The following is a 110868-nucleotide window of genomic DNA, read 5'->3' as shown; positions in this document are numbered from 1 at the left end:
GGGGGGGGGACTACGCTGGATTGCCTGCGATCATGGTCCCGCTCAGGTTCATGCCATGGCGCGGGAAGCCGGAGGGCATGCCCAACAGTGGCACGGCGGTGATCCGGCTCGTCCTTTTCCAGAGCCTCCCTCAGGCGCACTGCTGGCCCTTCACCGCAACCTCAAGAAAGTCTTTGATCCGGCTGGAATTCTGAATCCGGGGCTCCCCGGTTTTCTGGAAGGTTAAGGCCATGGAAACACATCTTGACGAAAAAACCCGTGCATTACCGGCGGCAGTTTCCATAGAAGGGATTCTTCGTTCCTGTGTGCATTGTGGATTTTGCTTGGCTACCTGTCCGACCTATCAGATACTGGGGGATGAACGGGATAGTCCGCGGGGCCGAATCTACCTGATCAAGGCACTCATGGAAGGCAAGGCCGAGGGGAAGGAAACCCGCCTTCATCTCGACCGCTGTCTGACCTGTCGTTCTTGCGAGACCACCTGTCCCTCAGGAGTGGAGTATGCCCATTTGCTGGAAGAAGGACGTCAGTGGGTAGAAAAAACCGTGCCTCGCCCCTTGGGGCAACGGGTGGTTCGTACCTTGCTCAAGACCGTACTGCCCCAACCGGTACTTTTTCAAACCTTGTTGAATATGGGGCGCATGGTGCGTCCCCTGCTTCCCGAGCGTTGGCGTTCCGCCATTCCCCACCGCCAGGAAGCGGGCTGGATCCCTTCTGTCCGCCATGCCAGACGCATGGTGTTTTTGGCGGGTTGTGTCCAACCGGCTTTGACCCCGGCGACTCAGAGCGCGGCACAACGTTTGCTGGATAGATTGGGCATTTCAGGTGTGGTAGCGCCCAGTGCGGGATGTTGTGGGGCCCTGGCTCATCACCTGGGAGATGAAGAAAAAGCACTGCAGGCCATGCGTCGTAATATCGATGCCTGGTGGCCCTTCGTGGAACAAGGGGCAGAAGCCATTATCAGTACGGCTTCGGGTTGCGGGGTCGAAGTGCGCGAATATGGGCATGCCCTGCGCCATGACCCCGCGTATCGGGAACGGGCCCGTCGGGTGACCGAATTGGCCCAGGATATTTCTGAAGTACTGATCAGAGAGATCGGCGTAACCCTGGATGAACAACGATTGACATTGAAAAGCCTTGGCATCGATTCTGACCAGTCCAAGGGGCGCGTTGCTTTTCATGCCCCTTGTTCACTCCAGCATGGATTGCGCCTGCGTGGGGGTGTGGAACAGTTGTTACGGGCAGCGGGGGCAGAACTCACCGCCGTAGAAGATGGGCATCTTTGTTGTGGTTCCGCCGGCACTTATTCCATGCTCCAACCCGGGTTATCCGAGCAACTCAAGATAAACAAACTGGCGGCTCTCAAGGCTGGAAAACCGGAGGTCATTCTGAGCGCCAACATTGGGTGTCAGATGCATCTGGCCAAGGATGAGTCGATTCCCGTTCGGCATTGGGTAGAATGGCTGGATGATCTGATTCCTCGACGTGAAAGAAGGGCTTGATTCCAGCTCCTCTTGTCCCTATCTTGTGCCTATGGGATCCGTATAATAGATTCCGCTTCCAGGGAGATGACTCATGTTGGCACTGCGTCGTTCCAAAGACAGGGGATATGCCCACCAAGGCTGGTTGGAATCCTGGCATTCCTTTTCCTTTGCAGATTATCATGACCCGGCGCACATGCATTACAGTGTTCTGCGGGTCCTGAATGATGACCGGATTGCACCGAATAGTGGGTTTGGCACACACCCTCATCAGGACATGGAGATCCTTACCTACCTTCTCGAGGGCAGTCTGGAACACCGGGACAGTATGGGGAATGGATCGGTGATCCAAGCTGGAGAGGTACAGAGAATGAGCGCGGGCAGCGGCATCACCCACAGCGAATTCAACCCATCCGAATCTGATCCTGTCCATCTGTTGCAGATATGGATTTTGCCTGACCGGCGGGGACGAACCCCTGAATATGAACAGAAAAAATTTCTGCCGGAAGAACGGCGCGGACGGTTCTGTCTCATTGCTTCTCCAGATGGGCGTGACGGGTCTCTGACGATTCATCAGGACGTCCGGATTTATGCCTCGATATTGGGGGCGGATGACACTCTGGTATACGATTTTGATCCAGGGCGCAAAGGTTACCTGCAAGTGGCGGCTGGCGAATTGATCGTGGATGGACGTCCTTTGCGGGAAGGCGATGGATTACGCATCGCCCAGCGTGAACGAATTGCCATTGGGACTCCGGGACAAACGGAATTCCTGTTGTTCGATTTACCCTGATTCATGAATTATGCGGAATCTCTGAGTGAGGGGCGCCTGTTGCGGCGCTACCAGCGTTTTCTGGCGGATATCGAACTCGGTGATGGAGAAGTCATTACAGCACATGTACCTAATACAGGCAGTATGTTGGGATGCTTGGAGTTGGGGCAAGGCGCGCGCCTGAGCCGTGCCCGCGACACCACCCGTCGCTGTCCTTATACCCTTGAACAGATTCAGGTCGGTAAGGTTTGGGTCGGGGTGAACACACATCGGGCCAATGCATTGGTGGGGGAGGCATTGAAACGGGGCGCGATCGAAGAAGTATCGGGCTATGCCAGCCACCGCCCGGAGGTATCCTACGGTCAGCAACGTAGTCGGATCGATTGGTTGCTTGAGGATCAAAATTCTCCCGTTTGTTATCTCGAAGTCAAGAGCGTAACCACCAGTCTTGAACCGGGGATAGGATTGTTTCCCGATGCTGTCAGTCAGCGGGCTTTGAAGCATCTGGGGGAATTGCGGGACTGTGTGGTGCAAGAGGGCGCGCGGAGTGTGTTGCTGTTCTGTGTTCAACGCGCGGATGTTCACGTAGTACATCCTGCGGATGCCATAGATCCTGCCTATGGCCGGTTGCTGCGCGAGGTGATGCGTGAAGGGGTGGAAGTGTTGGCTTACGGGGTTGAACCTACCCGAACCGGCCTCCTTTGGGGGCCGAGGATAGGCGTTCATTGCCCTTGATTCTCCAGGGAATGGTCCTTACTCATCGAGTGTGCAGCGATACTTTTGTCCATGAAACTGAACTTCCATCATTTGAGAGCATTTGCAGAAGTTGCCCGTACCGGTAGTTTTACAGGTGCGGCAGAATATCTGCACCTCACCCAGCCCGCCATTTCCAAGGCAGTCAGCGGTCTCGAAGAGATCCTGGGCATCGCACTGCTGGAACGAACCTCCCGTCAGGTCAAGTTGACGCAAGCGGGTGTATCTTTGTTCTCTCACGCCCGTTCCATTTTTGCCCTAGAGCAGGCAGCATTGCAGGATATCGAAGAACGGCGCGGATTACGCAAGGGTTGTTTGCATATCGGCGCCAGCACGACCATTGCTACCTATTGGCTGGGACGGGATCTGGCTCTTTTTCTGGAACGCCATCCCCAGATCGACATTCGGGTGAGTAGCGGGAACACGGAAACCATGGTACATCAGGTACTGGAAGGCTTGGTGGAGGTGGCGCTGGTGGAAGGGCCGGTGGATGAGGATCGTCTGAATTGCAGATTATGGCACAATGAGCCCCTGCTTCTGGTGACGAAACCGGGAGTGAAACGGGAACATCTAGGGCAATGCCGTTGGATTCTTAGAGAAGAAGGATCCGGCACGGCACGGGTAGTGGCGGAAACCCTGGCGCATCTGGGAATTGTCCCTGCGCGACAGATTATCGTGCAAAGCAACCAGGCGGCCGTTCAGATGGTTGTCGCAGGCGTGGGAGTTGCCATCGTTCCTGCGATCATGGCGGCCCACCATCTCGAGCAGGGAGAGTTGGCCTACATTCCCTGGTCGCAGGGAGATCTGCAACGTCCTCTCAGCCAGATCTCCCTGAAAGGACGACCAGCCAGTCCGGCACGCGCGGCCTTTGAATCTTTCCTCGGTGAAACTCTAACTCTACCAAATCCCGCTTCCTGAGGTGATTTGGTAGAGTATCATTCGGGACGTTTACGAAAAGGAGAAAGCGCCATGCAAGCGGACAAGGAACTGGATGTCAGGGGAATGAGTTGCCCCCTGCCGATCTTGAAAACAAAAAAATCCTTGGCGGATATGGTGTCGGGTCAGGTGCTCAGAATCATTTCCACTGATGTCGGTTCGATGGGAGATATACAGGCTTTTTCCAAGCAGACGGGTCACGAGTTGATCTCTGCGGCACAAGAGGGAAGTGAGTACACCTTTTTTCTCAGAAAGAAGTGAGCCCGACTCCCTTCGAGGGACACGCCTTGGGTTGAATTTTTGGTACCATGAGTCATGGAACATCCCTTTACGAAGTTTATACGGCTGCTGGGCAAAGGACAGCGCGGTGCCCGCAGTTTGACCGAAACAGAAGCCGAGGAAGCCCTCGGACTGATTCTGGCGGGAGCGGTGCGTCCGGAACAGATTGGGGCATTTCTATCTCTGGTTCGCCTCAAGGAGGAAACGGCAGAAGAAGTGGCCGGTATGGTCCGGGCATTGCGACATTCCCTCCCTTTGGGGCCCAAGGTACTGGTGGATCTGGACTGGGCCAGTTATGCCGGGAAACGACGTCAATTGCCTTGGTATGTACTGTCAGCGTTGCTTCTGGCCGAACGTGGCATTCGGGTACTGATGCATGGTCTGGAGCAGGTGGAGGCCGAACGCCGTTCCGTTTCTGATGCGTTGAAAGCCTTGGGAATCCCCAGGGCATACTCGCTGGACGAGGCGGCGGACTCCATGGTGAAGACCGGTTTTGCCTTTATCTCCGTGGCAAATTTTGCACCCCAGATCATGAAGTTGCTAGAGTTGAAGCAGGTGCTGGGGTTACGTTCGCCCATTCATACGGTGGCACGAATGAGTAACCCGTTGAATGCGCCTGTATCTCTGGTGGGAATTTTTCATCCGGGCTATGACAGGATTCACCAGCAGGCAGCCCGATTGCTGGGAGATCCCTGCATGTTTGTCTTCAAGGGGGAAGGGGGGGAGGCTGAAATCAATCCGGATGGCGCGACCCAACTTTATTGGTCTAGACAGGGCGTAGCGCAGCAGGAACTCTGGCCAGCCTGTTTCGAGAAACGGCATCTGCGGGATGATTCCATGGATTGCGCCCGTTTGTACCGTGTGTGGGCGGGCAGCGAGGAGAGTGACTATGGGGAGGCTGCGGTGGTGGAGACGGCAGCAGTTGCTCTATTCGCCATGGAACGAGCGACCTCTGTTGAAGAAGCACGGGCACTGACCGGAGAATGGTGGAAAGGGCGCGATCGTCAGCGTTTTACCGGGCCGCGTCAGGATTTCATCCCCCTGGGAAAGGTATTTTTGGTGGGAGCCGGCCCAGGAGACCCGGACTTGCTCACCGTCAAGGCATTGCGTCTCATGAATCAAGCGGATATCGTGGTATATGACAATCTGGTATCACCGGGGGTCATGGCTTTACTTCCTCCGGGGGCGACGTGCCTCTATGTGGGTAAGCAACGGGGTCACCATGCCGTTCCGCAGGAAAGCATCAATGAACTTCTGGTGCGTTTGGCGCTGGAAGGTAAAAGGGTGCTTAGACTCAAGGGGGGAGATCCTTTCATCTTTGGACGAGGGGGAGAGGAAATCGAGACCCTCGCCGCCCACGGAATTTCCTTCGAGGTGGTTCCTGGCATCACCGCAGCTTCTGGCATTGCGGCCTATGCTGGAATCCCCCTGACGCATCGGGACCATGCCCAATCCTGTATCTTTGTGACGGGCCATCTCAAGGATGGAACCATGGATCTGGATTGGGTAAATCTGGCGCGTCCTCAGCAAACTCTGGTGGTGTATATGGGTTTGCATGGTCTGGAAATTTTATGTCGGGAACTGATCAGTCATGGTCTTTCCCCGACGACCCCGGCCGCGATCATTCAGCAGGGAACCACACGGCATCAGCGAGTCATGACGGGCACGCTGGAAACCTTGCCGGCGCAAGTACGGACCGAACCCCTGCAGGCACCCACCCTGATCATTGTGGGCGGAGTGGTGAGTTTGCATCGTACCCTTCACTGGTTCAATCAGGAGACATCAAGCCCGTCAGGCCTGTGAATTCCGGAAGGTTCTTTCAATCCTGTCCGGTTCCGAGCGGTTTGCAGAATTGGGTTTGTAATGCTTTGATGATGGCAATGGACTCTGGGCTGATCACCCGGTAGAAAATGTGCTTACCATCTCGTCGGGTGGCCACCAGACCCTCTTCTCGCAAAATTCCCAGTTGCTGTGACAAGGTGGGCTGATGGATGTCCAGAGCAGACTCCAATTCGCTGACACAAGACTCACCCTCTGCCAAACGGCAAAGAAGGACGAGACGATCCGGGTTGGCCAACACTTTAAGAAAACTGCAGGCTCGATCGGCCGAAGCATACATCTGCTTGAAATTATGCAGCGTTGCGCCCTCACATGGGTCCATTTCGAGGATCTCCAAAGAATATTTTCAGGAAAGTGTTGACAGTTTACCATAAAACGATATATAAAGTTACATAATATTAATTAGTAAATAATTAGAAGCGAAAGAATTGCCAAAATAGAGGATAGTGCGCCATGGCAAGAACCGTAATGAAAAGAGATGACGGGTCCAATCGAAGGTTTATTTGGATATTTGGAGCCATATTGATGGGGCTTTCTCTTCATGGTGTCTCTTTGCAGGCTCAAGAAACTGGAGAATCGGAGGCACTTCGTGACATGACGGGCTATGACGGCGTGATAGAAGCCGAGCGTCAGACGGTGATCGCAGCCGAGGTTTCTGGGCGGGTGGTGGCGGTGTCAGTACATCCCGGTGAGCGGATCAGGAAGAATCAGATCATGATTCGTCTGGATGAGCGGGCGGTGGATCAAAATGTCGCGGCCAAGGTGGCTCAGGAGCAGGCAGTCAGGGCCACATTAGAAGTGGCGACCCGTGAGTATGAACGCCAGAACCAACTGTTTGCCAAAGGGTATATCAGTCAGGCCGCACTGGATCGGGCAGAAGCCCGTTTCAAAACCACAAAAGCCCAGACGGAGGCACAATTGGCCGAATCGTCGGCATTGCGTGCCCAGGCCGGTTACTACGTCTTGCGTGCACCCTTTGACGGCATTGTGGCAGAAGTCCCCGTGAGCCTCGGGGATATGGCGCAACCAGGGCGGACCCTGGTGTCTTTCTATGACCCTTCTCACCTGCGTGTGACGGCCCAGGTTCCGGAAAGTATGATCCTTTCTTCATCTACCACCGTACCGAGCCGGTTGGAGTTGAAGGGCGCTGGCATGAAGGCGCAGTGGATCATTCCAACTTACGTCACCGTGTTGCCCACGGCGGATCCGTCCAGTCATACGGTTCAGGTTCGTCTGGGATTGCCGGGAGATGCACTCCACCCCTTGGGGCGGCCGGGGACCTTTGTGCGGGCTTGGTTTCCGAGCGGAGATTCGACTCGAGAGGTGCTCTGGATTCCCCTCAGCGCAGTGGTACATCGTGCTGAAATGACAGGAGTTTATGTACGCGACCGAGAAGGGCATCCCCTCTTGAGGCAGGTTCGTTTGGGACGTGTTCTGGAGCAGCAAGTGGAAATCCTGAGTGGGGTTTCCCCAGGAGAGCAAGTCGTTCCTGAGGCGCAACGGGCTCTGACGCAGGGACGGTGAAGGCACGATGAAACACTCCCTCGGCATCTCTGGGCGTATCGCCCACTTTTTTCAAACGGCTCAGATCACGCCATTGCTGGCGCTGGTTGGTTTTTTGTTGGGGGTTTTTGCCATTCTGGTGACCCCGCGGGAAGAAGAACCTCAAATCAATGTCACCATGGCCAATGTCCTGATTCCTTTTCCGGGGGCTTCTGCCCGGGATGTGGAACAAATGGTGGCGGCACCGGCCGAACAGATTCTGGGTCAGATTCAGGGCCTCGACCATGTGTTTTCCCTGTCCCGTCCCGGGTTGGCGATTATGACTGTCCAGTTCAAGGTGGGGGTACCGCGCACCAAGGCGCTGGTGCGACTCTACGAGGCCGTAAATACCCATGCGGACTGGCTTCCTCGAAATTTGGGTGTTTTATCGCCCATCATCAAACCCAAAGGAATCGATGATGTGCCCATTCTTACCTTGACGCTCTACAGTAAAAATCCGCAGATCGGTGCCTATGCACTGGAACAGGTCGCCCAGAGCATGGAAGGAGATCTCAAACGGGTATCCGGAACGCGTGCCGTGTTTACGGTGGGTGGACCAGGGCGAGCCCTGCGCATCAATCTTGACCCGGCGCGATTGATGAGCAGTCATATCACCCTGGAACAGGTACGGACTGCCGTACAGTCTGCCAATCAGGGGTTGCCGGCGGGGGACTTGCTGGTGGGAAACCACGCCATTGCGGTGGAAAGTGGCGATTACCTGAATGATGCCCAGGATGTGGGGAATTTGATTGTGGGAGTGACCGATCATCACCCTGTTTATCTGAAGGAAGTGGCACAGGTTGAAGATGGGCCCCAAACGCCCAACCGCTATGTGTGGTTTGGTCAGGCGGGAAAACAGGGGCCTGTGGACTATCCGGCAGTTACCTTGGTGGTGACCAAAAAACCGGGTGAAAATGCTATCAGTGTGGCCAACGCCCTCATGAATCAAGTGGATCGTCTCAAAAATACGGTTATTCCGGCCGATGTAGTGGTCAGTGAGACACGCAACTATGGCGAAACTGCTAACGACAAGGCAGAAAAACTGATTCATAAACTTCTTTTTGCCACGGCCTCCGTCGTTGCACTGGTTTTTCTGGCGCTGGGACGACGGGAAGCTGCCATTGTTGGATTCGCAGTGATTCTGACCTTGACCGTCACCCTCTTTGCCTCCTGGGCTTGGGGTTTTACTCTCAATCGGGTTTCCCTCTTTGCTCTGATCTTTTCCATCGGGATTCTGGTGGACGATGCCATTGTGGTCGTGGAAAACATTCATCGTCACCAACACCTTTTTCCAGGGAAAACGCTACGCGAACTGATTCCCGGTGCAGTGGACGAAGTGGGCGGACCCACCATTCTGGCCACGCTGACCGTGATTGCAGCGCTTTTACCCATGGCATTCGTGACTGGGTTGATGGGACCCTACATGTCCCCCATTCCCATCAATGCCAGCATGGGCATGGTGTTGTCCCTGTCCATTGCCTTCATGATCACCCCCTGGTTGGCGCGGATCTGGATGAAAGAAGGGCAGATTCAGGGCGGACCTCCCGCTGAACCGGTTCAAGGCACCCAGGCGGGGCAGGAGATCACCCCGCAAGGTTTGGCCAAGTTTCTGACTCCTTTGTTCCGGCGGATATTTACTCCGTTGCTGGACGATGTTCGGGGGCAGGGTAACCGTCGCCGGGTGGGGCTGGGAATCGTGGCACTGATTGTTTTATCTCTGGCGCTACCGGCGACGGGACTGGTACGGCTCAAAATGCTCCCTTTTGACAACAAATCGGAGTTTCAGGTGATCGTGGATATGCCGGCGGGAACGCCCCTCGAGGAAACTGCCGCAGTGATCCACGAGTTGGGGGCCTATTTGACCACTGTCCCCGAGGTAACGAACTACCAAGCCTATGTGGGCACGGCGGCCCCCATCAATTTCAATGGGTTAGTGCGTCAGTACTACCTGCGGGCATCCAGCGAACTGGGTGACCTTCAGGTCAATCTGGTGGACAAGTCCCAGCGCAAGGAACAGAGCCATGCCATTGCAACCCGCCTTCGTCCTGCGTTACAGGCCATTGGCCGGCGCTTTGGGGCCAATGTCAAGATTGCCGAAGTGCCGCCTGGCCCTCCGGTTCTTTCACCCATTGTGGCGGAAATCTATGGTCCGACGGCAGAAGGGCGTCTGACCGTGGCCAAAGCCGTGCGTCAGGTGTTTTCCACAACGCCGGGTATCGTCGATGTAGGGGACAGCAGCATCGTGCCAGCACCCAGAATCCTGCTTCAGGTCAATCGTCACAAGGCAGCACTCCTCGGGGTTTCCCAACAGACCATTGCTACCACGCTGCAGACGGCCCTTTCGGGCGAGGCGGTGACCTGGCTGCACGACCAGAGCAAGTATCCCGCAGCTGTCTGGTTGCAACTTCCGCCGGATCAACAGGGCAGCCTGGATACTCTGCTTTCTCTGGGGGTACAAGGGGCCGAGGGACAAATCATTCCGCTGCGCGAATTGGCCGGCCCGCTGAATACGGTGCGTGAACAGCCGATTTACCATAAGGACCTGTTGCCGGTCAATTATGTGGTCGGAGATATGGCAGGGAAGGTGGACAGTCCACTGTATGGCCTGTTTGGCATGCGTTCGCGCATCGTGCAGATACAGACGCCCGATGGCGGGAAACTGGAGGATGATTTCATTCATCCTCCCGCAGAAGGCTATCGAAATTATGTTCTGAAGTGGGATGGGGAATGGCAGGTGACTTATGAAACCTTCCGTGACATGGGCCTAGCTTATGGGGTGGGACTTATCCTGATCTATCTGCTGGTGGTGGCACAGTTTGGTTCTTATTTGACCCCCTTCATCATCATGGCGCCGATTCCCCTGACCCTCATCGGCGTCATGCCGGGGCATGCCTTGTTGGGCGCCCAGTTTACCGCCACCAGCATGATCGGAATGATTGCCTTGGCCGGGATCATCGTGCGTAATTCCATCTTGCTGGTGGACTTTATCAATGTTCAGGTGGCTCAGGGCATTCCTTTCAAGGAAGCCGTCGTGCGTTCTGCCATCACTCGTGCCCAACCCATCATTCTGACTGGGCTGGCTGCCATGATGGGGGCTTTTTTCATTCTGGATGATCCCATTTTCAACGGGCTGGCCATCTCCCTGATTTTCGGCATTTTGGTGTCCACTGTTTTGACTTTGGTGGTGATTCCCATGCTGTATTACACCGCTTATCATTCTCAACACTCAAACCCACCCAAGGAGGGACTTGAATCATGACCAGTTGGCGCATCGTTCGTATTATCGCAGGCGCATTCATTCTTATTTCACTGTTGCTGGGTAGTTCTGCCAGTCCCTTTTTCCAGAGTTCCTGGTGGTTGGCCTTCACCGCTTTCGTGGGTGCCAACTTGTTACAAAGCGGGATTACCCGGTGGTGTTTGATGGAAACCCTGCTCCGTAAACTGGGTGTCCGGACCGGGTGCTGATTCCATGAATCCTGCGATCCGGAAGAAGTTCCTGGGGCGGTCATGGCTTGTTCTGTGGGGGGTAATGCTCCCTACATGGAGTGAGGCCAGTGATCTTCTCAATGTCTGGCAGGCGGCGCAGCAACATGATCTGGCGTATCAGGCAGCAGCGGCCGGACATCAGGCAGGGGCAACCCAAAAAGACCAGGCCAGTGCGCTTTGGCGTCCTACCCTGCAAGCCAGTGGGACAGAAGGGCGCATGTCAAGTCAAAGTCAGATTCAGGGCGCCCAGTTCAGTGCGCCTGGATTTTTCCCTGCCACCAACAATGCCAACTTCAATACTTCCATCAATGGGGGGTTATTGCAGCGCTGGTCTGTACAGGGCCGTCAGCCGCTGATCAGCGGGGATCGCCTGGCACAGGGGCGGGAACTGGACCTCAAAAGTCAGGTTGCGGAGCTGGAATGGGCCAATGCACGTCAGGATCTGATCCTGAGAACCGTACAGCGGTATTTCGAGGTGGTTTTGGCCCAGGAGGCTCTGCGCGTTGCGCGTCAGCAAACACTGGCCGTGGAACGAGCCTTGGCTGAAGTTCAGCGCAAATTCGAGTTGGGAGAGGTACCGGTGACGGATACCCATGAAGCGCTGGCGCGTCGGGAAGCCATGAAAGCACAGGTCTTGGCAGCCGAGGCAAATTTGCAGATGAAACAACAGGCTCTCGGTGACATGACCGGTATCAATCCAGATGAATTGACTCTGGCCGTTCCCTACAGTGGGGCATTACCCACAGCGGGCGCATCGCTGAATGACTGGCTCATGGATGCTTCCAACCATAATCTGCAATGGCAGGAAAAATCTCTTCAGGTCGAGATTGCCCGCCAGGAGGCCAAACGGTACGGCGCGCTATCCTCTTCTTCGGTGGATCTGGTGGGAGAAGTGGACAGCGACCATTTGACCGGAAGCGGAAACTATGGTTCTGCCAGCAATACTCTGCGTACTTCTCTGGTGGGCGTGCAGGTAACCATTCCGTTGTATAGCGGGGGGATGCGCAGTGCCCATCAGGATGAAAAAACCTATTTGGCACGTCAGGCACAGGCAGAATCGGAACAGGTCCATCAACTGGTTCTGCTCAGTACTCGGGAAGCCTGGTTAGGTGTCACCACCGGGACGCAGAGGGCTGAAGCCTTGGCTCATGCCATGACTGCCAGTGATGATCGAGTCAACTCCACCCATTTGGGGCAACAGGTGGGAGATCGGAGTACTCTGGATCTGCTCAACGCTCAAAGCGAGGCAGCCTCCACCCGCCTGGCCTGGCTACAGGCCAGGATCGATGTACTCATCAACCGTCTGCGCCTGTCTGCTTTGGGTGGGCATTTGGAAGATAGTGATTTGCAAGGGGTCAATGCCTTGTTGACCTTGTCGCCTTCTGATCCAAAGTGATTGGCTGAAAAGAGGAATCCTGCGAGATCCTCTCAGGAAGGGCTTCCGCAGTTTTCGGTGGGGGGAACCTCTTCTTCCAGATAACGGGCCAAAAATGCCCCTGCGTAGCCGGTGGGTAGGGGAAGACAGACCGTATATCCACTCCCAGGTGCAGTCGCCTGGGGCCTGCCTTCGAGGGAATGTAACTCGGTGACGGGTACATCGAGATTTCCGGAAGGGTGGATGATTTCCAAACGATCGCCAAGGGAAAAGCGGTTGCGTACCGTGACTCGTGCCCACCCATCGGCCTCATAACCCACCAGGTCTCCCACATACAGGCTGCGTTCGGATTTGGAATGACCGCGCAGGTAATTCTGGTAGGTTTGGTCGGGATGTCGTTCATAAAACCCTGCCGTATACCCTCGGTTGGCCAAACCTTCTAGTTGACGCAGGAGGCCTGGGTCGAGGTCGCGCCCCGCCACGGCATCATCGATGGCCTGACGGTAGGTCTGGCAGGTGCGGGCGACATAGTAGGGAGATTTCGTACGTCCCTCGATCTTGAAGGAATTCACGCCGATGGCCGTCAATTTGGCCACGTGTTCCAGAGCTCGAAGATCCTTTGAGTTGAGAATATAGGTTCCATGCTCGTCTTCTTCGATGGGCATGAGTTGACCGGGACGCTCGGCTTCTTCGAGATAAAATTCCTGGGGGGCAACAGAGGACTGGCAGTTCTGTCCCGAAGTTTCAGATTCTCCCGGTTTCAGGGAATAATTCCAGCGGCAGGAATTGGTACAGGTGCCCTGGTTGGGATCGCGGTGGTTGAAATAGCCTGAGAGCAGGCAGCGTCCGGAGTAAGCAATGCACAGAGCACCATGAATGAAGACCTCCAGTTCCATATCCGGGCACTCCTGGCGTATCTCGGCAATTTCATCCAGGGATAATTCGCGGGACAGGATGATGCGCTGGATTCCCACGGATGCCCAGAAACGGGCGCTGGCGTAGTTGACGGTATTGGCCTGCACCGACAGATGGATGGGTTGCTCGGGCCAGCGTTCGCGGACCATCAACATCAGACCGGGATCGGACATGATCAGTGCATCGGGCTGCAGGGCGATGATTGGGATCATATCGGCAATGAAGGTACGGATTTTGGCGTTATGAGGAATCAGGTTGCTCACCAGATAGAATTTTTTCCCTGCCTGGTGAACTCGTCGAATGCCTTCTGCCAAGTTCTCCTCTTTGCCAAAGTCGTTGTTGCGGACTCGTAAACTGTAACGGGGTTGTCCTGCGTAGACGGCATCTGCGCCAAAATCGAGGGCTGTTTGCAACATGGTGAGAGAACCGCAGGGGGCGAGCAGTTCCGGGGAGGGTGTGAGGACGTTCATGGGCTATGCTCGACAAGAGGAATCAATGGGTTGGAAGCAGGTCCAGCACTTCTGCGGGGTGCTGGAGATGGGCGCAGGCAGGCCATTCATCGATGGGGCAAGAACCCGGAGCCAGATACCCCCAGCCGGCAATCACTCCGCCCATGCCTGCCGCCTGGGCCGCGTTCATGTCGCGCTCATCATCTCCGACATAGATGAGGTGCGCAGGATCCAGTTGAAGCCGACGAGCCGCCGCGAGCAGAGGGTCAGGCCAGGGTTTGGGATGCGCACAGGTGTCTCCACTGATGAGGCAGCCATGGCTTGGGAACAGGCCCAACTGGTTTACCAGGGGTTGAGTAAAGCGTGCGACCTTGTTGGTGACGATGCCCCAGGGCACATGCTGTTCTTCCAGCGCCTGGAGGAGGGCGGGAATAGGGTCGAAGAGGCGACTTTCTCGAGAGAGTCGGGCTTCGTAAAGGGCCAGAAATTCATCCCGCAATTCTTCATAGAAGAGGTCCCCGGGCTGAATGTCAAATCCTGCCTGCAAGAGGCCGCGTGCGCCCTGTGAGACGAAGAGACGATAGTGCGCCGGACTCAGGGGCGTGCGTTGATAGCGCAGGCACAGTTCGTTGAGTGCACCGCCCAGGTCTGGGGCCGAATCCACCAGGGTTCCGTCCAGATCGAACAGAACCCCCTGGATCAGAGGGACGCTTGACAACACATCAAGTAGTTGACATCGGGGCCGGGTTTCAAATGATACTGGCGAGTCACCGGGTAGTAGTGAACTCCTTCAATTTCCCGAACTTCCAGGCCAACATGGCGCGCCCAACGGGATAATTCGGAAGGTTTGATGAAACGTCCGTGTTCGTGGGTTCCGCGCGGCAGCAAGCGCAGCAGGTACTCGGCGCCCAGAATGGCGAAGAGGTAGGATTTGAGATTGCGATTGAGGGTGGAAAAAAAGACGAATCCTCCGGGTTTGATCAACTGGGCACAGGCTCGTATCACGCTGGCAGGGTCAGGCACATGTTCAAGCATTTCCATGCAGGTAACCACGTCATAATGTTGAACTTCCCGTTGGGCCAGGGTTTCCACTGCGATGGCTTCGTAGGTGAGCGCAATATCGTGTTCCAGCGCGTGGAGTCGGGCAACACCCAAGGGTTTTTCGGCCAGATCAATGCCGTGAACCCGTGCACCCAGACGGGCCATGGATTCACTCAGAATTCCTCCCCCGCATCCTACGTCCAGTACCTGCTTGTCCGAGAGCGAGATCCACCGCTCGATCCACGCCAGACGATGGGGATTGAGATCGTGGAGTGGTTTAAATTCGCTTTCCGGGTCCCACCAGCGGTGGGCCAGTTGACTGAATTTTGCAAGTTCTGCCGGATCGTGATTGGCATGAGTGGAAAGGGTCATCATGGGAGCATTATAAGGCAATCCTGAACCTAGTGGGTTATGATACCATTGAGAGAATTCGTTGCTGCCTTTTCCATTTTTCCTAGCCTGAAACCTCCCCCATGACTGCCTTTGCCAAAGAAACCCTACCTGTCACCCTTGAAGATGAAATGCGTCGTTCCTATCTGGAATACGCCATGAGCGTGATTGTCGGACGGGCTCTGCCGGATGTGCGAGACGGCCTGAAACCCGTGCATCGACGTGTGCTCTTCGCCATGCATGAATTGTCCAACGATTACAACAAGCCCTACAAAAAATCGGCCCGTATTGTCGGGGATGTCATCGGTAAGTACCACCCCCATGGCGATACCGCGGTTTATGACGCCATCGTGCGCATGGCCCAGGAATTTTCCCTGCGTTATCCGCTCATCGATGGACAGGGAAACTTCGGATCCGTGGATGGGGATAATCCGGCAGCCATGCGTTATACGGAAATCCGTATGGCGCGGATGACCCATGAATTACTGGCGGATATCGATCGTGAAACGGTCAATTTTGGTCCCAACTATGACGGATCGGAACATGAGCCACTGATTCTGCCTGCCCGTTTCCCCAATCTTCTGGTGAATGGTTCGTCAGGCATTGCGGTGGGTATGGCGACCAATATCCCCCCCCATAACCTCAGGGAAGTGATTCAAGCCTGTTTGGTATTGCTGGCCAATCCCGCCGTCGAAATCGAGGATCTGATCGAATTGATTCCTGCTCCGGATTTTCCAACACGAGGGATCATTTATGGAACAGCCTCGATTCGGCAAGGCTACCTGACCGGACGGGGACGGGTGTTGATGCGTGCGCGCACCCATGTGGAAGATCTGGAGAAGGGAGGACGTCAGGCCCTGATCGTGGATGAATTGCCCTATCAGGTTAACAAGGCTAACCTGATTGTGAAAATTGCCGAGTTGGTGCGGGAAAAACGCATGGAAGGGATTTCTGACCTGCGTGACGAATCGGATAAGTCCGGGATGCGGGTGGTCATCGAACTTAAACGCGGTGAAGTACCGGAAGTGGTACTGAATAATCTGTACAAGATGACGCCGCTTCAGGAATCTTTTGGGATGAACATGGTGGCTCTGGTGGACAATCAGCCACGCCTGCTCAATCTCAAGCAGTTTCTGGAAGCCTTTCTGCGCCATCGGCGCGAAGTGGTTACGCGCCGTACTTTCTTTGATCTGGGCAAGGCCCGTGATCGGGCCCATATTTTGGAAGGTTTGGCTGTGGCCTTGTCCAATGTGGACGAGATTGTGGCCCTGATTCGTGCTGCCGCCTCCCGTGTAGAGGCCAAGGCGGCTTTGATGGCCCGTCTTTGGCTTTCGGAACTGGTCCAGGAAATGCTGGCTCGTTCTCCGGAAAATGCGTCCCGTCCGGTAGCCATTGGAGAGGAATTTGGTTGGGGCGAGGCGGGCTATCGTTTGTCCGAACCGCAAGCAGTGGCCATTCTCGAGATGCAGTTACAGCGCCTGACCGGTCTGGAGCAGGACAAGATTCGTGATGAATATCGCGAGATCATGGAACGAATCGTGGACCTGCTCGACATTCTGGCCAACCCTGAGCGCATTACACGCATCATTGCACAGGAACTGGAAGTCATCCGAACGACTTTCGGGGATGAAAGACGCAGTGAAATCGTGGTCAATGCCGAAGATATTGACATCGAGGATCTGATTACTCCTGAAGAGCGAGTTGTGACCCTGACCCATGGCGGGTATATCAAATCCCAGCCCGTTGCGGACTATCGCGCGCAACGGCGAGGCGGACGAGGGAAGCAGGCCACGACCACCAAGGAAGACGACTTTATCGAACGACTTTTCGTGGCCAATACCCATGACCACATCCTCTGCTTTTCGACGCGCGGGCGCGTCTACTGGCTAAGGGTCTATCAGGTACCCGTGGGTAATCGAACCAGTCGCGGCAAGCCCATCGTGAACCTGTTGCCGTTGGAGGCGGGAGAAAAAATCACGGCGGTGCTGCCCGTCAAAACTTTTGATGCAGAACATTATGTCTTTATGGCCACCTCTTTTGGAACCGTCAAAAAAACCTCGCTCAGTGACTTTTCCCGTCCCCGGACGGCAGGAATCATCGCCCTTGATCTGGACGCCGAAGATTATCTGGTGGGGGTCGCCATTACGGATGGTCAGCACGATGTGATGCTGTTCTCCGACGAAGGAAAAGCCATCCGTTTTGCTGAAAGCGATGTTCGTCCCATGGGGCGTAATGCCCATGGGGTGCGCGGCATGCGTCTGCCGGAAGGGAAACGTATCATTGCCCTGCTGGTGGCTGAAAATGAACGACAATCCGTTTTGACAGCCACCGAGAACGGCTTTGGCAAGCGCACCTCCGTCCTGGAATATACCCGACATGGACGAGGCGGGCAGGGCATCATTGCGATTCAGACTTCCGCCCGCAATGGCAAAGTTGTCAGTGCCGCCTTGGTCGATCCGGAAGAAGAGTTGATGCTGATCACGACAGGTGGGGTGTTGATCCGCACGCGTGTGCAGGAGATTCGCGAAATGGGGCGGGCGACGCAAGGCGTCACCCTGATTGCCCTAGACGAAGGTGAAAAATTGGTCTGTCTGACCCGTGCGGATGAATCGTCTTCAGACGAAACCTTGGACTGAGGTCATGAGAGCATATAATTTTTCAGCGGGCCCTGCCACGCTTCCCACGGAAGTGTTGACTCAGGTTCAAGAGGAGTTATTGGACTGGCGCGGCAAAGGGGTCTCGGTGATGGAACTCAGTCATCGTGGGCCGGAATTCATGGAAATTCTGGCAACAGCGGAGCGGGACCTGCGCGCCCTGCTGGCTATTCCGGACCATTACCGGGTCATCTTTTGTCAGGAAGGCGCAAGCGCTCATTGGGACATGATTCCGCTCAACTTGCTGCAGGGACGTTCCCGGGCGGATTACATTGAAACGGGCTATTGGTCCTATCGCGCCATTGAAGAAGGGCGGCGCTACTGCCAGGTTAATATTGCCGCTTCCAATCGCAGGGATAAATTTTGTGCTTTGCCTTCCTTCGAAGAGTGGCGTCTGGATCCTGGGGCGGCCTATGTTCACTATTGTTCCAATGAAACCATCGATGGGCTGGAATTCAACTGGATTCCGGATGTGGGTAAGGTCCCTCTGGTGGTGGACATGTCCTCGCACTTTTTATCCCGGTCAGTGCCTGTGGAGCGTTTCGGGATGATTTATGCCGGCGCCCAAAAGAATATTGGTCCCGCCGGACTGAGTTTGGTCATCATTCGTGATGATTTGTTGCGTACCCCCGCGCCAGGGACACCGTTCTTGATGGATTACCATGCTCAGGTCTTGGCCAATTCCATGCTCAACACGCCGCCCACTTTTACCATCTGGGTTGCGGGCCTGGTGTTTCAATGGATCAAACGCCAAGGCGGATTGGAGGTCATGGATCGGCAGGCCCAACAAAAATCCGAATTGCTTTATACGACGCTGGATCGGAGCGGTTTTTACCGAACCACCGTCAAACCCGCGGATCGTTCGCGGATGAACATACCGTTTCATTTGCTGGATCCTGTTTTGGACGAGGTTTTTCTGCGCGAAGCTGAGAGTCGGCATCTGCTCCAACTGCGAGGTCATCGCATGTCGGGAGGATTTCGTGCTTCGATTTATAATGCCATGCCGGTGGCAGGGGTGCATGCCCTGGTGGATTTCCTCGAGGAGTTCGAGCGACACTATGGATGATACGGCTCAGCGTCTTAAAACGTTGCGACAGACGATCGATGGAATTGATGACCAGATCCTGTCCTTGTTGAATCAGCGTGCCCAGGCAGCAGGTCAGATCGGCCATCTGAAAACTGGCGTTCTCTATCGTCCCGAGAGGGAAGCCCAGATTCTGCACCGTCTGAAAGAGGCCAATAGCGGACCTTTGCCTGGGGCTTCAGTGGTTTTTTTGTTCCGGGAAATCATGTCGGCCTGTCTGGCTTATGAACGTCCTGTCAGCGTGGCTTGTCTGGGGCCGCAAGGAAGTTTTTCGGAAGCTGCCGTGGTGCGTCATTTCGGTCATGCAGCGCAACGTCGCCATTGTGACTCCCTGGGGGATATCTTCCGGGTCGTGGAAGCGAATGAAACGGATTTTGCAGTGGTCCCCGTGGAGAATTCTACGGAAGGGGCGGTGGGAATCATTCTCGATCAGATGGTGGATACCCCCTTGCAGGCTTGTGGTGAAGTCATGCTGCCGATTCATCACCAGTTGTTGGTGCGCGATGCATCTCTCCCGTTGAGCGAGATCACGCAGGTCTATTCCCATAGCCAATCCCTAGGGCAATGTCACCACTGGCTGGATGCCCACTTGCCTCAAGCCCGGCGCATTCCCGTGACCAGTAACAGCGAGGCTGCCCGTCTGGTGGGGAATAGTTCCGAGGCATGGGCGGCGATTGCCGGCGACCTTGCGGCAGAACCCTATGGGCTATATGCGGTAGCGCGACATATCGAAGATCAGGTGGACAATACGACCCGTTTTCTGGTATTTGGGCATTTGGTGGCCCAACCTTCGGGAAAGGATAAAACTTCTCTGGTGGTGGGCGTGGAAAATCGTCCTGGGGCCATTCATGCGCTGCTCACCCCCTTGGCGGAGGAGGGGGTGAGCATGTCGCGCCTCGAATCCCGTCCGGCCCGTACCCATCTTTGGTCCTACGTTTTCTATATTGACCTGGAGGGGCATCAAAGCGAAGAACGGGTGGCTCGGGTGCTTCAGGAAATTAAAAAAAATTCTATTTTTGTCAAAGTATTGGGATCTTATCCTGTGACGGTGTCGATATGAATGAATGGCGTTATTGTGATTTGGTGGCGGACCATGTGCGCCATCTGGCCCCTTATCAACCCGGTAAACCCATGGCGGAACTGGAACGGGAACTGGGTTTGACTTCCATCATTAAGTTGGCTTCCAACGAAAACCCCCTGGGTCCCAGTCCCCATGCCCTCGAGGTCCTCGCCACCCTGAGGGGGGAACTGGCGCTCTATCCGGATGGCAATGGCTTCGAACTCAAAACCGCCTTGAATGCGCACTACCCCCTCGGTCTTGATTATTTCATTCTGGGTAACGGGTCCAATGATATTCTGGACCTGGTGGCACGCACCTTCCTGGGGCCGGGTACCTCGGCGGTTTATGCCCAATATGGATTTGCTGTATATCCTATTGCAACCCAGACCATGGGGGCACAGGGCATCGAGGTCCCCGCACTTGAGTTCGGACATGACCTCCCTGCCATGATTCGGGCTATTCGTCCAGATACCCGTGTCCTGTTCATTGCCAATCCCAACAATCCAACGGGCACTTTCTTGCCTGGCGAAGACCTCCGTGCTGGATTGCGCCAGATTCCGCCCGAAGTCGTGGTGGTCCTCGATGAAGCCTATACCGAATATCTGCCGGATGATCAGCGTTACGATCCAGTGGCCTGGCTGGATGAATTTCCCAATCTACTGATCTGTCGAACATTTTCAAAAGCTTATGGATTGGCTGGGCTGCGCGTGGGATTTGGGATGGGAGATCCCCAACTGATCGCCCTGCTCAATCGGGTACGCCAACCTTTCAATGTGTCCGTGCCGGGACTGCGTGCTGCCAGCGCGGCGCTGGGAGATCGTGGATTTCTGGAACGCACACGGACTTTGAATGCGCAGGGACGCCGCTTTCTGGAAGAGGCCTTCGACTCCTTTGGGGCATCCTACATCCCCTCTTTTGGCAATTTCATTACGGTGGCGGTGGGGCAGGGCAGAAAAATCTATGACCAGTTGCTTCGGCAGGGGGTTATTGTTCGCCCATTGGATGCCTATGGGTTGCCCCATCATCTGCGCGTGAGTATTGGCACACAATCCGAGAACCAGCGTTTCATCGAAGCGCTCACACCGTTGCTGATTGCCCGGACTTCGGTCTCGGCCATGGCCGTGTGAAGGTGGATATGGTCTCTAAAACTCCCCGTCGTCTGGCCATTCTCGGTGTTGGACTGATGGGCGGATCCTTTGCTTTGGCTTTGCGTCAGGTGGCCCCGCACATGCATATTGCCGGTTACGATCGGGATGAAGTGAATCTGGCGGCAGCCCGTCAATTGGGCGTGATCGATCTGGGCAGCGTGGATCTGGCGAGCGTGGTTCGGGAGGCAGACATGGTGTTGATGGCGGTTCCGGTGGGCCAAATGCCGGAACTGTTTGAACTCATGGCGCCCCATCTCAATCCGGTGGCCGTGGTGACGGATGTAGGCAGTACCAAAACCAGCCTGGTGGAAGCTGCCCGGAAATATCTGGGACCGGCTGTGGCCCGGTTTGTTCCGGGGCACCCCATTGCAGGCGCGGAATTGAGTGGCGTACGCGCCGCTCAGGAAGGACTGTTTCAAGGCCGCACCGTGGTCTTGACCCCCTTGGAGGAAACCTTACCTCATCCCCTGGCCTGGGTGCAGTCCTGCTGGGAATTGTGTGGTGCCCGAGTGGAATGTCAGACCGTGGCCCGGCATGATGAAATTTTTGGGGTCGTCAGCCATTTGCCGCATCTATTGAGTTTTGCCCTCGTTTACGAGATTGCTCAGCGTCCAGATGCGGCCACCCTGTTTCGCTTCGCCGCCAGCGGGTTTCGCGATTTTACCCGGATTGCGGGTAGCAATCCAGAAATGTGGCGCGACATCAGTCTGGCCAATCGGGACGTTCTCAAAGTGGAATTGGTCCGTTATCGAGATCAACTCGACCAACTCATGGCATGGCTGGATACCGCAGACGGGGCGGCCCTGGAGGATTTCATGCAAAAAGCCCGCACGGCACGACGACAATGGCAGGAAGGATCATGAGCGAGATGAAGGATACCATGCAGGTTTATCATGCCACGCCAGGAGGGCGGTTGACAGGAACGATTCGCGTGCCAGGCGACAAATCTATTTCGCACCGAAGCATCATGCTGGGTGCCTTGGCCGAAGGAGTAACAGAGGTCACAGGGTTTCTGGAAGGAGAGGATGCCCTGGCGACCATGAATGTGTTTCGTGCGCTGGGTGTGCAGATCGAAGGACCGGAACAGGGAAGGGTCACCATTCACGGGGTGGGGTTGCATGGCCTCAAGGCTCCAGACATGGCCTTGGATTGTGGCAATTCGGGCACCTCCATGCGACTTTTGGCGGGCTTGCTGGCTGCCCAACCTTTCGATTGCACGTTGACGGGAGATGCCAGTTTGACCCAGCGTCCCATGGCACGGGTGGCTGATCCTCTGCGCTTGATGGGCGCACGATTGGAGACTGCGGCCGGGGGGCGCCCTCCCTTGAAAATTTATGGGACTCCGGAATTACATGGTTTGACCTACACACTTCCCATGGCCAGCGCTCAGGTCAAATCAGCCTTGCTTCTGGCAGGTTTGTACGCTCAGGGTGAAACAGTGATCACCGAACCGGAAGTGACCCGTGACCATACGGAACGCATGTTCGAAGGTTTTGGCGTACCCGTTCGACGGGAGGGGCGGACCATTCGTGTGACAGGCGGTCATGGATTGCATGCCACCCCCATTGAAGTGCCCGGGGATATTTCTTCGGCAGCCTTTTTTCTGGTGGGGGCCTGCATTTCACCCGGTTCTGATCTTCGTTTGCAGAGTGTGGGGGTGAATCCTACCCGAACGGGGATTCTCGATGTACTGCGTTTGATGGGTGCGAATCTGGAAATCGAACGTTCCTGGATTGCAGGCGGTGAGCCTTTGGCAGATCTGCGGGTGCGCGCAACTCCCCTGCGGGGGATTACCATTCCTACCGAATTGGTTCCTCTGGCCATCGATGAATTTCCTGCTTTGTTCATTGCCGCGGCCTGTGCCGAGGGGCGCACCATCTTGAGGGGAGCTGCTGAATTACGAGTTAAGGAAAGCGATCGCATTCAGGTCATGGCGGATGGTCTGAAGGCCTTGGGGATCTACACGGAAGTCCTGCCCGATGGTTTGATCATCGAAGGAGGACAGGGATTTGGGAGCGGCACTGTGGAGAGTCACGGTGATCACCGGATTGCCATGAGTTTCTCCATGGCGGCATTGTGTGCTCAGGGGCCCATAGAAATTCGGGACTGTGCCAATGTGGCGACTTCTTTTCCCGGCTTCGTGTCCCTGGCGTGTGCGGCGGGACTGAATTTGAACGCCTCATGATTCCTGTCATCACGATCGATGGACCTTCCGCATCCGGGAAAGGGACCGTTGCCCAACGCGTCGCCCAACAGTTAGGATTCCATTATCTGGACAGTGGCGCACTATACCGACTGACAGCATTGGCGGCCGTACGCCAGGGATTGGCGGCGGCTGGCGAAGAAACTTTGGGTCAACTGGCTGCCCAACTGCCGGTGGAATTCTCTGGGAATGACATCTACCTGGCGGGTGACATGGTGACTGAGGCGATTCGAACGGAGGATTGTGGCCGCTTGGCTTCTAAACTTTCGGCTTTTCCGGCGGTGCGAACTGCTTTGCTGGAACGACAGCGGAATTTTTTGCGCCTACCCGGACTGGTTGCCGATGGGCGGGATATGGGGTCTGTGGTATTTCCCCAGGCCTTACTCAAGGTTTTTTTAACGGCAACACCGGAAGTACGCGCGCAACGACGATTTAACCAGTTGATCAGTAAAGGAGTTGATGTCATAATGGAGAACGTTGTGCGTGATTTGCGAAATCGCGATGAGCGGGATCGCACACGAGCAGTGGCGCCTTTGGACCCCACGGGGGCCTTGATTCTCGATACATCCGCGTTAAGTATCGATCAGGCGATGGTGCAAATTCTGGCTTGGTATTCTGTGAATGCCCAGCATGAGGGGTAGTGGTACAGAGGGTTTTCTTTTCCACGATAGATGTTCCGCGCTTCCGGAAAGTGGAGAAGTTGTACCGCTACAAATCCAATATAAACCCTACGAGGCGGTAGGCTGATCTCAAGGTCTAATGAACATGAACATGACGTCCCAAGTGGAATCCTTCGAAAGTTTTGCCAGTCTCTTTGAAGAAAGTCTGACACACCAGGAAATGCGTTCTGGTGAAGTCATCACGGCTGAAGTGGTGAGTATCGATGCCAATACCGTGGTGGTCAATGCCGGTTTGAAGTCGGAAAGTTTGATCCCCATCGAAGAATTCAAGAATGACCGAGGTGAACTGGAAGTTCAGGTCGGTGATTTCGTCAAGGTCGCCATCGATGCTCTCGAAGACGGCTACGGATCCACTCGCCTCTCCCGCGAGAAGGCAAAACGTCTGGCCGCCTGGCTTGACCTTGATGATGCCTTGGCACAAGGTGCCTTGGTCATGGGGATGGTAACGGGCAAAGTCAAGGGGGGATTGACGGTAATGGTGAATGGCATTCGTGCCTTCCTACCGGGATCCTTGGTGGATATTCGTCCCGTCAAGGACACTACCCCTTATGAAGGCAAGGAAATGGAATTCAAGGTCATCAAACTTGACCGAAAACGCAATAACGTGGTGGTTTCTCGCCGTGCCGTGATGGAAGCCTCGCAAGGTGCCGATCGTCAAAGTTTACTGGATACCTTGAAAGAAGGATCCATCGTGCGCGGTCTGGTAAAAAATATCACCGACTATGGCGCATTTGTGGATCTGGGTGGGATCGATGGATTGCTGCACATTACAGATCTGGCTTGGCGGCGCGTCAAGCATCCTTCCGAAGTGTTGGCAGTGGGCGATGAAGTGGAAGCTAAAGTCCTCAAATTCGATCAGGAAAAGAATCGGGTTTCCCTGGGTCTCAAGCAACTGGGTGAAGACCCTTGGGTTGGTCTGAGCCGTCGTTATCCCGAACGTACCCGTCTGTTTGGAAAGGTGACCAACTTAACCGATTATGGTGCTTTCGTTGAAATCGAACAGGGGATCGAAGGGTTGGTGCACGTATCCGAAATGGACTGGACCAACAAGAACGTTCATCCGTCCAAGGTGGTTCAACTGGGTGATGAAGTGGAAGTCATGATCCTTGAAATCGATGAGGAACGTCGGCGGATTTCCCTGGGCATGAAGCAATGCCGTGCCAATCCTTGGGAAGACTTTGCCATGAACCACAACAAGAATGACCGGGTTCGTGGGCAAATCAAGTCGATCACCGACTTTGGCGTATTCATTGGCTTGCCTGGGGGCATTGATGGATTGGTCCATCTTTCCGACCTGTCCTGGAACCAAACAGGGGAAGAGGCCGTTCATAATTATCGCAAGGGTGATGAAGTGGAAGCCATGGTTCTGTCCATCGATGTGGATCGGGAACGAATTTCTCTTGGAATCAAACAGTTGTCTGGTGATCCCTTCAGCAATTTCTCGGCCTCCAATGACAAGGGAACCCTGGTTAAGGGCAAGGTCAAATCAGTGGATGCCAAGGGTGCCGTAATCGATCTCGGAGATGAAATCGAAGGTTATCTCCGAGCCTCTGAAGTGTCCCGTGAACGGGTGGAAGATCTGCGCAGTCTACTCAATGAGGGAGACAGTGTGGAAGCTGTGATTCTCAATGTGGACCGCAAGAACCGTTCCATCAACCTGTCCATCAAGGCTCGTGACGCCGTGGAGGAAAACGCGGCCCTGCAACGTCTGGCATCAGAAAGTCCGATGAATGCGGGAACCACCAGTCTGGGTGCCTTGCTGAAAGCTAAATTGTCCAACCCGGACAATGCAAGCTGAGGGACGGAACGATGACCAAATCGGAACTGATCGACCTGTTGGCCAGTCACTATCCACAGTTAGTGGCCCGTGATGCGGAGATGGCGGTGAAGACCCTGCTGGATTCCATGGGTCAATGTTTGATGGATGGACAGCGTATTGAAATTCGTGGGTTTGGAAGTTTTGGTTTGAATCATCGTCCCGCTCGCCAGGGAAGAAACCCAAAAACCGGAGAAAAGGTGCACGTTCCAGAAAAATTCGTGCCTCATTTCAAGCCGGGCAAGGAATTGCGTGATCGGGTCGATCTCATGGCAAGCACCAAACCAGTGGGTGATTGAGCGCAGAAAACAGGCGGTGACTCCGGAAAATCTGCAGACACCGAAAACGGGATGAGGGTTAAAATCTTTCATCCCGTTTTTTTTTGGGTTGAGGAAGAGGGGTGAACCATGAATACCTTACGCTGGCTGATCCGAATATTTCTGTTTGTGTTGCTTTTGGGGTTTTGCCTCAAAAACATCACGCCCGTAACGGTGAATTTCTTGTTCGGTTTGCAATGGCATGCGCCCTTGATCATTATTTTGTTTTTGGCGGTATCCGGCGGGGCATTGCTGGGATTGTTGGCAACCACCCGGGTCTGGTGGCGCTTACGGCGTGAGTTGGCTCGCTTGCGTCGTTCGGGTTCTACGACAAAAGAGATTCCACTGCCTTCTGAACCTCATCGGGACTGAAGAGCCCTATCGGTTCCCGTTCAAAAAAGGTATCATCACCCCCCTATGGATTTTCAAGTTTACTGGTTACTCGCACTCCCGGTTTTTTTCGGTTTGGGTTGGCTTGCCGCCCGCGTCGATATTCGCCATTTGCTCATCGAGTCGCGGGCATTGCCCGCCTCCTATTTCAAGGGGCTCAATCTACTGCTCAACGAGCAGCCGGACAAGGCGATTGAATCCTTTATTGAAGTGGCGCGGGCAGAGCAACAAACTGTCGAGTTACAATTTGCGCTGGGGGGGTTGTTTCGTCGCCGTGGAGAAGTGGATCGCGCAACGCGCATGCATCAGAACCTGGTGGAACGTACAGACCTTGGTCCCCAGCAACGGACGGAAGCACTTTATGAACTGGCTTTGGACTTTCTCAAAGCTGGTTTGCTGGATCGGGCCGAGCCTTTGTTCGAGCGATTGAAGGACTCCGACTATGAAGAATCAGCACTGCATCATTTGTTGGACATCCATGTCACGGAAAAAGATTGGACTCGGGCCATTCAGGTGGCCCGGGTTCTGGAGCAAAAAACCGGGGAGGACCGACGCGGGGACATGGCCAATTTTTATTGTGAATTGGCGATCCTGGCCCATACCCGGTCTCAGTTCGAAGAAGCCCAGGATTTTCTGAAACAGGCTCTGGAAACGCAACGCAACTGTGTACGCGCTTATGTACTGCGAGGGGAATGGACCTTCAAAGCAGGAAGGGTGGAAGAGGCTTGTGCTCAATGGCAGGAATTGGAACAAAGGGATCCGGATTATCTGTTTTTGGTGGCGCGCCCTCTGAGTGATGCACTGCGTCAACTGGGACAGGTGAACGAAGCGGTGACTTTGATGCAGGGATGGATGGAACGTTATCCTAATCTTGACTTATTGAGTTTGGCGTTTCAGTTGACTTTGGAAATTCGTGGGGTGGAAGACGCGTTGCGTTTGGTGCGCGCGGAATTGGAACGACGCCCCACGCTGGGAAATCTGGACCGTTTTCTGGAGGCGCAGTTGGTGAGTGTGGCGCCTGAATTGCGGGCCGAGGTTCAACGCATGCGTGATATCGTGCACGGACATTATGAGCGTCTGGCTTTTTACCAATGTCGCCACTGCGGATTCAAGGCTCGTTCCTTTCATTGGCATTGTCCCGCCTGTGGTAACTGGGACTCCTATCCGCCCCGCCGCCAGGTGGAAACCGAAGGCAGTGCCGTCACCCGTTAATCCAAGGACAATGATATGAATTCTCCCCTGATTCTGGCGCTGGACTTTTCCACGGAACGTGAGGTCTGGACTCTGGTGGATCAACTGGAACCCGGAATTTGTCGACTTAAGGTGGGTAAGGAATTATTTACAGCCTGCGGCCCCTCGTTGGTGCGTGCCTTGGTCGCACGGGGATTCGATATTTTTCTCGACCTCAAGTATCACGATATTCCTCATACGGTGGCCCAGGCCTGCCGGGCTGCTGCGGATCTGGGGGTATGGATGGTGGATGTCCATGCCAGCGGGGGCGGAACCATGCTGGAAGCAGCAAGGCACGCTCTTGAACCCTATCCGCAGCGCCCTCTGTTGATTGCTATCACGATTCTGACCAGTCTTCAGGACAGTGATCTTGCAGCGTTGGGATTCGGTTGCTCTGTGGTCGAGGCCGTGCAACGCCTGGCCTGTTTGGCGGAGTCCCATGGCTTGGACGGTGTGGTCTGTTCGGCTCAGGAAGCACCTCTACTGCGTTCCCGGATAGCCGCATCCTTTCGCCTGGTCACACCAGGCATTCGATTGCCTGAGGATGATCGAGGCGATCAGAAGCGGGTGGTTACCCCCGTCAAGGCACTACAAGACGGTTCTGATTATTTGGTAGTTGGCCGTTCCATTACCCGCAGCGAGGATCCCATGAAGGCATTGGCACAATTCAATTCCCTGATTTCAGGGGCAAGGAGTGCAGTATGAAAATTTCCGTGATCGGGACAGGATATGTGGGATTGGTCAGTGGTGCGTGTCTGGCCGAGATGGGGAACCATGTTTTATGTCTGGACGTGGATCCACGCAAGATCGAGATTTTACGCGCGGGTAGCATTCCTATCTATGAACCTGGCCTGGAGGCCATGGTTCAGCGCAATGTGGCGGCAGGGCGATTATCCTTTACGACGGATATCCAGAAAAGTGTGGAGTACGGCTTGATTCAGTTCATTGCCGTGGGTACCCCTCCTGATGAAGATGGTTCAGCAGATCTTTCCCATGTGGTGACGGCTGCCCGCACCATTGGTCGATACATGAATGCGCGTAAGGTGGTGGTGGATAAGTCCACGGTGCCCGTTGGCACGGCGGAGAAGGTCAGTGCTGCCATTGCGGAGGAATTGAGCCAGCGTGGTGTGAAGATTCCCTATTGCGTGGTTTCCAATCCGGAATTTCTTAAGGAAGGAGCGGCAGTGGAAGATTTCATGCGTCCTGACCGTATCGTTGTGGGAGCCGATGATGCCTTTGGTATCGAGACCATGCGCGCACTTTATGCACCTTTTCAGCGCAATCATGACAAATTGATCCTGATGGATGTCAAATCCGCCGAACTGACCAAATACGCGGCCAATGCCATGCTGGCCACGCGTATTTCCTTCATGAATGAACTGGCGCTTCTGGCCGAACGTCTGGGTGCGGACATCGAACGAGTCCGTCAGGGGATTGGTTCCGATCCGCGCATTGGTTACCAGTTTCTCTATCCGGGGTGTGGTTATGGAGGCTCCTGTTTTCCCAAGGATGTCCAGGCGCTACAACGGACAGCCACGGAAAATGGTTTGGACCTGCGCATTCTGGAAGCGGTGGAAACCGTCAACGAGCGTCAGAAAGCAGTGTTACTGGACAAGATCGATGCCCATTTCGGGAAGAACCTGGACGGAAAATGCTTTGCCCTGTGGGGACTGGCTTTCAAACCCAATACCGATGACATGCGGGAGGCGCCTGCACGGATTTTGATCGAGGGATTGCTGCAGCGGGGGGCAACCCTGCGGGCTTTTGATCCGGTGGCTATGGAAGAAGCCCGTCATATTTTTGGACAGCGTGCGGGCTTGTCCTTTGTGGAGAGCGCTGAAAAGGCCGTGGAAGGGGCCGATGCTCTGGTGGTGGTGACGGAATGGCAAGTTTTTCGCAGCCCGGACTTCGAGCAAATGGCTCTATCCTTGCGTGCCCGCGTCGTTTTTGATGGACGCAACCTGTATGAGCCTCATCTGGTACGGGCGGCGGGTCTTACCTATCATGGCATTGGGAGGTTGTAAATGCGTCCTTTCCCTCCTTTTCATGAACTCTCCCAGCGGCGGGTATTGGTGGTGGGGGATGTTATGCTGGATCGTTACTGGTTTGGAGAGGTCAACCGTATTTCTCCCGAAGCCCCTGTCCCTGTGGTGTTAGTGGAAAAAGCCGAAGAACGTCCCGGCGGTGCGGCTAACGTGGCGCGGGGCGTGGCTGCTCTGGGCGCCCAGTGTGAATTGCTCGCGGTAACCGGAGAAGACGAAGCCGCCCAGCATCTGGAAGAGTTGCTGGCACAGGAGGGCGTGATTTCCCGACTGCATCGCGATCCATCCATTGCCACTACGGTCAAGTTGCGCGTCATGGGACGTCAGCAGCAGTTATTGCGCATTGATTTTGAAACATTGCCACGTCAGGAAACTCTGCTCAATAAGTTGACGGATTTTGGAGACTGTCTCAAACGTGCCGATGTGGTCATTCTGTCTGATTATGGAAAGGGCGCTTTGAAACATGTGGCTTCCATGATCAACCAATGTCGAAAAGCCGGAATACCGGTACTGGTGGACCCCAAGGGCGAAGATTATCGGCATTATCGCGGGGCGACCTTGTTGACGCCCAATCGCACCGAGTTTCGTCAGGTAGCCGGGCCTTGGCATGATGACCAGCAGCTGGCAGAAAAAGCACAAACCCTGCGCACCGAACTGGGGTTGGACGCGCTCCTGGTGACTCGCAGCGAGGAAGGAATGAGCCTGTATCAGGCTCAAGGGGTGACCCATGAACCCACGGTAGCACGGGAGGTATACGATGTCAGCGGGGCTGGAGATACGGTGATTGCCACTCTGGGTGTACTGACTGCGCAGGGCATGTCCCTGCCGGTGGCCATGCGTTGGGCCAATCGGGCAGCGGGGATCGCGGTGTCCAAATTGGGTACGGCGGTCGTTACTCATCATGAACTGGAGAATATGTCATGGTAATGGTCATCACCGGCGCAGCCGGTTTCATTGGATCCAATCTGGTGAAGGAACTCAACCAGCGCGGTGAAACATCGATCCTCGCAGTGGATAATCTGAAAACGCCAGGAAAATTCCTCAATCTGGCGGATTGCATCGTGGCTGATTACATGGACAAACGCGAATTCATCGAGCAGGTGGAAGCTGATACACTGGATTTCGAGATTGAAGCGGTGCTGCACCAAGGAGCATGTTCGGATACGATGGAGCATGATGGTCGGTATATGATGGACAACAATTTCCGTTTCTCCCGGTCACTTTTTTATTTTTGTCAAGCGCGCGCGATTCCCTTGATTTATGCTTCCTCGGCCGCTGTGTATGGCGGTAGTACGGTGTTTTGCGAACGTCCGGCCTGTGAACACCCCCTCAATGTCTATGGCTATTCCAAACTGGCCTTTGACCAGTTTTTGCGCCCCTATCTGGCTGGTGATGAGTTGACCGCTCCCTGCGTTGGCTTGCGCTATTTCAATGTGTATGGGGATCGCGAGCAACATAAGGAACGCATGGCTTCGGTGGCCTACCATTTTTTTCATCAATACCGCGCCCATGGACGCATTCAGTTGTTCGAAGGATGGGATGGCTATGCCCATGGAGAACAACGGCGCGATTTCATTTCGGTGGAGGATGTGGTTCGTGTCAATTTGTGGCTGCTGGATCATCCCGAAGTATCAGGGATCTTCAATGTAGGAACGGGACGCAGTCGTCCTTTCAACCAGATGGCCGTGGCAACCATCAATGCCCTGCGCCAGAATGAACCGGGGTTGACTCTGGAAGAGATGACCGATCAGAAACTCATCGAATATATTGCGTTTCCCGATGCATTGAAGGGTAAATACCAAAGTTATACTGAAGCAGACATGAGCCAACTTCGTGGTGTGGGTTATCACACTCCCTTCCTCGATGTGGATGAAGGCGTCGCCCGCTACATGGCCGCCTTGAAGGTACGTTATCCGGCGTGATGAGAAGGCGGTTCAGGTCTCCCATGTTCCATTCCAAAGGAGAACTGCCGTGCGACCGAAAAAACAAACCCATCGCCTCCTTCTGACTCTGTTCTGCGTATTTTTTCTGTGGACTGGGGGCGGGAAAAATGCCTGGGCCTTGGTGGATCTCAATTCAGCCAATGAAGTTCAACTGCGGACAGTGAAAGGTATTGGTCATACCCGTGCCCAAGCCATTCTGACTTGGCGCGCTCATAATGGCGTCTTTCATTCGGCCGCTGACTTGCGCAAGGTGAAGGGGTTTGGAGAAAAGACCATCGCTAAAGTGGGGCCCCATCTCTCCATCCAAGGCCAGCCGTTGATGATGGCGCCCAAGCATGGTCCGATGGCCACTCACCCCTAGTTTTCAACGTGGCAGTATAATGGCTCCTTTACGTATTAAGGTAACGAGGGTCATGGACGAGAAAACCATTGAATCTTGTATTGGAGAAACCCCTCTGGTCCGGTTGCGACGCCTCCCGGGACTGACCCGCAACCGACTGTATGCCAAGGTGGAAGGCAATAATCCGGCAGGTTCGGTCAAGGACCGTCCGGCCCTGTCCATGATCCGTCATGCGGAGGAACGGGGACAGATCAAGCCAGGGGATACCCTGATTGAAGCCACCAGTGGTAATACAGGCATTGCTCTGGCTTTTGCCGCCTCCTTGCGCGGCTATCGCATGATTCTGATCATGCCAGAGCAGCTCAGCATTGAACGGCGTCAGACCATGCATGCTCTTGGAGCTGAAATCTTGCTGGTTCCCAAGTCGGGAGGGATGGAGGCGGCCCGTGACCTGGCAGAACAGATGGCCAAGGCAGGTGAGGGGATCATCCTCGATCAGTTCAATAATCCCGATAATCCCCGGGCCCATTATGAAACCACCGGACCGGAAATCTGGCGCGATACTCAGGGGACGATTACCCATTTCGTGGCAACCATGGGGACCACAGGGACGATCATGGGGGTTTCCCGCTATCTCAAAGAACAAAATCCCAAGATTCAGATCATCGGCGTGCAACCAGCGGATGGCGCCAATGTACCGGGAATTCGCAAATGGCCGGAAAACTATTTGCCAAGAATTTACGAGCCTCAGCGCGTCGATCGTATTCTGGAAGTCACGCAGAAAGATGCGGAGGAGACCATGCGCCACTTAGCGCGGGAAGAAGGTATTTTTGCAGGGGTTTCCTCGGGCGGCGGGTGCTGGGGTGCCTTGCAAATTTGCCGGGAAGTGGAAGATGCCGTCATCGTCCATATCGTCTGTGATCGGGGAGACCGTTATCTGTCCACCGGAGTGTATGCTGCCTAACCGCAAAAAGAACGGGGGCCCGGTTATAGGGTCACCCCGTTGATCCCCCTCCTCGGTATTGCAACGGCGGGCGCTTAATCCAGCAGCATTGCAACCGCCTCCTTTTCACTGCTCAATTCCTGGCAGGTTTGTTGTATCAGAGACCTGCTCTGGGGACTGAGTTCAATCCCTTGAACGATTTCATAGTGCCCTTCCTGGCAGGTGACGGGCATGCCGCACATCAGTCCCTCTGGTATGCCATAACTGCCATCGGAGGGAACGCCCATGGTGACCCAGTCACCCGCAGGCGTTCCTCGAATCCAGTCGCGCATATGACTGAGCGCGGCATTGGCCGCAGAGGCTGCAGAGGACAGTCCCCGCGCTTCGATGACCGCCGCCCCCCTCTTCTGGATGGTGGGGATGAAGATCTGTTCGACCCATTGAGGGTCTTGCAAAATCGTGGTCAGGGGCGAACCATTGACGAGAACCTGAGAGACATCGGGGAATTGGGTAGTGGAATGATTGCCCCAGACTGTCATGCGCTGCAGGTCATGAACCGGATGACCGATTTTGAGCGCCAGTTGGGTCAGTGCCCGGTTATGGTCGAGACGCATCATGCTGGAAAAATTTCGTGGATCGAGCTCGCGGGCATGGTGACAGGCAATCAAGCCATTGGTATTGGCAGGATTCCCCACCACCAGAACCTTGACTGTGCGCTGAGCGACCTCACTCAGGGCCTGTCCCTGGGCTTTGAAAATTCCTCCGTTGATCTCCAGAAGATCTCTCCGTTCCATCCCTTTGGAACGGGGGCGACTGCCGATTAGAAAGGCGATATCACAATCCCGGAAAGCCGCCTTGGGGTTCGTGCTGGCAGACATGTCCCGCAACAGAGGAAAAGCGCAATCCTCCAGTTCCATGAGAACGCCTTTCATGACCTGTTCAGCCGCAGGAATGTCGAGTAAATGCAGAATCACGGGTTGATCCGGACCCAGCAAATCCCCGCAGGCGACACGGAACAGCAGGCTATAACAAATTTGCCCACCGGCTCCGGTAATGGCAATGCGCAGGGGTTTTTTCATTTGGGGCTCCACAAGGTTCACGCTGAGGTGAGCAACTGTCTCAGAACAAAGGGCAGTATGCCCCCGTGGCGATAATAATCCACTTCCACTGGGGTATCAATGCGCAGGAGCAAAGGACAGGTGGTTTGGCTTCCATCGCGCCGATGAATGGTCAGGGAAACTCTCTGTTGCGGTTGCAAGGGGCCTGTGCCTGTTTCCAGGTCAAAGATTTCATCGCCATTCAATTCCAGGGTGTTCAAGTCGTGACCAGGTAAAAACTGGCAGGGCAACACACCCATCCCCACCAGATTGCTGCGATGGATACGTTCAAAGCTTTGGGCAACCACGGCCCGTACACCGAGAAGACGGGTGCCTTTGGCCGCCCAGTCCCGTGAAGAGCCGGTACCGTATTCTTCGCCGGCAAAAATGAGAGTGGAGATGCCCTCTGCCTGGTAGCGCATGGCAACCTCATACAGGGAACCTGCTTCTCCGCTGGGAATGTGGCGCGAAACTCCTCCTTCGGTGCCGGGCAGAAGAAGATTGCGCAGACGAACATTGGCAAAGGTTCCGCGCATCATGATTTCATGGTGTCCCCGACGGGAACCATAACTGTTGAAATCCTCCGGAACGATACCCTGTGCCTGCAAATAGCGGCCTGCCGGGGAGGATGGTTTGATGGATCCGGCGGGACTGATGTGGTCCGTCGTGATGGAATCCCCGAAAAAAGCCAAGGCATAGGCTCCGCGAATGGAAGTTGGGGGGGTTACCGTCAAGGAAAAATCAGCAAAGAATGGGGGTTCGGCGATATAGGTAGAGGGTTCCCAGGCATAGGTTGTGCCTGTGGGTGCGGCGATTCCATTCCAGAGCGGATGATCCTGGGTGAAATCGGCATAACGCCGGCGGTAGTCCTCGGGAGAAAGGTTCTCCAAAGCGCGAGCGACTTCGCTGGTACTGGGCCAGAGATCCTGCAAATAGACAGCTTGGCCCTCGGTATCCTGCCCCAGGGGTTCATGGGCAAAGTCGATGGTGATCCGTCCCGCCAGAGCAAAGGCCACCACCAGGGGAGGACTCATGAGGAAATTGGCGCGCAGGTTGGGATGGATACGTGCTTCAAAGTTGCGATTACCGGACAGAACCGCACAGCCAATCAAGGGTTGTTCGGCAATGAAGGCTTCGATGGGCGCAGGGAGGGGACCGGTATTCCCGATACAGGTCGTGCAGCCATAACCCACCAAACGAAATCCCAGGGCATCCAGTGCATCCTGCAGGCCTGCACGTTGCAGATAATCCGTGACCACGCGCGATCCCGGTGCTAGGGAAGTCTTGATCCAGGGGGCGACCTTGAGACCGCGTGCCACGGCCTTTTGAGCCAGCAGTCCGGCAGCCAGCAAAACTCCGGGATTGGAGGTGTTGGTACAGGAAGTGATGGCAGCCAGCAAAACGGATCCATCCTTCAGCGTGATTTCAGGATGACCCTCGGGGTGCAGATCATGCAAAGGTTCGGATTTTCCATAGCCGCCTGCGGCGATGGGGGCCTGGAGGAGGGCTTCAAAGGTAGGTTTGATTCGATTCAAGGGTACCCGGTCCTGGGGACGGCGAGGGCCTGCGATGGAGGCTTCCACTTGTTCCAGATCGAGGCTCAGGGTAGCACTGTACGCGCAGTCACCTAATTGAGGCATTCCATATAATCCCTGAGCTTTCCAGTAGGTTTCAAGCGCGGAAATTTCTTCTTCGCTGCGTCCTGTGGCTCGGAAATAGCGCAGGGTTTCGTCGTCCACCGGGAAAAACCCCATGGTCGCGCCGTACTCTGGGGCCATGTTGGCCAAGGTCGCTCGGTCAGGCAGGCTGAGGGAGGCTGCACCTGCCCCGAAAAACTCCACGAATTTGCCCACAACCTTGGCCTTGCGCAGCATTTCCGTGAGGGTCAGAACCAGATCGGTGGCGGTGACACCGGCCGGCAACCGTCCCGTCAAGTGTACGCCCACCACATCCGGAGTCAAGAAATAAAGGGGTTGTCCGAGCATGGCGGCTTCTGCTTCAATACCGCCTACCCCCCAACCCACCACACCTATTCCATTGATCATGGTGGTATGAGAATCCGTGCCCACCAAAGTGTCAGGATAGGCTACGGTTCCCTTATGCTGAACCCCCCGTGCCAGGTATTCGAGATTGACCTGATGAACGATTCCGATGCCGGGGGGAACCACATGAAAGGTTTTGAATGCCTGCATTCCCCATTTCATGAAACGATAGCGTTCCTGATTACGCTGGAATTCCAGGGCCATATTATCCTGAAGCGCTGTGGGGGTATTGAAAAAATCCACCTGGACCGAATGGTCCACCACCAGTTGTACGGGAACCAACGGTTCGATGGCCTGGGGATTGTAACCAAGCCGTTGTGCTGTGGAGCGCATGGCAGCTAAATCGGCCAGGAGGGGGACCCCGGTGAAATCCTGCAAAATGACTCGTGCCACCTTGAAGGGAATCTCTTCCGTGCGTGCTTCGTTGGGTTGCCAGTGGGCCAGAGCCTCGATGTGCGCACGGGTGACTTGCTGCCCATCTTCGTTGCGCAGGAGCGACTCTAGAATGATGCGCAGGGACACCGGCAAGCGGGTGACGGCAGGCAAACCGGCTTCGGTCAGGGCAGTCAGAGCGTAATATTGGTCAGAGGAACCCGGAAGGGGACGAAGTGCATGGAAAGAGTTCTGGGGCATGGTCAATTTCTCTTGAATCAAGTGGATGCCGGGGCATCCTAGGGGGGGTTCAGGGGGATGTCAAGTGTTATACGCCAGTGGCATCCTGCAGGCAAGTTTTGGTGACCCGCTAGAATCCCGTGAAAGGCAAGGTATACTACAACCTTAGGCTCTTCCTCATCAGGATGATCGTTCATGAAGACCCAGCGCCCAAAGAATCTCGATTTGCGTACCATCCAGTTGCCCCTTCCGGGGGTTGTATCGATCTTGCACCGGGTCAGTGGGGTGATCTTGTTTCTGACGGGCATTCCTCTCTTCCTTTATTTTCTGGAGCGCGGGCTTCACCCGGAGCGCGCGGGGGAACTGGGGGTTTTTCCCCGTCTTGTTCTGGCTCCATTGATTTGGGCCTTTTTGCATCATTTTTGTGCGGGTATCCGTTTCCTGCTGCTGGATATTCACCTCGGTCTGGACAAGGCGCAAGCTCGTCGTTCCAGTCTGTGGGTGCTGGGTGTCAGCGGTTTTTTGACCTTGATTGTGGAGTTGCTGGCATGGTGAAGAGAATTGTGGTGGGGGCCCATTACGGCCTCAGGGATTGGTTGGTACAACGGATCACCGCCGTGATCATGGGGGGATATACCCTCATGGCGCTTTTGTGGGTGGTTTTGGCTCATCCGGCGGATCGTCATGAGTGGGCGACCCTGCTGCATGAACGCCCCGTGCGGATTGCCACCTTTCTGTTCATTCTGGCCTTGTGCTGGCATGCCTGGATCGGTTTGCGGGATATCTTCATGGACTATATCCAGCCCGTTGGGCTGCGTTTGACCCTGCAGGTGGGGGTGATTCTGACTTTACTGGCAGAGGTACTGTGGTCCGCCGAGATTTTATGGGGTTAAACATGGGGTTGAACAAACAGGATTTCGATGTGGTCATTGTGGGGGGCGGGGGGTCCGGGTTGCGGGCAGCGCTCCAGTTGTCGGAAGCGGGACATGCCGTGGCTGTCTTTTCAAAGGTTTTTCCGACCCGTTCCCATACTGTGGCGGCCCAGGGCGGTATCAGCGCGTCCCTGGGGAACATGCAGGAAGATCACTGGCTTTGGCATATGTACGACACCATCAAGGGGTCGGATTATCTAGGAGACCAGGATGCCATCGAGTTTATGTGTCGCAAGGCACCAGAACTGGTTTATGAGTTGGAACATTTCGGCATGCCCTTCGACCGAAATTCCGATGGCACCATTTATCAGCGTCCCTTTGGCGGTCATACCCAGAATTTCGGTCAAAATCCTGTCCAACGAGCCTGTGCTGCGGCTGACCGAACGGGACATGCCTTGCTGCATACGCTGTATCAACGAAATATTCGCGAACAATGTCAATTTTTTGTGGAATGGATGGCGATCGACCTGATTCGGGATAGGGAAGGGGCTGTAGTTGGACTGGTGGCTCTTGAAATGGAAACCGGCGAAGTCGTCCTTTTCCAGTCGAAGGCCGTCATTTTGGCCACAGGGGGGGCAGGGCGAATTTATCATTCCAGTACCAATGCCTATATCAATACCGGGGATGGTTTGGGCATGGCGGCACGGGCCGGGATACCGCTGGAAGATATGGAGTTCTGGCAGTTTCATCCCACCGGGGTGGCAGGTGCTGGAATTTTGATTACGGAAGGCGTGCGTGGAGAAGGGGGGATCTTGCTGAATTCCCTGGGGGAGCGTTTTATGGAACGATATGCGCCCACTATGAAGGATTTGGCCAGTCGAGATGTGGTTTCCCGTGCCATGGATCAGGAAATCAAGGAAGGACGGGGGGTGGGCCCGGAAAAAGACCATGTCCTGCTGAAGCTGGACCATTTGGGGGAAGAAGTCATTCACAAACGCTTGCCGGGAATTCGTGAAATCGCGATCAAATTTGCTTCGGTGGATCCGGTTCGGGAGCCGATTCCCGTTCTTCCCACCTGTCACTACCAGATGGGGGGGGTTCCCACCAACTACTACGGACAGGTGGTGGTACCCCGTGGGCAGAAAGTGGCGGAACCCGTCCCAGGGCTCTATGCCATCGGAGAATGTGCCTGTGTGTCCGTGCATGGGGCTAACCGGCTGGGCACCAATTCTTTGCTGGATTTGTTGGTATTCGGTAAATCTGCCGGAGACCATGTCAGCGCCTGGCTCAAAACCCATCCCGAAGCGCGGGATCTGCCGCGCGGGGCCGAAGAACCGGCGCTGGCTCGTCTGGCTGCCCTGGAAAGCACGGAAGCCGGTGAATCTGTGGCCGCATTGGGAACGGAAATGCGCCGAGTGGTTCAGCACCATGCCAGCGTCTTTCGAACGGGGGAACTCCTTCAGGAAGGCGTGTCAAAAATCCGCATGCTGGCTGAACGGGCGCGTCACCTGCGCATCGGAGACAAAAGTCGGATATTCAATACGGCACGGGTAGAAGCACTGGAATTGCAGAATCTGATGATTGTGGCTGAAGCCACCCTGGTGTCGGCAGCTGCCCGTGAAGAAAGCCGGGGAGCCCATGCGCGCGAGGATTATCCGGAAAGGGATGACCGGCAGTGGTTGAAGCACAGTTTATGGTATCTGGAGGGCAGTCGGATGGCCTACAAACCCGTGAATCTGCAACCCCTGACGGTGGAATCCTTTGAACCCAAAGTGCGGGTTTATTAAGTTTTGTCGTTTGAGGACCTGTCATGAAGTTCAGCATTTATCGTTATAACCCGGAAAAGGACGAGCGTCCTTACATGCAGGATTATGAAGTTGCACTCCAGCCAACGGACCGCATGCTTCTGGATGCCCTACTGCGCATCAAGGCCCAGGACGATTCGCTGGGGTTGCGCAAGTCCTGCCGCGAGGGTGTGTGCGGTTCCGACGGCATGAATATCAATGGGCGCAATGGCTTGGCCTGTATCACGCCCCTCCAGGGTTTGACTGAGCCGGTGATTTTGCGTCCCCTCCCGGGGCTGCCGGTGATTCGGGATCTGATCGTGGACATGGGGCAATTTTTCAAGCAATACCACTCGGTCAAACCTTATTTGGAAACCACCTCACCGCCGCCTCAGAAGGAACGCCTTCAATCTCCTGAGGATCGTGAGGAACTGGATGGCTTGTACGAGTGCATCCTCTGTGCCTGTTGCAGCACTTCCTGCCCTTCATTTTGGTGGAATCCAGACAAGTTTTTAGGCCCTGCAGCTCTTCTGCAAGCCTACCGATTCATTGCAGATACTCGTGACGAGGCCACCCGTGAACGACTGGATGATCTGGATGATCCCTATCGGCTCTTTCGGTGTCATACCATCATGAATTGTGTTGAGGTTTGCCCTAAGGGGCTCAATCCCACGGCGGCCATCGGAAAAATCAAGGGGATGATGGTCAAACGGATGGTATGAGATGACAAGGATCCAGGAACAGGGAAGTGCATCTTCGGAGCGTATGCTTGAACGCCTGCGCTGGCGCAGTCGACGAGGTCTACTCGAAATGGATCTATTGTTGCAGCGTTTCCTGGAACATCATCTGGTAACACTGACTTCGGGCGAATTGGATCAATATGGCGAAGTGCTGCAACTGGACGACAACGGCTTGCTCGATCGAGTGCTGGGTAGAATCCCTTGTGAACCTGAGTGGGTGGCCCTCCTTGAAAAAATTGGCGAAACCTAATTAAATACATTAATACTGCTGGAGAACATAATGAATGAACAAGGAAAAATATTATTGACCTATGAGGGTCAACAGATCGAGTTACCGGTTTATGCCAGCGCCCTCGGACCAGCAGTGATCGATATTCGAACCTTGGCCCAGCAACTCGGCCTGTTTACCTATGATCCAGGATTCCTGGCTACAGCCAGTTGTCAGTCGGCCATCACCTTCATTGATGGCGATGCGGGTTTGTTGTATTACCGCGGCTATCCCATCGAACAATTGGCGGAACACTCGGATTTCATGGAAGTCTGCTATCTATTGCTGAATGGCGAATTGCCCACGGCACAGGAAAAAAAGACCTTTGAGACCAGTATTCGTCGTCATACCATGGTCCATGATCAATTGCATAATTTTTTCAAAGGGTTCCGACGCGATGCTCATCCCATGGCGGTGATGGTGGGGGTGGTGGGTGCACTTTCCGCCTTCTATTACGATGCCCTCAAGATCACCAATGCCGAACACCGTGCCATTTCGGCCACGCGTCTGCTGGCCAAGGTGCCCACCATTGCTGCCATGTGCTATCGTTACAACAAGGGGTTACCCTTCATGTATCCTCGTAACGATTTGAGTTATGCAGCCAACTTCCTGTACATGATGTTTGCCACCCCTTGTGAGGAATATGTGCCCAATCCGGTTCTGGTGCGTGCCTTTGACCGTATTTTGACGCTCCATGCCGACCATGAGCAGAATGCTTCCACTTCCACCGTGCGTCTGGCAGGATCCAGTGGTGCCAACCCCTTCGCCTGTATCGCTGCGGGCATAGCAGCCCTGTGGGGCCCTGCGCACGGAGGAGCGAACGAAGCCGTTCTGAAGCAACTGGAAGAGATCGGGGATGTTTCTCAAGTCGGTAAATATATTGCCCGCGCCAAGGATAAAAATGACTCATTCCGTCTCATGGGCTTTGGTCATCGAATCTACAAACACATGGATCCGCGTGCAGGAGTGATGCGTCGGACCTGCCATGAAGTGCTGACGGAACTGGGCCTGCATAATGACCCCCTGTTCAAGTTGGCTCTGGAACTGGAACGGATTGCTCTGGAAGACGAATATTTCATCACCAAGAAACTCTATCCCAATGTGGATTTTTACTCCGGCATCGTCCTTCGGGCGCTGGGCATTCCCACCAGCATGTTTACTGCCGTCTTTGCCATGGGCCGAACGGTGGGCTGGATTACCCAGTGGAATGAAATGATCAGTGACCCTCAGCAGAAGATCGGGCGTCCGCGTCAACTGTACGTTGGGCCTGTGCAGCGCGACTGGGTTCCCCTCGAAGCACGGGATCATTGAGGTTGCACAGGGGAGATAGGATCATGAGTCAAAGAGATGAGGAAGGCACGGCGCAATCATGGATCGAATCTCAATACGATCAATGGCTGAGAACTCCGGAACAAGTGGATGCGCATTGGCAGGCGTATTTTGCAGCACTGGAGCAGGGTTCTTCAGCGCCCCGAAGCGAGGAGGGGGTGCCGGGGCAGGTGGCGGTGCTGCGCCTCATCAATGCCTATCGTTTCCTGGGACACCGGGTTGCACATCTCGATCCCCTCGAACGTCATCCTTTGCCTGAAGTTCCCGAACTGACCCTGGGCTATCACGGACTGGCCGACCTCGATGGGCTCATGGTTTTTGAAACCGGGTCCTTGGTGGGGCCACCTCAAGCGCCGCTGAGCGATATCCTGACCCGCCTGCAACGATCCTATTGTGGCACCGTCGGTGTGGAGTACATGTATCTGACGGATACAGCACAGAAGCGCTGGATTCAGCAGCGTATGGAAAATTCCCCCGAAATTCTGGAACCTCAGGTACAACGCATGCTGTTGGTCCATTTGAGTGCGGCAGAAACCTTGGAACGCTATTTGCATACCCGTTTCGTGGGACAGAAACGATTTTCTCTGGAAGGTGGGGAATCGCTCATTCCTTGCCTCAATATCTTGATCCATGAAGGGCGTGCCCAGGGGATCGAAGAGATTGTCATCGGAATGGCCCATCGCGGTCGCCTCAACGTGCTGGTCAACTGTTTGGGACGACTGCCGCGCGACCTGTTCCTGGAGTTTGAAGGGGTGCATGAAACGGGCCTGACCTCGGGGGATGTAAAGTACCATCAGGGCTTTTCTTCCGACGTGGATACACCGACAGGCTCGGTGCATGTTGCGCTGGCTTTCAATCCATCGCATCTGGAAATTGTGAACCCAGTGGTGGAGGGGTCGGTACGGGCGCGTCAGGATCGTCGGGGGGATACGCAGGGTGAATGGGTTCTTCCCGTATTGATTCATGGCGATGCTGCCCTGTCTGGTCAAGGCGTGGTCATGGAAACGCTGGCCTTGTCTCAAACCCGGGGGTTCAGAACCGGGGGAACGCTTCACATCGTCATCAACAATCAGATTGGGTTTACCACCTCGGATCCGCGCGATACCCGTTCCAGCACCTATTGCACCGATCTGGCAAAAATGACGGAAACCCCGGTCTTCCACGTCAATGGAGATGATCCCGAAGCGGTGGTGCGCGTACTGCGGGTTGCTTTGGACTATCGCACCACCTTTCATCGCGATGTGATGGTGGATATCGTGTGCTATCGTCGTCTAGGTCATAATGAACAGGATGAACCGATGGTGACGCAGCCCTGGATGTACCGAAAAATTCAGGCGTTGCCCACCACGCGTCAGCGCTATGCAGCGCATCTGATTCAATCTGCTCGTCTGACTCAGGAAGAAGCGGACGCCATGATCGAAGATTATCGAGCCGCCCTCGATCGAGGCGAATTGCTCGAGTCCATCGTTCGACCTTCTCCCAAAGTACCCTATGCCCATGCGGCCCAATGGACACCGTATCGTCAGGCTGATTGGCGGACATCGGCGGACACTACCCTTACACGCGCGCGCCTGACCCAACTGACTGAACGTCTGACCCTGATTCCCGAGGGATTCGAATTGCATCCCACGGTGCGTAAGGTGGTGGACCATCGGCGTCAGATGGGCGAAGGAATGCTGGCGGTGGATTGGGGTATGGGCGAGTCCCTGGCCTATGCTTCTCTGGTGGAAGAGGGCTATGGCGTCCGCCTGTCGGGGCAAGATTGTGGGCGCGGCACCTTTTCTCACCGCCATGCCGTTTGGCATGATCAGAACCGCCAACGTTGGGATGCGGGCATCCACATTCCCCTGCAGCATATCAGTCCCACCCAGGCGCCTTTTACGGTGATTGATTCTCTTCTTTCGGAAGAAGCCGTACTGGGTTTTGAATATGGTTATGCTTCGGCTCAGCCCCGGCATCTCGTACTTTGGGAGGCCCAGTTTGGCGACTTTGCCAATGGTGCCCAAGTGGTCATCGACCAATTCATCAGTTCGGCCGAGGCCAAATGGGGTCGACTCTGTGGTCTGACCCTGTTATTGCCCCATGGTTATGAAGGGCAAGGCCCGGAACATTCTTCGGCACGGGTGGAACGCTACTTGCAACTCTGTGCCGATTATAATCTGCAGGTGTGCATTCCCAGTACGGCGGCCCAAATCTTTCATCTGTTGCGACGTCAGATGCTGCGTCCCCTGCGTAAACCCCTCATCGTCATCACGCCTAAAAGCCTGTTGCGCCGCAAAGAGGCCAGTAGCCCACTGGAAGAATTTATTGCTGGCGGGTTTCGCCCTATCCTCGCTGAAGTGAAAGAGACCATCGATCCTGCGGCTGTACAACGGATCGTGGTGTGTTCCGGAAAAGTTTATTACGATCTGGTGGCGGAGCGCGAACAACGGCAGATAGAGAACATCGTTCTGATGCGTCTGGAACAACTCTATCCCTTTCCCCATGAGGAATTTGTCGCCCAACTCGCCTGCTATCCGGCCGCACAATCTGTGCTCTGGTGTCAGGAAGAACCGGGCAATCAGGGGGCCTGGCACCGTATTCAGCATTATCTGGTGCGTCACCTGCGCCCGGACCAGCATTTGAGTTATGCTTTACGTCCCTCGTCGGCTGCGCCTGCCGTGGGCTATCTCAACCTACACGAAGAACAACGCCGGGCATTCCTCGAGGCTGCCCTGACTCTGTGACCATAGAGGTATGACCATGTCCCTGGAAATCAAAGTCCCCCCCTTGGCAGAATCCATTACGGAAGCCACCGTGCTTGCTTGGCATGTGGTTGAGGGAGCCCCGGTGCAACGGGATCAAAAGTTGGTGGATATCGAAACCGACAAGGTCGTGCTGGAAGTTCCAGCACCCCGTGCAGGCGTGCTTCAGCGGATTCTCAAGGGCGTGGGGAACAAGGTTCAATCCCATGAAGTCCTGGCCCTCATGGAAGAGGGCCAGGACAGCACTGTGCCGCTCCCTGCTGCAACCGTGCCTGAAGCCCCTGTATTGGTTATGCCGGCGGCCAGCAAAATTTTGCGGGAACAGGGACGAGAGCCGTCCGTGAAAGGAGGAAGTGGACGAGGTGGGCGTATTCTGAAGGAAGATGTCATTCAAGACCCAACCTCCGGACAGGTGGAACCCGCCGGCGTGGAAACGTCATCCTCACTCCTGCCTGGAGCACCGCGTCAGGAGCGCAGAACGCCGCTCTCAGCTTTGCGTCGGCGTGTGGCTGAGCGTCTCATGGCGTCACAGTCAGGCACGGCCACTTTGACCACCTTTAACGAAGTGGATATGTCGGCAGTTCTGGCCCTGCGTCAACGCTACAAGGATTCTTTTGAAAAAAAGCATGGCATTCGCTTGGGGCTCATGTCCTTTTTCGTCAAGGCGGTGGTTTCTGCCCTCCAGCGCTATCCGGTGCTCAATGCGCGCATCGAGGGAACGGATTGGGTAACGCCCGAGTTCATCGATATTGGCGTGGCAATCGGCAGTAAACGGGGATTGTTGGTTCCTATCCTGCGTGATGCACAGCGCTTGAGCATGGCTGATATCGAGCGTCAGATTGCTGATTTCTCTCAACGGGCCGATGCCGGGCATATTACCTTGGAAGAATTGTCGGGAGGAACCTTTTCCATCACCAATGGGGGTGTTTTTGGTTCCATGCTTTCCACGCCCATTCTCAATCCTCCTCAGTCCGCGATTCTGGGCATCCATGCCACGCGCGATCGGCCAATGGTGGTGGAGGGAGAAATCGTGATTCGACCCATGAATTATTTCGCCTTGTCCTACGACCATCGACTCATCGATGGTCGTGAGGCCGTTCTTGGTCTGGTGGCGATGAAGGAGGGATTGGAAGACCCGGCGCGTTGGCTTCTTGATTTATAAAAAATATTAAATATATCATGCAATCATTTGATTTAGTTGTTATTGGTGCCGGACCTGGTGGATACATGGCGGCCCTGCGAGCCGCCCAGCTTGGGTTGCGGGTAGCCTGCGTCGATGAGGGGGTGGATGGGCAACAGCGTCCCAGTCCAGGGGGTACCTGTTTGAACGTCGGGTGTATTCCTTCCAAAGCCTTGTTGGAATCCTCTGCCTTGTATGCCCGGATCATCGGGGAGGCCGCCGGGCATGGCATTGATGCCGGTCCGGTTCAACTGGATGTGGCGCGCATGCAGGCACGCAAGGAAAAGATCGTACGGCAGTTGACTGCCGGGGTGGGCTATCTCTTCAAAAAAAATGGTGTGTCTTTTATGCCGGGGCGTGCCAGTTTTAAGGGAAAAGAAGGGGATCAGATCCATCTGACCGTTCAACGCAAGGATCAGGAAAGAGAAGATATCGCCGCCGCTCAGGTGATCATTGCAACGGGTTCGGTTCCTCGCACCCTGGAGAGCATGCCCTTCGACCAGGAACGAATTCTTGACAGTACCGGTGGCTTGGCGTTGACCACGGTGCCTCGCCAGTTGGTAATTTTAGGGGCGGGAGTCATCGGTCTTGAATTGGGTAGCGTATGGCAACGCCTGGGGAGTTCGGTTACCCTGCTGGAAACTCGGGATATTTTTTTGCCAGAAGCAGATCAGGAAGTGGCGCAACAGGCCCTGAAAATTTTGACCCAGTCTTCCGGTCTCAGAATCGAGTTAGGGATTCATCTGGAAGCAGTTGAAAAAACAACAGAATCACTTAACTTGACGTATACGAGCGGGGGAGAATCCCGGAAACTTTGCGCAGATGTATTGATACTCGCGGTGGGTCGTTGTCCCAATACCAAGGGATTGGAATTGGAACGAGTGGGGCTGGCTCCCGATGGGCAGGGTCGTATTCCCGTGGATGCCCACTGCCGAACGCCGGTGCCGGGCGTGTGGGCCATTGGAGATGTGGTGCGGGGCCCCATGTTGGCCCATAAAGCTGAAGAAGAGGGGGTGGCCGTGGCCGAACGTTTGGCTGGTCAGTTGCCTGAGGTGAATTTGGTTCATATCCCTGCGGTCATCTATACCGAACCTGAATTGGCTTGGGTCGGATTGACCGAGGAAGCCGCCCAGGCAGCGGGGCGGGCCGTGCGTATTGGACGTTTCCCTTTCCAGGCCAATGGTCGTGCCAAAGCGCGGGGTGCTCCCCAGGGCTTGGTCAAAGTTATCGCTTGCGCTGTCACTGACCGCATTTTGGGGGTTCATATCCTGGGTCCCGAGGCTTCCGAATTAATCGCCGAAGCGGTGGTTGCTCTTGAATTTCAGGCTTCCAGTGAAGATCTGGCGCGCATTGTCCATGCCCACCCCTCTCTCAGTGAAGCCCTGCGCGAAGCCTGTCTGGGCGTGGATGGGCGCACGCTCAACCTGTGAGTTTTCCTGTGCACGGTCCCCTGCAATGGTATCAATCCTTTCAGACCCGCCCAGATTATCGGGCCGATACGCTTCAATGGTCGGTGGTGGAAAAGTTGCAGGCTTTACACGATGCTCTGGTGGAATTCAAGGAATATCGCCAGACCCTGCTGGCCCGTACCTTTGGCAACCGACGTCCACCGCGCGGAATTTATCTGTACGGGGCCGTGGGGCGGGGTAAGACGGTCCTCGTGGATGCTTTTTTTTCCACCTTGCCCTATCAACGCAAGAAAAGGCTGCACTTCCATGAATTTATGGCACAAGTGCATGAGCGACTCAATCAGTTACAAGGACAGGAGGACCCGCTCCGGAGAGTGGCGGCGGAGTGGATCGTGGAAACCCGGATTCTCTGCTTTGATGAGTTTCAGGTCAGTGATATTGCCGATGCCATGATCCTGCAACGTCTATTGGAAACGTTGATCGAATGGGGGGCTGTATTGGTCCTGACCTCGAACTACGCGCCTGAAGATTTGTATCCCAATGGATTGCAACGGGAACGTTTTTTCCCCACCATTGCTTTGATCCGAGAGTATCTCGATGTGATTGAACTAAAGGGGAGCCAAGACCATCGCCAGGACGAAGCAGGAACCTCACCTCACTACCTGTACCCTTTGGATGTGGCGACGCACAGTCGGTTCGAAGCGCATTTTCGGCAGCATTGTTCACACCCTGAAACGCGTGCCTGCCTACGCCTCATGGAGCGTATCGTTCCGGTGCGGGGATTATGCGGACGAACGGTCTGGTTCGAGTTTGGCGTACTCTGCGGGTCCGCCCGGTCACAACGAGATTATCTGGAACTGGTTGCAGATTTCGATACCCTGTATTTGTCCGATGTTCCTCTTCTGACGGATAAAATGCGCGATGCCGCCCAGCGTTTGATCTGGTTGGTGGACGTGTGTTACGACAGGGGCGTGACGATGATGGTTTCGGCCGCGCTGCCGCCCGCCGAACTGTATCCCGACGGCGTGAAAAATGGTGACTTTCGGCGTACCGTCAGCCGTCTGCAGGAAATGCAGAGTGCTGACTGGCCAAAACTCAGGCGGGAAGAATGATGGCGTCGGCCTCGATTTCCACCAGCATTTCAGGGTCGATCAGGCGCTTGACTTCCACCAGAGTGGTGGCAGGGCGAATTTCACCAAAGTATTTTCCATGAGCTCGGGCGACTTTTTCCCACTGATCGATCTGGGTGACGAAAATGCGCGTGCGGACCACATGGGTCAATTCAGCTCCCGCTCGTTTCAATGCCTGCTCGAGGTTGTCCAGCGCCTGCAAAGTCTGGGCCTCGGGGTCATTGGGTCCCACCAGGCGACCATCGGTACCTGTTCCGGTGGTGCCGGAAACGAAAACTTGATTTCCCACCTTGACGGCACGGGAATAGCCAATAATGGGTTCCCAAGTGGAACCACTGGAAATATTTTCTCGGGACATGGAATTATCCTTCATAATCTGATCGAAAAATGACGCGGCATTGTACCGCACTCTGAATCAATCGTTCCGGACACGGTCATGAATATTTTCCCCTCTTTGAATGTCGACAAGAAATCCCTGCGCCATTGGGCATTACAACAACGTGCTCAAATTCCCCCGGCCCAGCGTGAACGACGCAGTTTCGATTTGCATCGCTTGCTCCATGAGCATCCGCGTTTCCAGGCGGCCCAGGTTCTTCTGCTGTACGGGTCCATGGGTTCAGAACTGAACACTTGGCCTCTTTTGCGCGCGACCCTCAAACTGGGACGATCCCTGGTATTGCCCCGTATCGACCGTGATACTTTGATGCTCTATCGGGTACGGGATCTTGATACAGAACTGGGTCCTCCCGGTCTCTGGGGACTGCGAGAACCCCTCCCGCACCTTTGCGATCCTGTGCGCCCGGAGACTCTCGATTTCGTTTTGGTGCCTGGCTTGCTCTTTGATAGGCGGGGGGGGCGTCTGGGCTATGGAGGCGGGTATTATGATCGTCTATTGCCTCAAGCCTCCCACGCCTGGCGTCTGGCTTTGGCTTTTCGCGAGCAGTGTGTGGACGAGGTTCCCCGGGAGCCTCATGATTTACCTATTCACGAAGGTTTGAATGATGCGGGGACTTTTTTTGTGACCACGGAACATCCATGAGCGGAGCAGAGAACACGGGTTTGGAACGCATTTCCAAGGTGATGGCGACACGCGGTCTGTGCTCCCGGCGTGAAGCAGATCAGTGGATCCTTCAGGGCTGGGTGCTTCTGGATGGAAAAAAGATCATGGAATTAGGTACAAAAATGGCACCACACCAGATCCTGACTGTGTCCCCCGCTGCACAACGGGCGCAGCGGCAATGGGCGACGGTAATTTTGCATAAACCCATTGGTGTGGTGTCGGGACAGGCGGAGGAAGGGTATCGTCCGGCGGTGCAACTGGTGACTGCCGAAAATCGCTGGAGTGAAGATTCGGCAAAGGGGGGGTGGACTCCGATGCTGCTGCGTGGCCTGGCCCCGGCGGGAAGACTGGATATCGATTCCACGGGTCTGTTGATCCTGACCCAGGATGGCCGTGTGGCACGAACCCTCATCGGAGCAGATTCTACGGTGGAAAAGGAATATCTGGTACGTGTGTCGGGACGCTTGCCTGCCCAGGGATTGAAACTCCTGAATCATGGGTTGTCCCTTGATGGCCGGGACCTACGTCCGGCACAGGTCGATTGGCAAAACCCGGATCAGTTGCGCTTTATCCTGAAGGAAGGACGTAAGCGCCAGATTCGGCGCATGTGTGAATTGGTGGGGTTACGGGTTACCGGACTGAAGCGGGTACGGATTGGAAACGTACGCCTGGGGGCTTTGCCTTTGGGACAATGGCGTCTGCTTGGGGAAGAAGAACATTTCTAATAAGGAAAAACCGACATGAATTATATTCCTCCGCTAAATGACATGGCTTTTGTGGTCAAGGAATTGTTAGGTCTCGAACCATTGGCTGCCCTTCCAGGCGGAGAAGGGGCAGAAGCCTCATTGTTCGATGCCGTGCTGGCAGAATCGGCCCGTCTTACTCAGGAGGTGTTGGTACCCCTGAATTCCGTGGGTGATCATGAACCCGCTCATCTCGATGGGGGAAAAGTTATCACGCCGCAGGGATTCAAGATGGCTTACGAACAATTTCTGGCGGGAGGCTGGAATGGTCTGACGGCGCCTGTGGATTTTGGTGGACAGGGTCTGCCCTCCATTTTTGCTGCGCCCCTGGAAGAAATGTGGCATGGAGCCAACATGGCCTTTACCCTGGGGCCCCTGTTGACTCGAGGAGCAGTGGAAGCCATTGATTATGCGGGAACAGCGGCACAGAAGGCGCGCTATCTGCCCAAACTGATCACGGGAACCTGGATGGGGACCATGAACCTCACCGAACCCCAGGCGGGCTCGGATCTGGGTGCTCTGCGTACCCGTGCCGTGCCTGCGGGGGATGGGACCTACCGTCTCACTGGCCAGAAAATCTTCATCACCTACGGTGATCAAGATTGGACGGAGAACATCATTCACCTGGTTCTGGCACGTCTGCCTGATGCGCCTGCCGGAGTGCGTGGCCTATCGCTCTTCATTGTGCCAAAGGTTCTCCTCAACGACCAAGGCAACCTTGCTGCACCCAATCAGGTGCGTACCGTTTCCCTGGAGCATAAATTGGGGATTCATGGCAGTCCTACCTGTATGCTCAGTTATGGTGATGAAGGAGGTGCCTGGGGAGAGTTGTTGGGAGAACCCCATCGCGGTCTGGAATTGATGTTTGTCATGATGAATGCGGCGCGTTTTTCCGTAGGTGTGCAGGGACTGGCCATTGGTGAACGGGCCTATCAGGGGGCTCTGGAATATGCCCGCACGCGTATTCAAGGCTTGCCGGTGGGGGAAAGCCAACTTCAACCTATCGTCCACCATCCCGATGTACTGCGCATGCTGGTGGAAATGGACGCACGACTGCAAGCAGGGCGTACCCTGGCCTATTATGCAGGCTGGATGATCGATCGGGCACACTTTGAAATCGACCCTCAGCGCAAGGCTTGGGCACAGCGTCGTTCAGATCTATTGACCCCTCTGGTGAAAGGGCATTGTACGGAATTGGGCGTCTGGACCAGCAATGTAGCCTTACAGGTTTTTGGTGGTATGGGCTTCATCGAGGAGACGGGGGCTGCCCAGCATTACCGTGATGCTCGAATTACCACTATCTACGAAGGTACCACGGGGATTCAGGCCAATGATCTGGTGGGGCGCAAACTTTGGCGTGATCAGGGATTGGCCGTGCGCGAACTTCTCGAGGAAATTTCTGCGACCCTGAAAGAGTTCCAAGAGGGAGAGAAGGTCGGGTCGGCGATACTTCAGGCGCAGGCAGAGGTACTGAAGTTGACGGTACAGGCCACCGAACGACTGCTGCGCCAGGGTGCAACGGATCCCCGCTGGGGCCTGGGCGTGGCGGTTCCCTACCTGCATCTGCTCAGTCTCTGTGTGAGCGCCTGGTGGATGACACGCAGTGCGTGGGTTGCGGCTCAAGGCAGAGGGGGGTTACCCGCCGAATTCTATCGTCAGAAGCAGAATGTCGTATCATTCTACGCGGCTCATGTCTTGCCCCGTGCCTTGGTACTGGCCCGTCAAATCGAAGCACCGGGGGATCTGCTTGAGTCCCTGCGTTCCTCCATGGCGGGGGATGGAACGGTAATACATTGAGGATTATGATGAAAAAATTGCTTTATCAGTTGGATACGGACCTTCTGCCGTCCGTTTTTGACAATGTGGTTGCTCATGATGGTGGTGCTGATCAAGTGATTCCCTACGGAGGAATCACACCCGATAATATGGGTCCCTTGGTAGAAGGAGCGATTTTTACCCGTGCACCCAAGGATAAAAAAAATACGGCCATATTCGTGGGCGGGAGTAATCTGGTGGAGGGGGAATCCCTTTTTTCGGCTATTCAGAATAAATTCTTCGGCAAGTTCCGGGTCTCCCTGATGCTCGACAGCAATGGGGCCAATACGACGGCAGCGGCCTGTGTGGCCTGGCTGACTCAAGGCCGTCCGATTGAAGGAAAACAGGCGATCGTGCTGGGAGGCACCGGTCCGGTGGGACAACGGGTTGCGGTCATGTTGGGGCGGGCAGGAGCCGAAGTAACCTTGACGGGCCGTCAACTGGAGCGAACCCGTCAGGTTTGTGCGCAACTTAACCAACGTTATGGATTGACAGTGGCCGCTGCCGCCGCTCCGGACCTGGAAAGCCGTGGACAGAGTATTCAGGGCAAGGAAATCGTGGTATCCACTGGGGCTTCCGGTGTGACCATGCTGGAGGAAACCCAGTGGGCACAGGCAACCGGACTGGAATTGATTGCCGATGCCAATGCTTCGCCACCGGTAGGCATTGGTGGGATCGATATGACTGATCGGGCCACCCTTCGGCATGGTGTCCTCTGTTTTGGGCCCTTGGGTTTCGGAGCCCTCAAGCTGGCCCTGCACCGGGAATGCATCGGACGCCTGTTCGACAGCAATGATCTGGTATTGGATGCGGAAGCGATTTTTGAGCGGGCCCGTATCTTGCTGGCCGCTTCTCTTTAGAACCTTTTTTCTCGCGGGAGCGGGGAATACCGATTTCAGGAGTGATTAATGACGACTCAATCCATTGCAGACTTTTTGGAAGAATTGGCCAGTGCAACGCCCACGCCCGGAGGAGGAGGTGCCGCAGCCTTGATGGGCGCCATGGGTGCCGGTTTGATCGCCATGGTAGCCCATGTCACGGTGGGCAAAAAAGGGCAGGATATGCAGCTTCAGGAAATGGAACAGCAAATCAAGGAGGCGGGAGTGCTGCGTCAGGAATTTACGGCCATGATCAGTGCTGATGCAGTGGCTTTTGATGGGTTGATGAGCGCTTTCAAGTTGCCCAAGCATAGTTTGGATGCCATTGATCGTCGTGCGCTCGCCATTCAACAAGGGTATCAGGATGCCACGGAAGTGCCTCTGTCCTGTATTCGAGCCTGTTTGCATGGGCTTGCTCTGGCGCATCGCTCCGCCGAGCAGGGGCATCGCAATGTGCTCAGCGACAGTGGGGTGGCGGTTCACGCGCTACTGGCGGCGCTTCGCAGTGCCATCCTCAATGTTCAGATCAACGTGCCTGCCATCAAGGATCAGTCCTTCGTCGATGCTGCCTTGAATGAAGTACGGGCGGCGGAAGAGGAAGCCAGTGCCAGCGCGGCAATGACACTGGATGTAGTCAACGCCCGCTTGTCCTAAAGATTGGGGTATTGGGGACCGCTTCCGCCTTCGGGTGGAACCCAACGGATATTCTGTTGGGGGTCCTTGATATCGCAGGTCTTGCAGTGGATGCAGTTGGCTGCATTGATTTGCAGGTGCCGTTCCGGGGTGTTTGAATTTACAATTTCGTAAACTCCCGTGGGGCAATAGCGGGTTTCCGGAGAGCGATAGATTTCCCAGTTGATGGTGAGGGCTTTTTTCGGGTCAGCCAGAATCAGGTGATCCGGTTGGGTTTCTTCGTGAGTAGTTTGCGCCAGAAATACCGAAGAGGGTCGATCGAAGGTCAGTTTACCATCGGGTTTGGGATAGGTAATGGGCGTGCAGGCGCTGGCAGCGCGCAGGGTCTGATGATCGGCGTGGGCATGAGAAAGTGTCCAGGGTGCCCGGCCTCGCCAAATCCAGGTGTCCAGTGCTGCGTGAATCAAGCCGGGGATCAGTCCCCAGCGGAAACCGGGGCGCAGATTGCGTACGGCTTTCAGTTCCTGCCCGACCCAGGAAGTGCGTAAGGCTGGTTCAAAAAGGGTGCATTCCGATAGTTGCGGCGTGTCATTCAGATGTTCATAAAGGGATTCTGCTGCGATCATTCCGGATTTGAGCGCGGTATGACTTCCCTTGATCTTGCCGACATTGAGAAACCCCGCGCTGTCTCCGATGAGAATCCCGCCCGGGAAACTGAGCCGGGGAATAGACTGCCAACCTCCTTCGTTGAGGGCCCGGGCTCCATAGGCGACCCGTCGCCCCCCCTGGAATAGGGCGCGTAAGGCCGGGTGAGTCTTAAAGCGCTGGAATTCTTCGAAAGGGTCTAGGTAAGGGTTTGAGTAATCCAGTCCGACCACGAATCCAACAGATACCCGGCGGTCATCCAGATGATAGATCCAGGATCCCCCATAGGTTCGAGAGTCCAGCGGCCAACCCACCGTATGAGTAACCTGCCCGGGGCGGTACAAGGGTGAGTCCACTTCCCAGATTTCCTTGAGCCCCAGACCGTAGGTTTGAGGTTGAGCGCCGGCTGACAGGGAAAAACGTTCATTCAACCGACGAGCCAGTGACCCTCGGCAACCCTCTGCAATCACGGTCTGACGGGCTCGCAACTCCATTCCGGGCTGAAAGCGGGGACTGGGTTGGCCATTCTTCAGTCGCCCTACGTCACCCGTCAATACGCCCTGAACTTCGCCCTCGGCTCCCAGTAACAGATCTGTGGCAGCAAATCCGGGGTAGATTTCCACGCCCATGGCTTCGGCCTGAAGGGATAGCCATTTGCACACCTCTCCCAAACTGACGATATAGTTACCCGTATTATGGAGTTGGGGCGGAGTGGGAAGACGACAGGCACGGCGCTCGGACAGCAATAAAAATTGGTCTTCCGTGACAGCGGTGATCAGAGGAGCACCGCGTTGTTTCCAGTCTGGAAAAAGTTCACTGAGGGCGCGGGGTTCCATGACGGCTCCGGAGAGGATATGAGCACCCACTTCGGCCCCTTTTTCCAGAACACACACGGAGAGTTCCTGGCCCCGACTCTGGGAAAGTTGCTTCAGGCGGATGGCACAGCCTAAACCGGCCGGCCCCGCGCCCACAACGACCACGTCATACGTTAAACTGTCTCTTTGGGTCATGGATTATGGCAGAGGAATTAAAGGGAGTAATTATACCCACACTTGGGGAACCAATTGGATGAGGAAATGGTCAACGGAGGACAGGATGCAAACCGACAACAAGGATGATGCCATGCCCTCACAAACCTCTGCGCGCGTGTTATCCCTGGCTTCCCACCCTGGTGGGCGCTCTCCCGCCGGGGACTCTGGGGCACAGGAATCCGTGGTTTTGGCGCCTGTACCCACCGAACGGGAAATCGACCAACAGTTGGTGGAGCGAGCGCAGCGCGGGGATAAGTTGGCTTTTGAGTTATTGGTCATCAAGTATCAGCGCAAGTTGCTGCGCTTGGTGGGACGACTGGTTCGTGATCCGGCGGAAGCCGAGGATGTGACGCAGGATGCTTTCATCAAGGCTTACCGCGCATTGGGTTCCTTTCGTGGGGACTCGGCTTTTTATACTTGGCTTTACCGCATCGGTGTCAATACTGCAAAAAACCATCTCATGAATCAGGGGCGTCGCATGCCCGCATCCATCGGGGTGGAAGAAGCCGAATACTATGAAGGCAATGATCTCCTTCAGGACGTGAATACCCCGGAGGCAGAGTTATTGAGTCGCGAGATAGCGCGTACCGTTAACGACAGTATGGAAGCGCTTCCGGAAGAGTTGAAAACGGCCATTCGTTTGAGAGAAATCGAAGGGCTGTCCTACGAAGACATTGCAACCATGATGAATTGTCCGATCGGAACGGTGCGTTCCCGTATATTTCGGGCCCGAGAAGCCATTTCGCATAAATTGAAACCCTTGTTGGAGGTTTTGGGGAGCAAAAGATGGTAATGGAAGATATGGAACTGGAGCGCTTGTCAGCGGCCATGGATGGGGAGTTGGACGATGAGAACCTACCTCGGTTGCTGGGGGGATGCCGTCACGATCCAGACTTGCAGCAGTCATGGCACGCCTTTCATTTAATCGGCGAAACGTTGCGTGATTCCCGGTTGCCCCCGGCGCGCTTGCACAGCCGGATAGCTCAGGCACTCAAGGACGAACCGACGGTACTGGTGCCCGGTAAATCCTCCATGGCCCCCCCCCTGCCGCTGGATGGGGTGTCACAACGACGCTGGTTGGCCATGGCTGCTGCCATTGCCGTTGTGGTCTTGACCACTGCCTTGCTCCGACCAGGTTTGCCGAATAATCCGGTTATCGCCCAAAACGGGCAAAGTGCGCCTGCCGCGATTGAAAACGGTGTTTCTGACAAGGATATTCAGACCTTCGTCGCATTGCATCGGCAGGGTTCCCCTTTGTCTGAGTTTCAAACCGTTGATTATACACCACAAACAATTGCTCAACGATAGTGGGTACGGGAAAAGCAGGTTTCTCGATCTTGAAGGTACTTGGCAAAGGGATCATTCCTGTCATCGGATTGCTGATTAGTGGGGTGGGGCAAGCCGGATCCGAACCCGAACCCGTCGGTGAGTCGCTTTCTTTGCTCAGTCGCTTGAGCCATGCGGCCCATGATCAATCCTACCGAGGTACCTATGTGGTTCAGAGGGGCAGCGAAATGGAATCATCCAAAATCCTGCATGCCCGCATTCACGGAGAGGAACTGACTCGCATCGAGGTGCTGGATGGGCGTCCTCGGGAAATCACTCGGGATGGCAAGGAAACACGCTGCTACTACCCGGTACAACACAAGATTCGCATCGAGAAAGGTTATACCCGGCATCTTTTCCCGGCCCTGATAGAAGTTCCCTATGAGCAATACCTCCGATATTATGATGTTTCCCAGGTCGGAATGAATCGCGTGGCAGGACGGGAGTGTCGGCGCATCTTGCTCCGCGCACGGGACCGTCAGCGCTTCGATCACGAGTTTTGTGCGGATGTGGATACGGATTTGATCCTCAAGGCAGTAACCTATGATCAGCACCATGAACCTTTGGAAACCTTACTTTTTACTGAAGTTTCCGAGGATGATCCTATGTCGGCAGAACTTCTGAAACCCACTTATCCGGACTCAATCCAATGGAAAAAAGTTTTTTTCCCTCCCCCGGTGGCGGATCATCTGTCCTATCAGTGGGATATTCAGGCGTTGCCTCCGGGTTTCAGTAAAATTCTGCAGATGTCCATTCAATCCACGGCGGTGCCGGGAGCACCCTTCGAACATCTTGTGTTTTCTGATGGGTTATCTTCCTTTTCCGTATTCATCAGGCCATTACAAGGGGAAGGCTTCCGCCCAGTACAGGCCCGAATTCAATCCAGTGCACTGAGTTATTATTCCGGAACGGTGGGGCAACATCGCATCGTGGTGGTAGGAGAAGTGCCTCAGGAGGTTGTCACCGCCATAGGACAATCCATGACTATAACGGAGGAAACACACTGATGAAACGATTGTTACTGCTTGGACTATTGGTGCTGGGTATAGGACTGGTGCAGGCCGAAAATCTGCCTGACTTTACCGACATCGTAGATCATGAATCCAATACGGTGGTCAATATCAGCGCCATCACCAAGGCGCCTGCCGAAGGGGAAACCAACTCGAAGGTTCCCGAACACGATCCCATGCTCGAGTTTTTCCGCAATTTTGGCATCCCCGTACCTGAAATGGGACCCCAAGGTTCGGGGATGGAATCCAGTTCCATGGGATCTGGCTTTATCATTCGCCCGGATGGTTACATTCTGACCAACGGTCATGTGGTTCAGGGCGCAGATGAAGTGACCGTCAAATTGCTCGACAAACGTGAATTCAAGGCCAAAGTCATCGGCATCGATCCTAAAACAGATGTGGCTCTGCTCAAGATCGATGCCACTGGTTTGCCCACCGTCAAGGCAGGGGATCCCGCCAAGGCCCGGGTTGGCGAGTGGGTAGTGGCAATTGGTGCGCCCTTTGGTTTCGAGAGCACTGTGACCAAAGGGATCATCAGTGCCAAAGGACGATCACTCCCTCAGGAAACCCTGGTACCCTTCATCCAGACTGATGTGCCCATTAATCCCGGTAATTCAGGAGGCCCGCTTTTCGACATGAAAGGAGAGGTGATCGGCATCAATTCCCAGATCTACAGCCGGACGGGGGGGTACATGGGATTGTCTTTTGCCATTCCCATCGATGTGGCACTTCAGGTGGCCGATGAGTTGCGTCTTCATGGCAAGGTGAGCCGGGGTTGGTTGGGTGTGGTCATTCAGGAAGTGAGCAAGGAACTGGCGGATTCCTTTGGTTTGCCCAAGGCAGAAGGCGCGTTGGTGGTGTCCGTACAGAAGGGATCTCCCGCAGAACGGGCCGGTATTCAACCCGGCGATATCATTCTCCGCTTCGATGGAAAGACAGTGAATAATCAAACCGATTTGCCGCGCATCGTCAGTTCGGTAAAATCCGGATCCGGGGTTTCTGCCGTGATCTGGCGTAAGGGTGCCGAGCGTTCACTGCAAGTGTTGGTGGGGAATATGCCAGCCGAAAAAATCGCGCGGGGCGAGGGCAGAGGAACGACCCACGGGGGGAAACCCACCGGACCAGCGGTCCGATTGGGACTGGCAGTGACGGATCCGGGGGAGGGACAGGAGGGAGTTGTTATTGAAGGAGTGCGGGGTGAGGCAGCTCAGGTCGGTTTGGAGCCTGGCGACCAGATTCTCTCGCTGAACAACAATGAGTGCCATTCGGTCCGAGAATTCAACCAGTTGGTGGAAAAAATCAAGGGGCCGGTGCGTGTGGCATTGCTCGTCAAACGGGGAGATAGCCCCCCGGAATTTGTCACCCTTCCCCTGCAATGAGTTCTAACAGTATGAGTATTCTGGATTTCAGGCTAGAATAGCGGGTCTGCGGGCGCTGCTCCAGCGCTCCTTCCCCGGAAGGGCATCGCTCTGGATGCCCTTTTTTTGTCTACACAGGAAGCAGGATGTCATTGATTCGCAATTTTTCTATCATTGCTCACATCGATCACGGCAAGTCCACTCTGGCCGACCGATTGATCCAATTGTGCGGCGGTTTGTCGGCTCGCGAAATGGAGGCTCAGGTCCTCGACAGCATGGATCTGGAACGAGAGCGAGGCATCACGATCAAGGCCCAGACTGCTGCCCTCGCATACAAGGCCAGAGATGGGCAGACCTACCGCATCAATCTGATCGATACCCCCGGGCACGTGGATTTTTCCTATGAAGTCTCCCGTTCCCTGGCAGCCTGTGAAGGGGCCATCCTGGTGGTGGATGCCTCTCAGGGGGTGGAAGCTCAGACCGTGGCCAATTGTTACACCGCCATCGAGCAGGGGGTGGAAGTTTTTCCGGTGCTCAACAAAATCGACTTGCCTTCTGCCGAACCCGAGCGGGTGATGGCGGAAATCGAGGATATCATCGGCATTTCAGCGACCAATGCCCTGCAGATCAGCGCCAAGACCGGATTTGGCGTGGAGGAAGTTCTGGAAGCCGTCATTGCCCGTATTCCTGCACCGAAGGGTTCCGTGGATGCTCCGCTCAAAGCCCTCATCATCGATTCCTGGTTTGATAACTATGTCGGGGTAGTGATGCTGGTGCGAGTGATGGAAGGGCAATTGCGTCCCCGTGACAAGATACTATTGATGTCCACACACTCCACTCATTTGTGCGAGCAAGTCGGGGTATTCACACCCAAGTCATTGCCTCGAGAATCCCTGGGTGCCGGGGAGGTGGGGTTTGTCATTGCAGGCATTCGGGAATTGCAAGCCGCCCGAGTCGGGGATACCTTGACGCTGGCACTGCGTCCGGCTGAAACCGCCTTGCCTGGTTTTAAAGAAATAAAACCACAGGTATTTGCGGGCCTCTATCCCGTAGAGACCAACCAGTATGAAGCGCTCCGTGATGCACTGGAAAAACTTCGCTTGAATGATTCATCCCTTCACTTCGAACCGGAAACTTCACAAGCGCTGGGATTCGGATTTCGCTGCGGTTATCTGGGCCTGCTCCACATGGAAATAGTTCAGGAGCGATTGGAGCGTGAATATGACATGGATCTCATTACCACGGCACCCACCGTGGTTTATGAAGTAGTATTGCAGGATGGGAGCCTGATAGAAATCGAGAATCCGGCGCGTTTGCCTGATCCCTCCAAAATCGCCGAGATTCGGGAACCCATCATCACGGCTACCATGTTGTTACCCCAAGACTATGTGGGACCCGTGATCACCCTGTGTAATCTGAAACGCGGCGTTCAGTTGGACATGCAATACTCAGGTCGGCAGGTGGTGCTTACCTATGAGTTGCCGTTGAATGAAGTAGTCATGGACTTTTTTGACCGGCTTAAATCCGTTAGCCGTGGCTATGCTTCCTTGGACTATGAATTCAAGAGTTTCCGTGCGGCCGATTTGGTCAAATTGGATATTCTCATCAATGGGGAGCGGGTGGATGCCTTGTCTCTGGTGGTTCATCGGGCCAACAGCCAGTACCGTGGGCGGGAATTGGTGGCCAAGATGCGCGAGTTGATCCCTCGGCAGATGTTCGATGTGGCCGTACAGGCAGCCATCGGCGCCCACATCATCGCGCGCGAGAATGTCAAGGCCCTGCGCAAGAACGTATTGGCCAAATGCTATGGGGGTGACATTTCGCGTAAGCGAAAGTTACTGGAAAAACAAAAGGCCGGAAAAAAACGTATGAAACAGGTGGGCAATGTGGAAATTCCTCAGGAAGCCTTCCTGGCCATCCTGAAAGTGGAGAACAAGTGATGGATCTGTTTTATTGGGGGATCGCAGGCCTCATTCTGTCCGTGCCCGTGGTGGGTTGGGACTTATTCTCGCATCGGCGTCAGACCTCCTTGAGTCCGGCTCTGAGCAATCTGATTCAAGGTGCCTGGTTGCTCCTGTTCGTGTGCGGGTTTGGTCTCTTGCTCAAGATTACCGGGTTTTCGGAAATTCTTCTCTCCGCCAGTATTCTGACGGGACTGGTGGTGGGTTGGGACTGGTGGCGCTGGCGCCGGGGGGGGCGGGTGGAAGCTCATCAGGATGCGCCCTGGCTGGAAATTTCAAAAAGTTTCTTCCCGGTCATTCTGGCGGTATTCGTGGTCCGATCTTTTCTATTCGAACCTTTCAAGATTCCCTCGGGATCCATGATTCCTACCCTGCGCATTGGCGACTTTATCCTTGTCAACAAGTTTGATTATGGCCTGCGTCTGCCCATCACCAATCGGGTATTTATTCCCGTGCACCGGCCGCAACGGGGCGATGTCATGGTCTTCAAATATCCGAAGGATCCTTCCACCAACTATATCAAGCGGGTGGTGGGGTTACCGGGAGATGTGGTGACCTATATCAACAAGCACTTGATCATCAATGGTCAGGAAGTTCCCACTGTCCGCGATGGAAACTTCGGGGATGTGGATCAACCTTTGACCTATGCTACATTCAATCATTACACGGAGAAACTGGGGACTCATCTCCATGAAATGATTACCCTTGACGGACAAGTTCCCGTATTTCTTGCCGAGGTTCGTGATTTTCCCTTCCGTTCGGCTTGCGTATATGGAGATGAAGGATTTACCTGCAAGGTTCCCCAAGGGCAATATTTCATGATGGGGGATAACCGTGACCGCAGTTCGGACAGCCGCTACTGGGGCTTTGTTCCAGATGAAAATATTGTGGGCAAGGCGGTACTGGTGTGGATGAATTTTCAGGATCTCCACCGGATCGGGCGTTCCATTCCCTGATGCGGACCTGACGTGACTTCTCCCACAGGTTTGGAACAACGACTCGGTTATACTTTTCAGGATGCTGCCCTGCTCAGGCAAGCCTTGACCCACCGCAGTCACTCTAACCTTCACAACGAGCGGTTGGAGTTTCTGGGAGATGCCGTTCTCAATCTGGTGGCTGCTCAAGTTCTCTACGAACGGCATCCGCATTGGGATGAAGGTGAATTGAGCCGAGTTCGTTCGCTTCTGGTCAATCGGGAAGCTCTCTTTCGCATGGCTCAGTTTCTTGACTTGGCTCCTGTGATCCGATTGGGCAGTGGTGAACTGCAAGGTGGGGGAAGGCAGCGTTCCTCCATTCTTGCAGACACCATGGAAGCCGTTTTCGGAGCTCTTTACCAGGATGGCGGGTTGACTGTGGCGATTCCGCTCATCATCCGTCTTTTGGAACAGGCTGGACTGGATTCCGCTGCGCTTCAGCAAGGTGGCAATAAAGATGGAAAAACCCGTCTTCAGGAATGGCTGCAGGCGCGTCATCATCCTTTACCTGTCTACGAATTGCTGGCACGCGAAGGGGTGGATCATGCCCCACATTTCCGGGTTCGTTGTCAGATGCAGGGCAAGGAAGCCTTAGGGGAGGGGAGAAGTCGGCGCGATGCTGAACAGCAGGCTGCCCTCAATATCCTTCAACAACTGGAGACCTGATCATGCGTGTCGGTCGCATTGCCCTGGTAGGGCGTCCTAATGTGGGTAAATCCACGCTTCTCAATCAATTAGTGGGGCAGAAGCTGAGCATTACTTCGCGCCGGGCACAGACCACGCGTGTTCAGGTCCAAGGAATCCTGACCATGCCAGAAGTCCAGATGATCTTTGTGGATACCCCTGGTTTTCAGCAGCAGTATGGAGGAATGCTGTACCGTTCCATGAATCGAAGTGTGACTGATGCGCTGGGAACCGTGGATCAGGTGGTCATGGTGGTGGAAGCACTGCGCTGGACTCCTGCGGATCAAGCCATTCTGCTGCAGATTCCTGCAGGGATACGTCCCTTGCTGGTAATCAACAAGGTGGATCGGGTTGCTTCTTCAGAGCGGATGATTCCCTATTTGCAGGCAAGACAGGAAGAAACACGGTTTTCTGCCATTTTCCCGGTCAGTGCCTTGCAGCGTTCCTGCCTGGACCCTCTGGTCCGGTATCTCGGCCAACATCTGCCAGAAGGCCCTCTCCAATATGAACCGGATCAGGTTAGTGATAGAACGGAACGCTTTTTTGTAGGGGAATTCATTAGAGAACAACTTTTTCGCCAACTGGGAGACGAATTACCCTATGCCACGGCAGTGATGATCGATCGATATGTTCAGGAAGAGCGTTTGATTCGAATTGAAGCCACGCTGTTGGTGGATAATCCGGGCCAAAAAGCCATCCTCATCGGTCAGCAGGGCAGTCGTCTCAAGGCCATCGGCACTGCTGCCCGTCTGCAAATCGAAAAATTTCTGGAATCGAAGGTTTATCTCGGTTTGTGGGTCAAGGTCAAGAGCGGTTGGGCTGAAGATGGAACCTTGCTCAAACAACTGGGTCATGACTTCTGAAAAACGCGGGACGACCCACGAAGATCAGGGCTTCGTTCTCCATACCACTCCTTGGCGCGAAACCAGTCTGGTGGTGGAGGTTCTTACCCCGCACAACGGACGAATTTCTCTGGTAGCCAAGGGCGTCCGACGCCCCCGTGCTGCCCTGCGCGGGGTATTGCAACCCTTCCAACCCCTTCATCTGGTATGGTACGGCCAGGAAGGACTGCGCATTCTGAAAAGTGCTGAATGGCAAGGGGGACAACCTTTATTGCAGGGACGGGCATTATTTTGTGGATTTTATCTCAATGAATTGCTTTTTCGTATGGTGGTTCCGGAGGATAATCAGGAACTTCTGTTCGAGTCCTACGGACGGGCATTGTTCCGTTTGGCGCTGGAGCCGACACAGGAACCCATTTTGCGGACATTTGAGTATGAATTATTGCAAAGTCTGGGGGTTGCCCCCGTTCTGGATCGGGAATCTCTGACAAACCTGCCCGTGGTTGCTGAAGTTCTTTATGGTTTGGATCGGGATGGTGCAGTCGTCCGGCTCGGACCGGGCCAGGAGAATGCAGTACAATGCCACGGCAAGACCCTGCTGGACATGGCCAAAGGTAACTATGGGGACCCACGTTCCGCCCAGGAATGTAAGCGGGTCATGCGCTGGTTGCTCCAGGTTCATTTGGGAGGGCAAGAATTGCATACCCGTCGTATTCTTCAGGAGATTCCCACGTTATGATCCAACTGGGCGTAAATATCGATCATATTGCCACGCTTCGTCAGGCTCGTGGCACCCGTTATCCCAGTCCGGTACGAGCCGCATTGCTGGCCGAATATGCCGGTGCTGATGCCATTACTCTGCACCTGCGTGAGGATCGACGTCACATTCAGGACCGTGATCTGGAAATTCTGCGGGAGGTGTTGACCATTCGGATGAATCTGGAAATGGCAGTGACCGATGAAATGCTGGCCATCGCGACGCGCATCCGTCCCCATGACGCCTGTCTTGTACCGGAACGACGTCAGGAATTGACCACGGAAGGGGGATTGGACGTGGTTCAGCAGTTTGAACGGGTACGCCATGCCTGTACGGTTTTGGCGGCCGCAGGGGTGCGTGTTTCCCTGTTCATCAATGCGGATCGGGATCAACTGGAAGCGGCACGGGCTGCAGGCGCTCCGGTGGTGGAGTTGCACACCGGGCAGTATGCCGAAATGGATGGAGAAGAAGAGATACAAAAGGAGTTGGAACGGATTCGCAATGCTACCGAACTGGGCACCCGTCTGGGTCTGAGGGTCAATGCCGGGCATGGACTGAACTACCACAATACCCGACCGGTGGCAGCGTTACCCTTGATTCGTGAACTCAATATAGGTCATGCCATTGTGGCCCATGCACTTTTTGTAGGATGGGAAAGCGCAGTGCGTGAAATGAAAGCCCTCATTCTTGGGGCTACGGCATGATACTGGGCATGGGGGTAGATCTGGTTTCCCTGGAGCGGATCGACGGGGTATGGAAGCGTCATGGCGAACGCTTTCTGAAGTACCTTCTGACACCGGAGGAACAGACAGAGTTTTCTCGGCAAGCCGCCCCGGAACGCTTCCTTGCCAAACGTTTTGCCGCCAAAGAAGCCTTTTCCAAGGCGGTTGGAACGGGCATGCGCGCGCCGGTGCTGTGGCGGTCCATTGGAACAGCCCACAATGCGTTGGGCGCACCCCAACTGGTTTTTGAGGAACCGCTCGGAGTCTGGTTGCAGGCTAGAGGTATTACCCGAACCTGGCTTTCCATCACGGATGAAAAATCTCATGCATTTGCCTGCGTGGTGCTGGAGGGAACATGAATCTGGGACCTGTGATGCTGGATGTTGCCGGGCTAGAACTTCGGCCCGAAGAAAAGGATCTATTGCGTCATCCTGCAACTGGGGGAATCATCCTTTTTTCGCGTAATTATGAGAATTCGGCACAGGTTACCCATTTGATCCGTTCCCTGCGCGCCGTGCGTCCCGAATTGCTGGTGGCGGTGGACCATGAGGGAGGCAGGGTGCAACGGTTTCGCTCAGAGATGACGGCGATCCCGGCCATGGGAAGCGTGGGTGCTCTCCATGAGCAGGATCCCGCGCGGGCCGAAGGATGGGCCACCGATTGTGGAACGGTCCTGGCCTGGGAACTGACCCAATTGGGGGTCGACTTTTCCTTTACGCCGGTTCTTGATCTCGATTATGGACGCAGTGCAGTGATTGGAAATCGTTCATTGCACCGTGAGCCAACGCGCGTTTGCGCCTTGGCTCGAGCTTTGGTACGGGGATTGCGTGGGCAGGGTATGAGTGCCGTGGTCAAACATTTTCCTGGTCATGGTCACGTGACTGTGGACTCCCACCTCGGTTTGCCTGTGGATGAACGCACCTGGGACGAACTGGAATCCGCCGATCTCATTCCATTCCGGGCGCTACTGGACTGTGCGGGAGTGGGGGCACTCATGCCGGCGCATGTTCTGTATTCTGCCATTGCACCGGAACCCGCCGGCTTTTCCCCCTTCTGGTTGCAGACACTGTTACGCCAACGCTGGGGATTCGAAGGCATGATCCTTAGCGATGATCTCACCATGGGTGGTGCCGTTACCTGGGGAGGAGGGGCGGAGGAACGTACCCACCTGGCCTTGGATGCGGGTTGCGATGCCGTTCTGGTGTGCAATGATGTATCAGCTTCTGAACAAGTGCTTGAAAGTTTGGAAAGAATTTCTTTTTCGCCGCAACTTGCACAGCGCTGGATGAAAATGCGCGCTACCTCCGATGCGCCACTTTTCCAACGGGAGCGAGACTATCATGAGGCGCACCGGCGTCTTCAGGGCATGGAAGAATAACATGGGGTTGGGCCATCATTCCCATTCCCATGGGCCGGGATCAGGACACCGGAGTCACACGAAGAGAGGAACGCAGCAGGCGCACCAGCATCACGATCCTGCGGACCATGTTCATCATGGAGCTCGTCCAGCCACGACTAGAGCCATGTTGGTTGCACTGATTCTGACGGTTGCCTTTGCCTTGGTAGAGGCTTTCACAGGATGGTGGTCGGGTTCCCTGGCGTTGCTTTCCGATGCGGGCCACATGGTTTCCGATGCACTGTCACTAGGCTTGGGAACTCTGGCGGTCTGGATCGGTAAACGACCCCCCACCCAACGTCACAGTTATGGTTTGCAACGGGCAGAAATCATCGCTGCGGCTCTGAATGGGTTATTGCTGCTGGGCGTGATCGGCATCATTTCGGTAGAAGCTTTTGAACGCATCACCCATCCTTCCCCCGTTCATCCCTTTCCCGTGATGGGGGTGGCCGTGCTGGGGATGATTTTGAATACCCTCAATGGCTGGATGTTGTCACGCATGGAAAAAGGGCTCAATACTCGAGCATTGCTGATCCATGTGTTGGGGGATTTTCTGGGCTCTTTGGCAGCCCTGATTGCGGGGTTCATCATCTGGCAAACAGGGTGGATGCCCATCGATCCCATTCTATCCCTGGTGGTTGCCGGTCTGATGCTTAACTCCACATTTCAGATTCTGTCTGAATCAGTGCACGTACTCATGGAAGGGGTACCCAAAACTGTTTCGTTGCATGAGGTCGGTGAACAACTGGCGCACACACCCGGGGTCATTGCAGTCCATGATCTGCACATCTGGACATTGACTTCTGGGATGATGGCACTTTCGGCGCATCTGGAGGTGGAGGCGCTGACCAACTGGCCGGAATTATTGACTCTTTTACGAGCCCGCCTGATCCATCAGCACGGCATCGAGCAGATTACACTGCAACCGGAATTGCGCCGTCCTGCATGACCAAACCAGGCTCTCTGGCCGACTACCGAGCCACGCTCCCCAATCAACCCGGGGTCTATCGCTATTTCGACCACCAGGGAAAATTGCTTTATGTCGGTAAGGCGCGCCAATTAAAGCGGCGCGTGGATTCCTATTTTCAACGGGAATCGGAAAATCCGCGCATTCGTTTACTGGTTTCTCTGATTGCCACCATCGAAGTGACCCTCGTGACCTCTGAAACCGAGGCTCTCTTGCTGGAAAGCAATTTGATCAAGACTTATCGGCCCCGCTTCAACATCGTTTTTCGGGATGACAAAACCTACCCGTACCTTCAGTTGAGTTCTCATGAATTTCCCCGGCTTTCCTGGTATCGCGGAAAACTGCATCCTCCCCATCATTACTACGGTCCCTATCCCAATATCTGGGCGGCTCGCTCTGCACTTCAGTTTTTGCAGAAGCTATTTCTTTTAAGAACTTGTGATGAAAGCACTTTCAAGAATAGAACCCGCCCTTGTCTCGAGTATCAAATCAAGCGATGTTCTGCGCCTTGCGTCGGATTGATCGGAGCCGCCGAGTACGCTCTGGCCATTCAGCAAACCGAAGATTTTCTCAAGGGAAAGGAGCAGAGGATTTTGAATGACCTGCGAGACCGCATGAATCAAGAGGCCCAGGCATTGAATTTCGAGAATGCAGCACTTTTGCGTGATCGCATTTCCCTCATTCAACAGGTGCTCACCCAGCAAACCGTTTCCACAGGGGTGGCACGAGATGTGGATATATTAGCCCTGGTATGCCAAGAGCAGGAATTCGTTCTGAATTTGACCATGATTCGCCAAGGACGCCATATCGGCGACCGAAATCTGTTTCCCGATCATGCCGAGACCGCCACGGTTGCCCAGGTGATGGAAGCTTTTTTGACTCAACATTATGGAGAATATCCTCCCCCTGCCCAGATCATTTCAAATCATCCTGTGCCTTCTTCCGAATTGCTGCAGTGGATGAGCGAAAGAATTGGGCGGCGTATTTCGTGGGTCCAGGCTCCCCGTGGAATGCGTCGTGTCTGGTTGGAGGGAGCGCTGACCAATGCGCAACAGGCCTGGGCTCAGCACCAATCGCAGCGTCTGCACGAAGAACAACGCTTGCAGACACTACAGCAAGTGTTGGAACTGGACGCTCTACCCATGCGCATGGAATGTTTCGATATCAGTCATACGCAAGGCGAGGCAACGGTGGCTTCCTGTGTGGTTTTCCAGCAGGGCCGCCCCCACAAGCAATCCTATCGCCAATATCACATCGATGGCATCACTCCCGGAGATGATTATGGCGCCATGCGAGTCGCTCTGGAACGACGCTATCGAGATCGGGGGGAATCGCTTCCACTCCCTGATCTTCTTCTGATCGATGGTGGTAAAGGGCAACTCGCCGTGGCCACTGAGGTATTGCGGATCCTAGACCTGCAGATCCCCGTATTAAGCATTGCCAAGGGACCCGCCCGAAAGGTTGGCGCAGAGACTCTGTGGATACAAGGTCATGCTACCGAACGACATCTGGCTCCGGAAAATCTTGGTTTTCATTTGATTCAGGCGATTCGGGATGAAGCGCATCGTTTTGCCGTCTCTGGACATCGTCAGCGCCGTCAAAAACGCCAGGAACATTCATTGTTGCAGGATATTCCGGGCATAGGAGATAAACGCCGACATCTCTTATTGCAGCAATTTGGGGGGTTGAGGGGAGTGGAACGGGCCAGTGAAGCAGATATGGCGGCAGTTTCTGGCATTGGAGACGCTCTGGCCCGTAAAATATATGTGACTTTACATGGCGCACCGGACAGGAATGGGTAGAATGAGCACATCATGTTGATGACCATTCCCAATCTGCTCACGCTATTGCGCCTGCTACTGATCCCATTGTTCGTGGGCGTATCCTATTTTCCGGATCATTGGCTAGCGGTTCCTTACTCTGGACTGGCTGCGGCTGCTCTCTTCGTGCTCGCCGCTTTGACCGATGCTTTCGATGGTTACCTGGCGCGTCGCCTTAACCAGACCACTGCATTTGGAGCTTTTCTCGATCCTGTGGTAGATAAATTGATGGTCATGGCCGCCCTGATCGTTCTCGTAGACCTGCAACGCGCCCCCTCGGTTCTGGCTCTCATCATTATCGGTCGGGAAATCACCATTTCAGCCTTGCGCGAATGGATGGCTCATCTCGGCAAGAGTGCCAATGTCGCTGTTTCTACTTTGGGTAAAGTGAAAACTGCTGCACAGATGGTGGCAATCCCTTTTCTACTGTACGACCATCCCCTGTTCGGCTTCATTCCCTGTCACTGGATTGGTTCCTTCGCTCTTTGGGTGGCTTCCGCACTAACCTTGATCTCCATGGCCTACTATCTCCAAATGGCGATCAAGGCGGGAGCAGCCACCCGCACTTGAAGCATGCTTATTGTTCCTGAGTGGCGCAAAGAATGTCGCTGTGAGCCTCACTGCTGGCCGCCATCTTTTCCAGTCCGGTCATAACCCCCAGACTGGCGCTCTCCATCTTTTCCACATGATTGGCCACCAAGGCATGCTGACCTCCTTCATGAGCAGTCAGAGCACGAAGAGCATGCTCGTGTACCTGAACATGAGGTGCATCGATTTCACTGTAGCCTGGAAATTTTGAGAAATTTGCCCGTCCTTCCCCTTCGTAATACCATTTGCCCAGACGGCATTGGGTATGGTTGGAAAACTGGTGGGACTTTTCATGAGAAATCCCAAGCAAGACCCGATAAACGTGAAACTTGAAGACCAGGTGGTCGATCTTGGCCAGTTCACAAAAGGCGCGCAGGGCTGTTGCAGCAATGGCTTTCTCCATGCTGCTGGAGATATCCAGAACAGAACGCATGGTAGTGGCGGTTTCTTGACCTTCATGACTGTAGTCCACGGATTGTTGGGCTAACTGGGTCATTTGGGTGCGGCTGATGGAACTGTCGGAACGAATCTGTTCTACCAGACGAGAAATTTCTCCGGTGGCGTTAGCCGTCCGCTCTGCCAGTTTGCGCACCTCATCGGCAACCACTGCAAATCCACGTCCCTGTTCGCCAGCGCGGGCAGCCTCGATGGCCGCATTCAAGGCCAGCAGATTGGTTTGGTCAGCCACTTCCTTGATCAACTGAATGATCCGGATGATTTCCTGGGCTCGTCCATCGAGACGATCCACCTGTTCGGCTGTTTTCTGAGAAGCCGAGGACAGTGCGACCAAATTAGTGGAAATTCTTTCCACGGCGGTACGACTGGTGATCGAGACACCTTGGGCCTTGATCGCTTGTTCTTCCTCGCGCCGCATGGATTCGGACAATCCCGCAAAACTGGTTTGAACATCCGTGATGGAATGTCCGAAACTGTCCAGATGATGGAGCAAGGACTGTTTGAGCGCCAACTCCTGAACTTTTGATTGCAACTGACGTTCCTTGTCCTCCAGTAATCCTTGCAAACGTTCCACTTCGGACTGTTCTTGCTCCAACTGTTGCTCTAGCCCACGACGTTCCTTGTGCCACGCATCATCCTTCTTTTTATTAGAAAAAAACATGGATCCTCCAAATCATGATGTCATAAGAGGGCCACACGCCAAGCCCCATGGGTAATGTACCACTATTGGCCAGTGGTGAGATCACTAAATATGAAAGGGGATTTGACGCCAACTCAAGAGATGGTTAGAATGTTGATCTTTCGCGGGAGTAGCTCAGTTGGTAGAGCGCAACCTTGCCAAGGTTGAGGTCGCGAGTTCGAGACTCGTCTCCCGCTCCATTTTCATTCTTTCCCCAGGCGCGATAGCAAAGCGGTTATGCACTGGATTGCAAATCCATGTAGGTCGGTTCGACTCCGGCTCGCGCCTCCACCTCTTTCTTCGCCTTATTTTTCCTGCGTCTCGTTGATTTCCTTAAGGGTTTTTTCATAGAGAGAGCGATGAACATCGCCCAGTGACAGAGCCTTGGTGATCGCTTCACGGGCAGCCGGAAGGTTTCCCAGTGCGCGCCAGGTTTCCGCCAGATTATTAAAAGCATCGCCTTCCAAGGGGTGTGCCCGAGTGACTTCCTGGTAATCTACCAGCGCTTCCGGGTAACGATGGGCCTGAAAAGCCAGGGCACCCAATCCCATCCAGGCGCGGTAACTTTCCGGCCAGCGTGTCAGGGCGTTGTGATACCCCTGTGCAGCCAGATTGGGAGCAAAATTTTCCAGGGGCACAATCTGTGTCAGATAGGTATTTTCCGTGGCACTGGCAGGCACCGTGCCCGCAGCGGTAATAACCAGAGCCCAATTTCCTCCAGGGCGCCAGGATTTCTCAAATTCAGCAAAGGTCTCCGATAGACGTTCCTTTGTTCCGGAATGAAGCCATAGGGTTTGGGTGGGTAGGTCATATCCGATGACCACTGCATAGTGCCAACTCCCTTCCAGTAATCCGATCTTCTGCAAGATCAACACCGGATGGTCATGGGCGACTTCTATCAACAGCGCAGAAAGACTGGGTGTCAGAAGAAAAGGGATGAGGCCCTGCTGGCGAGTTGCCCCGATCAGGTCCAAGGGCAGAGAACCGTGCAAAGCGGGAGAGTACACATGGGGAACCAGTTCCTGGGGAGAAACCGGTTGTCCTGCCCAGGAGAGGCTACTGGCCAATGCGGCAGGTCCGCACCAATCCTTGTCATCCGGAAAAAAGGGTACCCGGGCGAGTATGACCGTGGAGGGGAGTGCCTCAGGCAATTCAGGAAGGGTCGGATGGGATGCGCATCCAGCCAACAGGAGGATCAGCGCTGCCCAAGCACCCGAAGGGAGACGCCAGCGCTGTAACGATTCAAACAATCAGAACGAGCAGGATTGCGACCAACAAGATGATGATGATGTCCGTGGTGGTCAAACTGGAGAAACTTCCTCCCGCCGGCATTTCCCGAATTTTATTGGCCAGATTCCGCGCTTCACTGTCGCTGAGCAGAGAGAGACGCTGAGCTGTAATGATAGAACCCAGACCTAATTCTTGAATCTTTTTCTGTACTTCAGCGCGGTCTACAAAGTGTTGTACGGCTTGACGGTCTTCATCGGGTGTCAGCGGGCGATTTGCATCGGGGGTTGCACTGGGCGAGGGAGCCGGGTTGAGTTGGGTGCTGGGAATGAGTTCGGCATGGGCCACCAGACTCCCCCCCAGCAAGGTAAGGGAACAGACATTAACGATCACGGTACGAATCCATGGTTTCATGACACTCTCCTTTCAAACTGGCTTGTCTATTTCAAGCAGACTTGTCCATTGTAGCCGACTCTCGGGATGACGACAACAAAGTGGCGGTCAATGGGCCAAGATCGCCCAGAGTTGCCTGAATACATTCGGAATTCTTGATAAAATAAACTCCCGAATAACTCCCCGTGGTAATCCAGTGATGAGGTTCCATGGGGATGCCTCGTTCGCGACATTGTTGAAGAAAGGGTTGGAGAAGGGTGCGCGGGTCCCCGGCAGGGTTGCCGGAAGGGAATTTGGCCTGTTCGTTGCCTCCTACCTGAAGAGAGACGGGCGGGGTCAGATAGGGGAAATCTGGGTCATAAGGTGCAGGCGAACCCAGCAAAAGCGCGCCATGGTTCTGCAGGTCTGACAGTTTCCAAAATTCAGGAATATGGGGCCAACCCAGAAAACGACTGGAAACCACTTCAATGGCACAAGCCATTTCAAGGATACCTTCATGCAAAAACGTTTCTTCAGACATAGGTTTTTTCTCTTCGAGAACTTTTGGCGAGAGACGGAAGGCCAGTTCCACCTCCAGGCCCCGGATAGCCCCAGGAGGAAAAGATAAAAGAGAATGTGAGGTTTTAAGCGCTGTGCAGGGCAGGGGTGAGCCCCACACTCCTCCATCGGGGTTGATCCCCACTTTCCAGGCCCCGATGGGTTCCTTCAGATGGTTCAGAATGGCCTCCTGCAATTGATAGGCAGTTGCGATGTTGGTGGGGCCATGTGCTGGAACGGGCAGACAGAGTTGATCGATCCAGGCACGGGCAATGTCCTGAGCGACTGTTTTCCATTCTTCCGGGAGTGAAGGGCGTGTCATGGAGTCCTCGGTGCAGTCAAAGAGAGCAGGGGGAGAGAATACGTCGTGATTTGTCCCAGAGGAAGAACCGTGAAGTTGGCACGGGGGATGCTTGCCTGTTTCAGGGCTTTATCGAGGTCCTGGGGAGGCTGATCTGGATTTTCATCGCTCAAAGGGAAGGTCCCCCAATGGATTCCGAACGCGCGCTGAGCATGAATGTCGGAGAAAACTTTGACGGCTTCGGCCGGATTCACATGAAATGGGCGCAGGTACCAATGCGGTTGATAAGCACCGATGGAAATGGCCGCCAAATCGAAATAACCGTACTTGACCCCGATATCATGGGTATCCTCGGAATGTCCCAGATCACCGGAAAACCAAAAACGGAAGTGGGGGAATAATACGGCCCAACTGCCCCATAAAGTCTCATCCTTGTCGAATAGACTGCGGGTAGCCCAATGTTGTACGGCATCGAAATGAAACTCGACGGGGCCCTGTCGTCCCGGTAGGGTGACGTGTTGGTCCCAGTTCAACTCCAGTACCTGTGAACCCGGGTCTGCCCCAGGGATTGGCACATTGTCGAGGAACCAGGATCGATTGCCCAAGGGCAGCAGGAACCGGGGAGGGCCGCCGCGCTGACGGGCCAAGGCACGCATACTGGGTAAATCCAGATGATCATAATGGTTATGGGAAACCATCACCACGTCGATATGGGGCAAATCAGCCAAGGAAACTCCAGGGGGCTGGTAACGTCTGGGACCTAAAGGAGGGAGAGGACTGGCGTAGTTGGAAAAGATGGGATCAAACAGGATATTTAGCCCATCCACCTGAAGTAGGAGGGTTGAATGGCCAATCCAGGTGACTTGCGGAGCCAGTCCGGGATGGGTCAGCGCCTGGAGATTGACTTGCACCGGTTGAGGAGGGTGATCGGAGGCATGATCCAGTTCGCGCCACCAGTGGGTGAGCAACCATTGAAAGAACCCACTGCGCAGAGCCGGCATGGGGTAACGGTTCTGATATTCCTGACCTATTCTGAGTGCGGGCCGGGAAGGAAAGTCATTGACGATGGCGATTTCATCCGGATATACGAAAAGTGGAATCAAAACCAAACCAAGTCCACACAGGCCCATCCGGATCAGGTGAGGGAGACTATGCATATTCAAAGTCCTTTGCGTTGAAATGGCGAGTACGCCACCAGTAACTCAGGGAAAATCCCGGCCAGAGCGCGGTATTGCGTCCCGCAGGGTCCAGATACCAACTTTGGCACCCCTGCATCCAGAGCGTCTTTTTCGAACGCTGGTTCATTTCTTTCGCAAAGGCCTCATAAACCTGCGCACGTACCCTGAACTCATTTTTTCTCTGTGTTGTGACATGAGCCAGGGCCGCCTGAATCCAGCGCGTTTGACACTCGATCATGAAAACGATGGAATTATGCCCCAATCCGGTGAAGGGACCCGTCAGCAGAAAAAAATTGGGGAACGAAGGCATCATCATCCCCAGATAGGCACTCCGTTGCTTTTTCCAGAACTCTTCCAGAGTGAGGCCGTTTTCTCCTTTAAAAAGACGGGCCATGGGGTTGTCCTGATAACGGAATCCCGTGGCCAGCACCAGCACGTCCAGGGCGTGGCGGGCACCGGTTTCAGTCACCAGATGGGCGGCCTCGATATGATGAATGGGATCGGTTTCGAGGGTGACATGGGGAAGTTCCAGAGTAGACCACCAGGTATCAGAGAGCAGGATGCGTTTGCACCCCAAGGGGGTTGTGGGCATGATTTTCTGGCGCAACTGGGGATTGGCGACTTTGTGAGCCAGATTTCGTCGTACCCCCCCCTCGATCCTGTGCATCAGACCTGGCCAGAGAAAAGCCAATCCTTTGAGTTCGCGGGTGAGGTAGAGCCAGGCGCGGTACGTCTGGCGTAGAAAAGGTAACCTTTGGAGAAGCCTGCGGGTTCCCGTGGCATAGGAATGATCCTTGCGATCCACGACCCAGGGTGCCGTGCGCTGAAAAATGATCAACTGCGCGACCTCCTGCGCCAATGCCGGCCCCACCTGGATGGCAGATGCGCCGGTGCCGATCAGACCGACCCGCTGTCCTTTCAGAGTTTGATCCTTGGGCCAGCGGGCGGTATGCAGAAGCGGCCCGGTAAAATTTTTCAAACCCGGCAAATCAGGCCAGGCCGGTTCGCTCAAAGGCCCGACTCCTGCCACCAGGAAGCGGCAAGTCAATCGACTGCCATCGTTGAGTTCGACTTGCCAAAGTTGCTTCTGTGCCTGCCATGCGGCAGATTTAACCTGTGCCTGATAGCGTATTCGGGAGCCCAATGAGTGCGCCAGATGGGCCAGATACGCTTCAATCTCCGGTGCTTCTGCATATTTGCGTTGCCAGTCCCAAGGCGGGGCACAGGAGAGAGAGTACAGATGAGAGGGGACATCGCAGGCGCACCCAGGGTAACGGTTGTCCCGCCAGGTTCCGCCAGGGGATTGGGCCTGCTCCAACACGATGAAGTCTTCCTGCCCGGCCTTCATGCGGTGGAGGGCGATGGACAGACCGGCAAAGCCCGTACCTATGATGATGAGGGGCCAGTGATGAGGAGGAGGCGAAACAGTCATGAGTGATTCGGATTGGCACACCATGGAAATTCATGCGATGATTACGGGGTTATACTACCTTCATTTGCCTGCTTGGGTGTAATTGACCGTAATGATTCAGGATCTGGCACCATCGAACAATAGTCAGTACGGGGACGGAAGCATACGCGTACTCAAGGGGTTGGAGCCCGTCAAGGAACGTCCTGGGATGTACACCCGGACTCAAGACCCCACTCATATTATTCAGGAGGTCATCGACAATGCGGCGGATGAGGCCTTGGGAGGATATGCCCGTAAAATCGAAGTGACTCTCCATGAGGACGATTCCGTCAGTGTCGAAGATGACGGTCGCGGTATTCCCTGCGGAATCCACCCTGAGGAGGGGGAACCCACGGTGCAGTTGGTGTTTACACGATTGCATGCAGGAGGAAAATTCGACAAGAAATCGGGACAGGGCGCTTACGCCTTTTCTGGAGGATTGCATGGTGTCGGCGTATCTGTCACCAATGCCCTGTCACGGCGTCTTGAGGTTACCGTCAAGCGGGAAGGCAAGATTCATTTCATGGCCTTTGGTGATGGGTTCGTCACCGACCCCTTGACGGTCCAGGGAACCTGCGGGATGCGCAATACCGGAACCCGCGTACGGGTTTGGCCGGAGCCCCGTTACTTTGACGAACCCCTGATCAACTTGACCGAACTGGAGCGAGGACTACGCTCCAAGGCTGTGTTGTTGCCCGGAGTCAGCGTACGGCTCAAGAGGGAAGGGAATGGTCGTCTCCTCGAACAAACCTGGCATTATCCAGGAGGTTTGGAACAGTACTTGTCTGAAAGAATGGGTGAAGACCCCTTGCTGATTCCGGTTTTTACGAGCGAGCGATTCTTCGGGGTCGAGGAAGGGGATAGTTTTGCGCCGGGAGAAGGTGCGTCCTGGGCTTTCTCCTGGCATGAAACCCGGTCCTTGCAAGGAGAGTCCTTTGTCAATCTGATTCCCACTTCGCTGGGCGGGACCCATGAGGCGGGCCTGCGCACGGGTCTTTTCGAAGCACTCAAATCTTTCATCGAACATCATGGTTTGTTACCACGAGGCGTGCGTTTGCAATTGGAAGACGTCAGTGCCCGGCTTCAGTTCATCCTGTCGATCAAAATGCTGGATCCCCAGTTTCAAGGGCAAACCAAGGATAAACTGACCAGTCGGGAAGCTTTGAAGTTGGTGTCCACCCTGGTGCGCGATCCCTTTGAACATTGGCTCAATCAGCATGTAGAGCATGGCAAGGCCCTGGCTGATCTGGTTATTCGTCAGGCCATGGCGCGCATGAAGTCTGGTCAGAAAATAGAGAAACGCAAGAGCAGTGGGGTGGCTGTTTTACCGGGAAAATTGACGGATTGCGAGTCTGAACGGATCGACGAACGGGAGTTGTTTCTGGTGGAAGGGGACTCCGCTGGGGGGTCAGCCAAGATGGCGCGCAATAAACTGACCCAGGCCATCCTGCCACTGCGGGGCAAAGTCCTGAACAGTTTCGAAGTGGAACAGGGACGTCTGTTTGCCAATACGGAAATCCATGACATTGCGGTGGCTTTGGGCATCGATCCCCATGCCCGCGGGGATCCGGTGGATCTGTCTCAACGTCGTTATGACCGGATCATCATCATGGCCGATGCGGATGTGGACGGTAGCCATATCAAGGTACTCCTGTTGACCTTGTTTTTTACTCATTTTCCTGCTCTGGTTTCCGGTGGTCATATCTGCGTCGCTAATCCTCCCCTGTATCGACTGGATGTCTCGGCACAGGGCAAGCGTCCGGCACGCAAACTCTACGCCCTCGACGAGGCGGAACTGGTGGGGTTGGAAGAACGTCTCAAAACCGAGGGCGTACGTTCAGGAGGCTGGACCGTGGGACGATTCAAAGGGTTGGGGGAAATGAACCCCGAACAGTTGTGGGAAACCACCATGAATCCGGAAACCCGTCGAATTCTCACGCTTTCCTTGAAGGACGGGGAGTGGGAAGACACACACCTGTTATTCAATCGTTTGATGGGCAAGGGAGAAGCCGCAGCACGACGGGAATGGATGGAGCGCCAGGAAGTGACACTGGCATTGGATATCTGATGGCGATGCTCCCTTCCTCAGATCAACTTCCCCTGATCGGTGATCTCTTTGCCGGATTGGAGGAACCGGTGGCAGATACCCCTCCCACCGCCTCTGGCGAGGAAAAAGCGACTCCTTCCCTGGCGGACTTCGTCGAACGCAGTTACCTTGAATATGCCATGAGTGTGGTCATGGGACGGGCTTTGCCGGATGTCACCGATGGCCAGAAGCCAGTACAGCGCCGGATTCTCTTTGCCATGCACGAACTGGGGCTGTATCGTCCGGCACGGCACGTCAAGTCCGCTCGTGTGGTGGGGGATGTCATTGGGAAATATCATCCCCATGGCGACAGTGCGGCTTATGAAGCACTGGTTCGTCAGGCGCAGGATTTTACATTACGATACCCCCTCATCGACGGACAAGGCAACTTCGGTAGCCGTGATGGTGACGGGGCGGCGGCCATGCGCTATACCGAATGTCGTCTAACCCCGCTGGCAGAATTACTGCTGGGAGAAATTACTGAAGATACGGTGGATTTCGTTCCCAACTATGACGGATCTTTTCAGGAACCCACCCTGTTGCCCGCACGCCTTCCCATGGTGTTGTTGAACGGGGCTTCAGGGATCGGAGTGGGAATGGCGACGGAAATCCCTTCCCATAACCTGACTGAAGTGGCTCAAGCCCTATTGGTGCTCCTGGAAAATCCGCAGTTGACGCTCGATGAATTGATGTCATTGATTCCAGGGCCGGATCTACCGGGCGGGGGCCAGATCATTTCATCTTCCCAGGATATTCTCGAGGCCTACCGGACAGGACGAGGAACCTTGCGCATGCGGGCACGCTGGAACATCGAACCGCTGGCACGGGGACAATGGCGCGTGGTGGTGACAGAACTTCCGCATGGGGTATCGACCCGATCCGTGCTGGAAGATGTGGAAAAATTGACCAACCCCCGGGTGCGTGAGGGTAAGAAAGCGCTTTCTCCCGAGCAGGCCCAACTCAAAGCCCTGTGGCTCAGTACGCTGGACCTAGTGCGTGATGAGTCAGACAAAAATGCTTCGGTTCGTCTGGTTTTCGAGCCCAAATCGAGCCGACAGGACCCGCAAGCATTCGTCAATCTTCTGTTGGCGCATACTCCACTGGAAACCAACCTGTCCCTCAATCTGGTGATGCTGGGACGGGATGGGCACCCCCGTCCCAAAGATCTCAAAACTATTCTTCAGGAATGGTTGGAGTACCGTTTCCATACGGTGGTTCGGCGTACCCGTTTCCGTCTGGAACGGGTGGAACGACGCCTTCACATCCTGGAAGGTCGTCAGCGCATTCTGCTGGATATCGATGCGGTCATTCGGTTAATCCGCGAATCCGACGATCCCAAGCAGGATTTGATGATGGCCTATCCATTGAGTGCGCTACAAGCCGAAGATATCCTGGAGATCCGTCTGCGTCAGTTGGCTCGTCTGGAAGGCGTGCGCATCGATCAGGAAATCGCCCAACTGCGTGGCGAGCAGGAAGGGTTGCAACATATTCTGTCGGGGAGAGAAGCGCAGGCTCGTCTGATTGCACAGGAAATTCGTTCTGACCTGACGACCTATGGAGATGCACGAAGAACGCGCATCGAAGCTCAGGCAGCAGTGTCCCTGGATACCCCAGTGCTGGATGAACCGATGACGGTCACCCTGTCCCGTCAAGGCTGGATTCGTGCCCGCCAAGGGCATCACCTGGACAGTGCTCAGTTTTCGTACAAGGCCGGGGATGAAGCCTGGATCGTTCAGGAAACCCGTTCCATCCATCCGCTCTTTATTCTGGATACCCAGGGCCGGGTCTATACCCTCAAGGGTGCGGATATTCCCGGAGGTCGGGGTGAGGGAGTTCCGCTCACCAGTTTGATCGATCTTCCACCGGGCGCGCGAGTCGCCCAGGCCTTCGTGGCTTTGCCGGGAGAACAATATTTGGTGGCTGGGTCTGGAGGGAACGGCTTCATGGTGGCGCAAGAAGATCTGGTATCCCGTGTCCGGGGAGGAAAATCTTTTTTGACCTTGGAAGACGGGGAAACTCCGCTCCTCCCTCTGCGTCGAAGGGCAGGGGAAACCCATGTCGCCGCCCTGTCCGAAGGGGGGCGCCTCCTGTTGTTTCCGCTGGACGATTTAAAAACACTAGCCCGGGGACGAGGAGTGATTTTGATGGCCTTGGAACGGGACGAAGCATTGCGCGCCGTTACCTTGGTCGATCCCGCACAGGGACTGGTTATTCAAGGGACAGGACGGGGCGGAAAAATCGCCCAACTGGTAATGACCGCCTCCCAACTACAGCGGCATATTCTCATGCGCGCGCGCAAGGGAATGTCGTTGGAATCAAAAATCAGCCCGTTGGGTTTTGGAGTTCCCCTGGAACGGTCTGTTTGAACCTGGCCCAGAAAAAGAACGATTCAGGTTATAATCAGAAACGGGTTGTCCGTTTTGCGGTCAATTTTCTGAATGACTTTGTGAATAATTATTAAGGATCCTATGGAAAACGATCAATTGCCCGGGACCCGCTTTGTGGTAGAAAACAGTCCCCGCATTCCGGAAAAATTGAATCGTCTGGAAGAGTTGGCCTATAACCTCTGGTACAGTTGGGACCGATCCTGTCGCACGCTGTTTGCCCGGATGCACCCTCGTCTTTGGGAATTGGTAGGGTCCAACCCCATCCGTTTCCTGCGCCGAGTGGATGAGTACCGGTTGAACGAAGCTGCCGAAGATCAGGCTTTTCTGAGTTCTTACTATCGTGTGCTTTCTGCCTACGATACCTACCACAATGAATTGCTGCGCAAACCACACAAGTTGCCGCCCGGGAATCTGGTGGCCTACTTCTGTGCCGAATTCGGATTTCATGAAAGTTTCCCCATTTATTCTGGAGGATTGGGGATTTTGGCGGGGGATCATTGCAAGGCTGCCAGCGATATGGGATTGCCCTTCGTTGGCGTGGGGTTGTTGTATCGCCAAGGATATTTCACCCAGAACATTGATCGTAGTGGGCGTCAACTGGCCTTGAATTTTGACTCCGATATCGACGAATTACCGGTTCATGCGGTCCTCGATGAAGAAGGCAAGGAAGTGCGAGTCAGCGTCACCATTGGTGTTCGGCCGGTTCAGGTCAAAGTGTGGTGGGCACGGGTAGGTAACATCAAGATTTACCTGATGGATACGGACCTTGAGGAAAACCACCACGATGACCGTGAAATTACCCACCGACTCTATGGAGGCGATCGCAGGGTCAGGATCGAACAGGAAATCATTCTGGGGGTGGGAGGCGCGCGCGCACTGGAGAAAATGGGCATTCAGCCCACGGTCTGGCACATCAACGAAGGGCATGCCGCTTTCATGCTTCTGGAACGGATCCGTACGTTGATCAAACGGACCGGTTATGATTTTTCCACGGCGATCGAGGCCGTTGCCAGCAATACCGTATTTACCACTCATACCCCTGTGCCTGCCGGACATGACCATTTCCCGCGCGATATGGTATCCCATTACTTTGGACATATGTGTCCTGATCTGAATATCCCTCTGAATCAATTGCTGGATCTGGGCAATGATCCCGGAGTGGGGCACAGCGATTTCAACATGACCGCACTGGCAGTGCGCGGATCTCGTTTTCAAAATGGCGTTTCCCGAATTCATCGTGAAGTATCGGCGCGAATCTGTTCAGGGTTCTGGCCAGCGATTCCTCATCATGAAAACCCCATGGGATATGTGACCAATGCCATTCATGTTCCCACCTTCCTGGCCCGTGAATGGGGCGAACTCTTTGATCGTTTCATCGGTGCGGAGTGGCGCTCTCGCCTGTCGGACCGTTCTTTCTGGAAAGGGGTTCAGGAAATTCCCGATCATCTGTACTGGAGCGTCCGTCAATCGCTCAAGTCACAGATGCTCCATGCCGTGCGCGAACGGATTGCCTCCCAATATGAACGTAATCTGGGCGATGATGCGCACATGGAACGGCTTCTCAAATATGCCAATGTCCATGAACCCAATGTTCTGACCATCGGTTTTGCCCGTCGTTTCGCCACATACAAGCGTGCAGATTTGCTCTTTTCTGATTTGGACTGGCTGCGTCAGATTCTCCTGGATCCTGAACGTCCTGTGGTCTTTGTTTTTGCAGGTAAGGCGCACCCAGCAGATGAACCTGGTCAGGAGATGATTCGGCGCATTCATGAAGTGGCCGGCATGCCCGAGTTTCAAGATAAAATCCTGCTCCTGGAAAACTATGATATGGGTCTGGCGCGCCGTTTGGTGGCTGGCGTGGATGTCTGGCTCAATACCCCTATTTATCCTTTGGAAGCAAGCGGGACTTCAGGCATGAAAGCGGGGGTCAACGGTACCATCAATCTGAGTGTCCTGGATGGCTGGTGGGGAGAGGGCTACGATGGTCACAATGGGTGGGCAATCCGCCCCGCCCCTGATTATCTGGACGAGACGCAACGCAACCGGGAAGATGCGCGTACGCTCTATGAAATCATTCAGGATCAAGTGGTTCCTCTTTACTACGAACGTGGAAAATTTGGATATTCTCAAGGTTGGGTGGCAAAATCCAAGGCCTCCATGGTCAGCATTCTGACTCATTTCAATACGGGTCGGATGCTGGATGAGTATCTGGATCATTTCTATGTACCGGCTTCCGGACAGGGAAAGCGTTTTATGGAAAATGATTCGGCATTGGCCCGCGATGTTGCCCACTGGAAAGAGAAAGTTCGTCATCACTGGGCCGGGGTGCGCATTCGACGGGTGGACTCACCCGTCAAACGGATCAAATTTGGCAGTTCCATGAATATTGAGGTGACCGTAGATCTACGGGGACTGGAGCCTAAGGATGTCTGTGTGGAGTTGTTACTCAACCGTTCCATCAGTCGCAGCGGTGTTCCCGTGCTACCTCCCTTCCAATTCCAAAGCCGAGGGACCTTGGGGGAAGGAACAGAGCATCTCTTTGCGCTGGAATTGCAACCCGGATTATGTGGACAACTGGATTATCGTATCCGCGTTTATCCTTACCACGAAAGCCTGACTCATTCCTTTGAATTGGGCCTGATGACCTGGTTGTGATCCTTCTCCCTGAGGGGGGCACGACGCGGATCAAAGGGTTTGGTAAAGCGTTTGGTACTCCAGCGCCGCTTTGTTCCAGCGGAAATCCCGTGCCATGGCCTGGCGCATCAATTGTTGCCATATTTCCTTCTGGTGGAAGCAGGTCAGGGCTTGTGCGAGGGTTTCATGAAAATCCCGGGGAAGGGCGTTTTCAAAGAGGAAGCCCGTTCCTTCCACGGGTTGGCTCTGTGCCTGATAAGGTACGATGGTATCCGTCAATCCCCCGGTGGCATGAGCCAAGGGCAGAGTCCCATAAGTCATGGCATACATCTGTGCCAATCCGCAGGGTTCAAAACGAGAGGGCATCAAAAACAGATCCGACCCGGCAATGATTTCATGGGAGCGGACTTCATTGAATCCCAGGATAACCCGTACTTGCTCGGGAGAGCGACTGCTCCAGTGGGCCAATTCTCTTTCTATTTCGGCATCACCACTGCCCAATACGACGACTTGAATTTCGTCCGTGAGCCAGTCTTCCAGAGTATCGAGTACCAGATCAATCCCCTTTTGCCAGGTCAGACGACTCACCATGCCGATCAACAGGACATCGGGTCGGACGGGCAACCCCATTTTCATCTGTAGATGTTTCTTGAGACGGGTTTTTCCCTGAAGTTTTCGAGCCGTATAATGAACTGGAAGGAAAGTATCGATCTCCGGGTTCCATAATTCGTCGATGCCATTCAGGATACCGATCAAATCGGAAGCGCGCCGACGCAGTAATCCTTCCATTCCACAGCCCAACTGGGGGGTCTGGATTTCCTGCGCGTAACGCGGACTGACGGTGGTGATCTGATTCGCGTGTACGATACCAGCCTTCAGAAAGGACAACTGGCCATGAAATTCGAGGCTTTCCATGTGGAATTCCGAACTGGGCAAATGCAGGGGCAAACACCAGTGGGCAGGAAAATTTCCCTGAAAAGCAAGATTGTGAATGGTGAGTACCGAGGGTATCGGACAATCCCAAAACTTCATCAGGGCCGGGGTCAAGGCAGTTTGCCAGTCATTGCAATGAACCAGCGCAGGGGCCCAGTTCAAGCGCAGTCCTGCCTGTTGAGCCAGCCAGGCTCCGGCGACGCAGAAGGTGCCAAAACGAGCCGGATTATCCGGCCAATCCTTTCCTTTCCTGTCTTGATAGGGGCCACCGGAGCGGTCAAAAAGTTCTGGACAATCCAGAATCCAGAGTGTCAATGACGTATCGGGTAAGGTGCCCTCCAATAAACGCGCAGGGGCGGGAAGTAAGCCATACGGAAAGTCTTCCAGGATGCAGTGCGAATCCGGCAACTGTGCCAGCACACCGGGGTAATTGGGCAACAAGATACGCAGCTCATGGCCCAAGGCATGCAAGGCCAGAGGAAGTGAGCGGGATACGTCTGCCAGTCCCCCAGTCTTGATCAGAGGATCTATTTCAGAAGTCAAAAAAAGAATATTCATGGTCAACCTCTGGATAGGCCAAAAAGAGTGTCCCGAATATGGTGAATCAAACCACCGGTGGAACCGTCATGCACGGAGGTCATCCCTTGTTCCGACAGTTCGGGTTCAATGGAGCGCGCTAACTGTTTGCCCAATTCCACTCCCCATTGATCGAAGGCATTGATATTCCATAGAGTTCCCTGTACGAAGGTGCGGTGTTCGTACAAAGCCAATAGGCCTCCCAGCGTGTGGGCAGTGAGTTCCTCGAAAAGAAGCGTATTGCTGGGGCGGTTGCCGGGGAAGACCTTATGGGGGAGCAAGTTTTCGAGAGCTTCTCCGGACATTCCTTGGGCAAGCAATTCTTGACGTGCTTCCTCTTTGGTTTTGCCGCGCATGAGGGCTTCGCTTTGTGCCAACACGTTGGCTGTCAATACCCGGTGGTGCGTCCCCAGTGGGACACGGCTACGCATCGGAAGAAGAAAGTCCGCAGGAATCAGATGAGTTCCTTGGTGCAATAATTGATAGTAGGCGTGCTGCCCGTTGGTTCCCGCCCCCCCCCAAACCACGGCTCCGGTGGCGTAATCCACCGTTTCGCCGTCCAGGGTTACGGATTTTCCTGTGCTTTCCATGCTGACTTGTTGGATGTGCGCGACAAAACGTTCCAACCCCTGATCGTAGGGAAGAATGGCATGGGTTTGAGCATCAAAGAAATTGATATACCAAAGACCGATCAAGCCCATCAGAACGGGTAAGTTCCGGGACAGCGGAGCGGTTCTAAAATGCTCATCCATCTCATGAGCTCCTGCCAGTAACTCATTGAATTTATCCATTCCTATACCCAATGCAATGGAAAGTCCGATGGCCGACCACAGCGAATAACGTCCGCCGACCCAGTCCCAGAATCCAAACATGTGCTGAGGGTCAATGCCGAAACGGCTTACCTCGACTTCATTCGTCGAGATAGCCACAAAATGTTGCGCTATATACTGTTCCTGTTGCGCGGCGTCCAGAAACCAACTCCGTGCCGAATGGGCATTGAGCAAGGTTTCCTGAGTGGTAAAGGTTTTGGAAGCCACCACGAAGAGAGTTTGGGCGGGGTTTAGGGACTTCAGGGTATAAGTTAAATGTGCCCCGTCCACATTGGAGACATAATGAACCCGCGGGCCTGTGCAATCGGCTGGAAGAGCGGTCATCACCGATGCAGGCCCCAGATCGGAGCCCCCAATTCCGATATTGACCACATCGGTGATGACACGTCCGTCATAACCGCGCCATTCCCCCGAACGAATTTGATGGACGAAAGTCTCCATGCGTTTCAAAACCTGTTGTACCTCGGCGCGGATGTCTTGTCCTTGTACCTTCAAGGGCGGGGCATCTCGCCCTGCACGCAGGGCCACATGAAGCACGGCTCGATGTTCTGTTCGGTTGATGAGATCGCCTGCAAACATTTTCTGGATGGTCTGCGGAAGATTAGCCTGTTGAGCCAGATTCAGGAGCAGATCCAGAGTTTCGGTGGTCATGAGATTCTTTGAGTAATCCAGAAAAAAGGGGCCGGCACTGGCATTGAACCGATCAAAGCGAGCCGGGTCCTCGGAAAATAACTGGCGCAGGGTGAGAGACGCAAGGGTTTCTCGGTGCTTTTTCAAAGTTTGCCAAAGGGAACTATTCGTCAATGCGGACATTTTTTTCCTCGAAGAATGTTGGGATAGACTCAATGGGCCTGTGGTTCAAGAATCAAGCCCCCTAGGGGGGGGAGCATAAGAGACAAGGATTGGGTGAACCCGTTCCAGGGAATGGGTGCTGTCCACAGCCGTCCCTGATTGCCCAGATTCCCACCGCCATAATGAAGGGAATCACTGTTCACGCATTCGCGCCAGGACCCTGCGCAAGGAGTTCCCACGCGATATTCGGGACGGGGAATGGGTGTGAAGTTTAAAATAATCAGCAACATGCGACCATCCCGCGCTTTGCGTAAAAAACTGAGAATCGACTGCGCATGATCATTGCAGTCCACCCACTCAAAACCGGCGGGATCGAAATCCAGTTCAAACAATGCCGGATGTTGGCGATAATAGTGGTTGAGATCACGACTTAAATGTTGAATTCCTTGATGCTGGGGGCGTTCCAACAGTTTCCAGTCCAGTTCGCTTTTAACCTGCCATTCCCCACCTTGGGCAAACTCATTGCCCATGAAGTTGAGTTTTTTGCCGGGTGAAGTCATTTGATACAGGAACAGCAAGCGTAGATTGGCGAAACGTTGCCAGGAGTCCCCGGGCATCTTGTCCAGCAAGGATTTTTTGCCATGTACGACCTCGTCATGGGAAAAAGGCAAGACGAAATTCTCGGAATAGGCATAGAGTTGTGCAAAGGTCAACGCATTTTGGTGGTGACGGCGGTAAACCGGATCTTTGGAAAAATAACTCAGGGTATCGTTCATCCAACCCATATTCCATTTCATGGAAAATCCCAGTCCTCCAACGTAAACCGGGCGAGAAACCATGGGCCAGGAGGTGGATTCCTCGGCCAGGGTGAGGGCCCCAGGGAACTGACCGTGGACCATTTCATTCATCTCCCGCAGGAAGGCCAAGGCTTCCAGATTTTCTCGCCCCCCATAACAGTTGGGAATCCAGGCATTGGCAGCGCGGGAATAATCCAGATAGAGCATGGAGGCAACTGCATCGACCCGTAAACCATCAAAATGGAATTCTGATAACCAGAAATGGGCGTTGGCCAACAAAAATCCACGCACTTCATTGCGTCCGTAATTGAAGATGTAAGTTCCCCATTCCTGATGTTCGCCTAATCGGGGATCCTCGTGTTCATAAAGCGCGCTGCCATCGAAGCGAGCCAGGGCAAAGTCGTCCTTGGGAAAATGGCCAGGTACCCAATCCAGCAATACACCAATTCCGGCTTGATGACATCGATCAATAAAGTGACGCAGATCATCTGGCGTACCAAACCGGCGAGTAACACCGAAATATCCGGTGGTTTGATAACCCCATGATTCATCCAGAGGATGTTCGCTGATGGGGAGCAGTTCAATGTGTGTATAACCCAACTCGAGGACGTAGGGGATCAACTGGTCGGCAATTTGTGCAAAGGTATGAAAATCCCGATCCCAAGGTTTTCGCCAGGAACCCAGGTGGATTTCATAGATATTCATGGGCGAGTGCAACCAGTCTTTTTTGGACCGCTCCGACATCCATGCGCTATCGTTCCAGAGATGAGCAGAAGGTCCCGTTACCACAGCCGCCGTTCCCGGACGATGTTCGAACTGAAGCCCACAGGGATCAGTTTTGAGTTGTACAGACCCATGTTGACGGCTGCGGATCTCGAATTTGTAGAGCGTTCCTGGGGTAAGGTCAGGCACGAATAATTCCCACACCCCGTGGGGAGCCCGAACGCGCATGGGGTGATGACGGCCATCCCAGCGATTGAAGGAGCCAACCACACTCACCCGTTCAGCATTGGGTGCCCAAACGGAGAAAAGAACCCCCGATACCTCGCCCACCGTGACATGATGGGCACCCAGCATGGCATGCAACTGGAGAAGACGCCCTTCGCTGAAGAGGTACAGGTCATGGTCACTCAATTGGGGTGGATAGGTATAAGGATCCCAGGTTTCCATTTCGATGCCATCTTCACGACGTCGATAGCGACCGGGACGGGGGGGGCAGATTGCTCCCTTCCAGCAAAAGAAGCCCTGGTCATGAACCCGCTGGGCAGTTTCCCATTGACTTCCGGTCCATATTTCCACTTCTTGGGCATAGGGCAGGAATAAGCGCCAATGCCATTTACCATGACCAGAGGCATGAATTCCCAAGGGATGAAATGGGTCATGGTGGAGGCCCTGCAAAATTTTTTGCAGGGCGCTATCGTTATAATTAGGAGCCATAATTCATCCCTGTCATATTTTTACAAAAGATTCCATTATAATGGTCCCGAGTGCGCAACGATATTTCATTTCGTGATTGTTTTTTTTCTCAACAGGAGTTCGCATGAGCCCCCGTGATATTGCTTCTGAACGATTCATCAGCGTACTGACCAAGAATACCATGGCCCTCATTTTGGCAGGTGGCAGAGGTTCTCGCCTGAAGGACCTGACCAAGTGGCGAGCCAAGCCCTCCGTCCAGTTTGGGGGCAAGTTCCGTATCATTGATTTTCCTCTCTCCAATTGCATCAATTCTGGCATTCGTCGTATCGGGGTCGTGACTCAGTATAAGGCCCATAGTCTGATCCAGCATATTCAGCATGGATGGAGTTTTCTGCGTGGTGAATTCAATGAATTCGTGGAACTGCTTCCGGCCCAGCAGCGCATGCAAGAGGAGTGGTACAAGGGGACCGCAGATGCGGTCTACCAGAATATCGACATCCTGCGTGGGCATGCCCCTCGCCACATCATCATTCTGGCTGGCGATCACATTTACAAGATGGACTATGGCAAGTTACTGGCGGCTCATGTCAGCACGCAGGCGGATATGACCATTGCCTGTCTCACGGTGCCCGTCGCGGAAGCCTCGGCTTTTGGTGTCATGACGGTCAATACCGAAAGACGGATCGTGGCCTTCGATGAAAAACCTGAGCATCCCAATCCTCTGCCTGAGGATCCCAGTCGGGCCTTGGCCAGCATGGGGATCTACGTATTCAGTGCCGATTTCCTTCTGGATCAGTTGACCCGTGATGCAGAGGACAACACCTCCACCCACGATTTTGGGCATGATCTGATTCCTTGGCTGGTCCCTCGGCACCGTGTCTTTGCTCAACCTTTTGAAGAAAGTTGCGTGTGCGAACCGGACACTCCACCCTACTGGCGTGACGTGGGGACAGTGGACGCCTACTGGGATGCCAATATGGAAATGACCAAGGTCATCCCTGACCTCAATCTTTATGACAAGAATTGGCCAATCTGGACCTATCAGGAGCAATTTCCCCCCGCCAAATTCGTGTTTGACGAAGATGGACGACGGGGGTACGCCGTGGATTCCCTGATCTCCGGCGGTAATATCATCAGTGGCGGAGTGGTACGGCGTTCGGTCCTGTTTTCTGATGTTCACGTCAATGCCAATGCTTTGGTGGAAGATGCAGTGATCTTGCCCAATGTTCGGATAGGAAAGGACGTACGGTTGAAACGGGTAGTGGTCGATCGTGGCTGTATTATTCCCGAAGGATTGGTGGCTGGCCTGGATCCGGTACAAGATCGGGAGCGCTACTACGTTTCGGAAAATGGTATCACGCTCATCACCGCCGAAATGCTCAACCAACGCAATTATCACCCTGGCTAGAATTATTCTGAACATGACGAAAAAGACACGTACCCTGAAATTCATCCTGTGCTGGCATATGCATCAGCCGGATTATCGCAATGCTCTGACCCGTGAATTTGAACTGCCCTGGACCTATCTCCATGCCCTGAAAGATTATACGGACATGGCAGCACACCTGGAGCGTTACCCGAATCTGCCGGTAGTGGTGAACCTGGTTCCGTCCCTGATGGATCAGTTGGTGGATTATGCGGAACAATTTCATGAAGGCACCTGGCGCGACCCCCTCCTGCGCTGGCTGGTCACCCCTTCGCTGGAAGAACTTTCATTGGCGGAACGCCAATCTCTGATCGATGCCTGTCTGCGCTGTCATGCCCCCAAGATGATCGATCCTTTTCCGGGTTATGCCCGATTGCGTGACTGTATCCAACGTTTCCAGAAGGATGGTGCAGAGCCTGCGCTCTATGTTTCAGGACGGTTTCTGGCAGACCTTCTGGTTTGGTACCACCTGGCCTGGATGGGCGAAAGCCTGCGCAAGACGATTCCACTCCTGGGTCGCCTGATGGCGCAGGGCAGTGGTTATACCCTGGCAGATCGGCAGGCCTTGAATACGCTGATCGGTGAAACTCTGAGTTCGATATTGCCGCGTTATCGAGCACTTCAGCAATCAGGGCAAGTGGAACTGTCCACGACACCCAATACCCATCCCATCCTTCCACTCCTCCTGGACTTTGCCTCGGCGCGGGAAGCTGTGCCTCATTTGGCATTGCCCCGACATTCCCTTTACCCGGGAGGAGAAAACCGAGCCATCGATCATATCTGGAAAGCCCTTGAGGCCTACCATCGACAGTTTGACCAAAATCCAACTGGATTTTGGCCGGGAGAAGGAGCCCTGTCCACCGCCACTCTGGAAATGTTTGCCACGCAGGGCCTTGCATGGACTGCCAGCAGTGAAAATGTTCTGGCCAAGACCCTGCGTCTATCCTGGGGACAGGAAACCCTGCCCAAAGAACAGTGGCTTTATCAACCCTACCTATTCAAAACCGAAGGTCATGAGTTGCGGGTTTTTTTCCGGGATGATCAACTTTCCGATCGAATCGGGTTTGAGTATGCGCAATGGGATGGTAAAAGCGCGGCCGAAGACTTTATTCGTCAACTGGAAATGATTCTGGAGTCTGCGCCCGAAGATCAGGATCCCGTGGTTACGGTCATTCTGGACGGAGAAAATGCTTGGGAATACTACCCCTACAACGGTTATTATTTTCTTGATTATCTCTATCAAGCGCTGGATTCTCACCCTTTGATATGCCCAGTCACCTTTGCTACCCTGTGTCAGCAGTCCGATGGAATGGACTTGCCTGTTCTGGAACACGTGGTAGCGGGAAGTTGGGTTTACGGATCCCTGACCACCTGGATTGGAAATCCTGACAAGAATATGGCTTGGGACTTGCTGGTAGAGGCCAAAGCAGCCTGTGATCGCGTTCTTCCCTCCCTGTCTCCTGACCGACAAGGTCCAGTCATTCGTCAACTGGCTGTATGCGAAGGGTCAGATTGGTTCTGGTGGTTTGGGGATTACAACTCGGCTGAAAGTGTGCAATTATTTGACCGGCTCTATCGCCTGAACTTGACGACCCTCTATCAACTTCTGTCCCTCGATCCTCCCTGCATTCTGTCCCTTCCCTTCAGTCGGGGAAGTCGTAGTCAGGAAGCGGGGGGTGCCATGCGACGTAATATCCATTCTTGAACGAGTCTGTCATGCCAAAAAAAATCGCTTTTCTGATGGGGGTTCACGCGCATCAACCCGTCGGTAATTTTCCTTCCGTCCTTGCCGATGCCCATCAGCGTTGTTATGGTCCTTTTTTGCGTTTGATGGCCCGCTTTCCGGAATTTCCCTTTGCCCTGCATGTCAGTGGTTGGTTGCTGGACCAATGGTTGATCCATGATCCCGAAGACATGGAATTGCTCAAAATCATGGTTCAGCGCGGACAAGCCGAACTCTTTACGGCGGGTTATGCCGAGCCGGTTCTGGCCGCCATTCCCGAAGCAGATCGACGGGGTCAGGTGCAATTCCTGTCCCAACGAATTCACGATTGTTTCGGAGTGGAACCCAGCGGCTCCTGGCTCACCGAACGGGTCTGGGAATCGTCCGTGGTATCCGCGCTACACCAGAGCGGGGTACGCTACGTCACGGTGGACGACTATCATTTTCTTTGTGCCGGAGTGCCCGCAGAGCGTCTGAATGGTTATTTCAGCACGGAAGAAGGCGGAGAAAGACTCGATATATTTCCTATTGCCGAGGGTTTGCGCTACCGTATTCCCTTTACATCAGCCAACGAAGTCGTCAGTTATCTGGAAAGCATGGCACGTGACGATCGAATGGAAGCTGCGGTCTATTTCGATGATATTGAAAAATTTGGCATCTGGCCAGAGACCTATGAATGGGTCTATGAAAAGGGATGGTTGGAACAGTTCATCCAGGGGGTTCTCAATTCTCCCTTCATCGAACCCATGACCTATGCGCGCTACCATGCCCAGAATGCAACCCGGGGGCCGGTTTATCTGCCCACCACCTCGTACATCGAAATGAATGAATGGACCTTGCCGGCTCAAGCCGGGGAGCACTATGCCTCTTTGGTGGAACGGGCAAGGAATGAGCAAACTTATGACCGGGACCGTCCATTTTTGCGCGGCGGGATCTGGCGAAACTTCATGATGCGCTATCCTGAAGCCAATCACCTGCATAAACGGATGCTGGGACTGTCCACCCGTTTCCACGCCTTGCCTGCGCTACAGCAGACCGCAGAACGCCGTCGTTTGTTGTATGAAACTCAAGCCAATGATGCCTACTGGCATGGTTTATTCGGAGGACTTTATCTTCCGCATCTGAGACGTGCCTTGTATCGTGCACTATTACAACTGGAGGGCGATCTCGACCGGCATCAACCGCGCCCTGCATTGACCCGCTACGATCTGGATATGGATGGTCACGAGGAAATCATTCTTCAGAATGGGCAGATTCAGGCGATCATTGCCGGCAGTGGTCCTGCTCATGTACTGGAACTGGATGTCTACGAACTGGCCCATAATTTTGCAGATACGTTGACTCGTCAGCGGGAGCATTACCATGCCAAAGTTCTGACTCAACCCGTGCTGGCATCCTCTTCTACAGGCGTCGGTAATCCCCACGAAGTGGTGCAGTTCAAACATCCCCTGACCGCCGAAGATTTGATCTTCGATTCGACCCGGCGCGCGCTTTTCACCGATTATGCCCGAAGAGATGGGGAACGACATCTACTCGAATATGATGAGATTCGGGGAAATGAAACAGACTCAGGCGTGAAATTTCTGGGTCGGACACAAGGGGCCAGAAAAGAAATTTCTCTTCTTGCGCAGGCTTTGCTGGTACGCTATGAGCACCCTGATCCTGTCTTCTGGTCAACCTTCGAGATCGAACTCAACTTGGTTATGCCCAGTTGCGATGGCCCCGCCGGCCGTTTTGAATTCAATGGGGGTATTCCCGGGGGATTCGGTCAGGACATCGAACTCCACGGGGTGACCCAGTTGGTCCTGCGCGATGAGGTCTTGGGCGGGGGGATCACCGTGGGTTGCGACGTGCCCTGTCGGGTTATTTCTCGTCCCTGTCACAGTGTTTCTCAATCGGAAGCCGGTTTTGAAAAAATCATGCAAGCCGTGACGTTGACCTTTACCGATTTTGCGGTGCCCACCCGGAAACTGTTGATGTCTCTGACGGCATGGCCTACCTCATGAAACGTGTCAATTTCTCAGAACATTCCCAACCCGAAGAGCAAGGTTGCGCTTCCCAGTCCCAATAGTTTCAGAAAAATCCCCCGATTGCGCGCGTGGTTCCCCAAAATCAGGGTATAACCGCTCTCCAATACGATATTGCTTCCCGCTGCCATGATCAATGCGCCCGCACTCTGCGCGAGGGACAGGTCATGGCGGGAATCGTTGAGCAACGACATGATGAATGGATTAATGTCAGTAAAACCAATCACCAGAGCCAAAATTTCTATGCCTCCCGAGCCAAAGTCCTGCAGGATGAAATGGGTCAAGGCAGTCATGAGCACGAATAGAAGGGCAAAGAGCAATGCCGTACGCAGTGCCAGAGGATTGCTGTTGGATATATTGTCCAGGGTATCGGGGATCTTCTTGTCTGTTTTATGTTGACTGAGCCAAGCAAGACCCAGGGCGATCATGCCTCCTCCCAGAAGCGGCAAGGCACAGTAACGAAGCAGCATGGGAGCCATTACGATAACCAATAGTAACAATCGGACGTACATCATGCCCACAGCACCCAGAATGCCCCCATGGATCTGAGCGAGAGGGGCAGAGGGTGGGGCGGAGGACCGAGCCAGGACCACAATGGTGGCTGTGCTGGAGTAGATTCCTCCGAGCAGTCCAGTTACCAGATAACCGCTTCCTTTGAACACATAGCGACGTAACAGATAACCGGCATAGGAAATGGCGGAAATCACGACAACCGCCATCCATACCGAAAATGGTGTGAGGGGTAAGTTTTTGAACGGGTATTCCTTGGGCAGAAGCGGGAGGATCACTGCGGAAAGTAGCAGGAACTTGGATAAGGTCAGCAATTCCAGGCGATCCATGGTCGCAATCAAATGATGGGTCAAGGGTCGGGCACCCAACACCAGGACTACGGTGACAAAAAGCAGGATCAGAAACCAGAGTGGAAATAATTGAGCACTCGGTCCGTAGGTATACACCAGCATGCCAATCAGGAATTGATGGATACCTTTCTGACCTACCTGCAATTTATGATGATAAAACTGCACAAATAATGTGATCAGAAACAACATGCCCCCGAGATAGAGCAGACCTACCGGGTTCAGGTTATAGAGAATAAATCCCAAGGCCGAGATAAATGCATAGGTACGGGATGAACCAATGGCCAGCGGATGTTCCAGGTGGCGCGTGAGAAGGTACTCACGAAATTCCAGTCCTGTTAAAAACCCAAGACAGACCACCAGCAAGAAACGGGTGCCAAGTTGAGAGGACAATTCAAGAAGGAACAGATGGAGTTGGGACATGCTCTGAAATGACAAACGTTGGGAATCTGTTAAAATGCTAAATAGTGAACATTGACAAACCAAAAACCACCCTAACTGAACTAATTCATCGCCATGGGCAGACCACCGCGTCAACTTCCCACTCCAAGCCAGTCCAGCGCTACGCTTCCTGCTGCCGAGGACACACTGGAGGCTGTGACCCATATCATGGCTCCAATGATACGCTTGCTCCTGTCCTGCGGGGTAGATTATGTGCGTTTTACTGCCGTACTCAAGCAAACCTTTATTGAACAGGCTCAAAGCGAACTCAATGAAGCCCATTGCAAGGATACGGACTCTGCTCTGAGTTTGCTGAGCGGGGTTCATCGCAAGGATGTGCGTTATTGGCGTGAAAATGGCATGGGGGATAGAATTGCGCGGAAAGTTTCCTTGAGTAGTCAAGTATTCTCTCACTGGATACAAAATCCACTTTATCGCGATCGCTTCAAAAATCCTAAATCCTTGTTACGAATTGGAGATGAAGTTTCCTTTGAAACGCTGGTGCGTCAGATTACTCAAGACGTCCATCCCTACACAGTGCTTTCTGAACTGGTTCGTCTGGGATTGGTGACCATCAAGAAAAAACAGGGACAAGACTGGGTCATTCCTTCTCCACGGGGATTTATACCTCCCGCGGGTTCCGTCGAACTCATGGAATTATTTTCTGGAAACCTGGGGGATCATGTGTCTGCCGCCGTCAGTAATATCAAAGGTCACGAGCCTCGTCTGGAGCAAAGCGTCTTCGTCAGCGGACTGACACCTGAATCCGTGGTCAAACTTGCCCAACTGTCTCAAAAACTCTGGTCCCAGATGCGCAGCGAAATAATCCGCGAAAGCAGCCTGCTCTACGAGCAAGAACGAAATGATCCGAGGGCCCTGCACCGAATCCGTTTTGGATCCTATTTCTGGGATGCCCTCTTGTCGGAGTCACCCTCCATTCAAGAAGACAAGGTTCTGGGCAGTACCCCTTCTCAGTGAGTCCTTCCATGCTTTCTTTCCAGTTTCAGGATCTGTAATCTTGAGCGGTATACTGAACAAGAGAGGACTACTCTTTTTGATTCCCCTCCTGAGTTCCTGTGGTGGTGGGACACAGTTGGCTGGCGGGGTAGGGACGGGGGGAACTGGAGTGGTTACCGGTACGGTCACCGGGTTTGGCAGTCTGGTGATGGATGGAATCGCCTACAATAGCGCTACCCCGCGCTACGATGCAGAATCAACCACCCAACCCAGTGTCTCTGTCACTGCCATGAAAGTCCCTTTGGGTGGACAACTGAACATTCAAACCGATGCCCAGGGAAATCCGACTTCGGTGTGGATCAACCCGGCGTTGGTGGGGGTGGTGACGAGCGTCAATCCTACGTCAGGCACCTTGGTCGTCAATGGCATGGAAGTCGTTGTGAATTCTACTACGTCTTCCCTGCCGAATACCTTTTTCATCGGGTATGCGGGCATGGGTGCCATTCAACTCAATGATATGGTGCAAGTGCATGGCGTTCCGGGCACGAGTTCCTCTGGAATTCCTTTTGTTCAGGCCACGCTGATCAAGTTGATGCCCAGTAACCTTTCCATCACCCGGGTCAGCGGTGCTTTGACCCAATGGAATCCTTCCCAGCATACTTTCACAGTTAATGGAATTCCGTTTTCTTTCAATGCCAGTACCCAGTTCTTCAGCCCATTTTCAAATCAAACACTGGGTACAGGAGCGCTCAAGAATGGGCAGTGGGTTAACATCTGGAGTCAGACGCCCTCTGGAACTACGCCATTAGTTGCTGGCTCCGTTCAGGTCAGCACACTCTTGCCAGGCATGAATGGGAATATCACGCTGTCTGGTCTGGTGTCGGCCGTGCAGGGAAACCAGTTTCAGGTGGACGGAGTTCTGGTCAATGGTATCCATCAGGGGGGAGTAACCGCAGGTCAGTACGTTACGCTCAAGGGGGTCATCGATTCCACGACAGGTGAAGTTTCTGTACAAACGCTGAATCCTTATATTCAGACTCCTGCCACCTTGTCCGGAACCATCAGTGAATTTGTATCAACGGGGAATTTTGTCATTCGCGGGACTCCGATCATTACGAACAGTGGCACGGTACTCACTTTTGCCAATGGCGCCTCCGCCCCGTTATCTGCTTTGCAAAAAAATGGTTATATCGCTGTACAGGGAACCCTTCAAGGGAACATGGTCCTGGCGAGTTCCATTACGGTTTATCCTGGCCCTCCTGCTAATGAGGTGGTGGACTATCTGGGGAAGGTCGGTCAATACAACCCTTCTCAAGGAACGTTCACCCTCACCCTCCTTAGTGGTTCTTCCCAGCAAGTGACATTGTCCACCAGTGCTTCCTTTGGCAATGGGACTGTCGCCAATTTGGTCAATGGCGCTCTAGTGGAAGTGGAAGCCACCGCGCTCTCTCCACAAACCTTATCGGCTTACGGGGTCAGTTTCTGGAATATCACAAATCCCAATCTTTCCTCAGGTACCCTCGAAATTAGCGGGGTCCTGTATAACTATTCCGCAGGTGGAAGCAGTTTCAATTTAAATGGGCTTCCCCTGACACTCGGAAGTGGGGTTTCCTTGCCATCGGGATTTGGCAATGGAGATAACATCGATGTGTTGATGACGTCTTCAGGTAGTCAGTATCAGGTCGATGCCGTCGCTCGGGATGATTCCAACTGAACGATGTTCATTGGCTTGGGACTTGTCATGCTCACGTGTTCCTGATAGAATTCGGGTCTTGATTGTTCCCTGATAGCTCAGTCGGTAGAGCGACGGACTGTTAATCCGCAGGTCCCAGGTTCGAGCCCTGGTCGGGGAGCCACCAATACATTGAAAATAAACAAATTTTTAGTTATGAAGTAACTTCAATTAAGCCGATTCCAAGACTTTCTGCCAATCCAGTGGCACCGTTTTGGCTCCATTTTTCTCTTTCGCATGTTTTTTTGCTCATTTTTGCTGGCACCGTTTTGCCCCCGTATTCGCAAATTTACCAACAACGGCTACAAAATAATCCGGCATCAACAGGACGAGGGTGTTGATGGCAGTGGACTGTGCCTGTTGGACTCATTGTGGAAATGCCAACTACCCAAAAGTGGGGAAGTTTTCAGGCAGCTCAGGATGGCTCTAATGACCGCTCCGTTTTTGCCTCACTATGGGCGGTTTGCAGTTTAGGCCCGATTACTTCGCTTACAACTGGCAAGCTGATCCAAATAATTCCACATTCCAAGTTGAAGAACTTATGCATTTCCGGAGACGAATTGCACAAAAATTAGAATTGACAGGCAGTCCAAGAAACTGTGCCAGACGGTTCGCCGCCAGTTAGGAATAGACCTGCGCCAGCCGCAACTCACTATCCTGTTTGATGATCGTCGCGACATACCCGTCTCTGGAATCCGTGGTACTGCGATCATTTGGGGTTGATCGGGTACCCAGTTCTAACTCAGGATCGGCATGCCAATCAAGCACCCTCAACGGCCCACAGGTCAGCATACAGTTCGGCCTGAGCTATCACTTTTTCCACAGCATCGGGCTGCTTGTCCGGGGGGTATTTGTATTTTGTCAGCAGCACCTTCACCAGCAAGCGCATCCGCGCGCGGGCAGTTTCCCGTTTCTGCCAGTCTATGGTGGCCGATTTACGGAGTTTGTCAGTCAATTCATGCGCCAGTGCCTTTAGGATCGGGTCACCCATTTCCCGAACGGCGCTCTCGTTTTCGCGCAACGCCTCGTAGAAAGCAAATTCATCCTCTGTCATACCGGGTGGTGGTTTGTCAGCAGCAATTTCTTGGGCAAGTTTGATCAGTTCTTCGATGACTTGCGCCGAGGTCAAGCCCCGGTTCGTATATTTCTGGATAGCATCGGTCAATTTCTTGCTGAATTTCTGGGCCTGAGTGGTGTTGCGGCGGCCTCTGGACTGAATTTCGTCATTGATGAGGCGTTGGAGCAATTCGGCGGCGAGATTCTTCTGTGGAATCTCGGCCAATTTGGCCAGAAATATCTCATCCAATACGCTGATGTCCGGTTTCTCGATGCCGAGAGTTTTGTAGAGATCTGTTACTCCATTGACCAGCACGCCTTTGGCGACGATCTGCCGCATGGCGGCTTCTTTCTCGACCTTGCTCTTGCCGACTCCGACGCTAGTAAATTTTACCAAGCCTGCCTTCACCGCCTGATAGAAGGCGATTTCGTTGCGCAGCGCCAGTGCATCCCGGTGCGTTCCGGCCAGCGCCTGTGCCTTGGAGAGCTTGGTAACCTGATCCAGGAATCGTTTGACCCCAGGCGGCTTCTCGTCTTTTCCTGCCGTATCGGGCTTCTGATTGAGTTTGACGAGGTGGTTCATGGCAATCGGCAATGCCACCAAGGCTCGTTTCGCATCAGTGGCAATCCCCGTCAGATCCACACCATGAAGCATGTCACGGATGATAGCAATCGTTTCCTTGAGGATGGTCAGAGCTTCCTCAATGAATTCCACCGGTTCCCCCCGATTCTCGCCACCGCGAGCCCGTGTGTACTGGGCAATGGCTGCTTTTAGTTCTTCCCCAATCCCGATGTAATCCACCACCAGTCCGCCGGGTTTATCCTTCCATACACGGTTCACGCGAGCCACCGCCTGCATCAACCCTTGGCCACGCATGGGTTTGTCCACATACAGGGTATGCAGGCAGGGGGCATCAAATCCAGTGAGCCACATATCACGCACAATGACCAACTTGAGGGGATCGTCTGGGTCCTTGATGCGTTTTTCCAGCAACTTCTTTTCCTGCGGCGTGGTGGCGTGGACGCGTAAGGCTGATGGATCGGAAGCCGGGCTGGTCATTACCACCTTGATACCCCCTTTGTCGATGTCCTTGGCGTGCCATTCTGGTCGGCATTTGATAATCTCGTCGTAAAACGCCACAGCAGCTCTGCGACTGATCGCAACGATCATGCCCTTGCCATCAATGGCCTCAAGACGTTCATCCCAATGCTTCACCAGATCTTCAGCCAATTTCTCCAAACGGCCATCGGCCATGGCGATGGACTCCAGGCGAGACAGCGCGGAAATGGTCCTGCTGTTCTGTTCTTCAGGGTCATCCTCCAGCAGTTCTTCCAGTTCTTCATCCAGGGAACCCAGTTCGGCCTGGTTGACGGCCAGATCGATAATCCGCTGTTCATAATGAATGGGAACCGTGGTTCCGTCCTGCTGGGACGCAAGCACATCGTAAATGTCCACATAGGTTCCAAAAACGGCCTCAGTATCGCGGTCATTCTCGGAAATCGGCGTGCCCGTCAAGCCAAGGTACAAGGCATTGGGTAGAGCATCGTGCATGTATTTCGCCAGGCCGTAACGGTATTTCTCCCCTTTCTTGTCGAGATCGCTCTTGAATCCGTATTGGGTGCGGTGGGCCTCGTCACAAATGACGATGATGTTGGAGCGACTGGATAGTTGCTCCACCGTATCCAGTCCTTTTTCCGGGGAAAATTTCTGAATGGTCGTGAAAAAGATCCCGCCTGCCACCTGCTCGGATAGAAGTTTCTTCAACTCTGCCCGGTCATTGGCTTGGACAGGTGTGGTGCGTAGCGGGATACGGCACGAAGCGAATGTTTCGAACAGTTGGCCGTCGAGATCCTTACGGTCCGTTACCACCACGATGGTCGGGTTCTCCAGTTCGGGGCGTTCGCGCAGCATCCCCACATAGAACACCGCCAGCAGGCTTTTGCCAGAACCCTGGGTAAACCACATCACGCCACCCTTGCCATCGTGGCGATGCTGGATGGAATTCAGTGCCCGTTCCACGCCCCTCAGCACACCGTGGTATTGGTGGTAACCTGCAATCACCTTGAATGTGCCAGCGCCGCTCGTTTGGAACGCAATGAAATGGTGGAAGTAGGTCAGGAAGGTTTGTTTGTCGAACAGTCCCTTGACCAGCACTTCAAGTTCCAGATGCTGCTCTGGGTGGTCAATACCATTGGCGGCGCGCCAAGGCATGAAACGCTCGGAGTCGGCGGAAATCGACCCCATGCGTGCCACGGTGCCATCCGAAATCACGCAAACCACATTGGGCTCGAAAAGTTGCGGTATCTCATTCTTGTAATTGCCGATCTGGTTGAAGGCGGCGTACACATCCGCCTTCTCGTCGGCTGGGTTCTTCAGTTCGATGACTGCCAGCGGTAGACCATTGACGAAGGCTACCATGTCGGGGCGCACGGTCTTGGAACCCTTGACCGTGAACTGGTTGACGATCAGCCAGTCGTTCCGGGTGGGGTCGGTCCAGTCGAACACCATCACATTGATCTGGCGACGGTGGCCATCCTCTTCCACCTCAACGGGAATGCCATCGCGCAACCACACATACAGGTCACGGTTGGCTTCGACCAAGGATTGACCGGCGAACTGACGCACTTTCTTCTCAGCATCGTCAAGGACGGACGCATTGATTCCCAGATTCAGACGCTCCAGCGCTGAGCGCAAACGCGGCGCAAGCACGACCTCATTGTAATGACCACGCTCCGGGGCAAAACCGCCAGGAGAAATGGTCTCGCCATGGGCATACTCCCAACTGAGATCACGGAACCAGTCGATGCAGGCTTGTTCAAGGTCGTTTTCGGTCATTAGTAGTAGCCTCCTTGAACTTTCGTTATGAATAGTTCAATTTCATTCGCTGGAATTACTTGCTCCATTGTTTCAAGAGCCTGCCTATTCACAACAGTGGCTCTATTCAAAATGGTTTTTAATTGTTCCGAAGAAATCCAACTGTTGTTCCAAAGAGGGATTTTCTCTCCGGAAACCATCTGGCATATTGGCTCTTCAAAAGAAATGTCACTATCGATGGATAACGTAACACGCTGGATCCATATTTGCATATGACCGGTATTTGGAATCTTCGCAAATTTATTCTTTATTTTATTGGCGAGAGACACTTTTTCTTCGTCCGTAGAGACGAAGCTCATTAACTTGCTGAGGACAGCTGCGCAACTAGCATATGTTCGTGGATTGCGATAGGCAATATCAATAATGACAGCGATTAAAGGCATTGGATTTTCAACCAATGTTTTTATTCTGAGAAGACGCTTGTAAAAGTCATTCAATGCAACAACAAGGCTGCCTGAGTTTGGAAAATGAATTGCATGATCATGAATAATTAGCAAATGTTTCTGTACGCTCTTCTCGGATTGTTTTCTGCTAACCCAAGCCAGCTTGTCTGCTTTTATTGATGCACGGATCACATCATTACTGGCTTTTGTTTTGGAAGGGTTTAACTTGAACCCAAGACCGATCATGGTTTCCGTAAGGAGTTTGACTATCTTCTCACCAACCTGCGGATTATTAACGAAAATACGATAATCGTCCCGATAACGCAGAATACAGTAATCGTTGATATCCTCAGCATGAATCCGCACTGATAATTCTTCATCAGAAAGGCCGAGAACCATTTCGGCAATAAAATCCATCAATGTGGATCCTTGAGGAATCCCATTTGTCTGGCCGTGACGCATATCCTGAATATGATTATCAATGATGTTGCCAAGAAGGTTTTTATCTTTTCTGTTCTCCTTGGCTTTGGCGGTGGGTTTTGTATGCAGTGCCCACGCGATGGAATGTGTATAAATAGCACCGTAGCAATCAGTAACATCGGTTTCGATCAGGTAGTCATACTCCAAAGAGAGTTCGATGGAACGCTGTTCCACTTCATGCCACCACTGGGATACCTGTTCGGCCTTGTCCTTTTGTTCATGCAACGAGACAACAGGCAGGCTCAGGCATCGAATATTATTGTTGCTGGAAAAATCATTGAAGCGCTTCTGAACCAATTGCCAGTTATTACTTTCTGTTATGTGATGAACCAATGAAACATACAGGGCGGGATGAATCAGTTGGAAGGGGCGCCAAGCATACTTGCCATCTTTGTTGTTCAGTATTGTGTAATTAATGTCGTCAAAGTCTCTTGGATCATTTGCTCGCACGTCAGAAAGTTTCTTACCGTCGAGAAACTTATGAACAGCGTCAATCAAGTCACCAAATTGAATGTAAGGCGGGAAATCAAAGCCACAATAGCTCTCTGGTTTAAGGAAAAAATCCCGAGCCTCTGAATTCGATAACTGAAGAATACACTTGCGTGTTTCTACTTCAGGCGTTGTCTCGTTCGCAAGCGAATTTTCGCCTTCCAGAAGCTCATTATTTTCTGTCATGGCAATGTTTTCACGATGGGACGCAGCACTGTATCCATCTTGACTAGCCGTTGCGTCAACCAATCGATGTATTCGTGCCAGCGTTGCTCATCCTCAATCGAGGCATCGGGATACCAGGAGGCGATCCGGACAGCCTTGGCGTCCGGCAACGCCTGCCAGTCCAGTTCGAAACCCAGCTTTGCTTCGATGTCCTGCTTCTGCGCAAACAGGTTGGCATAATGTTGCTTGGCTTCTGGGCTGGTTATCCATAACTCAACGCCAAATCGTTCATCCCGAGTGTTGGCAATCGGGTTAAGGCCGAAACCTGCACGGCCGATAGAATTATTCAGCCAGTGCTGCGCACGGGGCTTCTGAGGGCGAATCTGGGGTGCTTTTGTGGCCAGATGCTCGATCAACGCCATCCAGAATTTCTGCTGCAACTGCTTGGTTGGCGTCGTGGATGCCGCAGCGCGAGCTTGTTCACGGCCTGCTTTCGCCCATTCGTTCGGTTTGACCACAACTTCGAATTTAGGCGCCAATGGAGAGTCGCCAATCTTCCACAACTCGACCTCGACAGCGAAAAAGTTGAGATCGTCGGTCGTATTGTCGTTTAAGAATTGCAGCGCGGCAGCATGTTCGGGCCGGAACGACTCCGCGACCCAAATCACCTTTTTGGCGCCTACGCCGGCTGCGTAGGCAATGATCTGGCCAAGATGGGTATGGTTGGTCTTGTCGAGTTGGTTTTCGATGATGACCTGCTCGTCGCCGTCAGTACAAAGGATATCGAGCTTGAAGTCGCCGACCCAATGCTCGGTGGCAACCAACACCAGTTCACTGACTCCCAGCGCATCCGCTAGGGCGTTCAGGTTGTCGGTTTCGGCCAACCACGGGGTGAAATCACTGGCTTCGTGCTTCCAGGCTTCGCGCAACGGTACGCGCACCAGCTTGCTAAGGGGCTTCATAGTGGTCATGCGATGGCTTCTTCGATAATAGATTCGGCATCCTCGACGCGAAGCTTGCCGGAAATCAGGCGGGGTAGAAGAAGGTCGCGTAGTTTGGCAAGGGCGTCATTCTCAGAGACGCACTGCATCATTATCTCGATCATCGGTGTCGTGATTTCGCCAAACGTAGTAGAAACCGTTTCGGGGGGAATTGCACAATCATAGTTTGCTAATGTTTCCCAATTCGTGCGCGGCATCCGAGTGCCGCCGCTTGCATCAGATACGAACTGAATTATGTCATCCTGAAAAAGGGTGAAGTACATAAATTCTCGGTAAGCCATGTCCGCACAACGAATCACGAGAATGTCTGTTGAGCAGATGCCATTCATCGGGGCAATCGCCACTTTATGAAAATACGGTCGGAGCTTTCCGAAAAGAAGATCGTATTTTTCGAACCGACTCTTATTGCTGGTTGCATCGTCACCACTTCCGCCATTCCAGAGCGTCAGACAGTGGCGATCAAAATGCTCAAGACCAACATAGAAGTCGTCGGACGAAAATTGACTCGGTGTACAGCCAACACGAATATTGGTACAGAAATCAGAAACTTTTCCAACCTTCCATTCCTCCGGAATCTCTCCAAGTTCGCTCTCCACAAACCGATCCGGGAACAGCGCCGCGATGTCGTCGGCGAGGCCGGGAGGTTTTTCACCTGCGGCCTTGGCGCGTACTGGATCGAAGTCCACGAACCACGATTTGAACAGCCGCCGGGCAATAGCTTCGAGGTTTGTAGCCAAGGCACGGTTGTGTTCGATACGGTCGTCGAGTACGCCGAGGACGCGGGCAATGGCTCGTTGTTCAAGTTCAGAAGTTGGTATTGAAAGAATTTGAGCATGAGCGGTATCTCTGTTGAGACCAGGCACCGCGCTGTCACCGTTCATGTGCTCAAGCCCTAGCGACTTCAATGCATAGTAGCGAAACCTGACTAGATCTTCATCAACGCCTGAAATAAAAAAAGTTGTATCAATTGGCCAGCACGGCTTCTTATTGTAGTGAATAGCACCTACAGTTCCTTTGCGTCCAATGACGATAGTTGGTCCATCGGTAAGCGCTTTATCATGGAGGCCAACAATGCCGTTCGACCCGAAAACGAGGACTGCACCTGTGGCTTTTCGATCTTTCTCTGGCAAACTTTTGCCATAAGTGAAGGGGGCGAAATCGCCAAGTGCTATCTCCTGCCATTCAGACGCCATACCCCACCCTCCCAATCTGCGTGCTCCTTTCTGCACCACCACCTTGTCGCGTTCGATGATCTTACGGAAAGATTCACGGGTAGTCGCCCAATCTACAACATCCACCTTCCACGGTATATCAGACTCGGAGAAATCATTACTCAGGCTGGCACTGACCTTCAGTGGCAGGGGTTTATCGGTAATGATGGCCAGATCCAAGTCGGAGTATTCTTTGGCTGTCCACTTGGAGCGGGAACCAAAAGCCCACACATCCCATTGCGGCACATTCTTTTGCAGAATGTTGCGGATAATGGCCCAGTCATTAGGGCTGATGTCGATGAGTGGGGTATTCATCTGGTCAATCGCTGACTGAGTTCGTCACGAAAATAACGCACCTCTTCGAGAAATGAGGGGATTTGATCCACGACTTCGAGAGCGATCTCTTCATCGTAGGTATGGCTGGTTTTGGATCGCATATCGCGATAACCTCGCCACTTCGGCCAATCACCCAGCAGCAGGCCCTGCTCGTTACCGGAGCGGATCAAATCCTGGAAAGGCATGCTGTCATATTCTTCCGGTGTTGGTGAGATGGATTCGAGATAGCGTTTGAGCATCTTGTGGGCGATCTCGTAGGTGAATTCAAAGCGTTGAATCAGTCCATCACGAATCAGGGTATATGTTGTATTGCGTCGGTAGTCATTCAAGCCCTCTTCAAGACGAGCGATGGCGTTAAGCAGTGGATTGATATCCAAAGTCATGGTTTATTCTCCAATGGAAAACCCAAGTGAATAGATCAGTGCATATGGTTTATTAGGCTTCGCACTCATCAATTCAATCGTGTGACTCAATAGTTTCATCAATAGCCCTTTCAAACTTATCGAGAAATGCCGAATCGTATAGTTCCTTGGTGTGATTTATATTCCACAAGCGGCAACCTCGTATCTCCGCTCGAGGGCTATAAGTTCCCAGCCACTCGCTGCTACCCACCTCGATTGGAGAGTAATTATTTGATAGCAAGGCAATTGCGTTGCGCTCAATGTATGTGCGAAGACTCTCAGGGCCTGGATCGTCATTCACACTCACCCACAGAATCGACATACCTCCAATAATATTGGAGACTTTTTGCTCATGTTCGGCCTCTGCAAGCATGACTGCTGGGTTCCTCTTCAACTCCACTGGCTTTGTCGAGCCCTTCCCCCAATATGGCAGATCCAAATGGTCGCGGTGTTGCAGCGCCATCCCGATATGTAGCCGAAAGATCGAACCGCGATGGTTACCTGAACCAGACTTTGTGCCCAGATGAGTTCTGAGCCGCCCTTGCAAGGTTGACTTCGCACCCACGCTTACCGCGTGTGTACCTACCCGCGTTACCCGGTGTCGACCACAAGAGGTTAGTTCATCCGCTTCGAGAAAAAAGTAGACTCCTCGATGGGGGAGGCTCTTTATTTCTGATAACCGACTCAAGAGCAAACCTTGGTTGGAATCCTTCTGAAGCCTAGCAAGAGAGGCGTAAAAGCGTTTTAAATCCGATTCAATGGTTATTGCCATAATGGAATTCTCAAAAAGAATTTCTCGCAAATCTGCGCGGGGTCGTAGAGACTTGGACCCCCTAGGTCGTATAGCATGCGCAAACCATGGGTACTTGGTGTTTTGTGCGTGCTTCCATCAACGATATGGTATTGAACCACCTCCAATGACGTTCCCGAACTACATACTTTGTCCACCGCTTTCTTGGCAACTTTCAGGTACTTGGTTGAACTGCCTAGATACAAGCCGATTTTTTTCACTCCATTACGCCGCACGAAGTCCTCAAGGAACACAGGAAACTCGTCCTCCCATGCGCGGGCGGGCGCATCCTCCATCTTAAGGTTGTAATTCTGAATGGGACTCAGCGGATGCAAAGGGCCGTAGAGCGCAGAAAGAATCATGATTTGTGGCATGCCTTTAGTCTCGACTATATGTTTAATGACCGAGTTAAGACATGGGGTACGGTAGAGCGTGCCGTCATAGCGCGCCAAAGCTGGCATGTAAAGCCCAGACATATTGTGCCCTCCAAAATCCACGCCGTCCTTGAGCCCCGTGTTTTTGTCGTTTGCAAACCTTGGACTGACAAAAACACTCTGCATAACCGCTCGGCGAGTATTGATCATCGCTGAATAACGATCGTGCGTCACTAACTTGATCAGCGGATCATCGTTGACACTAATTAACTCTCCTCCTGCTATCTTTCGAGCGCAGCAAGGAATTATCAGGAGCCAGTCAGCGCCGAGTCTCGGAACCACGATTGCCCTCACCAGAATGATATGACAGTATCAATACTGTAACCAACTATTGGAAAGAACATGCATTATCTCTGATGTGATTTATGAGTAAAGCGATCACCCATTCAGATGCCATACCCGATCCGCCCTAGTTGGATCCGCACTTCCTGCTCCATTTCTTTTCCGCGCCTGAACAACTCTTTTAACTCGCTGGTCAGTTTGGTCATCTGTTCCTCGAACACTTCGTCGTCGTCCTCCTCGACATCGGTCGCACCAACGTAGCGACCCGGCGTGAGAGCAAAGCCGTGCTGCTCGATTTCATCCAGTGTGGACGACTTGCAGAAGCCGGGCACATCCTCGTAACCGTTCTCGCCCCACTGCGTCCCTCTCCAGTTGTGGTAGGTCTGGGCGATTTGCCGGATCTCGTCTTCGGAAAACTCTTTCTGTTTGCGTGAGCCGGGGATCAGGATGGCTAGTTTTCTGGCGTCGATGAATAGGATCTGTCTTCGACGGTCCTGCATTCCACTCTTTCCGGCTCCCTTGTTTTTGGAGAGGAACCACAGGCATGCGGGAATTTGGGTATTGGCGAAGAGTTGTCCAGGTAGGGATACCATGCACTCCACCACATCGCCCTTGACCATAGAGGCCCGGATGTCGCCTTCGCCACTGGTATTGGTGGTCATTGAGCCGTTGGCCAGTACGATGCCAGCACGACCATCGGCGGATAGGCGCGCCAGCATGTGTTGCAACCATGCGTAGTTGGCATTCCCGTCAGGGGGCACGCCATATTTCCAACGCGGGTCTTTCGGGAGTTTGTCTGCACCCCAGCCCTTGATATTGAAGGGGGGATTGGCAAGTACGAAGTCAGCCCGCAGGTCGGAATGCTGGTCATTGTGGAAGGTATCGCCGTGAGCCTTTCCCATGTCATAGTCGATGCCGCGAATGGCGAGGTTCATGCAGGCGAGTTTGCGGGTCGTGGCCGAAAGTTCCTGACCATAGATCGCTGCTTGTCCTTTTTTACCGCCGTGGGCTTCAATGAACCGCTCCGAATACACAAACATGCCACCCGATCCACAGGCTGGGTCATAAATTCTGCCGGAAAAAGGGGCGAGTATTTCCACCAACACACTCACCACAGAGCGGGGTGTGTAAAACTGCCCGGCGCGCTGACCTTCGGACAAGGCGAAATTTCCAAGGAAGTATTCGTAAACCTCGCCAAAAACATCCCGCGAACTGTCCTGCTTGGGGTCGAATTTCATCCTGGCGACAATGTTCATCAGATCGCCTAAAACCCCGGCTTCTAGTGGTAACCGTGCGAAGTCCCGGTATAGTACACCGCGTAACTTCTCATTCTCGCGTTCAATGACGGCCATCCCGTCATCCAGCAGTTTTCCCAGGTTGGGGTTGGCTGCCTGTTTGAGAAGTTCCGAGAAACGGGCCTCTTGGGGAATCCAGAACACATTGTCCTGTTTATAGGCGTCACGATCCTCAGAAAGTACCAAAAACGCTTCCTCCCGCATATTCTCGGGCATGTATAAATCAGATTCGGGTTCTGACAGTCGGTAATGAATGACCTCACGCTGGGCATCGAAGATATCGCTCACATACTTGAGGAAGACCAGTCCCAGCACAGGGAACTTGTATTCGGCTGCCGACATGGCACCGCGTAGTTTATTCGCGGAATCCCATAGCAGTTTCTTGAATTCAGTTTCGGTCATGTGGTGCTTTCTCCTGGTTCTTGCGGCGCAGCGGGGTTTTGGGGATAACCTTCCCGCTTCAGTGCTAGATTCAATGTAACCCGAGTGACGCCAAAATGCCTAGCAACCTCGGTCTTGGTTATTAGAGGGTCATGCAACATGGCAGCAGCCTTTCGGACATCAGTCTTGCTCATTTTTACCCGACGCCCACCCATACGTCCCCGCGCACGGGCAGCGGCCAAGCCAGCCACGGTCCGTTCCCGAATCAGGTTGCGCTCGAATTCAGCCAAGGCAGCAAAAACATGAAAGATCAGTTTGCCGCCCGCGTTGGTCGTATCGATATTTTCAGTGAGAGATTGGAAACTGACCCCGCGTACTTCGAGGGTGTGGACGATTTCCACCAGATCCTTGAGTGAGCGACCAAGACGATCCAGACGCCAGACAACCAGCGTATCACCCTGGCGGAGAACTTTCAGACAGGTATCCAGTTCCGGTCGATCTTTGTCCTTGCCAGACGCCTTTTCCTGGAACACCTGTTCGCAGCCCACCGCAGCCAAGGCATCCAACTGAAGTTCAGGGCGTTGATCCTGGGTCGAAACTCGGGCGTAGCCAATGTTCATCAAACGCTCCTATGGTAAACATTGATTACTATACCAGATTTCTTTATTCACACCGTTCAATTTCAGTGCTAAAATCAAGTATGCACGGTAGCGCATAGTAAACGGTGGTTTGCTACACGATGGATCAATCCGCGCTGACATTATGAGGAGAGAGATGAGAACAAAAACATCGAGGTTTGACGCCGTCGCAACGGATCGCAGTGACATGCGAATAACGCTTGTGACCAGAAAGGATGGAAAGCATCCAGGTGCCGAGGATGATCCCTCCGTTTGTCGTTGAGTACAACACTTACCTTACTTCGCGCTGAATTTTATCTCATCATCTGCGGTTTACAGGATAAATTATCTGGTAAATTAGCCTTCCATAAAGAGGAACTTCGCGAAGGGCAGCAAAGTGCCATTACCGGCACGTCGCGTGACTGAGTTTGAGGTTCTGCTTACCGCACTAAAGCGGATAGTCGAGAGATATAGTTGAAAGTGGTATACAGGCAGGTTCAGCATAATGAGTTGAGGTTGGAGATTCGCTCCCAGAAACCCGCTGTTCGTGACCAGTAGCTACCTTTTTCATTCTGCCAACAATCAAGATCTGTAAAGCTGCCTGTATAATATCCGTAATGAAAATTCCCCAAGCAATTCGCAAATACTTTAAAGTAGCTGACGATAGCTCACTGTTCGAAGCCACAACACTTCTGGACTGGAAACGCCAATTGGTATTTTGGAGCGGCGCAATCAGCGTAGCGTTAGCTGCCATTGCGTTGGCTGTTGCCGGTGAGTGGGCAAATGGTATTTTTCACAAGGTACTCGCTATCTCGCCTTATTTACCCTTGCTGATCACCCCTGCCGGCATGGCGTTGATTGTTTACACTACCAGAAAATACTTCCCTGGATCGCAAGGCAGCGGTATTCCGCAGACCATTGCATCGCTTGATCCTGAAGAGAGCAGTTCAATCCGCGAACGCGTGCTTTCCCTGCGCGTTTCGACCGGCAAGTTTTTCCTCGCTGTTTTCGCGTTGCTTTGTGGCGCATCCATCGGACGTGAGGGACCCACCGTACAAATCGGCGCATCCATCATGCACAGCCTGGGGAATTTTGCACGCTTTCCAAAACACGATCTGGAAAAAGGGCTGATTCTCGCGGGGGCCGCAGCTGGCGTAGCGGCAGCATTCAACACGCCACTGGCAGGTATCGGCGTCTTTCAGGGTTTCTGTCGCCTCAACCATCTTAAGCCGCCAACCGAACTTGTCGTTCCGGATTCAATTGGACAGCACCTACAGGCTCCCAGTTACGGGTAGCCCCTGACCAGCGTTGT

91 protein-coding genes, 3 tRNA genes and 3 pseudogenes are annotated in these 110868 nt (G+C 54.0%); 69 read left to right on the top strand and 28 right to left on the bottom strand.

What is annotated here, in order from left to right; translation table 11 throughout:
• The 7 genes from IV91_RS0104075 to IV91_RS18850 all read left to right on the top strand — a co-directional run.
• A partial coding sequence (locus tag IV91_RS0104075; protein WP_031596232.1) for an FAD-linked oxidase C-terminal domain-containing protein occupies window positions 1-226 on the top strand: 226 nt, incomplete at its 5' end.
• Window positions 227-230: 4 nt separating this feature from the next.
• On the top strand, window positions 231-1502 hold the full coding sequence (glcF, locus tag IV91_RS0104070) for a glycolate oxidase subunit GlcF (protein ID WP_031596231.1): 1272 nt from the start codon (window positions 231-233) through the stop codon (window positions 1500-1502).
• 73 nt (window positions 1503-1575) lie between these two features.
• Window positions 1576-2274, top strand: a complete 699-nt coding sequence (locus IV91_RS0104065) for a pirin family protein (protein WP_031596230.1) — start codon at window positions 1576-1578, stop codon at window positions 2272-2274.
• 3 nt (window positions 2275-2277) lie between these two features.
• Complete coding sequence (gene sfsA / locus IV91_RS0104060; protein ID WP_031596229.1) at window positions 2278-2988, top strand: DNA/RNA nuclease SfsA; 711 nt, start codon at window positions 2278-2280, stop codon at window positions 2986-2988.
• A 51-nt stretch (window positions 2989-3039) separates the two neighbouring features.
• The gene (locus tag IV91_RS0104055) at window positions 3040-3924 is read left to right on the top strand and encodes a LysR family transcriptional regulator (protein WP_150112371.1); all 885 of its coding nucleotides are present in this window, start codon (window positions 3040-3042) and stop codon (window positions 3922-3924) included.
• Between the two features lie 51 nt (window positions 3925-3975).
• Window positions 3976-4203, top strand: a complete 228-nt coding sequence (locus IV91_RS0104050) for a sulfurtransferase TusA family protein (RefSeq protein WP_031596226.1) — start codon at window positions 3976-3978, stop codon at window positions 4201-4203.
• Between the two features lie 54 nt (window positions 4204-4257).
• Window positions 4258-6024, top strand: a complete 1767-nt coding sequence (locus IV91_RS18850; protein WP_084189910.1) for a glycosyl transferase family protein — start codon at window positions 4258-4260, stop codon at window positions 6022-6024.
• A 16-nt stretch (window positions 6025-6040) separates the two neighbouring features.
• Here the strand turns inward: IV91_RS18850 and IV91_RS0104040 are convergent, their stop codons facing one another.
• Window positions 6041-6382 carry an ArsR/SmtB family transcription factor gene (locus IV91_RS0104040; protein WP_031596222.1) on the bottom strand — a complete coding sequence of 114 codons (342 nt, stop codon included), beginning with the start codon at window positions 6380-6382 and terminating at the stop codon, window positions 6041-6043.
• Window positions 6383-6585: 203 nt separating this feature from the next.
• Between IV91_RS0104040 and IV91_RS0104035 the strand changes: the two genes are divergently transcribed.
• Genes IV91_RS0104035 through IV91_RS0104020 form a run of 4 tightly spaced genes read left to right on the top strand, consistent with a single transcriptional unit; the run spans window position 6586 to window position 12484 of the window.
• Window positions 6586-7584: an efflux RND transporter periplasmic adaptor subunit gene (locus tag IV91_RS0104035; RefSeq protein WP_051862031.1), complete on the top strand. Its 999-nt coding sequence runs from the start codon at window positions 6586-6588 to the stop codon at window positions 7582-7584.
• Window positions 7585-7591: 7 nt separating this feature from the next.
• On the top strand, window positions 7592-10861 hold the full coding sequence (locus IV91_RS0104030) for an efflux RND transporter permease subunit (protein WP_031596218.1): 3270 nt from the start codon (window positions 7592-7594) through the stop codon (window positions 10859-10861).
• Window positions 10858-11067, top strand: coding sequence for a YgaP family membrane protein (locus tag IV91_RS0104025; protein ID WP_031596215.1), 210 nt, complete (start codon window positions 10858-10860; stop codon window positions 11065-11067). Before IV91_RS0104030 ends, IV91_RS0104025 begins: the two co-directional genes overlap by 4 nt.
• Window positions 11068-11071: 4 nt before the next feature.
• Window positions 11072-12484: a TolC family protein gene (locus IV91_RS0104020; protein WP_150112370.1), complete on the top strand. Its 1413-nt coding sequence runs from the start codon at window positions 11072-11074 to the stop codon at window positions 12482-12484.
• Between the two features lie 32 nt (window positions 12485-12516).
• On the opposite strand, the gene trhP is transcribed toward IV91_RS0104020, so the two are convergent.
• Genes trhP through ubiG form a run of 3 tightly spaced genes read right to left on the bottom strand, consistent with a single transcriptional unit; the run spans window position 12517 to window position 15240 of the window.
• Window positions 12517-13848, bottom strand: coding sequence for a prephenate-dependent tRNA uridine(34) hydroxylase TrhP (trhP, locus tag IV91_RS0104015; protein ID WP_035417081.1), 1332 nt, complete (start codon window positions 13846-13848; stop codon window positions 12517-12519).
• Between the two features lie 22 nt (window positions 13849-13870).
• A complete protein-coding gene (locus IV91_RS0104010; RefSeq protein ID WP_082783104.1) occupies window positions 13871-14548 on the bottom strand; it encodes an HAD family hydrolase in 678 nt (225 codons plus the stop codon).
• The gene (gene ubiG / locus IV91_RS0104005) at window positions 14527-15240 is read right to left on the bottom strand and encodes a bifunctional 2-polyprenyl-6-hydroxyphenol methylase/3-demethylubiquinol 3-O-methyltransferase UbiG (RefSeq protein WP_031596210.1); all 714 of its coding nucleotides are present in this window, start codon (window positions 15238-15240) and stop codon (window positions 14527-14529) included. Before ubiG ends, IV91_RS0104010 begins: the two co-directional genes overlap by 22 nt.
• A gap of 101 nt (window positions 15241-15341) precedes the next feature.
• Here ubiG and gyrA point away from each other — a divergent pair, with 101 nt between their 5' ends.
• The 16 genes and pseudogenes from gyrA (at window position 15342) to cysM (ending at window position 33129) form a co-directional block, all read left to right on the top strand.
• Window positions 15342-17894 (top strand): DNA gyrase subunit A, encoded by a 2553-nt coding sequence (gene gyrA, locus IV91_RS0104000; RefSeq protein ID WP_031596208.1) that lies wholly within the window; start codon window positions 15342-15344, stop codon window positions 17892-17894.
• 4 nt (window positions 17895-17898) lie between these two features.
• Window positions 17899-18978 carry a 3-phosphoserine/phosphohydroxythreonine transaminase gene (gene serC, locus IV91_RS0103995; RefSeq protein WP_031596206.1) on the top strand — a complete coding sequence of 360 codons (1080 nt, stop codon included), beginning with the start codon at window positions 17899-17901 and terminating at the stop codon, window positions 18976-18978.
• Window positions 18971-20056 carry a prephenate dehydratase gene (pheA, locus tag IV91_RS0103990; RefSeq protein WP_031596203.1) on the top strand — a complete coding sequence of 362 codons (1086 nt, stop codon included), beginning with the start codon at window positions 18971-18973 and terminating at the stop codon, window positions 20054-20056. The genes serC and pheA overlap by 8 nt, the downstream gene beginning before the upstream one ends.
• Window positions 20053-21183: a histidinol-phosphate transaminase gene (gene hisC, locus IV91_RS0103985; protein ID WP_051862027.1), complete on the top strand. Its 1131-nt coding sequence runs from the start codon at window positions 20053-20055 to the stop codon at window positions 21181-21183. Before pheA ends, hisC begins: the two co-directional genes overlap by 4 nt.
• A gap of 8 nt (window positions 21184-21191) precedes the next feature.
• A pseudogene (locus tag IV91_RS19655) lies at window positions 21192-23389 on the top strand (bifunctional prephenate dehydrogenase/3-phosphoshikimate 1-carboxyvinyltransferase).
• The gene (cmk, locus tag IV91_RS0103970; protein ID WP_031596198.1) at window positions 23386-24048 is read left to right on the top strand and encodes a (d)CMP kinase; all 663 of its coding nucleotides are present in this window, start codon (window positions 23386-23388) and stop codon (window positions 24046-24048) included. Before IV91_RS19655 ends, cmk begins: the two are co-directional and overlap by 4 nt.
• Before the next feature lie 130 nt (window positions 24049-24178).
• On the top strand, window positions 24179-25885 hold the full coding sequence (gene rpsA / locus IV91_RS0103965) for a 30S ribosomal protein S1 (protein ID WP_031596197.1): 1707 nt from the start codon (window positions 24179-24181) through the stop codon (window positions 25883-25885).
• An 11-nt stretch (window positions 25886-25896) separates the two neighbouring features.
• Window positions 25897-26202, top strand: a complete 306-nt coding sequence (locus IV91_RS0103960; protein ID WP_031596196.1) for an integration host factor subunit beta — start codon at window positions 25897-25899, stop codon at window positions 26200-26202.
• 108 nt (window positions 26203-26310) lie between these two features.
• Entirely contained in the window at window positions 26311-26592 is a 282-nt protein-coding gene (locus IV91_RS0103955; protein WP_035417079.1) for a LapA family protein, read from the top strand.
• A 45-nt stretch (window positions 26593-26637) separates the two neighbouring features.
• Window positions 26638-27822 (top strand): lipopolysaccharide assembly protein LapB, encoded by a 1185-nt coding sequence (gene lapB / locus IV91_RS0103950; RefSeq protein WP_031596191.1) that lies wholly within the window; start codon window positions 26638-26640, stop codon window positions 27820-27822.
• Window positions 27823-27837: 15 nt separating this feature from the next.
• A complete protein-coding gene (gene pyrF, locus IV91_RS0103945) occupies window positions 27838-28545 on the top strand; it encodes an orotidine-5'-phosphate decarboxylase (RefSeq protein WP_031596189.1) in 708 nt (235 codons plus the stop codon).
• A complete protein-coding gene (locus IV91_RS0103940) occupies window positions 28542-29864 on the top strand; it encodes a UDP-glucose dehydrogenase family protein (protein ID WP_031596187.1) in 1323 nt (440 codons plus the stop codon). Before pyrF ends, IV91_RS0103940 begins: the two co-directional genes overlap by 4 nt.
• Entirely contained in the window at window positions 29865-30809 is a 945-nt protein-coding gene (gene rfaE1, locus IV91_RS0103935; RefSeq protein ID WP_051862024.1) for a D-glycero-beta-D-manno-heptose-7-phosphate kinase, read from the top strand.
• On the top strand, window positions 30803-31804 hold the full coding sequence (rfaD, locus tag IV91_RS0103930; RefSeq protein WP_031596182.1) for an ADP-glyceromanno-heptose 6-epimerase: 1002 nt from the start codon (window positions 30803-30805) through the stop codon (window positions 31802-31804). Before rfaE1 ends, rfaD begins: the two co-directional genes overlap by 7 nt.
• Window positions 31805-31853: 49 nt before the next feature.
• Entirely contained in the window at window positions 31854-32186 is a 333-nt protein-coding gene (locus IV91_RS0103925) for a ComEA family DNA-binding protein (RefSeq protein ID WP_197456325.1), read from the top strand.
• A gap of 52 nt (window positions 32187-32238) precedes the next feature.
• Window positions 32239-33129, top strand: coding sequence for a cysteine synthase CysM (cysM, locus tag IV91_RS0103920; RefSeq protein ID WP_031596178.1), 891 nt, complete (start codon window positions 32239-32241; stop codon window positions 33127-33129).
• A gap of 74 nt (window positions 33130-33203) precedes the next feature.
• On the opposite strand, the gene IV91_RS0103915 is transcribed toward cysM, so the two are convergent.
• Together IV91_RS0103915 and acnA are read right to left on the bottom strand one after the other, a co-directional pair.
• Window positions 33204-34187, bottom strand: a complete 984-nt coding sequence (locus IV91_RS0103915) for a malate dehydrogenase (RefSeq protein WP_031596176.1) — start codon at window positions 34185-34187, stop codon at window positions 33204-33206.
• A 17-nt stretch (window positions 34188-34204) separates the two neighbouring features.
• Window positions 34205-36880, bottom strand: a complete 2676-nt coding sequence (acnA, locus tag IV91_RS0103910; protein ID WP_031596175.1) for an aconitate hydratase AcnA — start codon at window positions 36878-36880, stop codon at window positions 34205-34207.
• A 174-nt stretch (window positions 36881-37054) separates the two neighbouring features.
• On the opposite strand from acnA, the gene sdhC reads away from it, so the two are divergent.
• From sdhC to zapE, 10 genes are read left to right on the top strand one after another with little or no spacing between them, the layout of a single operon-like run.
• A complete protein-coding gene (gene sdhC / locus IV91_RS0103905; protein ID WP_031596173.1) occupies window positions 37055-37414 on the top strand; it encodes a succinate dehydrogenase, cytochrome b556 subunit in 360 nt (119 codons plus the stop codon).
• Complete coding sequence (gene sdhD, locus IV91_RS0103900) at window positions 37408-37752, top strand: succinate dehydrogenase, hydrophobic membrane anchor protein (RefSeq protein ID WP_031596171.1); 345 nt, start codon at window positions 37408-37410, stop codon at window positions 37750-37752. The genes sdhC and sdhD overlap by 7 nt, the downstream gene beginning before the upstream one ends.
• Window positions 37743-39518: a succinate dehydrogenase flavoprotein subunit gene (sdhA, locus tag IV91_RS0103895; RefSeq protein WP_411463800.1), complete on the top strand. Its 1776-nt coding sequence runs from the start codon at window positions 37743-37745 to the stop codon at window positions 39516-39518. The genes sdhD and sdhA overlap by 10 nt, the downstream gene beginning before the upstream one ends.
• A 23-nt stretch (window positions 39519-39541) precedes the next feature.
• Window positions 39542-40237: a succinate dehydrogenase iron-sulfur subunit gene (locus IV91_RS0103890; protein ID WP_031596166.1), complete on the top strand. Its 696-nt coding sequence runs from the start codon at window positions 39542-39544 to the stop codon at window positions 40235-40237.
• A 1-nt stretch (window position 40238) separates the two neighbouring features.
• Window positions 40239-40505 (top strand): FAD assembly factor SdhE, encoded by a 267-nt coding sequence (locus IV91_RS0103885; protein WP_035417078.1) that lies wholly within the window; start codon window positions 40239-40241, stop codon window positions 40503-40505.
• A 30-nt stretch (window positions 40506-40535) separates the two neighbouring features.
• Window positions 40536-41834, top strand: a complete 1299-nt coding sequence (gene gltA / locus IV91_RS0103880) for a citrate synthase (RefSeq protein WP_031596163.1) — start codon at window positions 40536-40538, stop codon at window positions 41832-41834.
• A gap of 23 nt (window positions 41835-41857) precedes the next feature.
• Window positions 41858-44578 (top strand): 2-oxoglutarate dehydrogenase E1 component, encoded by a 2721-nt coding sequence (locus tag IV91_RS0103875; protein ID WP_051862020.1) that lies wholly within the window; start codon window positions 41858-41860, stop codon window positions 44576-44578.
• 16 nt (window positions 44579-44594) lie between these two features.
• Window positions 44595-45758 (top strand): 2-oxoglutarate dehydrogenase complex dihydrolipoyllysine-residue succinyltransferase, encoded by a 1164-nt coding sequence (gene odhB, locus IV91_RS0103870; RefSeq protein WP_031596160.1) that lies wholly within the window; start codon window positions 44595-44597, stop codon window positions 45756-45758.
• Between the two features lie 17 nt (window positions 45759-45775).
• Window positions 45776-47206, top strand: coding sequence for a dihydrolipoyl dehydrogenase (gene lpdA, locus IV91_RS0103865; RefSeq protein WP_031596158.1), 1431 nt, complete (start codon window positions 45776-45778; stop codon window positions 47204-47206).
• An 8-nt stretch (window positions 47207-47214) separates the two neighbouring features.
• Window positions 47215-48297 carry a cell division protein ZapE gene (gene zapE, locus IV91_RS0103860; RefSeq protein ID WP_035417096.1) on the top strand — a complete coding sequence of 361 codons (1083 nt, stop codon included), beginning with the start codon at window positions 47215-47217 and terminating at the stop codon, window positions 48295-48297.
• Here zapE and IV91_RS0103855 read toward each other — a convergent pair.
• The gene (locus tag IV91_RS0103855; RefSeq protein WP_031596155.1) at window positions 48281-48673 is read right to left on the bottom strand and encodes a RidA family protein; all 393 of its coding nucleotides are present in this window, start codon (window positions 48671-48673) and stop codon (window positions 48281-48283) included. The two genes, zapE and IV91_RS0103855, sit on opposite strands and share 17 nt — an antisense overlap.
• Window positions 48674-48751: 78 nt before the next feature.
• On the opposite strand from IV91_RS0103855, the gene IV91_RS0103850 reads away from it, so the two are divergent.
• The 5 genes from IV91_RS0103850 to IV91_RS0103830 are packed head-to-tail and all read left to right on the top strand — an operon-like array spanning window position 48752 to window position 53465.
• Window positions 48752-49354: a 5-formyltetrahydrofolate cyclo-ligase gene (locus tag IV91_RS0103850; RefSeq protein WP_035417077.1), complete on the top strand. Its 603-nt coding sequence runs from the start codon at window positions 48752-48754 to the stop codon at window positions 49352-49354.
• Complete coding sequence (locus IV91_RS0103845; protein WP_031596151.1) at window positions 49351-50100, top strand: pseudouridine synthase; 750 nt, start codon at window positions 49351-49353, stop codon at window positions 50098-50100. The genes IV91_RS0103850 and IV91_RS0103845 overlap by 4 nt, the downstream gene beginning before the upstream one ends.
• A gap of 15 nt (window positions 50101-50115) precedes the next feature.
• Window positions 50116-51915: an acyl-CoA dehydrogenase gene (locus tag IV91_RS0103840; RefSeq protein WP_051862018.1), complete on the top strand. Its 1800-nt coding sequence runs from the start codon at window positions 50116-50118 to the stop codon at window positions 51913-51915.
• Between the two features lie 8 nt (window positions 51916-51923).
• Complete coding sequence (locus IV91_RS0103835) at window positions 51924-52793, top strand: NADP-dependent methylenetetrahydromethanopterin/methylenetetrahydrofolate dehydrogenase (protein WP_031596148.1); 870 nt, start codon at window positions 51924-51926, stop codon at window positions 52791-52793.
• Window positions 52794-52841: 48 nt separating this feature from the next.
• Window positions 52842-53465 carry a cyclodeaminase/cyclohydrolase family protein gene (locus IV91_RS0103830; RefSeq protein WP_031596146.1) on the top strand — a complete coding sequence of 208 codons (624 nt, stop codon included), beginning with the start codon at window positions 52842-52844 and terminating at the stop codon, window positions 53463-53465.
• Here the strand turns inward: IV91_RS0103830 and IV91_RS0103825 are convergent.
• Complete coding sequence (locus tag IV91_RS0103825; RefSeq protein WP_031596144.1) at window positions 53462-55099, bottom strand: electron transfer flavoprotein-ubiquinone oxidoreductase; 1638 nt, start codon at window positions 55097-55099, stop codon at window positions 53462-53464. The genes IV91_RS0103830 and IV91_RS0103825 overlap by 4 nt on opposite strands.
• 85 nt (window positions 55100-55184) lie before the next feature.
• Here IV91_RS0103825 and rpoE point away from each other — a divergent pair, with 85 nt between their 5' ends.
• From rpoE to pgsA, 15 genes are all read left to right on the top strand, one after another.
• Window positions 55185-55913, top strand: a complete 729-nt coding sequence (rpoE, locus tag IV91_RS0103820) for an RNA polymerase sigma factor RpoE (protein WP_233418387.1) — start codon at window positions 55185-55187, stop codon at window positions 55911-55913.
• Window positions 55907-56428 carry a sigma-E factor negative regulatory protein gene (locus tag IV91_RS16665; RefSeq protein WP_051862015.1) on the top strand — a complete coding sequence of 174 codons (522 nt, stop codon included), beginning with the start codon at window positions 55907-55909 and terminating at the stop codon, window positions 56426-56428. Before rpoE ends, IV91_RS16665 begins: the two co-directional genes overlap by 7 nt.
• Window positions 56428-57453, top strand: a complete 1026-nt coding sequence (locus IV91_RS0103810; protein ID WP_031596137.1) for a MucB/RseB C-terminal domain-containing protein — start codon at window positions 56428-56430, stop codon at window positions 57451-57453. Before IV91_RS16665 ends, IV91_RS0103810 begins: the two co-directional genes overlap by 1 nt.
• Window positions 57453-58835, top strand: coding sequence for a Do family serine endopeptidase (locus IV91_RS0103805; protein WP_031596135.1), 1383 nt, complete (start codon window positions 57453-57455; stop codon window positions 58833-58835). The genes IV91_RS0103810 and IV91_RS0103805 overlap by 1 nt, the downstream gene beginning before the upstream one ends.
• Before the next feature lie 125 nt (window positions 58836-58960).
• A complete protein-coding gene (gene lepA / locus IV91_RS0103800) occupies window positions 58961-60754 on the top strand; it encodes a translation elongation factor 4 (RefSeq protein ID WP_031596134.1) in 1794 nt (597 codons plus the stop codon).
• Window positions 60751-61731 carry a signal peptidase I gene (lepB, locus tag IV91_RS0103795; protein WP_411463791.1) on the top strand — a complete coding sequence of 327 codons (981 nt, stop codon included), beginning with the start codon at window positions 60751-60753 and terminating at the stop codon, window positions 61729-61731. The genes lepA and lepB overlap by 4 nt, the downstream gene beginning before the upstream one ends.
• A 12-nt stretch (window positions 61732-61743) precedes the next feature.
• Complete coding sequence (gene rnc, locus IV91_RS0103790) at window positions 61744-62415, top strand: ribonuclease III (protein WP_197456322.1); 672 nt, start codon at window positions 61744-61746, stop codon at window positions 62413-62415.
• A gap of 2 nt (window positions 62416-62417) precedes the next feature.
• Window positions 62418-63296, top strand: coding sequence for a GTPase Era (gene era / locus IV91_RS0103785; protein ID WP_031596126.1), 879 nt, complete (start codon window positions 62418-62420; stop codon window positions 63294-63296).
• Window positions 63286-64014, top strand: coding sequence for a DNA repair protein RecO (gene recO, locus IV91_RS0103780; RefSeq protein WP_031596125.1), 729 nt, complete (start codon window positions 63286-63288; stop codon window positions 64012-64014). The genes era and recO overlap by 11 nt, the downstream gene beginning before the upstream one ends.
• Entirely contained in the window at window positions 64011-64736 is a 726-nt protein-coding gene (pdxJ, locus tag IV91_RS0103775) for a pyridoxine 5'-phosphate synthase (RefSeq protein WP_031596124.1), read from the top strand. Before recO ends, pdxJ begins: the two co-directional genes overlap by 4 nt.
• Complete coding sequence (acpS, locus tag IV91_RS0103770; RefSeq protein ID WP_031596123.1) at window positions 64733-65113, top strand: holo-ACP synthase; 381 nt, start codon at window positions 64733-64735, stop codon at window positions 65111-65113. Before pdxJ ends, acpS begins: the two co-directional genes overlap by 4 nt.
• Window positions 65110-66132 (top strand): beta-N-acetylhexosaminidase, encoded by a 1023-nt coding sequence (nagZ, locus tag IV91_RS0103765; protein ID WP_051862013.1) that lies wholly within the window; start codon window positions 65110-65112, stop codon window positions 66130-66132. Before acpS ends, nagZ begins: the two co-directional genes overlap by 4 nt.
• The gene (locus IV91_RS0103760) at window positions 66095-67099 is read left to right on the top strand and encodes a cation diffusion facilitator family transporter (protein WP_160171520.1); all 1005 of its coding nucleotides are present in this window, start codon (window positions 66095-66097) and stop codon (window positions 67097-67099) included. Before nagZ ends, IV91_RS0103760 begins: the two co-directional genes overlap by 38 nt.
• Entirely contained in the window at window positions 67096-68919 is a 1824-nt protein-coding gene (gene uvrC / locus IV91_RS0103755) for an excinuclease ABC subunit UvrC (RefSeq protein ID WP_031596119.1), read from the top strand. The genes IV91_RS0103760 and uvrC overlap by 4 nt, the downstream gene beginning before the upstream one ends.
• 12 nt (window positions 68920-68931) lie before the next feature.
• Window positions 68932-69507, top strand: coding sequence for a CDP-diacylglycerol--glycerol-3-phosphate 3-phosphatidyltransferase (gene pgsA, locus IV91_RS0103750; RefSeq protein ID WP_031596117.1), 576 nt, complete (start codon window positions 68932-68934; stop codon window positions 69505-69507).
• A gap of 7 nt (window positions 69508-69514) precedes the next feature.
• On the opposite strand, the gene IV91_RS19650 is transcribed toward pgsA, so the two are convergent.
• Both IV91_RS19650 and IV91_RS19645 read right to left on the bottom strand, forming a co-directional pair.
• Window positions 69515-69928, bottom strand: coding sequence for a CZB domain-containing protein (locus tag IV91_RS19650; RefSeq protein WP_227509444.1), 414 nt, complete (start codon window positions 69926-69928; stop codon window positions 69515-69517).
• Between the two features lie 45 nt (window positions 69929-69973).
• Window positions 69974-70399: pseudogene (locus IV91_RS19645) on the bottom strand (methyl-accepting chemotaxis protein); the annotation flags it as partial.
• Between the two features lie 385 nt (window positions 70400-70784).
• On the opposite strand from IV91_RS19645, the gene IV91_RS0103740 reads away from it, so the two are divergent.
• Together IV91_RS0103740 and IV91_RS0103735 are read left to right on the top strand one after the other, a co-directional pair.
• Window positions 70785-70860 (top strand) — tRNA-Gly (locus tag IV91_RS0103740).
• Between the two features lie 17 nt (window positions 70861-70877).
• Window positions 70878-70951, top strand: a tRNA-Cys gene (locus IV91_RS0103735).
• Between the two features lie 14 nt (window positions 70952-70965).
• On the opposite strand, the gene IV91_RS0103730 is transcribed toward IV91_RS0103735, so the two are convergent.
• The 5 genes from IV91_RS0103730 to IV91_RS0103710 are packed head-to-tail and all read right to left on the bottom strand — an operon-like array spanning window position 70966 to window position 75728.
• Complete coding sequence (locus IV91_RS0103730; protein ID WP_051862007.1) at window positions 70966-71910, bottom strand: PA2778 family cysteine peptidase; 945 nt, start codon at window positions 71908-71910, stop codon at window positions 70966-70968.
• Window positions 71903-72301, bottom strand: coding sequence for a PA2779 family protein (locus tag IV91_RS16660; RefSeq protein ID WP_051862006.1), 399 nt, complete (start codon window positions 72299-72301; stop codon window positions 71903-71905). The genes IV91_RS0103730 and IV91_RS16660 overlap by 8 nt, the downstream gene beginning before the upstream one ends.
• Window positions 72302-72332: 31 nt before the next feature.
• Entirely contained in the window at window positions 72333-73139 is an 807-nt protein-coding gene (locus IV91_RS0103720) for a hypothetical protein (RefSeq protein WP_051862003.1), read from the bottom strand.
• A complete protein-coding gene (locus IV91_RS0103715) occupies window positions 73136-74275 on the bottom strand; it encodes an MBL fold metallo-hydrolase (RefSeq protein ID WP_051862001.1) in 1140 nt (379 codons plus the stop codon). Before IV91_RS0103715 ends, IV91_RS0103720 begins: the two co-directional genes overlap by 4 nt.
• Window positions 74268-75728, bottom strand: a complete 1461-nt coding sequence (locus IV91_RS0103710; RefSeq protein ID WP_031596105.1) for a flavin-containing monooxygenase — start codon at window positions 75726-75728, stop codon at window positions 74268-74270. Before IV91_RS0103710 ends, IV91_RS0103715 begins: the two co-directional genes overlap by 8 nt.
• Before the next feature lie 91 nt (window positions 75729-75819).
• Between IV91_RS0103710 and IV91_RS0103705 the strand changes: the two genes are divergently transcribed.
• The 3 genes from IV91_RS0103705 to glgP all read left to right on the top strand — a co-directional run bounded on the left by IV91_RS0103705 (window position 75820) and on the right by glgP (window position 82874).
• Window positions 75820-77814, top strand: coding sequence for a DNA topoisomerase IV subunit B (locus tag IV91_RS0103705; protein WP_197456331.1), 1995 nt, complete (start codon window positions 75820-75822; stop codon window positions 77812-77814).
• Window positions 77814-80198, top strand: coding sequence for a DNA topoisomerase IV subunit A (gene parC, locus IV91_RS0103700; RefSeq protein ID WP_200874319.1), 2385 nt, complete (start codon window positions 77814-77816; stop codon window positions 80196-80198). The genes IV91_RS0103705 and parC overlap by 1 nt, the downstream gene beginning before the upstream one ends.
• Before the next feature lie 102 nt (window positions 80199-80300).
• Window positions 80301-82874, top strand: coding sequence for an alpha-glucan family phosphorylase (gene glgP / locus IV91_RS0103690; RefSeq protein ID WP_031596100.1), 2574 nt, complete (start codon window positions 80301-80303; stop codon window positions 82872-82874).
• A gap of 30 nt (window positions 82875-82904) precedes the next feature.
• On the opposite strand, the gene glgA is transcribed toward glgP, so the two are convergent.
• Genes glgA through glgB form a run of 3 tightly spaced genes read right to left on the bottom strand, consistent with a single transcriptional unit; the run spans window position 82905 to window position 88218 of the window.
• Window positions 82905-84344 (bottom strand): glycogen synthase GlgA, encoded by a 1440-nt coding sequence (glgA, locus tag IV91_RS0103685; RefSeq protein ID WP_031596098.1) that lies wholly within the window; start codon window positions 84342-84344, stop codon window positions 82905-82907.
• Window positions 84345-84346: 2 nt separating this feature from the next.
• Window positions 84347-86005, bottom strand: a complete 1659-nt coding sequence (gene pgi, locus IV91_RS0103680; RefSeq protein WP_031596096.1) for a glucose-6-phosphate isomerase — start codon at window positions 86003-86005, stop codon at window positions 84347-84349.
• Window positions 86006-86034: 29 nt separating this feature from the next.
• Entirely contained in the window at window positions 86035-88218 is a 2184-nt protein-coding gene (gene glgB / locus IV91_RS0103675) for a 1,4-alpha-glucan branching protein GlgB (RefSeq protein ID WP_031596094.1), read from the bottom strand.
• 103 nt (window positions 88219-88321) lie between these two features.
• On the opposite strand from glgB, the gene glgC reads away from it, so the two are divergent.
• The 3 genes from glgC to IV91_RS0103660 are packed head-to-tail and all read left to right on the top strand — an operon-like array spanning window position 88322 to window position 93352.
• Entirely contained in the window at window positions 88322-89605 is a 1284-nt protein-coding gene (glgC, locus tag IV91_RS0103670) for a glucose-1-phosphate adenylyltransferase (RefSeq protein ID WP_031596092.1), read from the top strand.
• Window positions 89606-89618: 13 nt separating this feature from the next.
• Complete coding sequence (locus tag IV91_RS0103665; RefSeq protein ID WP_031596089.1) at window positions 89619-91328, top strand: glycoside hydrolase family 57 protein; 1710 nt, start codon at window positions 89619-89621, stop codon at window positions 91326-91328.
• Between the two features lie 11 nt (window positions 91329-91339).
• Window positions 91340-93352, top strand: coding sequence for an alpha-amylase/4-alpha-glucanotransferase domain-containing protein (locus IV91_RS0103660; protein ID WP_031596088.1), 2013 nt, complete (start codon window positions 91340-91342; stop codon window positions 93350-93352).
• 14 nt (window positions 93353-93366) lie between these two features.
• On the opposite strand, the gene IV91_RS0103655 is transcribed toward IV91_RS0103660, so the two are convergent.
• On the bottom strand, window positions 93367-94653 hold the full coding sequence (locus tag IV91_RS0103655) for an MgtC/SapB family protein (protein WP_160171519.1): 1287 nt from the start codon (window positions 94651-94653) through the stop codon (window positions 93367-93369).
• A 93-nt stretch (window positions 94654-94746) separates the two neighbouring features.
• On the opposite strand from IV91_RS0103655, the gene IV91_RS0103650 reads away from it, so the two are divergent.
• From IV91_RS0103650 to IV91_RS0103640, 3 genes are all read left to right on the top strand, one after another.
• Window positions 94747-95649, top strand: a complete 903-nt coding sequence (locus tag IV91_RS0103650) for a DUF6502 family protein (RefSeq protein WP_051861996.1) — start codon at window positions 94747-94749, stop codon at window positions 95647-95649.
• 40 nt (window positions 95650-95689) lie between these two features.
• Window positions 95690-97342 carry a DUF5666 domain-containing protein gene (locus IV91_RS0103645; protein WP_150112367.1) on the top strand — a complete coding sequence of 551 codons (1653 nt, stop codon included), beginning with the start codon at window positions 95690-95692 and terminating at the stop codon, window positions 97340-97342.
• A gap of 66 nt (window positions 97343-97408) precedes the next feature.
• A tRNA-Asn gene (locus IV91_RS0103640) sits at window positions 97409-97484 on the top strand.
• Between the two features lie 636 nt (window positions 97485-98120).
• Here the strand turns inward: IV91_RS0103640 and IV91_RS0103635 are convergent.
• The 9 genes from IV91_RS0103635 to IV91_RS0103595 all read right to left on the bottom strand — a co-directional run bounded on the left by IV91_RS0103635 (window position 98121) and on the right by IV91_RS0103595 (window position 109559).
• Complete coding sequence (locus IV91_RS0103635; protein WP_031596083.1) at window positions 98121-101252, bottom strand: type I restriction endonuclease subunit R; 3132 nt, start codon at window positions 101250-101252, stop codon at window positions 98121-98123.
• The gene (locus tag IV91_RS0103630) at window positions 101252-102892 is read right to left on the bottom strand and encodes an RNA-directed DNA polymerase (RefSeq protein WP_200874318.1); all 1641 of its coding nucleotides are present in this window, start codon (window positions 102890-102892) and stop codon (window positions 101252-101254) included. The genes IV91_RS0103635 and IV91_RS0103630 overlap by 1 nt, the downstream gene beginning before the upstream one ends.
• Entirely contained in the window at window positions 102826-103779 is a 954-nt protein-coding gene (locus IV91_RS0103625) for a DUF4268 domain-containing protein (RefSeq protein ID WP_200874317.1), read from the bottom strand. The genes IV91_RS0103630 and IV91_RS0103625 overlap by 67 nt, the downstream gene beginning before the upstream one ends.
• On the bottom strand, window positions 103776-105335 hold the full coding sequence (locus tag IV91_RS15620; RefSeq protein WP_051861995.1) for a restriction endonuclease subunit S: 1560 nt from the start codon (window positions 105333-105335) through the stop codon (window positions 103776-103778). Before IV91_RS15620 ends, IV91_RS0103625 begins: the two co-directional genes overlap by 4 nt.
• Window positions 105332-105739: a nucleotidyltransferase substrate binding protein gene (locus IV91_RS0103615; RefSeq protein ID WP_031596077.1), complete on the bottom strand. Its 408-nt coding sequence runs from the start codon at window positions 105737-105739 to the stop codon at window positions 105332-105334. Before IV91_RS0103615 ends, IV91_RS15620 begins: the two co-directional genes overlap by 4 nt.
• A 73-nt stretch (window positions 105740-105812) precedes the next feature.
• On the bottom strand, window positions 105813-106529 hold the full coding sequence (locus IV91_RS18350) for a hypothetical protein (RefSeq protein WP_035417074.1): 717 nt from the start codon (window positions 106527-106529) through the stop codon (window positions 105813-105815).
• Complete coding sequence (gene yaaA, locus IV91_RS0103605; protein ID WP_150112365.1) at window positions 106520-107263, bottom strand: peroxide stress protein YaaA; 744 nt, start codon at window positions 107261-107263, stop codon at window positions 106520-106522. The genes IV91_RS18350 and yaaA overlap by 10 nt, the downstream gene beginning before the upstream one ends.
• Before the next feature lie 104 nt (window positions 107264-107367).
• Window positions 107368-108960, bottom strand: a complete 1593-nt coding sequence (locus IV91_RS0103600; protein WP_031596071.1) for a class I SAM-dependent DNA methyltransferase — start codon at window positions 108958-108960, stop codon at window positions 107368-107370.
• Window positions 108957-109559: a recombinase family protein gene (locus IV91_RS0103595; protein ID WP_051861993.1), complete on the bottom strand. Its 603-nt coding sequence runs from the start codon at window positions 109557-109559 to the stop codon at window positions 108957-108959. The genes IV91_RS0103600 and IV91_RS0103595 overlap by 4 nt, the downstream gene beginning before the upstream one ends.
• A 614-nt stretch (window positions 109560-110173) precedes the next feature.
• Here IV91_RS0103595 and IV91_RS19580 point away from each other — a divergent pair.
• Window positions 110174-110734, top strand: a pseudogene (locus tag IV91_RS19580) (chloride channel protein); the annotation flags it as partial.
• Window positions 110735-110868: the final 134 nt, after the last annotated feature.

This window comes from Ferrovum myxofaciens (assembly GCF_000735045.1).
GTDB classification, from domain to species: Bacteria; Pseudomonadota; Gammaproteobacteria; order Burkholderiales; family Ferrovaceae; genus Ferrovum; species Ferrovum myxofaciens.
The sequence above is the reverse complement of the archived record's forward strand: the minus strand, read 5'-3'. Positions and strand labels throughout refer to the sequence as shown.

Bases quoted from the DNA above. Each gene is read 5' to 3' on its own strand.
- glcF (WP_031596231.1), top strand. From the start codon at position 231: ATGGAAACACATCTTGACGAAAAAACCCGTGCATTACCGGCGGCAGTT.
- IV91_RS0104065 (WP_031596230.1), top strand. From the start codon at position 1,576: ATGTTGGCACTGCGTCGTTCCAAAGACAGGGGATATGCCCACCAAGGC.
- sfsA (WP_031596229.1), top strand. From the start codon at position 2,278: ATGAATTATGCGGAATCTCTGAGTGAGGGGCGCCTGTTGCGGCGCTAC.
- IV91_RS0104055 (WP_150112371.1), top strand. From the start codon at position 3,040: ATGAAACTGAACTTCCATCATTTGAGAGCATTTGCAGAAGTTGCCCGT.
- IV91_RS0104050 (WP_031596226.1), top strand. From the start codon at position 3,976: ATGCAAGCGGACAAGGAACTGGATGTCAGGGGAATGAGTTGCCCCCTG.
- IV91_RS18850 (WP_084189910.1), top strand. From the start codon at position 4,258: ATGGAACATCCCTTTACGAAGTTTATACGGCTGCTGGGCAAAGGACAG.
- IV91_RS0104040 (WP_031596222.1), bottom strand. From the start codon at position 6,382: ATGGACCCATGTGAGGGCGCAACGCTGCATAATTTCAAGCAGATGTAT.
- IV91_RS0104035 (WP_051862031.1), top strand. From the start codon at position 6,586: ATGGGGCTTTCTCTTCATGGTGTCTCTTTGCAGGCTCAAGAAACTGGA.
- IV91_RS0104030 (WP_031596218.1), top strand. From the start codon at position 7,592: ATGAAACACTCCCTCGGCATCTCTGGGCGTATCGCCCACTTTTTTCAA.
- IV91_RS0104025 (WP_031596215.1), top strand. From the start codon at position 10,858: ATGACCAGTTGGCGCATCGTTCGTATTATCGCAGGCGCATTCATTCTT.
- IV91_RS0104020 (WP_150112370.1), top strand. From the start codon at position 11,072: ATGAATCCTGCGATCCGGAAGAAGTTCCTGGGGCGGTCATGGCTTGTT.
- trhP (WP_035417081.1), bottom strand. From the start codon at position 13,848: ATGAACGTCCTCACACCCTCCCCGGAACTGCTCGCCCCCTGCGGTTCT.
- ubiG (WP_031596210.1), bottom strand. From the start codon at position 15,240: ATGACCCTTTCCACTCATGCCAATCACGATCCGGCAGAACTTGCAAAA.
- gyrA (WP_031596208.1), top strand. From the start codon at position 15,342: ATGACTGCCTTTGCCAAAGAAACCCTACCTGTCACCCTTGAAGATGAA.
- serC (WP_031596206.1), top strand. From the start codon at position 17,899: ATGAGAGCATATAATTTTTCAGCGGGCCCTGCCACGCTTCCCACGGAA.
- pheA (WP_031596203.1), top strand. From the start codon at position 18,971: ATGGATGATACGGCTCAGCGTCTTAAAACGTTGCGACAGACGATCGAT.
- hisC (WP_051862027.1), top strand. From the start codon at position 20,053: ATGAATGAATGGCGTTATTGTGATTTGGTGGCGGACCATGTGCGCCAT.
- cmk (WP_031596198.1), top strand. From the start codon at position 23,386: ATGATTCCTGTCATCACGATCGATGGACCTTCCGCATCCGGGAAAGGG.
- rpsA (WP_031596197.1), top strand. From the start codon at position 24,179: ATGACGTCCCAAGTGGAATCCTTCGAAAGTTTTGCCAGTCTCTTTGAA.
- IV91_RS0103960 (WP_031596196.1), top strand. From the start codon at position 25,897: ATGACCAAATCGGAACTGATCGACCTGTTGGCCAGTCACTATCCACAG.
- IV91_RS0103955 (WP_035417079.1), top strand. From the start codon at position 26,311: ATGAATACCTTACGCTGGCTGATCCGAATATTTCTGTTTGTGTTGCTT.
- lapB (WP_031596191.1), top strand. From the start codon at position 26,638: ATGGATTTTCAAGTTTACTGGTTACTCGCACTCCCGGTTTTTTTCGGT.
- pyrF (WP_031596189.1), top strand. From the start codon at position 27,838: ATGAATTCTCCCCTGATTCTGGCGCTGGACTTTTCCACGGAACGTGAG.
- IV91_RS0103940 (WP_031596187.1), top strand. From the start codon at position 28,542: ATGAAAATTTCCGTGATCGGGACAGGATATGTGGGATTGGTCAGTGGT.
- rfaE1 (WP_051862024.1), top strand. From the start codon at position 29,865: ATGCGTCCTTTCCCTCCTTTTCATGAACTCTCCCAGCGGCGGGTATTG.
- rfaD (WP_031596182.1), top strand. From the start codon at position 30,803: ATGGTAATGGTCATCACCGGCGCAGCCGGTTTCATTGGATCCAATCTG.
- cysM (WP_031596178.1), top strand. From the start codon at position 32,239: ATGGACGAGAAAACCATTGAATCTTGTATTGGAGAAACCCCTCTGGTC.
- IV91_RS0103915 (WP_031596176.1), bottom strand. From the start codon at position 34,187: ATGAAAAAACCCCTGCGCATTGCCATTACCGGAGCCGGTGGGCAAATT.
- acnA (WP_031596175.1), bottom strand. From the start codon at position 36,880: ATGCCCCAGAACTCTTTCCATGCACTTCGTCCCCTTCCGGGTTCCTCT.
- sdhC (WP_031596173.1), top strand. From the start codon at position 37,055: ATGAAGACCCAGCGCCCAAAGAATCTCGATTTGCGTACCATCCAGTTG.
- sdhD (WP_031596171.1), top strand. From the start codon at position 37,408: ATGGTGAAGAGAATTGTGGTGGGGGCCCATTACGGCCTCAGGGATTGG.
- sdhA (WP_411463800.1), top strand. From the start codon at position 37,743: ATGGGGTTAAACATGGGGTTGAACAAACAGGATTTCGATGTGGTCATT.
- IV91_RS0103890 (WP_031596166.1), top strand. From the start codon at position 39,542: ATGAAGTTCAGCATTTATCGTTATAACCCGGAAAAGGACGAGCGTCCT.
- IV91_RS0103885 (WP_035417078.1), top strand. From the start codon at position 40,239: ATGACAAGGATCCAGGAACAGGGAAGTGCATCTTCGGAGCGTATGCTT.
- gltA (WP_031596163.1), top strand. From the start codon at position 40,536: ATGAATGAACAAGGAAAAATATTATTGACCTATGAGGGTCAACAGATC.
- IV91_RS0103875 (WP_051862020.1), top strand. From the start codon at position 41,858: ATGAGTCAAAGAGATGAGGAAGGCACGGCGCAATCATGGATCGAATCT.
- odhB (WP_031596160.1), top strand. From the start codon at position 44,595: ATGTCCCTGGAAATCAAAGTCCCCCCCTTGGCAGAATCCATTACGGAA.
- lpdA (WP_031596158.1), top strand. From the start codon at position 45,776: ATGCAATCATTTGATTTAGTTGTTATTGGTGCCGGACCTGGTGGATAC.
- IV91_RS0103855 (WP_031596155.1), bottom strand. From the start codon at position 48,673: ATGTCCCGAGAAAATATTTCCAGTGGTTCCACTTGGGAACCCATTATT.
- IV91_RS0103850 (WP_035417077.1), top strand. From the start codon at position 48,752: ATGAATATTTTCCCCTCTTTGAATGTCGACAAGAAATCCCTGCGCCAT.
- IV91_RS0103845 (WP_031596151.1), top strand. From the start codon at position 49,351: ATGAGCGGAGCAGAGAACACGGGTTTGGAACGCATTTCCAAGGTGATG.
- IV91_RS0103840 (WP_051862018.1), top strand. From the start codon at position 50,116: ATGAATTATATTCCTCCGCTAAATGACATGGCTTTTGTGGTCAAGGAA.
- IV91_RS0103835 (WP_031596148.1), top strand. From the start codon at position 51,924: ATGAAAAAATTGCTTTATCAGTTGGATACGGACCTTCTGCCGTCCGTT.
- IV91_RS0103830 (WP_031596146.1), top strand. From the start codon at position 52,842: ATGACGACTCAATCCATTGCAGACTTTTTGGAAGAATTGGCCAGTGCA.
- IV91_RS0103825 (WP_031596144.1), bottom strand. From the start codon at position 55,099: ATGACCCAAAGAGACAGTTTAACGTATGACGTGGTCGTTGTGGGCGCG.
- rpoE (WP_233418387.1), top strand. From the start codon at position 55,185: ATGCAAACCGACAACAAGGATGATGCCATGCCCTCACAAACCTCTGCG.
- IV91_RS16665 (WP_051862015.1), top strand. From the start codon at position 55,907: ATGGTAATGGAAGATATGGAACTGGAGCGCTTGTCAGCGGCCATGGAT.
- IV91_RS0103805 (WP_031596135.1), top strand. From the start codon at position 57,453: ATGAAACGATTGTTACTGCTTGGACTATTGGTGCTGGGTATAGGACTG.
- lepA (WP_031596134.1), top strand. From the start codon at position 58,961: ATGTCATTGATTCGCAATTTTTCTATCATTGCTCACATCGATCACGGC.
- era (WP_031596126.1), top strand. From the start codon at position 62,418: ATGCGTGTCGGTCGCATTGCCCTGGTAGGGCGTCCTAATGTGGGTAAA.
- recO (WP_031596125.1), top strand. From the start codon at position 63,286: ATGACTTCTGAAAAACGCGGGACGACCCACGAAGATCAGGGCTTCGTT.
- pdxJ (WP_031596124.1), top strand. From the start codon at position 64,011: ATGATCCAACTGGGCGTAAATATCGATCATATTGCCACGCTTCGTCAG.
- acpS (WP_031596123.1), top strand. From the start codon at position 64,733: ATGATACTGGGCATGGGGGTAGATCTGGTTTCCCTGGAGCGGATCGAC.
- nagZ (WP_051862013.1), top strand. From the start codon at position 65,110: ATGAATCTGGGACCTGTGATGCTGGATGTTGCCGGGCTAGAACTTCGG.
- IV91_RS0103760 (WP_160171520.1), top strand. From the start codon at position 66,095: ATGAGGCGCACCGGCGTCTTCAGGGCATGGAAGAATAACATGGGGTTG.
- uvrC (WP_031596119.1), top strand. From the start codon at position 67,096: ATGACCAAACCAGGCTCTCTGGCCGACTACCGAGCCACGCTCCCCAAT.
- pgsA (WP_031596117.1), top strand. From the start codon at position 68,932: ATGTTGATGACCATTCCCAATCTGCTCACGCTATTGCGCCTGCTACTG.
- IV91_RS19650 (WP_227509444.1), bottom strand. From the start codon at position 69,928: ATGGAGAAAGCCATTGCTGCAACAGCCCTGCGCGCCTTTTGTGAACTG.
- IV91_RS16660 (WP_051862006.1), bottom strand. From the start codon at position 72,301: ATGAAACCATGGATTCGTACCGTGATCGTTAATGTCTGTTCCCTTACC.
- IV91_RS0103720 (WP_051862003.1), bottom strand. From the start codon at position 73,139: ATGACACGCCCTTCACTCCCGGAAGAATGGAAAACAGTCGCTCAGGAC.
- IV91_RS0103715 (WP_051862001.1), bottom strand. From the start codon at position 74,275: ATGCATAGTCTCCCTCACCTGATCCGGATGGGCCTGTGTGGACTTGGT.
- IV91_RS0103710 (WP_031596105.1), bottom strand. From the start codon at position 75,728: ATGACTGTTTCGCCTCCTCCTCATCACTGGCCCCTCATCATCATAGGT.
- IV91_RS0103705 (WP_197456331.1), top strand. From the start codon at position 75,820: ATGATTCAGGATCTGGCACCATCGAACAATAGTCAGTACGGGGACGGA.
- parC (WP_200874319.1), top strand. From the start codon at position 77,814: ATGGCGATGCTCCCTTCCTCAGATCAACTTCCCCTGATCGGTGATCTC.
- glgP (WP_031596100.1), top strand. From the start codon at position 80,301: ATGGAAAACGATCAATTGCCCGGGACCCGCTTTGTGGTAGAAAACAGT.
- glgA (WP_031596098.1), bottom strand. From the start codon at position 84,344: ATGAATATTCTTTTTTTGACTTCTGAAATAGATCCTCTGATCAAGACT.
- pgi (WP_031596096.1), bottom strand. From the start codon at position 86,005: ATGTCCGCATTGACGAATAGTTCCCTTTGGCAAACTTTGAAAAAGCAC.
- glgB (WP_031596094.1), bottom strand. From the start codon at position 88,218: ATGGCTCCTAATTATAACGATAGCGCCCTGCAAAAAATTTTGCAGGGC.
- glgC (WP_031596092.1), top strand. From the start codon at position 88,322: ATGAGCCCCCGTGATATTGCTTCTGAACGATTCATCAGCGTACTGACC.
- IV91_RS0103665 (WP_031596089.1), top strand. From the start codon at position 89,619: ATGACGAAAAAGACACGTACCCTGAAATTCATCCTGTGCTGGCATATG.
- IV91_RS0103660 (WP_031596088.1), top strand. From the start codon at position 91,340: ATGCCAAAAAAAATCGCTTTTCTGATGGGGGTTCACGCGCATCAACCC.
- IV91_RS0103655 (WP_160171519.1), bottom strand. From the start codon at position 94,653: ATGTCCCAACTCCATCTGTTCCTTCTTGAATTGTCCTCTCAACTTGGC.
- IV91_RS0103650 (WP_051861996.1), top strand. From the start codon at position 94,747: ATGGGCAGACCACCGCGTCAACTTCCCACTCCAAGCCAGTCCAGCGCT.
- IV91_RS0103635 (WP_031596083.1), bottom strand. From the start codon at position 101,252: ATGACCGAAAACGACCTTGAACAAGCCTGCATCGACTGGTTCCGTGAT.
- IV91_RS0103625 (WP_200874317.1), bottom strand. From the start codon at position 103,779: ATGACCACTATGAAGCCCCTTAGCAAGCTGGTGCGCGTACCGTTGCGC.
- IV91_RS15620 (WP_051861995.1), bottom strand. From the start codon at position 105,335: ATGAATACCCCACTCATCGACATCAGCCCTAATGACTGGGCCATTATC.
- IV91_RS0103615 (WP_031596077.1), bottom strand. From the start codon at position 105,739: ATGACTTTGGATATCAATCCACTGCTTAACGCCATCGCTCGTCTTGAA.
- IV91_RS18350 (WP_035417074.1), bottom strand. From the start codon at position 106,529: ATGGCAATAACCATTGAATCGGATTTAAAACGCTTTTACGCCTCTCTT.
- IV91_RS0103600 (WP_031596071.1), bottom strand. From the start codon at position 108,960: ATGACCGAAACTGAATTCAAGAAACTGCTATGGGATTCCGCGAATAAA.
- IV91_RS0103595 (WP_051861993.1), bottom strand. From the start codon at position 109,559: ATGAACATTGGCTACGCCCGAGTTTCGACCCAGGATCAACGCCCTGAA.